Origin of the sequence: Pseudomonas sp. NPDC087342 (genome assembly GCF_044744265.1) — a bacterium.
Classification (GTDB): Bacteria; Pseudomonadota; Gammaproteobacteria; order Pseudomonadales; family Pseudomonadaceae; genus Aquipseudomonas; species Aquipseudomonas nunensis.
The window spans coordinates 987686-1102435 of record NZ_JBIUXZ010000001.1; the positions used below are offsets into that span (position 1 = coordinate 987686).

The following is a 114750-nucleotide window of genomic DNA, read 5'->3' on the forward strand; positions in this document are numbered from 1 at the left end:
CGGGGTCGACCGGCCGGTGATCAGCCAGCCGCTGTACAACATCGTCAATCGCCAGGCCGAAACCGAGCAGATTACGGCGGCCCATGCCTATGGCCTGGGTGTCGTCCCGTATAGCCCGTTGGCGCGCGGCGTGCTCAGCGGCAAATACGCACCAGACGTGAAGCCGGACGCCAACAGCCGTGCCGGGCGCCAGGACAAACGCATCCTCGAAACCGAATGGCGCATCGAGTCGCTGCGCATTGCCCAGCAGATCCAGGAATACACCCAGGGTCGCGGCGTCGGCATCGTAGAATTCGCGATTGCCTGGGTGATCAACAACAGCGCCGTCACCTCCGCCATCGTCGGCCCGCGTACCGAAGAGCAGTGGGATGCGTACACCAAGGCTCAAACAGTGAAAATCACGGCGGAAGATGAAGCGTTCATTGATTCGCTGGTGAAGCCAGGGCATTCGTCGACACCGGGATTCAATGACGTGAGTCACTTCGTTTCGGGCCGTAAACCCCGCTCCTGAGCACAGACCTTGTAGGAGCGATGCTTGCTCGCGAAGGCGGTTTTGCATTCAACATCCATGTTGGCTGACAGACCGCTTTCGCGAGCAAGCATCGCTCCTACAGGGGATTTGTATCGTACATCTGGTCTGTGTTTGTCCCGGATCAAAAGTGGGAGCGAGCCTGCTCGCGAAGGCGGCTTTGCCTTCAACATCCATGCTGCCTGGCAGTCCGCCTTCGCGAGCAAGCTTTGCTCCTACAGGTTTTGCGTTGTTCTTGATCAATCGGACAATGTTCTAAGCTAAAACCACGTATCCTCTGCGCCCCCGTTTCACGTTCAACCTCGCGAGGACAGTTTGTCTAAAGGTATCGCTTTATCGGTCACAGCCTCGGTGCTGTTTGCCGTCATGTATTACTACACTTCGTTGCTCACTCCCCTGAGCGGCGTAGAGATCTTCGGCTGGCGGATGCTGCTGACCGTGCCCTGCATGACGGTGTTCATGGCGGTGTCCGGCGAATGGCGGCGCGCGGTCGAGATCCTCAAGCGCCTGGGCGGCAAGCCGAAGTTATTGGCGGCCCTGATCGTGTCGGCGACGTTGCTGGGCCTGCAACTCTGGCTGTTCATGTGGGCGCCGCTCAACGGCTACAGCCTCGACGTGTCGCTGGGTTATTTCCTGTTGCCGCTGTCGATGGTGCTGACCGGCCGTATCGCTTATGGCGAGCGCTTGTCCTACCTGCAAAAAGTCGCGGTGTTTTTCGCCACCCTCGGCGTGCTCAACGAGTTGTATCAGGTTGGCGGTTTTTCCTGGGCGACCTTGCTGGTCGTCGTCGGCTATCCCCTGTACTTCGTGCTGCGCAAATGGCTGAAGACCGACAACCTCGGCGGCCTGTGGCTGGACATGATCCTGATGCTGCCGGTGGCGTTCTGGTTCGTCTGGGGCGGCGCCCAAGGCTTCGGCGTGTTCGACCAATACCCGTGGCTGTCGCTGCTGATCCCGGTGCTCGGGTTGATCAGTGCTTCGGCATTGGTGGTCTACATCATCGCCAGCCGCTTGTTGCCGTTCAGCCTGTTCGGGCTGTTGAGTTATGTCGAACCGGTGCTGTTGCTGGGCGTGGCGTTGCTGCTGGGTGAAAGCATCAAGGCTGGGGAATGGCTGACGTATATACCGATCTGGCTGGCGGTGGTGGTGCTGGTGTTTGAAGGGTTCAAGCACCTCGTCCGCCAACGTCGCCGCCCTATGTAAATGTAGGAGCGAGGCTTGCCCACGAAGGCGTACTTGAAGGCGCCAAAAGCTTCGCGGGCAAGCCTCGCTCCTACAGAAGAATGAGTCAGCCAAAAGAAGAATGTGTCAGTCAAAGAAAAGCCCGGCCAGCATTGCTGCTGACCGGGCTTTTTTACAGCTGAAACGGCTTACTCAGTTGCGAGCACACCGCGACGCACCTGGTCCCGCTCGATCGATTCGAACAACGCCTTGAAGTTGCCTTCACCGAAACCATCATCGCCTTTGCGCTGGATGAACTCGAAGAACACCGGCCCCATCAGGGTTTCCGAGAAGATCTGCAGCAGCAGACGCTTGTCGCCCGACTCGGACGAACCGTCCAGCAGAATCCCGCGCATTTGCAGTTGATCCACCGGCTCGCCGTGGTTCGGCAAACGGCCTTCGAGCATTTCGTAATAGGTTTCCGGTGGCGCGGTCATGAAGCGCATGCCGGTTTTCTTCAGGCGATCCCAGGTGTCGATCAGGTTGTCGCTGAGGAACGCAACGTGCTGGATGCCTTCGCCGTTGAACTGCATCAGGAACTCTTCGATCTGCCCGGCGCCCTTGGACGATTCTTCGTTCAACGGGATGCGGATCATGCCATCCGGCGCGGTCATGGCCTTGGAGGTCAGGCCGGTGTATTCGCCCTTGATGTCGAAGTAACGGATTTCGCGGAAGTTGAACAGCTTCTCGTAGAAGTTGGCCCAGTAGGCCATGCGCCCGCGATACACGTTGTGGGTCAGGTGATCGATGATCTTCAGGCCCGCCCCTTCCGGATTGCGGTCAACGCCTTCGATGAACACGAAGTCGATGTCGTAGATCGAACTGCCTTCACCGAAACGGTCGATCAGGTACAGCGGCGCGCCGCCGATGCCTTTGATCGCCGGGAGGTGAAGCTCCATCGGACCGGTTTCGATATGGATCGGCTGGGCGCCGAGTTCGAGGGCACGCTTGTAGGCCTTTTGCGAATCCTTGACCCGGAATGCCATGCCGCACACCGACGGGCCGTGTTCGGCCGCGAAGTACGAAGCGACGCTGTTGGGTTCGTTGTTGAGGATCAGGTTGATCTGACCCTGGCGATACAGGTGCACGTCTTTGGAGCGGTGGGTCGCGACCTTGGTGAAGCCCATGATCTCGAAGATCGGCTCCAGGGTGTTCGGGGTCGGCGATGCGAACTCAATGAATTCAAAGCCCATCAGGCCCATTGGGTTTTCGTATAAATCTGCCATGGTTGGCGCCTCATCATCTGCATTTGAAATTAACGGATCGTTAGTTGCTAGCAATGCTGAGACTGGCGGGTGGCGCACAGGAGATGCCCCGAACGCTGCGGGCGAGGAAGTCACCGTAGATCAATTGAAACCCAAAACTCTTCATTGTCGACCCAAGGCTCTTGCGGGCGAGGCTTCTGGTGTCAGAAGTCGTTTATTATTGTATGCGTAAACCGATTCTACACAGCGTAAAACGGTTTGTCCGCCTTCTGTATCAAATCCCCTTTTTCGTGGCCGGCGCAAGGGGTTTGTTGCACAGGTAAATCCCCGCCAGAATCAACCCGCCACCCAGGCACATGGCCAGCGTCAGCTGCTCGCCCAACAGCAACGCGCCGAGGATCACGGCGGTCAGCGGATTCAGGGCAATGAACACGCCGGAACGGGTCGCGCCGATTTTGCGGATGCCGTCGTAATAACCGATGTAGGCCAGCGCCGAGCCGAGCACGCCGAGGTACATCAGGCTCAGCCATTGTTGCGGGCCTAGGCTGATCAGCACATCGACACTCAACTCGCCGCGCAATGCGCTGGTTATCCAGAGCATCGCGGTGCCCAACAGAATCGAGTACGTCACCGTTTGCACCGGCCCAAGTGTCTGATTCAGTTCTTTGGAAAACAGCGAGTAAACACCCCAGCTCAGCACACAGCCGAAAATCAACAGATCACCGATCCACGCATCGGCGTTGGCCGCCAGCAATTGCGGGTTGCGGCTGACGATCACCATCCCTGCCCCGGCGATGCAAATCGCGATCCCCGCCACTTTCGCCCGGCTCAAGCGTTCCTTGAACAGCAACCACGACGCCAGCCCGATCACTGCCGGGTTCAACGCCACAATCAACGACGCCCGGGACGCATTGATGTAATGCAGCCCATAAAAGAAGCACAGGTTGTAGAAGAAAATTCCGAAGAACCCCAGCAGCGCCAATTGCGCCCATTGCCGCAAGCTTGGGTGCACCAGCGGCACGCGGGCCAGCAACAAAAACAGCAGTAGTGCCACGCTGGCGAACAGAAACCGCAGGCTCGCGGCAAACAACGGGCTCAGGCTGTCAGCCAGGAATCGCCCAGCCACGAACGTCCCGCCCCAGATCATCGTCACCGCTGCCAGTTTCAAGTAAACCGGTAGGTCCGACGGTTTTGTCAGGCTTTGTTCATAGCTATTCATATGTCACCAGTAGAAACGGATGACGTATCATCGGGCTAATGTCTGATCATCGTAAAATGAGTAAACACTCATGACCCTGACCCAACTGGAGATTTTCTCCCTGGTCGCCGAACTGCGCGGCTTCACGGCTGCGGCCAATCGCCTGGGCATTTCGCAGTCGGCGGTTTCCCATGCGCTGAAGGCGCTGGAACAGGAGCTCGGCGTCGAGCTGCTGCGCCGTCATCAGTCGCAGGTCGAACTCAGCGATATCGGACAGCAGTTACTATTGCGCGCCCGGGCGATGCTCGGGCTGGCCAATACCTTGCGCCAGGAAGCCGCCGATGCCCGTGGAATGAAACGCGGCACGCTGCGCATCGGTTCTTTCGGCCCGACCTCATCGATCAAGTTGCTGCCGATGATCCTGGAGCCATTTCGCGCGGCCCATCCTGGCATCGAAGTGCATATCGACGAGGGCCCGGATCGCCAGGTGATTCAATGGCTGGAAGAGCGACGCATCGATGTCGGTTTCGTCGTGTTGCCCGAGGAGCGCTTCGACACGTTTGCGCTGGTCGAGGATCAGATGGTTGCGTTATTGCCCGCCGATCATCCGCTGAGCGCGCATGAAAGCTTGAGTCTGCAGGACTTGTGTCATGACCCGTTCGTGCTGACCGAGGCCGGCTCTTCGGAGTTGGTTTCCCGGCTGTTCAACGCCGCCAGGCTGACGCCGAACATTCGCTATCGCTGCTCGCAACTGCTCAGCACTCTCGACACCGTGGGACGTGGCGCAGCCCTGACCGTCGTCGCCGAAAGCTCACTGCCGCACGACAATGACCGTCGTTATGTGAAAAGACCTCTGTCGCCGCCGGTCAAACGTCAGGTCGGGCTAGCCGTGCTGGATCAGCGTCAGTCATCCCCAGCGACGCTGGCCTTTATCGAACTGGCCTCAAACCTCACCTACCGCTGAGCAGCACAAGCATAAACGGCCATCTATCATGGCCATAACTGAATTCTTCCTGGTTTCGCAAATGCCTCTGACCGTCAAATCCCGCCGTAAGCGCAGCACCCGAATTGCTGTGACTGTATTAAGCGGGGTGCTCCCGGTTCTGTTGGGCGTCGCCATCCTTTATATGCAAGCCGGGCGCGTACTGAAACAAAGCACCGAACAAACCGCCGAGGAAGCCTTGCGTCAATTCAACCTGATGCTCGACAACACTGCCGAAGCGGCGCGAGTGTTGCTCCCCCTGGCCGGCGACCGTTGCGAAGACGCGAAACTGGCGCTGCGCGAACAGGTGACCCGCCGCCCCTTTGTGCGCTCGACCAATCTGGTGTGGAACGACAACCTCTATTGCAGCTCGTTGTTTGGCGACTATCAGGAGAAGGTGAACCCCGGTGACTACACGCAAGGCCAGTTGTGGTTGATGAATGGCAACCCGGTGACGCCCAATACCGCGTTGCTGGTGTATCGCCTCAGCGATGGCCAAAATGGCGCGCTGACCACCCTCGACGGTTATCACTTGAGCAACGTATTGCGACTGATCGGCCGCCAGACTTCGTTGTTACTGCAGGTGGGTAACAACTGGTTATCCGCCGACGGCAAGGTGCATGACAGCGCCCTGCCTGTCTTGCCGGTGGCGCAAAGCACACGGGTTTCCGAGCAGTACGCGTTTACCGTGGCCGCTGGTTTTCCCGAGGGCGAAACCTGGCGCTACATGAGCCGCGAATATCCGCCGCTGTTCAGCCTGCTGATCTTTTTTGGCGTGGTGTCGGGTTTAATTGGCCACATTCTGCAAAAACGCGCCTCATCGCCCAGTGTTGAGCTTCAACGGGCGCTGGAGGCTGGCGAGTTCATTCCGTATTTCCAGCCCGTGGTGCATGGCGACACTAAAAAGTGGAGCGGCGCCGAGGTGTTGATGCGCTGGAATCATCCCAAGGAAGGCCTGGTGCGCCCGGACTTGTTTATCCCGTTTGCCGAACACTCGGGGCTGATCGTGCCGATGACCCGCTCATTGATGCAGCAGACTGCCGCGTTGCTGGCGCCGGTATCGGCCTCGTTTGACGGACCGTTTCATATTGGTATCAACATCACCGCCAGCCACTGCCAGGACCTGGAACTGGTGGAGGATTGCCGCGAGTTTCTCAGCGCCTTCGCGCCCGGCAGCATAAGCCTGGTGCTGGAGCTGACCGAACGCGAACTGATCGAGCCCACAGCCATCACTCTCCAATTGTTCGAGCAACTTCACGAGTTGGGCGTGATGATCGCCATCGATGACTTCGGCACCGGCCATTCAAGCCTGGGTTACTTGCGCCAATTCAACGTGGACTTCCTGAAAATCGATCAGAGTTTTGTCGCCATGATCGGTGCCGACGCCCTGTCCCGGCACATTCTGGACAGCATCATCGAACTCTCGGCCAAGCTGGACTTGGGAATTGTTGCTGAAGGTGTAGAAACCGAGGCACAAAGCGATTACCTGACTGCCCATCACGTGAACTTCCTGCAAGGCTACCTGTTCGGCAGGCCGATGCCCGGCGCGGACTTCATTAATGCATTAAGTCTTCATTAACCGACGCTGCAGATAACGAAACCCGCACCAAATTGAATCAAAAGACTGCTGTTGTTACATGAAGAAAAAGACATGATTTACTCTTGAGCAATTAACTACTACAATTTTTCTTACCCTGTGCAAGATTGGCAGGTGAGCCATTATCACCGAGTCGCTTCAAGGCTCTTGGCTTATAGCTTTGTTTGCGGTTGGTATCAGCCAAACACACTATTGGAGTAAAGATATTGTCCAGACTCGCTGAATTTCGTGCAGCTGAAAAGGCCCTTCAAGAACAGCTCAAGCAGCTGGAATCCTTGAAGAACGATGCCGGGCTCAAGAAAGAAATCGAATTCGAAGAAAAGCTCCAGGGGCTGATGAAAACCTACGGCAAAAGCCTGCGCGACATCATCGCCATTCTCGATCCGAACCCGGCTAAATCGGGCCTGCAACAGGCCGCCGCGCCTAAAACCCGTCGCGCCCGCGTGGTCAAGGTCTATCACAACCCGCACACCGGTGAACTGATTGAAACCAAGGGTGGCAATCACCGTGGCCTGAAAGCCTGGAAGGAACAGTACGGTGCAGCCACCGTCGATTCCTGGTTGCGCGGTTAACCCTTCGCGGCAACAAAAAAAGCCCTGCTAATGCAGGGCTTTTTCATGCCGGTTATCTAACAAATGCAACGATAGTCGTCGATCAAGTTGGAAATACCTTGTACGGAGGTGCCAGACCCCAGGCGCATTCAATACTTGCCGTGTACTTTGTGCTTAATCCCTTTGGGCATCTAAAGACCCGGGCCTTGAAAAATCACCGCCTTAAATTCTTCATCTAAAGTTTCAAGCTGTTACGGGCCGCCGCTATTTCATCCTGACTTGCCTTATAAACCTCAGCCTGCCCGGCGTAGGAAAGAACATAGGCCGTGTCTGCCTGTACGGCAGCGACCAATGTTTGAGAAAGCACGTGCCGGCCGTTCTGGGTGATTGTGCACGTGGTTTCAAGCGCTGACAGTTGACTCAATGTGGCCGGGTGAATCTTGTTGCAGACACTCTGATAGCCACCCTGGAAAAAGTCTTTCTGCACCGACTTGCGCATCTCCAGCAACACGCCCTGCAAGTTCACCTGGTGACCGCTTTCCACCGGGGTCATGGTCAGCTCCATTACCAGCACCTGATTGCCATCGGCGTCGTTTTTCACCGCGCGCTGCCTGGACACTTGTGGCGCGGCTTGATTTGGCGCGACGACTTCCACTTCCCAGCCACTTGGCCAGGTGATGCTTGGGGTGTCTGCCTGCACCGTCGAGGCCAGCGCAAACAAACCCATGAAAACGAATAGCGATGCAAACGGTCGGATCATTACGAGAGGCACTCACAGATTGAACCACAAAGTCTGAGCCTCACCCGGCCGTCAGGCAATAGCCGGGCGTTTTGGTTTGGCGATGTCGGGACGCTTGCGTATCATTGCGACCATTCGCCAGCCCCACTTATTTTCCGGAGGGCCCATGAGCCTGCACGAATTGAACACCTTCCCCGGCGTCACTGCCGCACCGGACACCGCGACCCAGAAGTTCGTCTTCAACCACACCATGCTGCGGGTCAAGGACATTACCAAGTCCCTGGATTTCTACACGCGCATCCTCGGTTTCTCGCTGGTTGAAAAGCGCGACTTTCCGGAAGCCGAGTTCAGCCTGTACTTCCTGGCGCTGGTCGATAAAAACCAGATCCCGGCCGATGCAGCAGCACGTACCGAGTGGATGAAGTCGATCCCCGGCATTCTGGAACTGACCCACAACCACGGCACCGAAAACGATCCGGAGTTCGCCTACCACAACGGCAACACCGACCCGCGTGGCTTCGGTCATATTTGCATTTCGGTGCCGGACATCCGCGCAGCGTGCGAGCGTTTCGAAGCCTTGGGCTGCGATTTCCAGAAGCGCCTGAACGATGGCCGCATGAAGAGCCTGGCGTTTATCAAAGACCCGGATGCTTACTGGGTCGAAATCATCCAGCCAGCACCGATGTAAACTCAGCACAATCCCCTGTGGGAGTCTGCAGGCACAAAAAAACCCCATGATCACTCATGGGGTTTTGTGTTTTCAGCGCTGGCGTTTACGCCGGAGCCGAGGTGCGGATCAAGTGGTCGAATGCGCTCAGGGAAGCCTTGGCACCCTCGCCCACTGCAATCACAATCTGCTTGTACGGCACGGTAGTCACGTCACCGGCAGCGAACACACCCGGCAGCGAAGTCTCGCCACGCGCATCGACGATGATCTCGCCACGCGGCGACAACTCGACGGTGCCTTTGAGCCAGTCGGTGTTCGGCAACAAGCCAATCTGCACGAAGATCCCTTCCAGCTCGACCGTGGTGAACTCACCCGAATCGCGATCCTTGTAGACCAGACCGGTTACTTTCTGCCCGTCACCCTTCACTTCGCTGGTCAGCGCGCTGGTGATGACGTTGACGTTCGGCAGGCTGTACAACTTGCGTTGCAGGACCGCATCGGCGCGCAGCTTGCTGTCGAATTCCAGCAGCGTGACGTGGCTGACGATACCGGCCAGGTCGATGGCTGCTTCGACGCCGGAGTTACCGCCACCGATTACCGCTACGCGCTTACCCTTGAACAACGGACCATCGCAGTGCGGGCAGAAGCACACACCCTTGGCTTTATATTGCTGCTCGCCCGGCACACCCATTTCGCGCCAACGGGCGCCGGTGGCAAGGATCAGTGCCTTGGTTTTCAGGCTGGCACCGCTTTCGAAGCGCACTTCGTGCAACTCGCCGGCATTTTTTGCCGGGATCAGCGCGGTGGCCCGTTGCAGGTTCATGATGTCGACGTCGTACTGCTTGACGTGCTCTTCAAGGGCGCTGGCCAGCTTCGGCCCTTCGGTTTCCTGTACCGAGATGAAGTTTTCGATGGCCATGGTGTCGAGCACCTGCCCACCGAAACGCTCAGCGGCCACACCGGTACGAATGCCTTTACGGGCAGCGTAGATGGCGGCCGAAGCACCGGCCGGGCCACCGCCGACGATCAATACATCAAACGCTTCTTTGGCGCTGATCTTCTCGGCTTGGCGCTCGGCACCGCTGGTGTCGATCTTGGCGAGGATTTCCTCCACGCCCATGCGGCCCTGGCCGAAGATTTCACCGTTCAGGTAAACGCTTGGCACCGCCATGATCTGGCGCTTGTCGACTTCGGCCTGGAACAGCGCGCCGTCGATGGCGACGTGGCGGATGTTCGGGTTAAGCACGGCCATCAGGTTCAGCGCCTGGACCACGTCCGGGCAGTTCTGGCAGGACAGCGAGAAGTAAGTCTCGAAGCTGAACTCGCCTTTGAGCGAGCGGATCTGTTCAATCACTTCGACACTGGCTTTCGAAGGGTGACCGCCAACTTGCAGCAAGGCCAGCACCAACGAAGTGAATTCGTGGCCCATGGGGATGCCGGCGAAACGCAGGCTGATGTCGGCACCCGGGCGATTGATCGAGAACGATGGCTTGCGAGCGTCATCACCGTTGTCGAGCAACGTAATTTGCGTGGAAAGACTGGCAACGTCTTTCAACAGTTCGAGCATTTCCTGGGATTTCGCACCGTCGTCGAGGGAGGCAACGATCTCGATCGGTTGGGTGACCCGTTCCAGGTACGATTTCAACTGGGCTTTAAGATTGGCGTCCAACATACGGGCGATTTCCTTTACTTTATTTGAGGCGAAAAAAAACGCCCGAGCGAATCTCGCCCGGGCGTTTTTATTGGGCGGTTGCAGCTTACTTAGGTGCGGAAACCCGCCCTGGTGATGCTTGCGTCACAGACTTAGATCTTGCCGACCAGGTCCAGGGACGGAGCCAGAGTGGCCTCGCCTTCTTTCCACTTGGCTGGGCAAACTTCGCCCGGGTGAGCAGCAACGTACTGGGCAGCCTTGATTTTGCGCAGCAGTTCGGAAGCGTCACGACCAACACCGCCGTCATTCAGCTCAACGATTTTGATCTGGCCTTCCGGGTTGATCACGAAGGTGCCACGGTCAGCCAGGCCAACTTCTTCGATCAGTACGTCGAAGTTGCGGGAGATGGCGTGGGTTGGGTCGCCGATCATGGTGTATTCGATTTTGCCGATGGCTGGCGAAGTGTTGTGCCAGGCAGCGTGAGCAAAGTGAGTGTCAGTGGAAACGCTGTAGATTTCGACGCCCAGTTTCTGGAACGCGGCGTAGTTGTCAGCCAGGTCTTCCAGTTCGGTTGGGCAAACGAAAGTGAAGTCAGCTGGGTAGAAGAACACGACAGACCATTTGCCTTTCAGGTCTGCGTCCGACACTTGTACGAAGTCGCCATTTTTGTAAGCGGTAGCTTTGAACGGTTTTACTTGGCTGTTGATGATAGGCATCGGTGACTCTCCGTCAGGGTTGAAAAGTTGGGTTGAGAAGTTGATGGAGTGAATCCTACCCACTCGATGGCCGGATGGCTCATTGGCAAAGCTCATGCTGCTCATTGGTTTTCGCTATTAGCGGAACGTATTAATAGAAGAAAACTTACTTAGCAGCGCCAATCGCCTTTTCCGCGAGGGGCGTCATCCCGAGAAACGGGCTGGCTTCAACGTAGCGCATGGCGGATTTCATATCCTTCCAGCCCACGTAACTCATCAACGACTTCAAATCCCAACCACTCTGATGGGCCCATGTTGCAAAACCGCGACGCAAGGAGTGACTGGTGTAGTGCTCGGCCGAAATGCCGGCGCGCTCCAGTGCCTGGCGCAACAGTGGAATCACGCTGTTGGCGTGCAAGCCCTCCTCGCTCAGGTGGCCCCAACGGTCGATGCCACGAAACACCAGACCGCGAACCAATGCAGCTTCGGTGATCCAGGCGATGTAGGCCTGCACCGGACACAACCGCTGCAACGCTGGCGTCTGATAGGTCTTGCCGAGGTTTTCACGATCGCTCTTGCTGCGCGGCAGATAGAGCGTGATGCCCGACTGGGCGACGGCTTTCACATGTTCGATCTGTAATCGGCACAGCTCATCGCTGCGAAAGCCGCGCCAGAAGCCCAGCAGGATCAGCGCCATGTCGCGCCTCGCCCGCAACAATCCTGGCTGATCACCTTCGTTTCGGGCGGTTTGCGCTTCCTGCTCCAGCCACGCCACCACTTGCTCAAGATGTTGAAGCTGCAACGGCTCGGCTTGCTTCTCCTGCGCCGGGTGCAGCGCGCGAATCCCTTTGAACACCTGACGCACCACTGGCGCCTTGGTCGGATCGGCAAAGCCCTGGCTGTTGTGCCATTGCGCCAATGCCGACAGGCGCAGCTTCAGCGTATTCACCGATAGCACGCCTGCATGCGCGACCAGATAACGCGCGACGCTATCGCTGGTCGCCGGCAGGAACCCGCCCCAACTGACTTCGAAGTGCTCTATAGCCGCCCGGTAGCTGCGACGGGTGTTGTCGCGGGTGGCGGCTTGAAGGTAGCGATCCAGATCGGTCATGGGCTCAACTCTCGAAAACGTACCGCTGTGGCGGGTTAAAACCGCGTCTACAGCTCATCACACGGGGTAATACCAGTATATCCCGCACCAGTATTCTAGAGTATTTAACTTTTTCTGTTCGATGGTACAATGTGTACAACAGTGGTACGTACCACATTACGAAATCGTAGGAAGACTCATGGCTCGTGGCGGTGTAAATAAAGCAGTGGTTCAAGCAGCACGATTGGCGATCCTCGCCCGCGGCGAAAACCCCAGCATTGATGCGGTACGAATCGAGATGGGCAATACCGGCTCGAAAACCACGATTCATCGCTATTTGAAGGAATTGGATGGCGGCCCGGAGCGTACTGAAGCGACTTCCGAACCCATCGATGATGAGCTGGCCGGACTGGTATCGCGCCTGGCGCAACGCTTGAAGGAACAGGCGCAAGAACCGATCGATCAGGCCCGTGAGCAGTTCGATCGTCAGCGCAAGGAGCTGGAGACGCAGCTGGATGAAGCCCGCGAGGCCAACAGCGAACTGCATCAGCAATATGAAATTCAAAGCCTGGCCCTGACCCAGGAATCCGACGCGCTGCTGGAAACCCGCTCGATGCTGCAGACCGAGCAAACCCGCAACGCCGGGCTGAACCAGGCGCTGGCAGATTTTGAATTGCGCTTGAAAGACAAGGACGAGCAGATCCGCTCCCTCGAAGAGAAACACCTGCATGCCCGAGATGCGCTCGAACACTATCGCAATGCCGTCAAGGAGCAGCGCGAACAGGATCAGCGCCGCCACGAAGGCCAGGTGCAACAGATTCAGATGGAATTGCGCCAGGCCCAGCAAAGCGCCCTCGTCCGCCGGGATGAGATCACCCAATTGCATCGCGACAACGAGCGCTTGCTGACCGAGAACCGTGGAACCCTGCGGGAGTTGAGCCTGCTACAAGAGCAACTCAAACAAGCCAATACTCGGCAGGATCAACTGCTGGAACAAGCCAACCGCGTCGACAGCGAACGCACCCTCCTCCAGGAACGCTTGCGCATCGCCCTGCTGGAAAGTCAGGCGCTCAAACAGAACGTCGACGAGCAGTCGCAGATCAATCAGTCATTGGAAATCGAATTGGCGAAGACCCAGGCCAGCCTGGACGAAAGCGTGCGCCTGGCGGCAGTCGTTGCGACCGCGCCAGACACAGCTAAAGACGATTAACCCGCGACCGGTGTGCGCATGGTGACGAACTCTTCGGCGGCCGTCGGGTGCACGCCGATGGTTTCGTCGAAGTCGCGCTTGGTGGCGCCGGCCTTCAGGGCAATCGCCAAGCCTTGGACGATTTCCCCAGCATCGGGACCGACCATGTGGCAGCCCAACACCTTGTCGGTCTTGGCGTCCACCACCAGTTTCATCAGCGTGCGCTCCTGACACTCGGTCAGGGTCAGCTTCATTGGCCGGAAACGGCTTTCGTAGATCACCACGTCGTGCCCGGCTTCCCGGGCTTCTTCTTCGGTCAGGCCGACGGTGCCGATGTTCGGCAAGCTGAACACCGCCGTCGGGATCATCTTGTAGTCCACCGGACGATACTGCTCAGGCTTGAACAAGCGTCGCGCAACCGCCATGCCTTCTGCCAGGGCAACCGGGGTCAGTTGCACACGACCAATCACATCGCCCAGCGCCAGGATCGACGGCTCGGCGGTTTGATATTGCTCATCGACTTCGACGAAACCTTTCTTGTCGAGTTTGACGCCCGTGTTTTCCAGCCCAAGGTTGTCCAGCATCGGACGTCGCCCCGTGGCATAGAACACGCAGTCGGCTTCCAGCTCGCGGCCATCCTTGAGGGTCGCTTTCAGGCTGCCGTCGGCCAGCTTCTCGATACGCTCGATGTCCGCATTGAACTGCAGGTCCATACCGCGCTTGGTCAGCTCTTCCTGCAGGTGTTTGCGCACCGCGCCGTCAAAGCCGCGCAGGAACAGGTCGCCGCGATACAGCAGCGTGGTTTGTGCACCCAGACCGTGGAAGATCCCTGCGAATTCCACCGCGATGTAACCACCGCCGACCACCAGAACGCGCTTCGGCAATTCTTTGAGGAAGAACGCCTGGTTGGAGCTGATCGCGTGTTCGTGCCCCGGAATCTCCGGGATCTGCGGCCAGCCGCCTGTAGCAATCAGAATATTCTTGGCGCTGTAGCGCTCGCCATTGATCTCGACCGTATTCGGGTCGACGATCTTGGCGTGGCCTTCGTGCAAGGTCACGCCGCTGTTGACCAGCAAGTTGCGATAAATGCCATTGAGGCGATTGATCTCGCGGTCCTTGTTGGCGATCAGCGTCGCCCAATCGAACTTCGCCTCGCCCAGGCTCCAGCCGAAACCGGAAGACTGTTCGAAGTCTTCAGCGAAGTGCGCACCGTAGACCAGCAGTTTTTTCGGCACGCAGCCGACGTTCACGCAAGTACCGCCCAGGTAGCGGCTTTCGGCCACCGCCACTTTCGCGCCGAAACCGGCCGCGAATCGCGCAGCCCGCACACCGCCGGAACCGGCGCCAATCACATAAAGGTCAAAATCGTAGGCCATTTCTATCTCCTCGGCAGGCCATCAGCATACCCGCAGACGTCTATTGGGCAAGCGCTGCGAACAATATGGGGCCGGAAAACGAAAAAACCACCCGAAGGTGGTTTTCTCAATACAAGTGGCTCAAGCGCTATCAGTAAGCCTTGCCGGTCTTGTAGAAGTTCTCGAAGCAGAAGTTGGTCGCTTCGATGTAGCCTTCAGCGCCACCGCAGTCAAAGCGCTTGCCTTTGAACTTGTAGGCAATCACGCAGCCGTTTTGCGCCTGCTTCATCAAGGCGTCGGTGATCTGGATTTCGCCGCCCTTGCCTGGCTCGGTTTGCTTGATCAGGTCGAAGATGTCCGGGGTCAGGATGTAACGACCGATGATCGCCAGGTTCGACGGTGCATCTTCCGGAGCCGGTTTCTCAACCATGTTGCGCACGCGGTACAGGTCGTCACCGATCAAGTCACCGGCGATCACGCCGTACTTGTTGGTTTCCAGCGGATCGACTTCCTGAATCGCGATGATCGAGCAGCGGTACTGTTTGTACAGCTTGACCATCTGGGTCAGGACGCCGTCACCGTCGAGGTTGACGCACAAGTCGTCCGCCAGTACCACGGCGAAAGGTTCGTCGCCGATCAGTGGACGGCCGGTCAGGATCGCGTGGCCCAGGCCTTTCATTTCGGTCTGGCGAGTGTAGGAGAACGAGCACTCGTCGAGCAGTTTACGGATGCCGACCAGGTATTTTTCCTTGTCGGTGCCCTTGATCTGGTTTTCCAGCTCGTAGCTGATGTCGAAGTGGTCTTCCAGGGCGCGTTTGCCGCGACCGGTCACGATGGAGATTTCAGTCAACCCAGCGTCCAGTGCTTCTTCGACGCCGTACTGGATCAGTGGCTTGTTTACCACCGGCAGCATTTCTTTGGGCATGGCTTTAGTCGCTGGCAGGAAGCGAGTACCGTAACCGGCTGCTGGGAACAAGCATTTCTTGATCATATAAGTCCTTGAAAGGGCTGTGTGTACGAGTTTCGGCGCAGTCTAATCAGGCGGCGTGCACCTTACAATGCCCCGCGCTGGCTAACCGATGCCATCATAGAGAAATATTCTGGCGGATAGTTCCCGTAAGCTTTTATAGATAGCACAGACCATCGGCTTTGCACTGACCGACAATCACATCACCATACGCCCATCAGCCCACGTTGAGGGCATTTGGCGTTATCATGGCGCGATTGAACCAGCCAACGAGGCAGATAGATGTCGGTAGCAAAAAGCGTCAACGGGTACCTGATCAACCAGGCGAAGGACGGCCAATGGTGGGTAGACAGCGTTGCTGGCGAAAATATCGCCGGACCTTTCCCGACCGAAGCGTTGGCGATCGAGGTGGCATCGGTGTTGCAAGATCAACCCGCAGGCCCCAAGCGGCGCGGCAAGGACAAGTCCTGAAACGCACCTGATTCGAGCAGCCCTGCCCCTGTGCAGGGCTTTTTTACGCTTGTTCGCAACAAAGTGGCCAATCGCTATAACCTTTTGACACCGCTGCTGTCACAGGCTTAGCCCCATCATCTGACGACGACAACGACATGAACAAACTTCTAGCACTGATTGCAGTACTGGCGCTCACTGGCTGCGCCACATCCGAAAAGACCTATCTGAACAATGGCGAGCAAGGCCTGACCATCGACTGCTCCGGGGAAGCCAATTCCTGGGCCACCTGCTATGAAAAAGCCGATGACTCGTGTGCCGGCACCGGCTACCGGATCGTAGGAACAGACGGAACCCCTTCGACCAAGGAGAGCGACAAAACCCTGGGTGTCGATGTGGGCAACTTCAAGAACCGCAGCGTAGTGGTGGTCTGCAAGTAGGGCGCCCTGCCCTACATGTGGATTTCGGCAAACTTGATCCCGAGGCCGCGCACGGTCTCGATCAGATCGTCCAGGCGACTGAAGGATTCGACTTCGTCGTTATCATCCACCAGGAAATAACTGCGCCCGGCACTCTTCTTGAAAAACACGATCCATTCCCCCGAATTTGCCGGGTTCTGAATCACGTGGGTGGCAGAGATATGGCCCTCTGCATGGCGTTCCCGTACTTGCTCTCGCTTCATGCGCGGCTCCAGAAATGACAATGCCGCCAATAGTGTTGCTTTGGCGGCATCAGGCGGGCTGTCGATTCTATCAGCCGGAAATGCACGCGGTGGCGGCACGCTGAATATCTTTGGGACGTACCGGCACGTTCGACATGCGCTCATGCAATTTGATACCGCTGCCGCCGGAGCGGTCTTCGATATCGAATACGGCGGCCGGCCCCGAGGAAAACTTGCCCGGAACGATCACACGCATGCCGTCCTTGTGCGGCTCAAGTTGCAAGGCGCCACGGCTGGGAGCCAGTTTCTCGACCAGGCACTGTGCATATTCCTGGGGTTTTTTACCTGAGATCACGATCATGGTCGGCAGTGTTTCGTTGATTTCTGCGACGTTTGCACAACCACTCACCGCCAAAGCCAGTGGCAAGACCAGGACACCCCATTTCATACAAAACCTCCGATAAAGACCCTCCGACAGCGTAATGACTGTTTTTCTCCGAGGCTCGTTGCATTTATCGCTCATAGAATTCCGAATAACTGTTTTTAATTGTCAAACACGACGCTGACAGCCGGATAATAACCCGTTCGGGCTGATAAACTGTGCCAATTGCCCTGCTATCGTTTTGATTTTGTAGAAAAAGCCCTTCTGGAGGCGCCTCATGAAATTTATCCACCAGCGCGAGCACCTCAATGAAGACGACATCGTCGTCATCCAGTGCTCCCAAATGTGCAACATCCGCTTGATGAACGACGCCAACTTCCGCAGCTTCAAAAATGGCGGCCGTCACACTTACCACGGCGGCGCATTCGACACTTTCCCTGCGCGCATCACCGCGCCAAGCACCGGTTTCTGGAACATCACCATTGACATGGTCAATAGCCGCAAAGCCATCAGCGTGACGCGCAAGCCGACCTTGACCCACTCGATCAAGATCGTTCGCCGTTCCAGCACAAAACTGAGCTGATCAACGTCCACACACGCAAAAAGGCAGACATCACCGTGGCCCAAACGACCAAGTACGTCATCAAATACAAACTCAACGGCGAGCGCCGCTTCGAATTTGCCCAGCTTGTAAACGGCTCTGAAGAAGAAGCCAAAGCTGCGCTTGACGCCATTCATGGCCAGGGCGAAGACGTGATCAGCGAGATCAGCGTCAGCAAAGCGCTGTAACACGATCGGGAGCGATAACACGGACGTCGGCTCCCCGCCCCGCTCGAATTCGACCGCAAGCGCCGGAGTGTTCGCTCGATCGGCGCTCCCTAGACTGGCCACCTCAACCTTTGGTTAAGGAGTCAGAACATGTCTACTTCCTCGATTCGCTACATCAGCGGCACTTGCTCGCTGGGCGTATTGTTGCTGGCCTTCAGTGACAAAGGGCTTTGTGCGTTGCTGCTCGGCGATGATCTGGCCACTCTTGAGCGCGATCTGGCGCGACGCTTTAGCGGCGTTCTCCAACGCGATGAAGGCTTGATGCCTCAGTTGCAGCAGACCGTGCGCCACCTCGACGATCCACACCAGGCATTCGATGTGCCGCTGGATCTGGCGGGCAGCGACTTTCAGCGGCAAGTCTGGAACGCCCTGCAACAAATTCCTGTCGGTCAGACCGCCAGCTATCGCGACATTGCGCAACGTCTTGACCAGCCCAAGGCTTTTCGTGCAGTGGCCAATGCCTGCGGCGCCAACCCGATTGCCGTGATCGTGCCGTGTCATCGGGTGCTGCGCCAGGACGGCAGCCTCGGCGGTTATCGTTGGGGCCTGGAGCGCAAACGGCAGTTGCTGGATCGTGAGACGCAACAATGAGCAAGCTGGATTGGGCGTTGCTGGAACAACAACTCGATCAGGACGGTTGCGCCATTATCCGTTCGTTGGTGAGCCACGAAACCTGTGACCAGGTCAGCGCGTTGTACCCCCGGCCCGAGCCCTTCCGCTCACAAGTGATGATGGCCCGCCACGGCTTCGGGCGCGGGGAGTACAAGTATTTCAAGTACCCGTTGCCGGACACGGTGGCCCGGTTGCGCGGCGCGCTCTACCCGCGACTGGTGCCCATTGCCAATCGCTGGTACGAGCAAATGGACCTGCCGACCCGATTCCCCGACAACCACGCAGCGTTTCTCGAGCGCTGCCATGCCGCTGGTCAGGAGCGCCCGACACCGTTGTTGCTGCAATATGGTCCTCAGGACTACAACTGCCTGCATCAGGATTTGTACGGCGAACACGTTTTCCCACTGCAAGTGGCGATTCTGCTGTCAGAACCGGACGAAGACTTCACTGGCGGCGAATTTGTGCTGACCGAGCAGCGCCCAAGGATGCAGTCGCGGCCCCAGGTGATCGGTCTGAAGAAAGGCGACGGCCTGATCTTTGCCGTCAACCAGCGACCGGTCAAAGGCGTTCGCGGCTATTACCGAGTCACGATGCGCCACGGCGTCAGTCGCCTGCACAGTGGCAAACGGCATACCCTTGGAATCATCTTTCACTATGCGCTATGAACCCATGAACCCATGAACCCGATCACCCTCGATTTGTTCGCAGACAGCGAGCCCGAACAGCCGCCCCGCCGCGAACAGATCGGCGAACAGTCCTACGTGCTCCGGGGCTTTGCCCTGCCCCTGATCGACCGATTGTTACCGGCGCTGGAAGCCGTTCTACTGGCCGCGCCGTTTCGGCAAATGGTCACGCCCGGCGGTTTTACCATGTCGGTGGCCCTGAGCAGTTGCGGCACACTGGGCTGGACCACGGACCGCAGCGGCTATCGTTACACCCGCAACGATCCGCAAACCGGGCAACCCTGGCCGACGATGCCCGAGGTGTTTTTCGAGCTGGCACAAGCGGCGGCACGGGACGCAGGATTTGACGACTTCGTGCCGGATTCCTGCCTGATCAACCGCTATATCCCTGGGGCCAAGATGTCTTTGCATCAGGATAAAGACGAAGGTTCCTACGCAGCGCCCATCGTTTCGGTATCCCTCGGCTTACCGGCGATGTTTTTGTTTGGCGGCTTCGAACGCAGCGACAAGAGTCAGCGTGTGCCGCTGTTTCATGGGGACATCGTGGTCTGGGGCGGTGTTGATCGCTTGCGTTATCACGGCGTCTTGCCAATCAAGGACGGCCAGCACTCGCGACTCGGCGAACAGCGGATCAATTTCACGTTTCGTAGCGCGGGTTGAATTTGACCGCAAGACCCGGAGTGTTGCGTTCCCGCCGACTGCTTAATCTGTATGAAACCCGTCAACGGACCTGAAGCCATGACCACCCCTTCTACCCACATTGCGACCGAGAACGACCCACGCTGGGCGGCTGTAGTTGCCCGCGACTCCAAGGCTGACGGGCAGTTTGTCTACGCGGTGAAAACCACCGGCATCTATTGCCGTCCCAGCAGCCTGGCGCGCTTGCCGAAACCGCAGAACGTCGAATTCTTCGATACCGCCGAGCAGGCCCAGGCAGCGGGTTATCGCCCGAGCAAACGGGCGGCGAAGGATCAAAGCGCTGTGGCCGCCCAGCATGCTGCGACGGTGGCGGCGGCGTGTCGCCAGATCGAATCCGCCGAAACCTTGCCGGCGTTGAGTGAACTGGCGGTCGCGGCGGGCCTCAGCAGCTTCCACTTCCATCGCGTGTTTAAAGCCGTCACTGGCCTGACGCCCAAGGGCTACGCCAGCGCACACCGCTCACGCAAGGTTCGCGAGCGCTTGAGTGTCGGCGGTTCGGTGACTGACGCGCTGTATGACGCAGGTTTCAATTCGAACAGCCGATTCTACGAGGCGGCCGATCAGTTATTGGGCATGAAACCCGGAGATTATCGCGCCGAAGGCCAGAACAACGACATCCGCTTTGCGGTCGGTCAATGTTCCCTTGGGGCGATCCTGGTGGCGCAAAGTGAACGGGGAATCTGCGCGATTCTGTTGGGGGACGATCCACACCAACTGGTGTGCGATCTGCAGGACAAGTTTCGCCGTGCCAACCTGATCGGAGCCGATCACGGATTCGAGCAATTGATCGCCCAAGTCGTCGGCTTCATCGAGGCGCCCGCCATCGGCCTGGACTTGCCCCTGGATGTGCGCGGCACAGCTTTTCAGGAACGAGTCTGGCAAGCCCTGCGGGAAATCCCTGCCGGCGCCACTGCCAGTTACGCCGACATCGCCCAGCGCATCGGTTCGCCGAAAGCGGTGCGCGCCGTGGCCCAGGCCTGTGGCGCGAACAACCTGGCCGTGGCGATCCCCTGTCACCGAGTGGTGCGCAGCGACGGTAACCTGTCGGGTTATCGCTGGGGTGTGGAGCGCAAGCGGCAACTGCTGGAGCGGGAAAACCAGCCTTAGCAAGTGCCGTTGCCGCCATCGCGGCCCTTTCGAGCCGCAACTACGCCGCCCTTCAGCGATTGACGTCGACCACAACCCTGCCCCGCAACTGACCCGCGAGCAAGCGCGGTGCGGCTTCGATGGCTTCGCTCAGGCCAATGTCGTGGCTGATCAGCGGCAGCAAGGCAAAGTCCAGATCCTCCGCGAGGCGATTCCAGGCCTGCACCCGCTTGGCTTTCGGCTGAGTCACGCTGTTGATCCCGGCGAGGGTCACACCGCGCAAAATGAACGGCGCAACGGAGGCCGGAAAGTCCATGCCTTGCGCCAGACCACACGCTGCGACCGTGCCGTTGGCCTTGGTGCTGGCGCAGGCGTTGGCCAAGGTGTGACTGCCGACCGAATCGATCACCGCCGCCCAACGTTCCTTGGCCAGCGGTTTGCCGGGTTCGGACAGCGTGGCGCGGTCGACGATATCGCTGGCGCCCAACTGTTTAAGGTAGTCGTGCTCCGAGGTGCGTCCGGTCGACGCCACCACCCGGTAACCGAGCTTGCTTAACAGTGCGATGGCAAAGCTGCCGACCCCACCGTTGGCGCCGGTCACCAATACTTCGCCCTGATCCGGCGTGACACCGTTGTGCTCAAGCGCGAGGATGCAGAGCATCGCCGTGTAACCGGCGGTGCCAATGGCCATGGCCTGCGCCGTCGTGAACGCCTTCGGCAGTGGAATCAGCCAGTCGCCATTGAGCCGCGCTTTCTGCGCCAGTCCGCCCCAATGCCCTTCGCCCACGCCCCAGCCATTAAGTACGACAAGGTCACCGACCTTGTAGTCCGGATGCCCGCTGACTTCGACGCTGCCTGCCAGATCGATCCCCGGCACCATGGGGAATTTTCGCACCACCGGGCTGCTGCCGGTGATCGCCAGGCCATCCTTGAAATTCAGCGTGCTGTACGCCACGCGTACCGTCACATCGCCTTCAGGCAGTTGATCGTCATTGATCTCTTGCAGTGTGGCCCGGTAACCGCTGTCGTCTTTGTCGATCAAAATGCCCTTGAACATTGCTCTCTCCCGATGGGTTCGCTGAGGTTGGTGACATTGAAATAACACAATGCAACACATTGCCGTACCCGACTTTCATCCAATCGCCAAATCCACCGAGCGTTTCCAACACCGGAGGCTATGCTTTTTTCGCGGCCTTGAATTACCTGAAAAAACCGCCCTGTCGATGGAGCTGACAATGCCTTGCCTTCGCTCGTTTACCGTTTTGCTGATGCTCTGTTTGCTGGCATTGAGTGGCGCCCAGGCTGCACAGCCGCAAGCATCGAAAGCCCCTGCGGCTCAGGCGGCAGCGAGCCCGAGCTGGCCGCAAGTCCTGACCGCCGGTGATACCAAACTGACGATCTATCAGCCGCAACTCGACAGTTGGGACGGTTATACCCTACAGGCCCGGGCGGCGGTCGAAGCCACCGGGGCCGATGGAAAATCCACTTATGGCATCGTCCAGTTCAGCGCCCATACCCTCGTGGATAAAGCCACGCGTTGGGTGGCGCTCGATCAATACACCCTGATCAAAGCAGATTTCCCGTCCAGTGCCGCGCAGTCCGACGTCTGGGTCGCCGCCCTGAAAAAAGACGCGGCGAACCGCAAGAAAACCATTTCCCTGGACCAGCTCGAAGCCGCCGTCGGCGTACTCGCGGCGGAACAGAAGTCCAGCAGCGATCCGATCGAAAACACCCCGCCGACCATCATCACCTCCGATGTCCCGGCGCTGCTGGTGTACATCGATGGCGAGCCGGCTTACCGGCCGGTGGACGGCACGGCGTTGCAACGGGTGATCAACACCCGTCCGTTACTGCTGAAGGATGCCCAGGGCAAACATTACCTGCATGTGTTCGACGGCTGGATGGCCGCCAATCAGCTCGACGGACCGTACGCAGCGCTTCCCTCGCCCTCCGCCGATCTGGAAAAAGCCAAAAAAGCCGCGATCCAGAGTCGTCAGGTTGATTTGCTGACCGGCCAGAGTGATCCGAAGGACAAAATTCCTACACTGGCCAAGCCACCCATCCCACAGATTCATATCGCGACGGCACCTACCGAGTTGATCGTCACCGATGGCGCGCCGCAATGGCAGCCGATCCAGAACACGCAATTGCTCTACGTGACCAACACCACCGGGCACATTTTCAAGGAAATCGGCGACCAGGACAGCTATGTGCTGATCTCCGGGCGCTGGTTCAAAGCGACGGACATGAAAGGCCCGTGGACCTTCGCCCCAGCGGACAAACTGCCGGCCGACTTCGCCAACATCCCGGATGACAGCGCCAAAGAGAACGTCAAGGCGTCGGTGGCCGGGACGCCCCAGGCCCGTGAAGCAGCGATTGCTGCGACGATCCCGCAGACCTCGGCCATCAAGAAGAGCCAGGTGAAAATGACCGCGCCGCAGTTCGACGGTCAACCGCAACTCAAGGCCATCAGCGGTACGCCGCTGCAATACGTGGTGAACACGCCGACGCCCATCATCATGGTCGATGCCAAGAGTTGGTATGCGGTGGAGAACGGGATCTGGTTCAACGCCACATCGGTCCAGGGCCCGTGGTCGGTCGCGACTTCGGTGCCGGCGGTGATTTACTCGATTCCGCCGAGCTCGCCGATGCACTACATCACCTACGTGAAAGTCTATGAGGCCAACGGCGATACAGTGGTCGTAGGGTATACGCCGGGGTATCAAGGCTCCACGGTGGACCCGGCCAGTGGCGTGGTGGTTTATGGCACCGGTTACCCATATACGCCGTGGGTCGGCACTGTCTGGTATGGCCCGCCAGTGACCTACGGTTTTGGCGTCGCGATTCGCTATACCCCGTGGACTGGCTGGACCTTCGGCTTCGGTTTTGGCTGGAGCTGGGGCGGCAGCACCGTGGCCATGGGCTGGGGCTGGGGCGCCTACCCCTGGTGGGGCAATTACGGTTGGGGTTACGCCTGGGGTCCGCACCTTTACCCGGCGCCGATGCCGTGGGGGGGCGCGGCCTACGGTTATCACGGCGGTGCGGTGGCTTGGGGTCCTGGCGGCTGGGCGGGCAGCACCGGCAACATCTATCGCCAATGGGGTGATCGTGCTTCGGTCAGCCGTTACGGCGCGGGCTACAACGCCTGGACCGGCAACCGCTGGGCCGGTCAGGTCGGTTCTTCCTACAACTCGCGCACCGGTATCGCCACGGCCGGGCAGCGCGGCGCGGTGCACAACGTCTACACCGGCAACTACGCTGCCGGGCGCAGCGGCGAGATCGTCGGGCCTGGCGGCGCAGCGATTGCCGGCGGCAAAGTCACAGCGGGCAACGTGCGCAACGGCACCCAGGTCACCGCCAATCGCGGCGCGGTCTACAACCCTAACACTGACAAAACCACTCAGTACGGCGCCATACGCGGACGCAACAGTGGCGCCGCCAAGGTGGGCGACAACGTCTACGCCGGGCATGACGGCAACGTCTACAAAAAGACTGACGACGGCTGGCAATCGATGGTCAAGGGCAACGCGACACGGGTCAATCCGACGAACAATACCCAGTTGCAGAATCTGAACCGCGAATCGGCGGCGCGCTCTTTCGGCAATGAACGCTTCAACAACTATCACAACTCCTCCCAGGTCATGAATCGCTCGTTTGGCGGAGGGGGTGGCGGCGGATTCCATCGCCGTTGAATGCCGTTTGAATGACCGCTTAAAGGGGCTGCCATGTTTCGTTTTATCAAAACCACCGTGGCCGGTGGGCTGCTGTTTATCCTGCCGTTGGTGCTGGTGTTTTTGCTGCTGGAAAAAGGCGTGCATCTGCTGCGCGAACCGATTCACAAACTGCTGCCGATGTTTGCCGAGTACAGCGTCGCCGGGGTGACACTGTTCACCCTCGTGGCATTGGTGGTGCTGGTGTTGATCTGTTTTTTCGCCGGGATTCTGGCCAAGACCCGGTTGGGCACCTCACTGTTCAATGCACTGGAAGACAACGTGCTCGGCAAAGTGCCGGGTTATGCCCTGCTCAAGGATGCGACAGCGCACCTCGCCGGCCTGGAAAATGTCGAGGGCGCGAAGGTCGGGTTGATCAATGAAGACGACGGCTGGTTGTTTTGCCTGGTGCTTGAACAGCAACAGGCGTGGTATTCGGTGTTTATCCTTGATGCAGGCCCGGCGGGCGGTACGTCGGGCGAAGTGCGCGTGGTCCCGGCCTCCCAGGTTCGCCTGACCGAACTGACGTGGGTGCAGGTGTTGGCCTGCGTCCGGCGTGGCGGTCACGGCGCGCTGGCACTCGCGGCCCCCTGGCTGCCAGAAGCATAAACACTAGCGTCGGTCCATTCTGAAAAACCGACCCGGACCGTTCAGAAAAACCGACTGGCCTGCCCTCCCCGTTGCTGATACAAAACGGGCAATACCGTCGATGTCGGAGAAGCTTCAAATGAGCCAATGGCCAGACACCCGCATTCTTGACTTGCTCGGGATCGAACTGCCGATCATCCAGGCGCCGATGGCTGGCGCCCACGATTCAGCCATGGTGATTGCGGCGAGCAACGCCGGCGGCCTGGGCTCATTGCCCGCCGCGCTGTTGAGCATCGAGCAGTTGCGCGAAGAGCTGAAGACCATCCGCCAGCACAGCCAGCGGCCGTTCAACGTCAATTTTTTCTGCCATCAACCGCCAGCGCCCGACGAGCAAAAGGCGCGGGACTGGAAGAATCTGCTGGAGCCGTACTACCGTGAACTGGGCGCTGATTTCGACGCGCCGACGCCGGTGTCCAATCGTGCGCCGTTCGACGAAGTTGCTTGCGCATTGATCGAAGAATTTCGCCCCGAAGTCGTGAGTTTCCACTTCGGCCTGCCGGAAAAATCCCTGCTGGATCGGGTGAAAGCTACCGGAGCGAAAATCCTGTCGTCGGCTACGACCGTTGATGAGGCGGTGTGGCTGGAGCAGCGCGGCTGCGACGCGATCATCGCCATGGGTTATGAGGCTGGTGGTCATCGCGGGATGTTTCTCAGCGCTGACTTGACCAGTCAGGTCGGCACTTTCGCGCTGGTGCCGCAAATCGTCGATGCCGTGAAAGTGCCGGTAATTGCTGCTGGCGGAATTACGGACGCGCGCGGAATTGCCGCCGCGTTTCACCTGGGTGCCTCGGCGGTGCAAGTGGGGACGGCGTATTTGTTTACGCCGGAAGCCAAGATCAGCGCGGCGCACCACAAGGCCTTGCGCACCGCCAAGGAAAGCGAAACCGCCGTCACTAATCTCTTCACCGGGCGCCCGGCGCGCGGACTGCTGAATCGGGTGATGCGTGAGATAGGGCCAATGAGCGACAAGGCCCCAGCCTTTCCTTTGGCTGGCGGTGCATTGATGCCATTGCGGGCCAAGGATCCGGCGGATTTTGCCAACCTTTGGGCCGGGCAGGCGTTCAGGTTGGGCGTTGAATTGCCCACGGCGGAGCTGACCCGGCGCTTGGCTGAAGAGGCTTTGGCCAAACTGACCCAGCGCTAACCTGAAAACACCATAAACCCCTGTGGGAGCGAGCCTGCTCGCGAAAGCGGATCAACATTCAATAGACATGTTGACTGATCCATCGCCTTCGCGAGCAGGCTCGCTCCCACAAGGGATAGCGGTACCCCTGCAATCCCAATCAATCCCGCGCAATACCAACAAGTTCCGTTTACAGGCATTTCGCTATATATTCCGATATATAGCGTTTCACCCCTCGCATCGGCGCAGTTCACCCCTATAAAAACTGCCCACTGCACTTGCCTACCACGGAGCCGTTCCATGACCATTCGTGCCTCTCGTTTTGCCCCTACTTGCCTGGCGAGCCTGCTCACTGTCTTCGCTTTAGGCTCGGCCCAGGCGGATGAAGTCCAAGTGGCTGTCGCCGCCAACTTCACCGCGCCGATCCAGGCGATCGCCGCCGATTTCGAAAAAGACACCGGGCATAAACTGGTAGCGGCCTATGGCGCGACCGGTCAGTTCTACACCCAGATCAAGAACGGCGCGCCGTTCGAAGTGTTCCTCTCGGCGGACGACACCACCCCGCAAAAACTCGAAACCGAAGGCGATACCGTCAAAGGCTCGCGCTTCACCTACGCCATCGGCACCCTCGCGCTGTGGTCGGCCAAGGAAGGTTATGTCGATGCCAAGGGCGAAGTACTCAAGAAAAACGAATACCAGCACCTTTCCATCGCCAACCCGAAAGCCGCACCGTATGGCTTGGCTGCCACACAGGTACTGGCCAAAGAAGGCCTGACCGACAAGGTCAAGGACAAGATCGTTGAAGGCCAGAACATCACCCAGGCCTACCAGTTCGTTTCCACCGGCAATGCCGAATTGGGCTTCGTAGCCTTGTCGCAGATCTACAAAGACGGCAAAGTCACCAGCGGTTCGGCCTGGATCGTTCCTGCGAGCCTGCACGACCCGATCAAACAAGACGCGGTGATCCTCAACAAAGGCAAAGACAACCCGGCCGCCAAGGCACTGGTTGAATACCTGAAAGGTCCGAAAGCCGCTGCCGTCATCAAGTCCTACGGTTACCAACTCTAAATGACGCTGACGAGTGCCGATTTTTCCGCCATCTGGCTGACCCTGAAACTGGCGTCCCTGACGACCGTCATCCTGTTGGTGATCGGCACTCCGATTGCATTATGGCTGTCGCGCACCCGCTCCTGGCTGCGCGGCCCGGTCGGGGCGATCGTTGCCTTGCCGCTGGTGTTGCCGCCCACGGTGATTGGCTTCTATTTATTACTGGCGCTCGGGCCTCACGGCTTCGTCGGCCAGTTCACCCAATCACTGGGATTCGGCACCCTCACCTTCAGTTTTGCGGGGTTGGTGATCGGCTCGGTGCTCTATTCGATGCCGTTCGTGGTGCAACCGCTGCAAAACGCTTTTTCCGCCATTGGCACCCGCCCCTTGGAAGTCGCCGCCACGTTGCGCGCCAATCCTTGGGACACTTTCTTTAGCGTGATCCTGCCACTGGCCCGCCCCGGTTTTATCACCGCCGCGATTCTCGGTTTCGCGCATACGGTCGGCGAGTTCGGCGTGGTGCTGATGATCGGTGGCAACATCCCGGACAAGACCCGCGTGGTGTCGGTGCAGATCTACGATCACGTCGAAGCCATGGAATATGCCCAGGCCCACTGGCTGGCTGGGGCAATGTTGGTGTTCTCTTTCCTGGTGTTGCTGGCGCTCTACTCCAGCCGTAAAACCAAAGCGGGCTGGAGCTGATCGATGATTCACACCCGTCTGAAACTGAGTTACTCGGGGTTCGCCCTCGATGTGGACCTGCAAATGCCCGGTCGTGGCGTCACTGCCTTGTTCGGCCACTCCGGCTCGGGCAAGACCACTTGCCTGCGCTGCATTGCCGGATTGGAGAAAGCCGACGAAGGCTTTATCCAGATCAACGATGAAGTCTGGCAGGACAGCAGCCGGAAGATTTTCGTCCCGCCGCACAAACGCGCTCTCGGATATGTGTTTCAAGAGGCCAGCCTGTTTCCGCATTTGTCGGTGCTGGCCAATCTGGAATTCGGCCTCAAACGCATTCCGAAACAGCAGCGCCGGGTCGATATGGCCCACGCCACCGAACTGCTGGGCATCGGCCATTTGCTCGACCGGCATCCGCAACACCTGTCCGGCGGCGAGCGCCAGCGCATCGGCATTGCCCGCGCGTTGCTCACCAGCCCGAAACTGTTGTTGATGGACGAACCGCTGGCGGCGCTGGATAGCCGGCGCAAAAACGAGATCCTGCCGTACCTGCAACGACTGCACGACGAGCTGGATATTCCAGTGCTGTACGTCAGTCATTCCCAAGATGAAGTGGCACGACTGGCCGACCATATTGTGCTGCTCAGCGACGGCCAGGCTCTGGCCAGCGGCCCGATCGGAGAAACCCTGGCCCGGCTCGACCTGCCGCTGGCGCTGGGCGACGACGCTGGCGTGGTGATTGAAGGACACGTCAGCGCCTACGACAGCGCTTATCAACTGCTGACCTTACAACTGCCGAATTCCGGCCTGAGCCTGCGCGTGCCCCATTCGCCGATGACTGAAGGCCAGGCCCTGCGCTGCAAAGTGCAGGCGCGAGACGTCAGTTTGAGCCTGCACAGCGTCGAGCAGAGCAGCATCCTCAATCGTCTGCCGGTGACGGTGATCAGTGAACTGGGCGCGGACAACGCCGCCCATGTGCTGATCCGACTCGACGCTGGCGGCACGCCGTTACTGGCACGAATCACCCGCTATTCCCGGGATCAACTGGGCATTCATCCTGGCCAGGCGTTATGGGCGCAGATTAAGGCAGTCGCTGTGCTGGCTTGAATCCGTTGGCACCACGGCAACAGCGCGCGGTCAATGGTTTTACAAGCCCTCTACTCGTTGCCAAGGACTACTGCCATGCCCGATACCGCGCTGATCGATGTGTTGCCGCCCGACCTGCATTACGTCGATGACACCCAGCCCGGCATTACCCGCAAGAAACTGCGCGGCAAGTTCTGTTATTTCGATCCGGCGGGCCAGCGCATCACCGATCCCGACGAAATCAAGCGCATCAACGCTCTTGCGGTGCCACCGGCCTACATCGACGTGTGGATCAGCGCCGACCCGCGCGGCCATCTGCAAGCCACCGGCCGCGATGCCCGGGGTCGCAAGCAATACCGTTATCACGCGCGCTGGCGCGAAGTACGCGATGCCGACAAGTACTCGCGATTGCGCGACTTCGGCCTTGCCCTGCCAAAACTGCGCAAGCAACTGGAAGCCCTGCTGGAGGCGCCGGGTTTCAGCCGCGACAAGGTCATGGCCACGGTCATCACCTTGCTCGACGCAACGCTGATCCGCGTCGGCAACACTCAATACGCTCGGGACAACCGTTCCTATGGCCTGACCACCCTGCGCAACCGACATGTCGAGGTGAATGGCAGCGCAATCCTGTTCCAGTTTCGCGGCAAGAGTGGCGTCGAACACCAGATCACCGTGAAAGACCGGCGCCTGGCGCGGATCATCAAGCGCTGCCTGGAAATCCCCGGGCAAAACCTGTTTCAGTACCTCGACGAAAACGGCGAGCGACACACCGTCACCTCCTCCGACGTCAACGCCTACCTGCAAACCCTCACCGGCGCCGATTTCACCGCCAAGGATTACCGCACCTGGGCCGGCAGCGCACTGGCGTTGGCGGTGTTGCGCGAACTGCAATGGGAGCCGGAATCCGACGCCAAGCGGCATGTGGTGGAAATGGTCAAGAACGTCGCCAAACAACTGGGCAACACCCCGGCGGTGTGCCGCAAGTGCTACATCCACCCGGCGGTGCTGGATGGATTCTTGCTGGGGGCGTTGGCCGAATTGCCGCGACCACGGGTGCGTAAAGGGCTCAGGGCTGAAGAAGTCGGGCTAGCGATCTTCTTGGAGAAGATGGTCGCTGCCGCCGAAAAATCCTGACCGCCGGCCGCAATGGCCTCCCACGACCCCGCGTTCCTCGCCGCGCTGGCACCGACCCACACGTTGAAATGGCGACCGCGGGGCTGGCAGCTTGAATCGGTCGGTGCTTGAACAGGCAACCAACCGACGAACTGACCTGTCTATTTTTTGCACGATCGCAAAGGGCTTCTATAGTTGATCTGAATACGAATCAGCTACGGTGGTGCCATGGAAGACATTTTCGTTGTGAAGCGTTGCAACAAAATCATCATTCATGGCCGCCGGGCCGGAGAAGTGAACCACGCGCCACCCGACGCCGCCGTCTGGTATCGCATCGCCGATACCCGCACCCGCGGCTTTATCGGTGACGGTTACGATCATGAAGAAGACGCCCGCCGTGAATGTCACCAACTCAACGCCCGCTCACAAGTGACAGCCCGGCAAAGCTGAATAACTCCAGGATTTTTTACCGGGGCTATACTGAAATCAGCTGAAGGACCAGCGACCCCATCGGCAGAGAGCTCGCATCAGCGGGCTTTTTGCTGCAACTGCCAGGTTTGCTTTAAATGGAGGTGTGTCATGTCCGAAAAAGAGTCCATCACCACCCTGCTTACCCTGCTTGATTCACGTCAGGCAAGACTCGCGGCCGCGTGCAAGGAGATTGCCGACTGGGTCGATCATCAAGGCGGGCATCCTACGGCCCTGAAAATTCGTGACCGGCTGAACGACATCGAGAAAGACGCACCGCTGATTCGCAGCACGCTGTCATCTCTGCGCCCTGTCGAACCACCGCTGCCCCGGTTCAGATAATCATTAAGGACAGGCCTGACTCAGGAAGCATGAACGGCGACTGCCTTGTCACCGAGACCCTGCCTGCCTGATAGCCTCCTGCCACACCCGCAACCCGGCCACGCGCTGGGCTTTTTTTTGCCCGATGGCTTTCACATCCTGTTCACAACCGACGCCCTACTGTGGACCCACTCCTTTGAAGAATCCCTTGGCCCGCCCGCATGCGGGCCTTTTTTTGCCCTGGATTCCACTAACGAACGCTGCCGACCGCTGGAGGTCAAACGATCACACGTCACAAAGGAGACGTCCCAATGGTCACTCACTTCAAAGTCAGCGGGCATCTGGCCTGCGGTCATACAGGCAGCAAACTGGTTTCGAGCAAAATACTCGCCCAGGTCAAATGCAGAAGTTGCCGCAACACCGATGCGTTCAAGGACGCACGAAAAGACGAACGCAATGCGGCACGGCGCGCGGCGCGCAAGGCCAAGGTCACTCATACCGCCAATGACTGGCGTGCCGAGTGGGTTCAGCGTCTGACCGCGATGGCCGGAATGCAACGTCTGCCACGCGGATTCAGAGGCCAGCCTTTCGTTTAGCTGACCCGCTGTACTCCAACCAGCGATCCGCAACGGTGTCCATCCTGGTCTATTCAGGCGACAGGCGTGACATCGGGCGGATCGCTACCATCGCGACTATTGATGAACGCGTTCCAGTGCACATAAGCATCGTGCTGGCGTTTGACGGCGTCTTCCCATATTGGCCCCGACACCGACCGGGATGAAATCAGCTCCATCATCTCCGTCGTTGCAGCGTCCAGATCCATCAGCAGCTCATGTGACTTGATCCTGAAATCATCGACAGATGTCATTGGGTCAACCCTCCCGTCTTGCCACGACTGAGAGCAAATGCTCCCGGATCAGTTGAGCGCGTAGTTCGGTGAATGATTCATAGATACCGATCACCGGTACAGCCCCCAAAAAAAGTGCTCCGGCAACAAACAAGGATTTACATCAGGTATCGCCAGCAACTGCTTGATATTAAAGTATGTCTGATGACGGACTCCAACTGACACGCCCTGATGCCTTCCTCAATCGACGCCGTTATTCCATTTTCAATTTTGCTTACCGTCAAATTTCCAACTACAAATGATATTGGAGGTTAACTACGTCCAAATCTTGACAGTTTCTGCCATGAGCCGGACACCCAATAGATGCAACAGCATAGGGATGGTCAGGCACATGGCTAAAGGAAAGTACCGCTCCGACATCGATGGACTGCGGGCTGTGGCGGTTATTGCGGTGCTTTTGCATCACATCAAAACCACCCTGCTACCTGGGGGTTTCGTAGGCGTTGATATCTTTTTTGTGATTTCCGGTTTTTTGATCACCTCCCAGGTGTTTTCCGAGGTCAAGCTCGGTGCTTTCTCGCTGAAGGGCTTTTATCAGCGACGCATCAATCGGATTGTTCCTGCGTTGGTAACGGTATTGCTGGCGACCGTGATTGTCGGGATCTTTATCCTTTCCCCGGTCGACCTGATCCGGCTTAACGTCAGCGCACTCCTGTCTTTGCTGGGCGTCTCGAACGTCTATATCTGGATGAAGTACGGCAACTACTTCGCCGCTGACGCCCATGAAGCGCCGCTGCTACATACTTGGTCGCTGGGCATTGAAGAACAGTTCTACCTGCTCTGGCCGTTGTTCATTGTGTTGCTCTATCGCTTCGCGCCGCGCTATGTATTGCCAATATTGGGCATTGGCGTGGTGGTTGCGGTAGGCGTTTCACAATACGCGACAGGCGTCTTCGCGACGGCCGCCTATTACCTGCTGCCTACGCGCTTTTTCGAATTGATGTTGGGTGGGTTGCTGGCGGTCTACCTGAATCAACCGCGCAACATCGGCAAGTTGACGGCCCACGGCGTCGCTGTGGCGGGCTTCCTGTTGATCGGTTTTTCGCTGTTCGGCCTGGACGCGGACTCTACCTTCCCCGGGCTTAACGCCCTGATCCCTTGCCTGGGAGCTGCGCTGTTGATCCTGGCCGGCAGCGGCGAGATGCGCTCGCGCTTGCTCACCAGCCGGCCCATGGTGTTCATCGGCTTGATTTCCTATTCGCTCTATTTGTGGCACTGGCCGCTGATTGCCTACCTGAATTACCTGGAGATCCCCATCAATTTGCCGGTCGGGGTGATGCTGATCGCGAGCTCGATCATCCTCGCGTGGCTATCCTGGCGCTATGTCGAGGTGCCGTTTCGGCGTGATGGGGCGACGTGGCACTTTTCCCGGGTGTTCACACGTCGATTCGCCTTTCCGGCATTGAGCCTGGCGGCGTTGGCGGTGCTGAGTCTGCATTTCAACGGATTCCCGCAACGTTTCAGTCCTGAAGTTTCAGTCCTTGAAGCGATGACCCTGCAAAAGCCGAGCGAGATTCGCAAGGGCTGCCACGTCACCAATGCCCTGTACAGCACTGAGCCCAATGACGCGTGTCGTTTGGGGGTCAAAAAACCCGAGCTGGACGGCATCATGATCGGTGATTCGTTTGCCAATCACTTCACCGGCATGGTCGATCTGCTGGCCAAGCCGAACAACCTGTCGATCATGGACTACACCATGGACTCGTGCCCGCCGATTGTCGGCTACACCATCGACATGTCGGCGGTCTATGCCGCCCATTGTGCAAAACGCAACGAACGGGTGTTCAGCCTGATCGAGCGCAACCATTACCGTTATGTAGTGCTGGCGGCGATCTGGCCCAGGGATGCGATTGCCCATGACATGGTCGAAGCGAGTATCAAGCGCGCAGTGGAGAACAGTGGCGAAGTCATCGTCATCCTGAGGAACCAACACATCGACAAAGCCGCCAGTTGCCCGATTCGTCACCTGATGTTCGGTACCAACCACGATTGCTCGGTTACCCAAAGTGCATTAGCGCCTTATTGGGCTGATATACGTGTGGAGTTCCCGCAGGTGCACTTCATCGATCCTAACCAGGTGATATGCCCGGAAGGCGTGTGCAGCCCGATTATCAACGGCCAACTGCTGTACCTGGATGATTCGCACTTGAATGAGGTGGGATCGCGCTTTATCGGCCGCACGCTGCTCGACCGAGGCTACTCGTTGCTGCACGATCCGGTGACTGCCCCGTCCGCCGGGGCGAAGTTTGATGCCGGCGCTCATCTTTAACGGCGGGAAACAAACAAGGATTTGCATCAGATTTCGATTGCAAGCTATTGATTTTATTTGACTTCAAAAGCCTGAATCAAACCAAAAGGATTTACATGGATGGCAGGGCATCAACCACTAACCGGGCCAGTTCGGCATCCTGTTCAGCCTTGACGCCGGACACACCAACTGCACCTATGCAGTGGCCCTCGTGCCAGATGGCAACGCCGCCCTCGAGCATGCCTTGCAAGTTCGGCGCACTTAAAAACGCCTGACGCCCGCCATTGATCATGTCTTCGTAAAACTTGCTGTCGCGACGGCCCAGCGCTGCAGTGCGGGCCTTTTCGGTGGCGATGTAGCCGGCGATCGGCGCCGCACCGTCCAGACGCAGCAGCCCCAGCGGATGCCCGCCGTCGTCGACGACTGCAATCGCCACGCCCCAGTTGCGCGCCTGTGCCAACTGTTTTGCCGTAGACAGCAGGTGTGAAACCTCTTGTTCACTGAGAAAAGCCTTGGTTTGCATCCCGCCTCCTGATCAAAAAGAACGGCACGCCGGCTCAAGCAAGCGTGCCGATAGAACACACGCGGCTTAATCGCCGTAGATGTCGAAGTCGAAATACTTCTGGCGAATTTTGTCGTAGGTGCCATCAGCCCGAATCGCCGCCAGGGCCTGGTTGAAACGGCCTGCCAGCGGATCGTTCTTGCGCACGGCAATGCCGATGCCTGTGCCGAAGAATAGCTCTTCAGTGAAGTTCGGGCCGACGAATTCGTAATCCTGCCCTTCCGGCCGCTTCAACAGGCTTTCGTCGATCACCACCGAACTGGCCATGGTTGCGTCGAGGCGCCCGCCCAGCAGGTCGAGGAAGATTTCGTTCTGCGAGCCGTAGCGCACCACTTCGGCACCCGCCGGGGCGAATTTCTCGGTGACGTATCGATCGAAGTTGGTCGCGCGCTGAACGCCAATGCGTTTGCCCTTGAGCTGCGCCGGAATGTCGACGATGCCGCTGCCTTTCTTGAACACCAGGCGCGCCGGAATTCGGTAGTAGCGATTGCTGAAGTCGACCGACTTGAGACGCTCCGGGGTCATCGACATCGAAGAAATCACCGCGTCGACTTTCTTCACCTTGAGCGCGGGAATCAGGCCGTCGAACTCTTGTTCCTTCCACTCGCACTGGACTTTCATTTGCGCGCACAAGGCCTGGCCGATGTCGTAGTCGAAACCGACAATCTGGTTATCGGGAGTCTTCGAAGCGAACGGCGGATAAGCCGCTTCTATGCCCAGGCGCAGCGGCTGCTCCGCCGCGTGCAGGTTGCCGGCCAATGCCAGCAGTGAGATGAGACCAGCCTTCAATAGCGTATTTTTTACGTTCATACATGGCTCCAGATGCGATGTTGTTTCGTTCGGGCGCTCCGCAAAGGAAGGCGTCCGTTATGGCAGCGGAAATGTGAACAGGCGGAGATGGCGGCTCTGATGGCCCCTATTCCGTTGTTGCGCCGTGTGGAACCGGCGCAACGGGGTCGGGCAACACTCAGACGGCGGCGGTGACGATCAACTCCAACAGGATCTGCGGATCATCGAACATCACCTGGGCGGTGGCGCGTGCCGGCGTTTGCGCGGCATCGACCCAGGCACTCCAGGTTTCATTCATGCCGGCGAAATCGGCACTCATGTCTTTCATCCAGATCTGCACACTGAGCAGCCGGCTCTTGTCACTGCCGGAGATTTCCAGCAACTCGTCGACCCGTTGCAGCACTTGGCGCGTCTGGCCACGGATGTCCTGGCTGCAATCGGCGGCGACGATGCCGCTCAGCCAGGCAACGCCGTTGTGCACGACGCTGCGGCTCAGGCGTGGGTTGCTTTCGATACGTTGGATAAGGCTCATACAGGCTCCTGGGTCAAAGGTGTCTCGGTTGATAGTTGGGCAAGGGTGATGGGTTTGAGCGGTGAGCGAATGCGGTAGTAGCCGACTTCTGTGGCAGAGACCTGGCGCTGCGCGGCAATGATTTCAGTGACGCTCAAGCCACACTGGCGGCCCTGACAAGGCCCCATGCCGCAGCGACCGAACGCCTTGGTCTGATTGGGCCCCAGGCACCCCAGCTCGACGTACTGGCGAATCGAACCGGCGCTGACTTCTTCGCAGCGACAGACAATCACCTCGTCGGCGGGTATGCGGTTTTGTTGCTGCGGGCGGTACAACGCATCGATCAGTGGCCGCGCGGCAAGCTGGCGACGCAACGCCTTGCGATACGGCGCGGCGAATCGTTGCGCCTGTTGCGCATCGAGCTTTCCCGAGCGGGCGGCAATCACCAGCCCGACCAGACGGCCTTCGAGCCGCGCCACGTGCGCCCCGCCGATTGCCCCGCCATCACCGGCGATGTAAATGCCCGGCAGGCTGGTTTCACCTTGGCTGTCACGGCGCGCGATCCAGCACAACTGCTGTTCGCTCCAGTCGTGTTCCAGGCGCAACGACCAGCTGATCTGTGTGTTGGGCACCACGCCTTGATGCAGCAGGATCAACGAAGCGCGAAGGGTCCTGTCTCGGCCGTCGCTGACGAAGCTCAAGGCGCTGGCGTGCGCCTGTCCTTCGATACGCAAATCCCGCGCATCGCGAAAATGCCTGACGCCGGCGCGCTTCAGTTCGACCAGCAGTTGCAGGCCCTTGAGCAAATCGCGCCAGCCGCGCAAGGCGCTTGGGATGTTGCGCCAGGCGCGCAGCAGATCGTTGCGGCCACTGGTGTCCACCAGCGCTTCAATCGCAACCCCGGCACGCAGGTATTGCACCGCCAGCAGGTACAGCAACGGTCCGCAACCAGCGAGTACCACGGGGCCTTGCGGCACCAGTGCGGCATTTTTCAGCAAGATCTGCCCGGCACCGGCGGTCATCACGCCCGGCAAGGTCCAGCCTGGAATCGGCATGGGTCGCTCGAACGCCCCGGTGGCGATCAACACATGCCGCCCCTGGAGGATTTGCGCCCGCCCCTCGATCAGGAAATGCACCTGACGCTGCGGTGTCACCTGCCAGATCGCCGCGTTGGGCAGGTATCGGGCGGCGCATTGCAGAAACTTCGCAACCAGTGGCGCGCCCGCTTCGTAGTCGCGCCCCAATAGCTGGCGGCTGCGCGCGTCGGCCTGCTGGATGTTGCGATAGATCTGCCCTCCCGGGCTGCCCTGCTCATCCAGCACCACCACCGAAAGCCCCCGTTCCGTAGCCTCAAGGGCGGCACTCATGCCGGCCGGGCCAGCGCCGATCACGATGAGATCGACCGTTTGCTCATTCATCAGCCACCTCCTCATCTCCCCCCAGCACATCGCGAGCGCCACGCTGACGCTGCACTCGCATGCCCGCTCGAACCGGCAGCAAACAGGCCTGGCAGTTGGCTTGCCCATCGACCTCGACCAGGCATTCGAAGCACACCCCCATCATGCAAAAGGGCGCGCCGGGCCGGCCGTTGACCGCGCTTTCACGGGTATGAGTGACGCCGCTGCCGAGCAATGCCGCGGCCAGTGACACGCCGGCCGGCACTGACAATGGCGCGCCTTCGAATTCGATCTGCACGGTGTTTTGCCCAGGGCCGATCGACCGAAACAACGAATCAACCGACATGGCGCACCTCGCTTTTGTGGTGAAAGCGCCCAAGGCCGAACGCCGCTACTGCCGGATCGTCGAACTCGCCGTCGATCCACGGCGCCAGGCGCAAGGCGTGAATCGCCGCCAGGGTCACGCCGCTGTGGCAACTGACCACTACGGCCCCCGGACACGTCTGGGAGGCTTCGTAAATGGGATAGCCATCGGCGCTCATCACCCGCAGCGCGCCCCAGGCCCGGACCAGGCGCACTTGCCCCAACCGGGGGAAACAGCGCACCGCGCGCGCGGCGATCGTTGCCATCACTTCGCTGCCGGTGCCGTCATCGAGCCCGGCGGACTCATGCGAGTCGCCCAACTGCACGGTGCCTTCGTCGGTCTGGCGTATGTAGGTGGTGGGGTAATGCAGAAAAGGTTTGAGGCGCTCGGTGACCAGGATCTGCCCACGGTTGGGACTCACGGGCACGTCGATCCCCAACTGAGCGCCCAGCTCACGATTGCCGAGCCCGGCGGCCAGGATTACCCGCCCGGCATACCAGCGTTGTTCACCGGCCTGCAGCTCGAAGCCCGAGGCTCGCTGGCCGATGGCGCTGACCCGATGACCATTGATGATCCTGACTCCACGCGCCCGGCAGGCGGCGTACAGCGAACGCAGCAGCTTGAGCGGATTGACGTGCCCGTCCATGGGCGAATAGCAGGCACCCACGACCGTCGGTCCCACGCCCGGCAGACGCGCCTTCAGTTGTTCGCCATCCAGCAACTCGAAGGGATAATCGCCCTGCATGGCATCGCGCAGCCAGAGCAGCCGACGGCTTTCCTCGGCCATTTCCTCGTCACTCAAACACAGCTGGAAACCGCCCGGCTGACGCAGATGAAGGTCGATGCCAGTATCGGCCTGCAACGAGGCCGCCAAGCGTGGCCACAGCGCCACCGCTTCACGCGTCCATTGCGCATAGGCACTCATCCCGTATCCCTTGCCCTGCACCCACAGCAGACCGAAGTTGCCACGGGCCGCGCGCAAGGCATCATCGCCTTCGTCCAGTACGCTGACCTGGCGCCCCATCAAGGCCAGCCCATAAGCAATGGACAGCCCGACCAAACCACCGCCGACGATCATGACATCAGTTTTTTGCATGAGCTTCACTGTCGCCCTTTCAACGCCAGGAAATCAGCCCAGGCGCAGGCATTACGCCTGGATAATCTTGATAGGGACGATGCTAAACAGCAGACAAGCGCTTGAAAAATGCTTTATTTTGGCAAGGCCATGTCTTTTTGTTATGGCTTTTCTGAAGGACATCACCATGAATCTTCGCCAGCTGGAAGCCTTCCGCGCGGTCATCCTCGGCCAGACCGTCACCCGTGCTGCCGAGATGCTGCACATTTCGCAACCGGCGGCGACGCGCCTGATTGCCAGCCTCGAGGAGGACATCGGCTTTGATTTGTTTGTCCGCGCCAAGGGCCGATTGCAACCCACTGCCGAGGCGATGACGCTGTATCAGGAAGTGCAACGCTCACTGCTCGGGGTGGAGCGCATTGCCCGAGCGGCACAAGACATCCGCAGCTTGAAACGCGGCTCACTGCACATCGCTTGCGCACCGGCCATGGGCCTGTCATTCCTGCCGCGAGCCATCGCCGCGTTCATGGCTGAACATGATCAAGTGCAGATCTCGCTGGTGGTGCATTCATCGCGCGAGATCGTTGATCTGGTGGTCGGTCAGCGCTGCGATCTGGGCATCATCGTACTGCCCAACACCTACCCGAGCCCGCGCGCGGAAAATCTGCTGGCAACACGAATGCTCTGTGCACTGCCGGCCAATCATCGCTTACAGGACAAGGCCACCATCCGCCCGGAGGATCTGCAAGGCGAGGCGTTTATTTCGTATCCACAATCCATCGGCTCGCGCCAACACATCGACTCCATATTTGCCGCTCACGGGGTCGAGCGTGAACTGCGCCTGGAGACCCAACTGTCGCTACCGATGTGCATGTTCGTCGAACAAGGATTGGGGATAGCGCTGGTCGATGCCATCAGCGCGGTCGAGCACCGGGGCAATGGCGTCGTGTTCAGAGCGTTCGAGCCGGCCATCGAGATGGATTTCAACATGCTGTTGCCGGTTCAAGGACCGGCGTCGAAACTGCAAATCAGCTTTCTCGAACACATGCAGCACTTCATCGCTCGGGAGGTGCCAGCGGATTACCGGTTTTAGACGCGAAAGCTGTTGACCCGACTGTCTGCCAGTTTGAACACCACACGCTGCGGGTGGTTGATCGAGACCAGATACTCCACCGGCTGGCCTTGGGTGTCGAAAATCACGCCGCGATACACCAACGCGGCCGTCCCGGGATCGACCTCCAGCAGACGCGCCTCCTGGTCATTCATCGTGGCAATGCTTAACGTCCCCTCATCGCTGTCTATTTCAATCTGATAGCGCGACAGCAACAACGCATACAACGAGCCGCCCTCGATCAAATCCCCCGCCACCAGTTCCGGCACCCGGGCCGCAGGAATGTAACTGGTCTCGATGCAGAACGGCTTTTGGTCCACGGTGCGCAGACGCCTGATGGTCAGCAACACATCACCTTCCTGAATCTTCAGCAGTTTGGCGACGCGGACGCTGGCCTGGGTTTGTTCGAAATAGAGCAATTTGCTGCCGGACCGGGCTCCAGCTTGTTCAACCACTTCGGCGATGCCTTTACGCGCCACCGTATTAAGCGGCCGTTCGACGCCCGGAGCGGTCACGAAGGTTCCACGATTGCCACGGCGCTCCAGGACCCCGCGATCGATCAGTGTTTGCAGCGCCTTGCGCAAGGTCATCCGGCTGATCCCCAGATGTTCGGCCAGGTCCCTTTCTGCCGGGATTCGCTCAGCCGGTCCGAACTCCGGACGCTCGAGCATTTCAAGCAACGCCTGGACCGCCTGCCAGGCCACCTGTTTGCGCTGGGGCGCGGGAAACGCCACGTCGGAGGGTTTTTCGCTGGTCACTTTCATGGTCTACATCCTGGAATATTTTTCTGGCGATCCACTGCGACTGTAAAAACCGAAAACCGACGCAAACCCGCCAACTGGGCTATGACAAAGAATACCCGGTTCAGCAAAACCCTGGAAACCGCGTATTTGGCCCATTAGACCACGGGCAAAAATCCTTGTAATGGTATTTTTCATGGTATAGCTTTTGGTCTAAATGGTGGTCATGAACAGCAACATGCACCGCCTTGACAAGGCACCCAGGAGTCCACATGGCGATCCAGTTCAACCGAGAAGGCTTCATCGCTTCCTTGCAGCAATCCGTTCAAATCGTCGACGACGCCCAGCAGTTTGGCCAAGAGCTGGCAACGCGGATTGACCGCATCTATTTCGTCAGCTGCGGCGCTCCCAACCGCATCATGCTTGGCCTGCAGTACTGGCTTGAGCGCTACAGCCATTCACTGGAAGTGCGCCGTTACTTCCCGGCCGATTTCATGGACATCGACCCGCCGCGCCTGGATGAGCGCACCCTCGTTGTGCTCGCGTCCAAATCCGGAACGACCCAGGAAACCATCGCCGCTGCACGCTTCCTGCAAGACAAACCATGCCTCACAGTGGGCGTGACACAAACTGCCGAGTTGCCGCTGGCCCAAGCCGTTCAACATTGCTTCCTGCTGGGCCGCACGGACGAGGCGTACTTCGGCTGCTTCATGATCCTTCAGGCGTTGATCGGCGGTATTTTGGCCAAACGCGAAGGCTGGCCGCTGTTGGATAAGCTCACTCGCTCGCTCAAGGCGCTGCCGCAAGCGCTGGCCTATGCGGCGATCAACAACGACCAACGGGCGACCGAAGAGGCGCGTCTCTATAAAGATGATCGCGTCATGTACTTCCTCGCGTCGGGCCCGATGTTCACCACCGCCTATGTGTTCGGCGTGTGCGTGGTGATGGAAAGCCAATGGCTGCACTGCCTGCCGGTGGAGGCCGCGGAGTTTTTCCATGGTCCGTTCGAAGCCATCGATGCCTCCACCCCGCTGCTTCTGCTGGTCGGCGAAGACCCGAGCCGAGCGCAGATGGAACGGGTTGTGAGTTTCTGCCAGCGGTATACCGAACGGGTCATGGTCTACGACTCAAAAGATTTTCCAATGGAAGGGATCGACCCGGAGATCCGCGCAATTGTTGCGCCCTACATCGTCGGCATCGCCGCTGAACGCATCGCGGCTCATCTGGCGGTCTGGCATCAGCAACCGCTGACGACTCGCCGCTACATGTGGAAAACGGAGTATTGAGCATGGCCAGCCTGATCGCGGTCGGCGACAACACGATGGATGTGTACCTGGACCGGAACATCGGATACCCGGGCGGCAATGCGCTCAACGTTGCGGTATTCGTTTCCCGGCTGGGCACTCGCAGCGCCTACCTGGGCTGCGTGGGCGATGACCGCTATGGCCAGCACCTGCTCGATTGCCTGCAACAAGAAGACGTCGATGCATCCCGTTGCCGAACGCTGCCGGGCGCCAATGGTTGGGCGTGTGTCGACAACATCGACGGCGAGCGCGTGTTTCTCGGCAGCGACCCTGGTGTTTGCCGTCAACTGCGACTGAACGCCGAGGATTTGGCCTATATCTCGACGTTCCCGCTGGCACACAGCAGCCTCTACAGCGGCCTCGAAAACCAACTGGCGCAGATTCGGCACGCCAGCGGTTGCCTGTCCTTCGACTTCTCGGACAACTGGGTCGAATTCGACTGGCCGGCCTTGATCAAGCATGTCGATATCGCCTTTTTCTCGGCGGCCGATCTGTCTTCGCGAGAAGCCTATGAACTGGCGCACTCGATGCGGGCGATGGGCCCCTCGATTGTGGTCATCACTCGCGGTGCGCTGGGCGCCCTCGCGGTCGATGTCCACGGCATTCATGAACAGCCAAGCCTGCCCTGCACGGTTGTCGACAGCATGGGCGCCGGTGACGGCTTCATCGCCGCGTTTCTGCTGGCGTGGCAAGCCCGGCACAGCCTCGCCGACTGCCTTTTACGTGGCGTCGATTATGCCGGCCAGGTGTGTGGCTGGTCGGGTGGTTTCGGCCATGGGCAAGCCCTGGACGCCGAACGTTCCGAGCATCTGAAACAAGCCTTGAACATTCGAGGCTGATCCGTGCTGCCCCGGGCCAATCCCGAGGCGGCTCAACCAACCTGTCGTGGATACCCTGTCGATGAAAAAATATCTGATCGGTTTGATGCTCGTGACCAGCCCGCTGATGAGCTGGGGCGCCAGCGAAGAGCTGCGCTTCGGGGTCGACCCCACCTATCCACCGTTTGAGTCCAAGCGGCCGGACGGCTCGCTGACAGGTTTCGATATCGAGTTGGGCGAAAGCCTGTGCACCGAGTTGAAACGTCGTTGCGTCTGGGTAGAAAACGCCTTCGACGGGATGGTCTCAGCCCTTAAAGGCAAAAAATTCGACGGCATCCTGTCTGCCTTGTCGATCACCGAAGAACGCAAAACCGAAATTGCCTTTTCCAACACGCTGTATGACACCCCGGCTCGTCTGGTGGCACCTGAGGGCAGTACCTTGCAACCGAACGCCGAATCCTTGCGCGGCAAGCGTATCGGCGTGCAGCAAGGCAGCGTGTTCGAGGTCTATGCCAAGCGGATGTGGGGTTTGAAAGGCGTGGAAGTGGTGCCGTATCAAAGCAGTGATTTGACCTACTCGGACTTGATCAACGGTCGGCTCGATGCAGCGTTCGACGATGCCATCGCGGTCTCCGAAGGTCTGCTGAAGAAGCCGATGGGCAAAGGCTTCGGCTACGCCGGCGAGGTGGTTAAATCCCCTGAAATCTTCGGGCCGGGAACCGGGATCGGCTTGCGCAAAAGCGATACCGCGCTGGCTGGCGACATCAATCAGGCGCTCGAACGAATCCACCAGAACGGCACCTACGAACGCATCGCCAAAAAGTACTTCGACTTCGACATCTCGCCTAAATAAACCACCATCGCGGAGCCTGGAACCATGTTTCTTGAGGGATACGGCCATCTTATTTTTCAGGGCGCGTGGTTGACGGTGCAGGTGGCCTCCTGGGCTGTCTGCGTGGCTATCGCGCTTGGCCTGCTCGGGGCGTTGGCGAAACTCTCGCCACTGGCGCCGCTCAGGCTGATCGCAACGGTCTATACCACGCTGGTGCGCAGCGTCCCGGACCTGGTCTTGATGCTGCTCATTTACTACAGCGCACAAATCGGGCTGAACCAGGTGGCGGAAGCGTTCGGTCAGGAATCTATACAGTTGAATCCTTACGGAACAGCGATCGGTACGCTGGGATTCATCTACGGTGCCTACTGCACCGAGACCTTTCGCGGGGCCTTCCAGGCCATCCCGTTCGGGCAACTGGAAGCGGCTCGCGCCTACGGCATGAGCCACTGGCAAGTGCTGCGACGTATCCGCTTCCCGCAGATGATGCGATTCGCATTGCCTGGCATCGGCAACATCTGGCAAGTGCTATTGAAAAGTGCCGGCCTGATCTCGCTGCTGGGCCTCAATGACATGGTTCAGGTTGCCAAACAGGCGGGTAACGCGACCTCAAGGCAGATGTTTTTCTACCTGGTGATTGCCGCGATATTTTTTGCCTTCGCGATCCTTTCAAGTCTGGCGCTCAAACAACTTGAACGGCGCTACAGCGTCGAGCCGCAGCGGAGAGCGTCATGATCGAGATACTGAAAGAGTTCGGGCCAAATTTCCTGTGGTCCGACGGTTACCGCTGGAGCGGTCTGTCCATCACGCTATGGCTGTTGGTGACGTCAGCCGTCATCGGTCTGTGTGCGGCGATACCGCTGGCACTGATTCGTACCTACGGCAGTCAGTGGCTCGCACTGCCCATTCGCCTCTACACCTTGGTGTTTCGCGGTACACCGTTGTTCGTGCAACTGCTGATTATCTATAGCGGTCTGGCCAGTTTGAGCTTCATCAGAGAGTCATCGAGCCTGTGGTGGTTCTTTCGTGACGGCATGCACTGCGTCATTCTCGCGCTGGCCTTGAATACGTGCGCTTACACCATCGAAATTCTTGCTGGCGTGCTGCGTACCACCCCGCGCGGCGAGATCGAGGCGGCACTGGCCTTGGGCATGACCCGCAGCCAACTGTTCATACACGTGCTGATACCGAGCATGCTGCGCCGCGCACTCCCCGCTTACAGTAACGAAGTGATTTTTGTCCTGCACGCCACGGCCATTGCCTTCACCGCAACCGTGCCCGACATCCTGAAAATCGCCGCCGATGTTAATGCGGCAACCTTCAAAACTTTTCAGGCGTATGGGATTGCTGCGTTGCTCTACATGTTGGTGGCGTGTGCGCTGGTGGGCATATTCCGACTGGCTGAGCGCCGTTTGCTGGCCTATCAGCGATGAAACAGGCCAGCAGGTTAATGGCGCGGGCGGCGCTGAATAAACCTACGCCATGTCCTCAAGCTCTGCCAAAAGGTCAGGTGCAATCACCAAATCACTCGCCTTCAGATTTTCCTCCAGGTGCTTGACCGAGGAAGTACCGGGAATCAGCAAGATGTTGGGCGCACGCTGTAGCAACCACGCCAATGCTACCTGGTTGGGCGAAGTGCCCAGGCGCGTCGCAACAGTGGTCAGCGTTTGCGACTGCAGCGGTGTGAAGCCGCCCAGCGGGAAGAATGGCACATAGGCTATTCCTTGAGCGCCAAGCTCGCTGATCAGCAACTCGTCATTGCGGTGGGACAGGTTGTAATGATTCTGCACGCAGACAATATCGGCAATCCCCTGCGCTTGCCTGACTTGCGTGGCAGTGACATTGCTCACGCCGAGGTGGCGGATGAGGCCCTGACGCTGGAGTTCTGCCAGGGCAGTGAACTGCTCTTCAATGGACTCATCGCCAGGCGAGTGCAAATTCCCCCACGCCCGGTAATTCACCACTTCCATGACATCGAGCCCCAGATTACGCAGGTTGTCATGTACGGCCTGGACCAGTTCAGCCGGGGTTTGCGCCGGGTTCCAGGAGCCATCGGTTCCGCGCTGTGCGCCTACTTTGGTCACGATCACCAAGTCATCTGCGTAGGGATGCAAGGCTTCCCGAATCAGTTTGTTGGTGACGTGCGGGCCGTAGAAGTCAGAGGTATCAATGTGGTTCACCCCCGCCGCAATCGCTGCGCGTAAAACGGAAATCGCCGCCTCCGGGTCTTTGGGAGGTCCGAATACGCCGGGACCGGCCAGTTGCATGGCGCCGTAGCCCATTCGATTTACGGTCCGGTCACCCAGTGAAAAAGTACCGGCCTGGATTGCTTGGCTCATTTCGTATGCGTCCTTCAATGTGTGTGGAGGCACTATAGGCATTGACGACTGCACTGATAATCCGCTGCAATCTGCACGGGCCGTACGGGTGAGCGAACAATGGCGACTGATATTCAAGACTTGTTGGCCTTCGTGGCCGTGGTGAAGGCGGGTGGATTTCGCGAGGGTTCACGCTCAAGCGGTCGATCGGCTTCAAGCCTAAGCGATGCTGTGCGGCGCATTGAAGCGGGCCTGGGTGTGCGTCTGCTAAACCGGACGACCCGCAGCGTAGTGCCGACTGAGGCCGGAGCGCGGTTGATGGAGCGTATTGTTCCTGCACTTGGCGAAGTCGAGTCGGCACTGGATGTGGTCAACGACTTCCGCGACCGTCCTTCGGGCACACTGAGGCTCAACGTTCCCGTGAGCGCGGCGCGCCTGGTATTGCCGAAGATCATCACGCCTTTTTTGCAAACCTATCCTGATATCTGTGTCGAGGTCGTTACCGAAGAGAGCTTCGTCGACATGCTCGCGGCCGGGTGTGACGCCGGCATTCGCTACGACGACCGTTTGGAGCAGGACATGATTGCCGTCCCTATCGGCCCACGATTTCAGCGCTTCGCCACGGCGGCGTCACCGTCCTACCTGAACACTAGAGGCCGCCCCGAGCACCCACGAGACCTGCTCACTCATGCCTGCCTGCTCGGCAAATTCCCCAGCGGCGCCGTGCCGCTCTGGGAGTATGAGCGTGACGGCGAAGTTGTCCGCATCGACCCGACCGGCCCATTGATCGTCCGGATTGGAGGTGCGATGGATCTGGCCGTACAGGCCGCCATTGATGGCTTGGGAATTGTTCATCTGTTCGAGGACTGGTTACAACCTCACCTGGAAAGCGGTGTGCTTGAACGGGTGCTCGAACCCTGGTGGCAGCGCTTTACCGGGCCGTATCTTTATTATCCCGGACGCCGATACCTGCCCTCTCCGCTAAAAGCATTTGTGGACTTTATTCATTCAGAACCCTGGGCTGACTGATGCAATAGATAGACAGGCAGACCGCCTGCCAGCGAGCTTCAGACGCTTAGCGAGACCTTTGCACTCCCCGCAACACAGATTTGTCATCAATCCGATTGATAGCCCCCTAACTAAAGGCGCATGCTAGAGGGCTTGCTCGATGCTTATATCATTCCGAATGATAGTTACCTTTGCCTCATTCGATTCGTGCGATACAGCCCTGCCGAGCATCATCCGTCCATTCTCAATACATTGGCGGATGCATCCATGGAACAGTCACTTAAACATTTGCGCTTCCCGTTGGCCTTGTTGGCCGTTCTGGTGATGAGCGCTTGCGGCAAGGCTCCTGAGACCGCCGCCACCATGCCGGCGGCCAAGGTCAGCGTGGCGAAGGTGTTGGAGCAACCTGTCAACGAGTGGGACGAATTCACCGGGCGCCTCGAAGCGCCAGAAACCGTAGAAATTCGTCCACGGGTCTCCGGTCAGATCGATGAAGTTGCTTTCACTGAAGGCGCATTGGTCAAGAAAGGTGACGTGCTGTTCCAGATTGACCCTCGCCCATTCCAGGCTGAAGTCCGCCGCCTCGAAGCGCTGGTCGCCCAGTCCCGCGCCAATGCCACCCGCAGCGAAAACGAAGCCCAGCGCGGTGAACGCCTGCGCACCAGCAACGCGATCTCCGCTGAACTGGCCGATTCGCGCACCAGCGCTTCGCAAGAAGCCCGCGCAGCAGTTGGCGCCCTCCAGGCTCAACTGGACCTGGCCAAACTGAACCTGAGCTTCACCCGCGTCACTTCGCCCATCAGCGGTCGCGTCAGCCGCGCGGAAATCACCGCCGGTAACCTGGTGACCGCCGATACCACCGCGCTCACCAGCGTTGTGTCCACCGACAAGGTCTACGCCTACTTCGACGCTGACGAGCGTGTGTTCCTCAAATACACCCAGCTGGCTCGCCAGGGCAAACGCGGCGCCACTACCCCGGTTTATCTCGGTCTGTCCAACGAAGACGGCAACCCGCACCAGGGCGTAATGAACTTCGTCGACAACCAGGTCAACCCGAAGACCGGCACCATCCGCGGTCGCGCTGTGTTTGATAACAGCGACGGGCAATACACCCCTGGTCTGTACGCTCGCCTGAAACTGGTCGGCAGCGGCACCTACTCCGCCGTGCTGATCAATGACGAAGCGGTCGGTACCGACCTCGGCAAGAAATTCGTACTGGTGATGGATGCGGACAACAAGACCGTGTACCGCTCGGTCGAGCTGGGTCCGAAGATCGAAGGCTTGCGCATCGTACGTAGCGGCCTGAACAAGGACGACACCGTGATCGTCAAGGGTCTGCAACGGGTTCGCCCTGGTTCGCCAGTCACGCCTGAAGTGATCCCGATGGCCTCCAAGGAAACCCTCGCCGCTTTGGCTCAACAACGACAAGCGCTGGAAGCCAGCAACCTGCCCCAAGTCGCACCTGCCAAGGTCGCGCCGGGTGCGGTTGTGAAACTGGCTGCTACGACCCCACGCGGTTAAGGGATCTCTACGATGAATTTTTCCCAATTCTTCATTTCACGGCCGATCTTTGCAGCGGTACTTTCGCTGCTGATCCTGATCGCCGGTGCCATCTCGCTGTTCCAGTTGCCGATCAGCGAATACCCGGAAGTGGTTCCGCCGACCGTTGTGGTCCGCGCCAACTTCCCGGGTGCCAACCCTAAAGTCATCGGCGAAACCGTGGCCGCTCCACTGGAGCAAGCCATCACCGGCGTCGAGAACATGCTGTACATGTCCTCGCAGTCGACAGCCGACGGCAAGATCACCCTGACCATCACCTTCGCCCTGGGTACCGACCTGGATAACGCGCAGGTACAGGTTCAGAACCGTGTCACCCGGACCGAGCCGAAGCTTCCAGAAGAAGTGACGCGCATTGGTATCACTGTGGACAAGGCCTCTCCGGACCTGACCATGGTGGTCCACTTGACCTCGCCGGACAAACGCTACGACATGCTCTACCTGTCCAACTACGCCTTGCTCAACATCAAGGATGAGCTGGCGCGTCTGGGCGGTGTCGGTGATGTGCAGCTGTTCGGCATGGGCGACTACTCCCTGCGGGTATGGCTCGATCCAAACAAGACCGCTTCGCGCAACCTGACTGCGACCGATGTGGTCAACGCCATTCGCGAGCAGAACCGTCAGGTCGCTGCCGGTGCCTTGGGCGCGCCTCCTGCGCCGAATGCCACCAGCTTCCAGTTGTCGGTTAACACCCAGGGTCGTCTGGTCTCTGAGGAAGAGTTCGAGAACATCATCATTCGCTCCGGCGACAACGGTGAAATCACTCGCCTCAAAGACATCGCTCGCGTTGAACTGGGTTCCAGCCAGTACGCCCTGCGTTCCTTGCTGAACAACCAGCCTGCGGTAGCGATCCCGATCTTCCAGCGTCCTGGCTCCAACGCGATCCAGATCTCCAACGAAGTTCGCGACAAGATGGCCGAACTGAAGAAGAGCTTCCCGGAAGGCATGGACTTCAGCATCGTCTATGACCCGACGATCTTCGTGCGTGGTTCCATCGAGGCGGTGGTTCACACCCTGTTCGAAGCACTGATCCTGGTTGTTCTGGTAGTTATTCTGTTCCTGCAAACCTGGCGCGCCTCGATCATTCCGTTGGTGGCGGTGCCGGTTTCCCTGATCGGTACGTTTGCGGTGATGCACCTGTTCGGCTTCTCGCTCAACGCCCTCTCGCTGTTCGGACTGGTATTGGCCATCGGTATCGTGGTGGACGACGCCATCGTGGTGGTGGAGAACGTCGAGCGAAACATCGAGCTTGGGCTAACGCCTGTCGAAGCCACCAAGCGCGCCATGCGTGAAGTAACTGGCCCGATCATCGCCACGGCACTGGTGTTGTGTGCGGTGTTTATCCCGGCTGCGTTTATCTCCGGGTTGACCGGGCAGTTCTACAAACAGTTCGCCCTGACCATCGCGATTTCGACCGTTATCTCGGCCTTCAACTCGCTGACCCTGTCGCCAGCGCTGGCCGCCGTGTTGCTCAAGAGCCACGACGCGCCGAAAGACCGTTTCTCCAAGGTGCTCGACAAGATCTTCGGTGGATGGTTGTTCCGTCCGTTCAACCGCTTCTTTGAAAAGGCCAGTCATGGCTACGTCGGCACCGTCGGCCGGGTTATCCGCAGCAGCGGTATCGCCCTGCTCTTGTACGCTGGCTTGATGGTGTTGACCTTCTTCGGTTTCGCCAACACCCCGACCGGTTTCGTACCTGGCCAGGATAAGCAATACCTGGTGGCCTTCGCGCAATTGCCGGATGCCTCGAGCCTCGATCGTACCGAAGACGTGATCAAACGCATGTCCGACCTGGCCCTGAAACAGCCTGGTGTGGAAAGTGCGGTGGCCTTCCCTGGCCTGTCGATCAACGGCTTCACCAACAGCCCGAACGCCGGCATCGTGTTCGTGACACTGAAACCGTTCGACGAGCGTAAAGACCCGAGCATGTCCGCCGGTGCGATTGCCGGTGCATTGAACGGCAAGTTCGCTGGGATTGAAGAAGCCTACATGGCGATCTTCCCGCCGCCGCCGGTACAAGGTCTGGGCACCATCGGTGGTTTCCGCCTGCAAATCGAAGACCGGGGCAACCTGGGCTACGACGAGCTGTACAAAGAAACCATGAACATCATTACCAAGAGCCACAACGTGCCGGAACTGGCCGCCCTGTTCACCAGCTACACCGTGAACGTGCCGCAGGTCGATGCTGCTATCGACCGTGAGAAAGCCAAGACCCACGGCGTGGCCGTCAGCGACATCTTCGACACCCTGCAGATTTACCTGGGTTCGCTGTATGCCAACGACTTCAACCGCTTCGGTCGTACTTACCAGGTCAACGTTCAGGCCGAGCAACAGTTCCGCCTCGAACCGGACCAAATCGGTCAGCTGAAAGTGCGTAACAACAAAGGCGAGATGATCCCGTTGGCGACCTTCATCAAGGTCAGCGACACCTCGGGCCCGGACCGCGTGATGCACTACAACGGCTTCATCACTGCTGAAATCAACGGCGCGGCAGCCCCAGGCTACAGCTCCGGCCAGGCTCAGACGGCTATCGAGAAACTGCTCAAGGATGAACTTCCTAACGGCATGACCTACGAATGGACCGACCTGACCTACCAGCAGATTCTGTCCGGCAACACTGCGCTGTTCGTGTTCCCGCTCTGCGTACTGCTGGCGTTCCTGGTGCTCGCGGCTCAATACGAAAGCTGGAGCCTGCCACTGGCGGTGATCCTGATCGTACCGATGACCCTGCTGTCGGCCATCACTGGTGTAATTGCTTCGGGAGGCGACAACAACATCTTCACCCAGATCGGCTTGATCGTACTGGTGGGGCTTGCCTGTAAGAACGCGATTCTGATCGTCGAGTTTGCCAAGGATAAACAGCAGGAAGGCCTCGGTCCCCTGGCTGCGGTACTCGAAGCGTGCCGTCTGCGTCTGCGGCCGATCCTGATGACCTCTTTCGCGTTCATCATGGGTGTGGTGCCACTGGTGTTCTCCAGCGGTGCCGGTGCCGAAATGCGTCATGCGATGGGTGTGGCGGTGTTCTCCGGGATGCTCGGGGTGACCTTCTTCGGTCTGTTGCTGACGCCAGTGTTCTACGTATTGATTCGTAACTTTGTGGAGCGCGGTGAAGCGCGCAAAGCGGCCAAGGCCCTGAAACTGGAGTCGCAACAATGAGCCTGAAAGCTTTCCTGCCGAGCTTGCTGGTACTGGCCCTGAGCGCCTGTGCCGTCGGCCCGGACTACAAAACCCCAGCCACGGAGCCGGCCAATATCACGGCCGTCACCGATGGCGCCAACGGTCAGAAGAACTATGACCGCTCGCGTTTCGAAGGCATCTGGTGGCAACAGTTTGAAGACCCGACCCTGAACCAGTTGGTGATGCAATCGCTGCAAGGCAACCGTGATCTGCGCGTCGCCTTCGCTCGCTGGAAAGCCGCGCGAGCGATCCGCGATGACGCCAGCAACGATGCGATGCCGACCATCACCAGCCGCGCCAGCAGTGACCTGGCCAAGGGACAAATCCCTGGCCAGACCACCAAACGGGTGAATAGCGAACGCTATGACCTGGGCCTGGACATGGCCTGGGAACTGGACCTCTTCGGCCGGATCCAGCGCAACCTTGAATCCAGCGACGCCGAGCAACAAGCGGCAGAAGCCGATCTGTACCAACTGCAAGTCAGCATGATTGCCGAGCTGGTGGATGCCTACGGTCAATTGCGCGGTGCACAACTGCGAGAAAAGATCGCCCTGGCCAACCTGAACAACCAGCAGGAATCGAGCAAGATCACCGTCAGCCTGCGTGATGCCGGCGTCGGCGATCAGCTCGACGTGGTCCGCGCCGATGCGCGCCTGGCGTCTGTAGAAGCCAGCGTACCGCAACTGCAGGCCGAACAGGTTCGGCAGAAAAACCGTATCGCCACGCTGTTGGGTGAACGTCCGGACAAGCTGACCGTCGACCTGAGCCCGAAAGATTTGCCAGCCATCGCCAAGGCCCTGCCGATCGGTGATCCGGGTGAACTGCTGCAACGTCGCCCGGACATCCTCAGTGCCGAACGCAAACTGGCTTCAGCCACCGCTCGTATCGGCGTGGCCAAGGCTGATTTGTTCCCGCGGGTCAGTCTCAGCGGCTTCCTCGGCTTTACCGCCGGGCGTGGTTCGCAGATCGGTTCCTCGGCAGCCAATGCCTGGGCGCTGGGCCCAAGCATCACTTGGGCTGCATTTGACCTGGGCAGCGTGCGGGCCCGTTTGCGCGGTGCCGACGCTGATGCCGAAGGCGCCCTGGCGACCTACGAGCAACAAGTGCTGCTGGCCCTGGAAGAATCGGAAAACGCTTTCAGCGACTACGGCAAACGTCAGCAACGTTTGATTTCGCTGATTCGTCAGAGCGAATCCAGCCGAGCGGCTGCCGATCTGGCGGAAATTCGCTACCGCGAAGGCACGGCGGACTTCCTCGTCCTGCTTGATGCCCAGCGTGAACGCCTGGCGGCCGAAGATTCCCAGGCCCAGGCCGAAGTGGATCTGTATCGCGGCATCGTCGCGATCTACAAGGCCCTCGGTGGCGGCTGGCAGCCGGAGACGGTCGCCAGCAAGTAAGCAGGTTTTTAAAGAGCTCCTTTGGTTGGCCGCAACCAACCAAATTTTTTGGCCCCGCGTCTCATTCGGTCGCGGGGCTTTTTTTTGCCTGCTGAAAACAACAGCCCTCTGTAGGAGCGAAGCTTGCTCGCGAAGGCGGCGTATCAGTCGACATCAATGTTGCCTGGCCCACCGCTTTCGCGAGCAAGCTTCGCTCCTACAAGGGATTAGTTGCGAGTTTCCATCACGGTTACCGTGGCCGTGGTCCCGGCGCGCAACCGGTTCTTGGCCGCATAGTCCGCATCAATCTGTATCCGTACCGGCACCCGTTGCGCCAGTTTTACCCACGTATAACTGGGGTTGATGCTGGCCAGTAAACGACCGCCGGGGGCGTTTTCCCGGTCGGCGATGGCGAACGCAATGCTCTGCACCGTGCCGCCGAAGGTTTCGCCGCTCATCAACTCGATCCGTACCCGGTCGCCCTCCTCTATTCGCGGCAATTTGGTTTCTTCGAAGTAGCCGCTGACGTAAAACGAATCGCTGTCCACCAGCGCCAACAACGCGCCACCGGCCGTGGCGTAATCGCCCTGGCGGGTCAGCAGGTTGGTGACATAGCCACTGACCGGCGCTTCGACGCGAGTGCGCTGCAAATCGAGTTCGGCCTGGGTCAACGCAGCGATCGCCAATTGCACATTCGCCTGCGCCAGCCCGAGGTTGGCCTGGTTGCGTAACAACTCGGCCTGGGCCACGGCGACTTCGGTGCTGGACTTCTCCCATTCCTCACCGGAAATCGCGAACCCCAGTTTTAACTTGCGTCGCCGCTGCTCTTCGCTCTGACGCTGTTTGAGCAAGGCTTCACTGGAGACAATCGAAGCCTGTGATTGGCCGAGAGTCGCTTTCGACACTTCCACCGAACGCTTGGCCCGCTCCACCGCCAGGCTGTAGCGCGCCGGATCGATTACCAGCAATAACTGGCCTTTCTCCACATGCTGGTTGTCCTGCACGCCCAGGCTGACGATGCGCCCCGCCACGTCGGCCGACAACGTCACCACATCCGCACGCACCCGTGCATCCCGGGTCCAGGGCGCGCGGGTGTAATGTTCCCAAGCGAACCAGCCAAGGATGAACGCCAGCAACACCACTGCGACAGTCGCGAGTCGGGCAAGAATCTTCTTCAAGGCATCAGGCTCCCATGACCAGAATCAGCGTGGCGCAAACGCAGGCATACAACGCCCCTTCGAACAGCGCTTCATGCCAGACGAAACGCAACACACCCAAGCGCCGCAGCAGCCAGTCCAGCAGCAGGAAAATCGGCAAGGCCAGCAACAGGGCCTGGGCAATCGGCGGCAGATAGACCCCGCCTACTTCCAGATCAATGGGCAAGGGCCGGTACTCCTTGTGCGTTTGCAGGTTGAAAGTAATCTCGGTAGCGCTGCAGAAACGACACCACGATCAGCAACGCTACGCGCATGCGAAACACCGACCACAGGTGCTCATGGACATCCACATGCAGGTCATCCATTTCATCGCCCAAGACCCGCAAGATGCTCAACAGTCGTTCAAGATCAATCCCGGGCCGCCCGGCGACCAACCTTGCGGTATCACGGACCGCGCCCAATAAGCGATTTTGTTGATCGGTACTGAGCAAGGTGTTGCCCTGCCCTTGCTGCCTGAGCTGATTCAACGCCACACCCAGCGCCATGCAGCCGAGGCTGACTTCGAACAGCTCGCGGGATTGTCGGTCCTCAATCGCCGGCAACAAACCGAGCATCATGGTCAGGCGATCGACCATGCGGCTTTCAAAGGCAAATTGCTGCTCGTCGGTGGCCGGCGTCTTCATCAAGGCGTAGACCTGCTCGCAGTTTTCATTGAACAACCGGCGCATCCGCAACACGGGTCTGAACGGGAATATCAGCGCATACACGCTCAGCGCGAGGACAGTGGCGCAGGTATAAGCGCCGGCAAACTCGAACCACTGGATCGCAGTATTCTGGCCGCTCCCGATGTTTTGCGGCCCCAACAGCAGAAACGTCGACAACCCAAGCCCAATCGCGGTGCCGGTGGTGGCCGGCGTGGTCAGGCCGACCGCCACGGCGTACAGCAAGGGTGCTAACAGCAACGCGAGCAATTCGAAATTGCTGATCATCGGAAACAGCAGAAACAGGTAGAGCGCCGAAGCCACTAATGCCAATACCAGGCCTCTCGCATACGCCTGGGCGGCTAGCAGCGGGCGCGGGAATGTCGCCATCAGCGAGCACAGAATGCCCACCAGCACCATTCCGCCACGGGCGCCGTCCCAGCCCGTTTCGATCCAGATCAGGCCCGCGACCACCAAAGCAGTAAAGGCGCGGATGGCATTCATCGCTGCCAAGGTGAAATCCAGGTGCAGCGGATTTTCCTGGCCGCGAAACATGCAGCTCGCTTCACGCCCATCCTGTATCGCGTCGCTCAACTCGAGAATCTGCTCCAGTTGCTGCAACATCCGCGCTTGCTCCCACCGCAGTGCCCAGGCCAGAGAGCGCAAAGTGGCGGTCATGGTTTCGGTCAGTTGTTCGGCCTTGTAAGCCTGGTTATCGAACCGTTGTTGCAGCGCGACGAAATGCTGGCGAGCTTCGGGCGACAGCGAGCGTCCCTGCACCGCCAGCTCATCGAGAAAGGCCAGCTCTTCGGCACGCAACGCCTGTATGTCCAAGGGCAACGCGCCTTGCCAGCGCTCGGCCAATAACTCCCGCTGGTGACGCAACGCCGTCAGCCGCGAGGTCAGCAACACCAGTTGATTGCCCAGCAACTGAACCAGGCTATTGGCACTGCGCAGCCGTGGCGCATCGAAGTACAAATGCCTGCGCAACCCTTCCAGCGCGCTGATCTCGCCCAGCAGTTGCATCTGTCGACGATGAAAATCGGCTTCGCTTTCCTCGGTACGAATCACCGCTGCCGCGTGGGTCGCCAACAGCTTGATCACCTGATCGACCTTGGCGAAATAGTTGCGGGCCACTGTCTCCGGCCGCGCAGTCAGCAAGCTAACAACGCACACGCAAGCGACGGCCAACAAGGTTTCGGTGACCCGCGTTACCGCGAGCAGGAACGTGCCGTCCTGGTCCGGCACCGACAGCAGCGCGACCACCACCGCGGTATAACCACTGAGCACAAACGCCTGGGAACTGGTGTAGCGCAACAAGGTGCCGCCAGCGGTACACAGTGCCAGCCACAAGGCCAGGGTAATAATGAAAGGCAACGGCGCCTGAGGGAAAATCGCCATGATCAGCACCGCGACCGCCGCCCCCATGGTGGTGCCGATCACCTGGCCGAAGCTTCGGGCCAAGGCCATACCGCCCAGTGGCTGACTGACGATGACCACCGCCATGATCGACCACTTGGGTTGGTCGAGGTCGAACACAAATGCCAGGTACAGCGTCAGCAACCCGGCCGCGATGGTTCTCAGGGCAAACAGCAATACCCCTTGGCCTGGGTTGAGCATCATCCTGAAGTATTGAAACAGCGGTTGCATGGGCGCACTCATCGAGTCATCTCAAGCAAGCGTAGTCACTGCATCAGGACCTCGACAGGTTTCAAAGTCGACAGGAGTCGTAGGCAATTTCGCTGATGACGCCCCAGCTTCCGATAGACGCGCTCGATAACCCCGTCAACCATAGCAATTGGACAGAAACGCCCTCGCCCCCTAGGCTTGAATCGCTGCGAAAGCGCCTCTGAATAAGCCTTACCCATGATCGTGCGTCCCAAGCCGAACCTGATCGGCATCCTGTTTTCCCTCAAAGGCTCGATTGCCAAGCGCATTGCCTTGCGCAGTCTTTTAGTGACCCTGCTCGCCTCGGTGATTGTGCTGGTGGAAACCTGGCACCCGGACTCCTTTTCCAAGGTCAGCGCCACGCCGTTCACGCTGCTGGGTTTGTCGCTGTCGATCTTCATGAGCTTTCGCAACAACGCCTGCTATGACCGTTGGTGGGAGGGTCGTAAGCAATTGGGCCAGTTGATCATCGAGGTGCGCTCGCTGATCCGCCAGACCCAAGGCTTGATGGACGCGGATGAGCGCGAATTGCTGTTGCGTGAACTCTGCGGCTTCGCCCATGGGCTGATTGCCCGACTGCGCTTTGAAAGTGAACGGCAAGCCGTCGCGCCCTGGACCGATGTACCCATCGATCATCAACACCCGAACATCCCCGACGCCTTGTTGCAGCGAATCGGCGCGCGCTGCTCGGAACTCGCCGAGCTCGGCCGCATCAGCGAATGGCGCTACACCCAACTCGAGTCGCGGCTGGTCAGCCTGAGCCAGGTCCAGGCCAGTTGCGAGCGGATCAAAAGCACGCCACTGCCCTTCCCTTACACCTTGCTGCTGCACCGCACCATTTACCTGTTTTGCATCTTGTTGCCGTTTGCCATGGCCGAACCGCTGGGCTGGCTGACGCCGGTGTTCACCGCCATCGTCAGTTACACCTTTTTCGGCCTCGACGAGATCGGCGACGACCTCGAAGACCCGTTCGGCTTCGATGAAAACGATTTGCCGTGTAACGCGATATTGCGCACGCTGGAGCGCGAAGTCCTGGCCGCGTTGGGCCAAACCGATTTGCCGCCAGCCCTGGAGCCTGTCGAGTACGTTTTGAACTGAGCCAGGGTTTGACTCGACGCCGCGCCTGACCGAAGCTGACGGCTTTGCAAAAGCTCGCCAGCTCCCGGATCCGTGCATGCCCCAGTCCCGCCGCTACCTGCTTATCAGCCTATGCGTCCTGTTTGCCGTTGCCCTCGCCTGGTTTTTCCTGCGCAGTACCACGCCCGTGGTGCCGGAGGCGATCAAACATGGCTACAGCGAAGCGCTGGCCAAGGCGCGCGCCGGTCAACCGGGTGCGGCTCGAGTGCTCTACCAGCAATTGGGCCGTCCTGACTTGTCGGCCAAACGTCGCATCTGGCTGCTCGCCGAACTGCCGAACTACCCCAGCCCGCAAGCCCTGAAACTGGCCGGCGTCGATTTGCAAAACACTTCGGTGGATGTGCGGATCGCGGCGATCAAAAGCGTGGTCGGCCTGGTTCCCGGCGGCCAGCGCAGTCTGTTGCTCGGCCCCTTGCTCGATGACAGTGAGCAGACGGTGCGCTTTACCGCCGTCAACGCGCTGTTGGGTTTGTCGCCGGATGACCTGGGCTTGTATTTCGCGCCGTTGCAGCAGGCCATCGATGCCTGGGAACAGGTCCTCAAGGACGAACCTGAAAGCTCCAATACTCACTACCAACTGGCGCGGCTGTATTTGCACAATGCTGAGTTGAAAGAAGCGCAACTGTCGCTGGAGCGCACCTTGCAGCTTGAGCCCGGCAACCTGCCTGCGCTGGTGATGCAAATCGAAGTGCTGGACAAGCAAGGGCAAAGCGATGCCGCCCGCCAGCTGTTGGCCAAACAGCTGAAGGCCCAGCCGGATTCAGCCTACCTGCAACATGCGCTTGGGCTCTGGTTGCTGCACCACGGGCAGAGTGAATTCGCCGTGCTCGGCCTGTCGAAAGCGGTTGAGCTGGAGCCGGACAACAAGGAATACCGCTACGACCTGGCCACCACGCTGCACAGCGAGGAAGAGCTCGAAGCTGCACAGAAACAGCTGCAGGAAATAGTCCAGCGCCACCCTGCCGACCGCAAGGCGCGGGTGTTGCTGATCAATTACTGGACCGAAAGCGGACAGTTGCAGAACGTGCAGATCCTGCTGGCGCAGCTCGAACAAATGAACCCGGATGATCCGGCGTTGCAGCAGGGTCTTTAAAAGATCACCCATGCCCTGTAGGAGCAAGGCTTGCCCGCGATGGCGTTCCTGAGATCGCCATCGCGAGCAAGCTTTGCTCCTACAAGAATATGTGTCGATAGGTGCTGGTGGTCCCAAAAAAAAAGGTTTGAACCGTCGTCTCGGCCAAGGGTCAAGAGAAACAGGCAGTCAATTCAGGCACTTCAGGCCTGCTGCCTCGCTTCCCCTAGTCATGAGAGGGCTTTTTTTGTCTACATCTAACGAGTTGTTCAGTGCAAAAGCCGCCACCGGCATCGAAGGTCTGGATGACATCCTGGCCGGTGGGTTGTCCCGCGGACATGTGTTTCTGCTGGAGGGTGAGCCGGGAACCGGTAAAACCACCGTCGCGTTGCATTTTCTCCTTGCCGGCGCCCGAGCCGGCGAGCGCTCGTTGTACATCACTCTGTCAGAAACCGAACGGGAGCTGCGCCAAGGCGCGTTGTCCCACGGTTGGGAGCTGGATGAAAACATCCATATCTTTGAGTTGACGCCCCCGGAAAGCCTGCTCAACGCCGAGCACCAGCAAAGTTTGCTGTACTCCTCGGACCTGGAACTGGGCGAAGCGACCAAGCAGATTTTCGAAGTGGTCGAGCGGGTCAAGCCGACCCGCGTGGTGCTCGACAGCCTTTCGGAAATTCGCCTGCTGGCCCAAAGCTCATTGCGCTATCGCCGGCAAATCCTGGCCATCAAACACTACTTCGTGCGCTATGACGCCACCGTGGTGCTGCTTGATGACTTGACCACCGAATCCCTCGACAAGACCGTGCACAGCGTCGCCCACGGGGTGATTCGCCTTGAAGAGTTGACGCCGAACTACGGCGCCGAACGCCGACGCATTCGCGTGGTGAAGTACCGCGGGCAGAAATACCGCGGCGGCTACCATGACTTCACCATCATGGGCGACGGGATCCACGTGTTCCCGCGTCTTGTCGCGGCCGAACACCGTGGCGGCTACGTGCGCCAGCAATTGACCAGCGGCATCAAGGAAATGGACGCCCTGCTCGGCGGCGGTATCGAGACCGGTTCCAGCACCTTGATTCTCGGCCCGGCCGGTACCGGCAAGTCGCTGATCTCGATGATCTTCGCCGCAGCAGCCGTCGCCCGTGGCGAGAAAGCCGCACTGTTTATCTTCGACGAAGAATTGGGCTTGCTGTTCGAGCGCATGAAAAACATGGGCATCGACCTTCAGGCGCTGCAAGACACCGGCAACCTGTTGATCGAGCAAGTGGACGCGGCCGAACTGTCCCCCGGCGAATTTTCCCACCGGGTTCGCCGCTGCGTCGATGAGCGCAATATCAAGACCGTGGTCATCGACAGCATCAACGGCTATCAAGCCGCGATGCCCGAGGAAAACGCGCTGGTGCTGCACATGCACGAGTTGCTGCTGTACCTCAATCGCCGAGGCGCCGCGACGTTCATGACCGTTGCCCAACACGGGCTTGTCGGCGATATGCAGGCGCCGGTGGACATCACCTACCTTGCCGACACGGTCATTTTGCTGCGCTATTTCGAGGCCCTGGGCAAAGTGCGCCGGGCCATCTCTATCATCAAGAAACGTACCGGCAGCCATGAATCAACCATCCGCGAATACCGCATCAGCGGCCAGGGCATGACCATCGGCGAACCGTTGGACGCCTTCCAAGGTGTGTTGCGTGGCGTGCCGACCTACCTGGGCGCAAGCAATCCGCTGCTCAAGGACGACAAGCAATGACTGCGCTGGCGGCGACCTCCGAGCGCGCGATCATTCTCGCGCCGCTGGGGCGCGACAGCCAGATCGCACTGATGATGCTCAATGAGGCGGGTTATGACGGTGTGATCAGCCGCGACCTGCCGGGTTTGTGCAGCGAACTCGAGAAAGGCGCCGGCCTGTTGCTGATCTCTTCCGAGGCATTACTCGGCGGCGATCTGGAGCCGTTGCTCGGCTTGATTGAACAACAACCGGCCTGGTCAGACTTGCCGATTGTGTTGCTGACGTACCACGGTGGCCCTGAACAGAACCCCGCATCCCGTTACGGCCCGCAACTGGGCAACGTGACCTTTCTTGAGCGCCCGTTCCATCCGGTGACGCTGATCAGTCTGGTGACTACCGCGTTGCGCGGGCGCCGACGACAGTATGAAGCCAGGGACCGGCTGATCGATCTGAGCCAAAGCGAACTGCGGCTGCAAAACACGCTGGAAACCCTCGAACAGCAGGTCGAGCAGCGTACTGCCGAGTTACGCAATAACGAAGAAGCGCTGCGCCAGTCACAGAAAATGGAAGCCGTCGGCCAGTTGACCGGCGGCATCGCTCACGACTTCAACAACATGCTGACCGGGATCATCGGCAGCCTGGAGTTGCTGCGCCGACGCCTGGCTCGCGGGCGCACCGAAGACCTCGACAGCCTGATTGATCTGGGTGTGACTTCGGCCAACCGTGCGGCGGGCCTGACTCACCGTTTGCTGGCGTTTTCCCGACGCCAGTCGCTGGACTCCAAACCGGTTGCGATGAACACCCTGGTGACGTCGATGGGCGAGCTATTGGAGCGCAGCATCAACGAAAGTATTCAGTTGGACATGCAGTTGAGCGAGCAACTGTGGGTCGCCGAAGCCGACCCCAATCAACTGGAAAGCGCCCTGCTCAACCTGGTGCTGAATGCCCGCGACGCGATGCCGAACGGCGGCAAGTTGGTGGTGAAATCCTTCAATCAGCACCTAGACACCGGTTTTACCGAAGCCCACGGCAATCTCCAACCCGGGGACTACGTGGTGCTGAGCGTTACTGACACTGGTTGCGGCATGCCGCAAAGTACCATCAGCCGGGCGTTTGATCCGTTCTTCACGACTAAACCCATCGGCCAGGGCACCGGGCTTGGGCTGTCGATGATTTACGGGTTCAGCAAACAGTCCCGAGGCCATGTCACCATCAACAGCGAGGTCGACCAGGGCACCACCGTCAACCTGTACCTGCCGCGTTACAGCGGTAATCTGGCACAGGATCCCATGCTGGAAGTCCAGCAGACGCCTTACGCCCAGGACGGCGAGACGGTGCTGATCGTCGAGGACGATCCAGCGGTGCGGGTGTTGGTGAGTGCGGTGTTGAGCGAGTTGGGCTATGCGTTTGTCGAGGCTGGGGATGCTGACAGTGCGGTGCCGATTCTCGATTCCGCGCAGCGCATCGATCTGCTGATCAGTGACGTCGGGTTGCCTGGGATGAATGGCCGGCAGCTCGCGGAAATCGGCCGTCAGTACCGGCCGGATCTCAAAGTCTTGTTCATTACCGGGTATGCCGAGCACGCAGCGGTGCGCGGTGGTTTCCTCGACCCGGGCATGCAGATGATCACCAAGCCGTTTACCTTCGATCTGTTGACGGCGAAAGTGCGGGAGATGATCCGGATCTGAAATGCCCTGTGTAGCGTGGCTTACTGGCGGTGGTGCCTTGAAGAATGCCTTCGCGGGCAAGCCTCGCTCCTACAGGGGCTGCACATGCTTGCCCGCGAAGGCGCCTGCACGTCCTTGTAGGAGCGAAGCTTGCTCGCGAAGGCGGCCTCAAGGACGCCATCACAAATAAACCTTACCCTGTGCTCAGGACAGCATCTGCTGCATCAATTCCTGCAACACATCCAGATCAAACGGCTTGCCCAGAATCGGCGCCTTGCGGGTGATCGGGCTATCGGTCTCGCGGATTTCCTGCGGATAACCGCTGATGAAAATCACTTTGAGCTCCGGTCGGAGCTTGACCGCCGGTTCGGCGATCTGCACGCCGGAGATCCCGCCAGGCAGGCGGAAGTCAGTGATCATCATGTCCAGGTGCGGTTTGCTGGCAAGGATTTCGAAGGCTTGCTCGCCGTTTTCGGCCTGCAATACCCGATAACCCTCGCCCGACAGATAGGCAGACAACACCATCAAAATCGAGGGATCGTCCTCGACAATGAGTACTACATCTTGCGCATCTTCACTCATGGGAAGCCTTTGTTCGGTCAATTGCTGCTGATACGACCGTGAGGTCGTTCAGAGGTTGCGTTTATCTGGCTGCTTTCCTACAACGGCAGACAAACGCGAAATAAGGCGCCTTCGTTGATTTTGCTCTCGACGACGATGGATCCGCCATGGGCGGCAACGATTTGTTCGGAAATAAACAGCCCCAGCCCAAGTCCCGCGACCACGGTCTTGGCGGAAACCCGTTCGAACTGTTGAAAAATACGCTTCTGGTTTTCTTCACTGATGCCGATGCCACGGTCCTGAACCTCGACCCGGGCCTGGCCCTCGTGACTGTACACCCGCACGTCGATCGGGCCTTTGCCGCCATAACGCAAGGCGTTGGTCAGCAGGTTGGAAATCACCTGCTCGATGCGAAACTCGTCCCACGGCCCTTCTACCGGCGCGTCGGCGGTAAACGTCACCGTAGACTCGGCAGCATCGAATTGTGGCGCGAAGTTTTGCAGCAGGTTGGCCACCAGTTTCACCAGGTCGAAGCGGCTCGGCCGGATCGACAGCTTGCCGGTACGAATCCGCGACACATCGAGCATGTCTTCGATCAAGCGAATCAGGCTTTTGATCTGGCGTTCATCCCGCTCGACCATGGCGTGCATCTTGTCGAGGGTAAACGCTGAGGCGTTGTCCCGGGCCAGGTGCATCTTGCGCAACTGGGTTTCGAGGATCAGGCCGTTGAGCGGCGTGCGCACTTCGTGGGCGACGATGGACATGAAGTCATCGCGCATACGCACCGCTTGCTCCAGTTCATTCTGGGTGGCCTGCAATTTCTTCAGCAGTGCCTCCTGTTCGCGGCGGCTCTGCTCCAGCGCTTCGACCTGTTGCTTCATGGCCTTGCTCTGGCGATACAGGTCGACGAACACATTGACCTTGCTCTTGACCGCGTGGATATCCAGCGGCTTGTGCAAGAAGTCCACGGCGCCACTTTCGTAGCCTTTGAACGCGTAGTTCAGCTCACGGCCGGCGGCACTGACAAACACAATCGGGATGTTCTTGGTCTTTTCCGTGCCACGCATCAATTCGGCCAGTTCGAAGCCGTTCATGCCCGGCATCTGCACGTCGAGAATGGCCATGGCAAATTCGTGTTGCAGCAACAGCGACAAGGCCTCATCGGCCGACAGCGCTTTATAGACCATGCGATCTTCACGCTTGATTAGCGCTTCTAGAGCCAGCAGGTTTTCCGGCAGATCGTCGACGATCAGCAGTTTGGCTTGGATGTTACTCAGCATGCTATTCGTTCCAGCTCGACAAGCAGACGGCCGATGCCGCGTATAGGGAGAATGTGGTCAGGTTGATGCAAGTCCAGCGCCGCCTGGGGCATGGTTGAAACCTGGGCTTCGTCCGGGTCTTGCACAACGGTAAATCCGCCACGGTGCTTGACCTGGGCCAGCCCGCTGGCGCCATCACGGTTGGCGCCGGTCAGCAGCACGGCGGCCAGCGCCGACCCATAGGCGTCGGCAGCAGATTCAAAGAGGAAATCGATGGACGGCCGCGAATAATGCACGCGGTCTTCCAGGCTCAACGAGAAACTGCGGTCCTGCTCCACCGAGAGGTGATAGCCGGGCGCGGCGAAATACAGGGTCCCGGCCTCGACCAGCGTCTTGTCGACCGCCTCCAGAACCGGCAGCGCCACTCGCCGGGCAAACACCTCGGCCAGTTGGCTGCGGCGTTCGTCAGGCAAATGCAGCACCACGATGATCGGCAGCACAAAGCCTTCGCGCAGCGGGCTGAGGATGTTCAGCAGCGCCTCGACTCCACCGGCCGAAGCGCCAATCACGATAGCCTCTACGGTCGGCAAACCGGCTTCGTTGTTCATGATTTACGGTAGATCCGTTCTTGTTTGACCAAAGGCTCGAACTGCTTGCCGAATGCCGAGAAATCCGGGGTTTCCTTGCTGCCCAACACCAGGAAGCCACGATGGCAGAGGGACTCATGAAACAACCCAAACGCACGATCCTGAAGCTTTTTATTGAAGTAAATCATCACATTACGGCACGAAATTAATTGAGTTTCTGAAAAGACACTGTCGGTTGCCAGGCTGTGGTCGGCAAACGTCACGTTTTCGCACAGGGTCTTGTCGAAAATCGCGTAACCGTACGCCGCCGTGTAGTACTCGGCGAACGAGCGCTGGCCTCCAGCCTGCTGATAGTTAGCAGTGTAGGCGCGGACGTTCTCCATGGAGAAAATCCCCTGCTTGGCCTTCTCCAGCGAACGCGGATTGATGTCGGTGGCGTAGATGATCGTGCGATCGAGCAACCCTTCTTCACGCAACAGGATCGCCATCGAATAGACCTCTTCGCCGGTACTGCACCCGGCGATCCAGATCTTGATCGACGGATAGGTCTTGAGCAGCGGCACCACTTCCTGACGAATCGCCAGGAAGTGCGACGGATCACGGAACATCTCGCTGACCGGGATCGTCAGCAATTGCAGCAGTTGCATGAACGCGGTCGGATCGTGCAGAACCTTTTCCTGCAACGCCGAGATGGTCGCGCATTCGAATTGAGCCAACGCATGTGCGACCCGGCGCTTGATCGACGCGCCGGAGTAGTCACGAAAGTCATAGCTGTATTTGAGGTAGATCGCCTCGATCAGCAGCCGCAATTCGATTTCGGTATTCTTTTCCACTAAAAGCTTTCCACTAAGTGCTTTCCTTTAAATGCGTTCCATCTTCGGCAACCACACGCGGATCAGCGAGAACAGGCGATCCAGGTCGATCGGCTTGGCCAGGTAATCGTTGGAACCCGCCGCCAGGCAGCGCTCCTGATCGTCCTTCATGGCCTTGGCCGTCACCGCGATGATCGGCAGTTTGCGCCAGCGCGGATCCTGGCGGATCAAGGTCGTTGCCTCGAAACCGTCCATCTCCGGCATCATCACATCCATCAACACCAGGTCGATGTCCTCGACTTCATTCAGTTTTTCAATCGCTTCACGACCGTTACGACCGATCACCACAACTGCGCCTTTTTGCTCCAGCGCACTGGTCAGGGCGAAGATGTTGCGCACATCGTCGTCCACCAGCAGCACCTTGCGGCCCTCGAAGACCTTGTCACGACTGCGCGCGGTCTTGAGCATCTTCTGCCGCTCATGGGACAACTGGGATTCGACTTTGTGCAGAAAGAGTGTCACCTCATCCAGCAGTCGTTCTGGCGAGCGGGCGCCCTTGATGATGATCGAGCGCGAATACTTGCGCAGCTCGGCTTCTTCATCCCGGGTCAGGTTACGCCCGGTGTAGACAATCACCGGCGGGAACGAGCAGATGTCTTCGGTGGACATGCGCTTGAGCAGATCGTTGCCGAGCATGTCCGGCAGTTTCAGGTCGATGATCATGCAATCGAAAATCGTCGTGCGCAGCAGGTCCAGCGCTTCCTGGGCGAAACCGACCGCGGTGATCTCGATGTCTTCGTCGCCGATCAGGCGAGCAATGCTGTCGCGCTGCAAGTCATCGTCTTCCACCAGCAAGACCTTTTTGACCTTCTGGGTCAGCTTGGCCTCGAGGCGGGCGAACACGTCCTTGAGCTCCTCGCGGGTAGTCGGCTTGACCGCATAACCGATGGCGCCCATGTGCATCGCGGCTTCGACCCGGTCTTCGACCGAGATCACATGCACCGGGATGTGCCGCGTTTCGGCGTGTTCCTTCAGGCGCTGCAACACTGTCAGCCCGGAATGATCCGGCAGACGCATGTCCAACAAAATGGCGTCGGGGATGAATTCCCTGGCCAGGTCATAACCTTCGTCGGCACCGTGGGCCACCAGGCACTGATAACCCAGTTCATGGGCGAGGTCGTAGAGGATGTGCGCGAAATTCACCTCATCTTCCACCACCAGAATGCAGCGCGTGGCGAACGGTGCCTTGGCGCGGTCGTCGTTGAAACGCGGGATGTCGACTTCAGCAATCAACGGCACCGGAGCGACCACCGGGGCGCTAGGCACGTAGGCCACCGGCGTCGCGCGCATCGGTTCAACCGGCTCATCGCCGGGTTCGACGTACTGCTGCGGCAACACCAGGGTGAACGCACTGCCCTGCCCCGGTTCGCTGGTAACGCTGATTGAGCCGCCGAGCAGATTCGCCAGGTCGCGGGAAATTGACAGGCCCAACCCCGTGCCGCCATAACGGCGATTGGTGGTGCCATCGGCCTGACGGAACGCTTCGAAGATGCTTTCCTGCTGATCAGGAGCGATGCCGATCCCGGAATCGCGCACGATGAAGGCAATCCCGTCGCCCGGCTGACTGGCCACGGTCAGGCTGACGCTGCCTTTTTCGGTGAACTTCACCGCGTTCGACAGCAGGTTCTTGATCACCTGCTCCAGGCGTTGGCGGTCGGTGTAGATCATCATCGGCGAGCCGGGCTGCAACTCGATCTGGAAGTCCAGATTCTTGTCCGTGGCCATCGGCTGGAACATCCCGCGCAAACCGTCCACCAAGCGCGCGACGCTGGTGTTTTCCGGACGCATATCCAGCTTGCCGGCCTCGACTTTGGAAATGTCGAGAATGTCGTTAATCAGGTTGAGCAAGTCGTTACCGGCCGAGTAGATCGACTCGGCGAACTTGACCTGTTCGGCAGTGAGGTTGTCCTGCGGGTTTTCTGCCAGCAGCTTGGCCAGGATCAGCGAACTGTTCAGCGGCGTGCGCAGTTCATGGGACATGTTGGCGAGGAATTCGGACTTGTACTTGCTGGAGCGCTGCAATTCTTCTGCGCGGTCTTCCAGCTGAATCTGCACCTGATTGAGCTCGGTGTTCTTCTGGTCCATGGCGTCGCGCTGATCGGCGAGGATCTGCGCCTGTTCGGCCAGTTGCTCGTTGGTCTGCTCCAGCTCCACTTGCTGGGTCTCCAGGTGCGCCTGGGACTCCTTGAGAATTCGCGACTGTTCTTCCAGCTCTTCGTTGGCGGTCTTGAGTTCTTCCTGCTGGACCTGCAGTTCTTCGTTGAGCTGCTGGGTTTCGGCCAACACTTCCTGCAAACGTTGACGGTAGCGAGCAGCTTCGATCGAGGTGCCAATGTTGCCGGCAATCAGCTCGAGCAGCTCGATGTCACGTTCATCCAATGGGCGCAGGAAACCCAGTTCGATCACGCCATTGACCCGATCATCGTCGCTGGTCGGCACCACCAGCACACTGTGCGGTAAGCCTTCGCCCAGGCCGGAGCTGACTTTGAAGTAATCGGCGGGTACGTCGTCTAGGCGAATCAGCCGGCCCTGTTTGACCGCTTGGCCGACAATCCCTTCGCCGTCATAGATCGACTGATCCTGTGCATCCTGCTCGCGGGACAAGCCGTAAGAAGCCACGCGCTTGAGGCCGCCATGTTCTTCGCGCACATAAATGGCCGCCACGGCGGTGCCCAGGTATTGCGCGCAGAATTGCAGGATGTTGCGCCCCAGCAAGTTGAGGGTCAGTTGCCCCAGCACTTGCTCGGCCAATTCGGTCTGGCCACTGCGCAACCAGCCCTGCTTCTCCAGGCGCGCGGCACTGGCTTGCTGGGCCGCCATGTTGGCGCTGTAGTTCTGGGAAAGATTCAGCAGATCGCGACGGCCAATGTAGGCCAGCAAGGCACTGATACCGGCCACGAACAGCAGGTACAGGGTGATGCTCCAGATCGTGGTGCGGCGCACTTCTTCGTTGCGCGTGGTGCGCAACTGCTGCTCCATATCGATCACATCCTGGAACTGGGCACGGATTTCATCGGTCAGGCGCTTGCCACGTCCGGCCTTGACCGCGCCGCGATAGTCGCCGCTGGATTTCTGCAAATCGATCATCGATTGCGCGTAGGTGGCCCATTCGGTTTGCAGCGCCTGAAGCCGGCGCAAACGGTCGGTCTGCACCGGGTTGTCGGCGGTCAGTTCGAGCAAGGTATTGAGGGCGACCGCTATTCTCGGCCTGGCCGTTTCATACGGGTCCAGGAAGTGCTCGTCGCCGCTGAGCAGGAAACCGCGCATCCCGGTTTCCAGATCGACCGTCAGCTTCACCGCTTCATTGGCGTTATTGATCACCCGGTCGGTGTGCTCCACCCACTGGATGACCGACAACAGGTACGTGATCAGCGCTACAAAGAAAACCGCGCTGATTGCACCTACGCCAAGCGGCAAACTGACGTTGCGGCTCAGGAGTTTACGGAAGCGTTGCTCGTCAACCGAAGACGCAGAGGTCATGGGGAAGGCCTTGTCGAACTGTTGAAAACCAAGGAGTTTGCCCCAAAACCGCCCCATTGATCTAATTTTCTGACTGCTTTGTTAGCAAATTCCAGCAATTAACTGCTCTTGATCAATGCCGCGCGTTATCCTTGCCTATTGTTGTACAGCGATTGTTTTTTGTATCGGGTCGGGAACTTGTCGGGGTCTTGCATTTACTCAAGCAAGAGACCGGCGATTTCGATCGACCGCCGACCCGTAAATCCACCATTGAGAGCCCTACTATGTCCTCCAACGCGTCCATCATTCTTGTCGTCGAAGACGATGCCATCGTGCGCATGCTGATCGTCGATGTGCTGGAGGAGCTTGAGTTCAAGGTTCTTGAAGCAGATGGCAGCGAGCAAGCCCTGGAGTTTCTCAATGACGAAGACCAGTACATCGACCTGATGATGACCGACGTCGGCCTGCCGGTGATGGATGGCCGTGAACTGGCGACCCAGGCACGGATGCTGCGCCCCGAACTGCCGATCCTGTTTGCCAGCGGCTACGCCGAAAGCATCGACGTGCCGGCGGGCATGCAGGTGATTGGCAAACCGTTCTCGATTGACCAGTTGCGGGACAAGGTCAAGGGCATGCTGGCTTGAGAGTTCTAATACGCTTATCGCAACAGCGATGATCAGGGTTCTTGCGCACACATATCCGCATCATGCCCCGCCTGAACTGGCGGGCATGCCATTTTGCAACACACTGCCCGACACCCCAAACCAGTAAACCAGCAAGCGACAATTCCGGAACTAATTAATCCGAAATTGTCGCGCCTGTTATTAGTTCAATACTCCTGCTGGAAACAATCCGTCAAAGTAACTTGCTGGCTATAACTTCCACCCGATAATAACTTGCCCATCGGCAGCGCACCGCTGCTTAATTAAAACACCTAATACTTATAACAAAACCGTTCAAGGATTGAACATGACCGTACTTAGCTTTTCGCCCGAATTAAAAAACACCGCAGAAAAAACCGCCATCACCGCAAAGATGACGACACTGGAAAAACTATACTTTGCAAAGGTCACGACAGATGATCTGCTGGTCCCACGCCTCATGGGATCCTCATTGGACATTGCACACGAGAATGGGCGCAGCGTACTGCGGGGCATGATGAGCAGTCCCGAGTTCATGCTGGTTAGGCAGCTGTTTGTTATTCCAGAAAGTGCCATTCTCTACTGCGACACGAACAGAAATTTTTACATGACAGTTGGTACTCAACGCAGAAACCTTGCACCGATCATGGACAACAACAGTTATTTAAGCCGCCAACTTGATGAGCTGTCCATGCTGGCGGAAAACTCTGGCGGCTGTGTCTATGCCGGTGAAACTATCAGCGTTGACCAATGGCATAGTTTCCATGGTATTGCGTTTCCCGAACATTTAAAGCGGCATCTGGCAACGATCAAACCCCAGCGCTTCCCTCGAGCAAAAGGCATTGTGCTCGGCAACTACATGACCTTACTGGATCAACAATCGCCATCGTCTTTAACCCTGACCGACGCACAACGATCTCGACTCCAGCCTCCGAAAACGCTAGATGAAACAATGCTCTATCGTCTACTGGATCGCTCAAGTACAGCGCAGACTCTGCGCGTCGACACGCGCTCGGCGCTGGAATCAGCTTTGAAACGCTCCAGGGCCAAGAGTCACGCGCATGACATTCTCAATAGTGTCGAGTGGTACGGCTCCGGCTCCGGGCAGACGGCGTCGGAAGAAGACCTTAACCTGCTGCTGATGGCGCGCATCCTGCTCGACATCAACCCGACCATGGGTCAAGCGGACGAAGAGCATCGACTGTTCGGGTTCGACCTTTATTACCCCGGCCACGTCGAACTGAACCGCGCGCAGGTACTGCGCAGATTTGAGGAGCACCTGATTGCCCAGGGCAAGGCCGATGCCCTGACATCCCCGGTGGTCGCCCATCTTTTGCTCGCCACCTGTGCTCCCGAGTGCGTGATCAAAGATGTTCCCGACTCGCTGCCGTTGGGTTCCACGGGTTGGGCAACTTTCATGAATGCCGCGGCCTATGTCGAGACGCTCTCGCCAGGTGCCTGCTGTGTCTTGACCTACAACGACGTGATGCACTTTGCCGACAGTTACTTGACCGCTGCCCGGCAAGACACTCTTTACTGCAGCTTGATGGTCAAGCCAATGCTGAATTGGGCGGCGATGAACAATTTGATCCCCTACAGCGTCGAGGAGGATTACAACGCCCAACACCTGACCGACGCCAGCGCCGCGCATGACCGATACATCGATCAACTGACAGCCGCTACCCAGGCCCTGAGTACGCCTCTGCCAACACGAGAGTCCGTGGCCCGCAAAGAACTTGAACGGGTGATCCCGAATGCGGCCCGCGATATCGAGAGAAAGAGCATCCGCGAACATATCCTGCCGGACCACGCTCAGCAAAACGCCAAACGGCCTTTTCAATATTCGGCGCTGGACTTGTACCAGTCAGACGACCTGTTACAGAAAAACGGTAATGGATCGTTCTCCTGGAATTTTTATCATGACCGCACTATCAACTGGCTGGACGACGCGGCCCTGCTCAAACGCTTGGGCACCGTGGCGTCCCTGTTCCCACCTGCGTTCGACAGCTACTACGACGCCCTGCAAAAAGCCCTGAACACCAACTTGAGGGTTGCGCTTTCGCGGCTTCCGATGAAAGAGCGAATCGCCTTTGAATATGGCGCCGTTTACCTGTACCTGGTCCGCAAACGCGACAATCAGCCGCGCATCGATGAAACACCCGAAACCCAGGAGAGAGCCAGGGCGCGTTACGGCGTCGTGATCAGTTCGACCTATAAGGGCCACACGAGCAGTTACGAGTTGTTCACCATCCGGGCACAGTTACAAAAACAACCGGCACTGGACGGCCTGTTCAATGATCCGGCCAATCGATACCAACGGCGCCTGTCGGAAAAAGAGGCACGCCGGGTGGCGTATATGAGTGGCTCCGGGACAACTTACGACAAGGACGAACTGTGGAGCGGCGCCCGGTCGCCCGACAAAGATGTATTTTTCGGCGGGCACGTACCTATGGATGAGGCCGCCTATTTCACTGGTTCCCTGCCGCGTAACACGGTCAGCGCATGGTTATTGCTGGAAAAGGATTGTCGCTCGTTGCAATCCGAAATTACCGGGCCGACCAAGCGCAGCCCCATGGAAACCTTCAACTCCCCACGGGTTGAAATGTTATTCAAAGCAATACTTGAACGCTGCCCGGTCGCGACCCGGGATGAGTTGTATGACACCGCCAAAGGCATCTCCATACTGGAAGCGCAACGACAACAGTCCTCGGACCAACTTCACCAAGTCCTGAACCTGATTATCCCGTTCAAAGGCTGCATCGAAGACATCACCTCCGGCGACCCCGATCGCGAGGCGGCGGGTGCACTCAGTTGCGTATTCGACGGCATGGCGGTGATGGGCGCGGTGTTGGGCGCTGCACCCAAGATGCTGTCGATTGCCGCCAGGACCGGGTCAGCTTCGTCTAAAGCATTCAGCTTCGCCAAGGCCGGCTCTGCCTTTGTCACTTCGTTGATCAACCCTTTGGATGGCATGCCGGATCTGGTCAACAAGGGCAGCAAGCTGCTGCACAAGGGTAATGTCTTGCTTTCGAAGAGGGGGCGACGCGCGTTCAGCGATGCGGTGGAAAACCTGAGACAAGGCAACTCTGTCGATGAATCGGCACAAGCGCTCAAGGCCCTGACATTTCCGGATGTCAAACGGGTGCAATGGCTCGGACGTGATGATGCCGACAGCCTGTTCAACCTGCTGATTATAAAAAGGGGCAACGACTGGTATTCGCTGGACATGAATACTCTGCTACCCCGAGGCCCGAAACTGTCGCAAGCGCAGTTGCAGCTTGTAGCCTGATCGCTCTCAGGTAGGTCGCCGCCTCACGGTCTTTGGTTCCTGTGGTTTAATTGCGCCCTTTTTGCTCTACCTCCATCGTCCGCCGCAAAGGAACACGTTCATGAGTCAGCCCACAACCAAAGTCCTGGTCATTGGTTACGTCTGGCCCGAACCCCGCTCTTCGGCGGCCAGTGGGCATGTGATGCAGATTCTCGAGACGTTTTTGCAGGAAGGTTGGGACATCACGTTCAGCAGCCCGGCGGGCGTCGGCGAGCACAAAGCCGACCTCGCCGCGCTGGGCATCCGGGAATGTGCGATCGAGCTGAATAACCGCAGTTTCGACGCCTTTATCAGCGAATTGGCCCCGGATATCGTGCTATTCGATCAGTTCATGATGGAAGAGCAGTTCGGCTGGCGCGTCGAGAAATACTGCCCTGACGCTTTGCGCGTGCTGGAGACGTCCGACCTGCAAAGTCTGCGGCACGCCAGGCACCAGCGGCTCAAGGACCGCCTGAAGGCCAGCAGCGACGAAAACGACTTCGGAGATTTGTTTACTCCGGCGTTGCGCGAGGAATTCGAGTTGATGGCCGGCACGGACCTGGCCAAACGCGAGATTGCCGCGCTGTATCGCTGCGACCTGAGCCTGATGATTTCACCAGTGGAAATCGAGTTGCTGGTCGACCAGTTCAAGTTGCCACGGGACTTGCTGCACTGGTGTCCGTTAATGCCCGACATGCCGACAACGGCCCACACGGCGTTTGAAGATCGTGCGCATTTTCTCAGCATCGGCAACTTCCGCCACGCGCCGAACTGGGACGCGGTGCTCTGGATGAAAACCTCGGTCTGGCCGTTGATCCGTCAACAGTTGCCCGGTGCGCAACTACACCTTTATGGCGCCTACACCCCACCCAAAGCCACGGCCCTGCACAATCCGGCGCAGGGCTTCCACATCATGAACTGGGCAGAGGATGCGTTGCAGGTGATGTCAGCCGCGCGAATCTGCCTGGCGCCGCTGCGGTTTGGCGCGGGAATCAAGGGCAAAATCGTCGACGCCATGCTCTGCGGCACGCCCACGGTGACCACGCCGATCGGTGCCGAGGGCATGAGCGACGGGCTGCCGTGGCCGGGTGTTATTGCTGAATCGGCCGAAGCCATCGCCACTGCGGCTGTTGCGCTGTATCGAGACAAGGCTTTATGGACCGAAGCTCAGCAGCATGGCGACCATTTACTCGCGGCCCAATACAGGCAGTCAGAGCATGGACCGGCCCTGATCGAGCGTCTGCAAGCCTGTCGTCGTGACTTGGCCGAACGGCGTCGCGACAACTTCACTGGGGCTATGCTTCGCCATCATGCACACAAAAGCACGCAGTACATGGCGCAGTGGATCGAGGCGAAAAATCGCCACAGCGAGTCATCCGTTTCTGATTCTCGCGGGTGATTTTTGACGTGAGGTAGCTGGCTTAACGCTATGTTTATGTGGATGTTTCTGCGCATTGATTAATCCAATTTCTCCTTCTAGGCTTTGGTCACGAATCAATCAAACCTCGCTCCCACGGATTGGGGGTTGAGCCACAGGCAGGAGCCTTGAACATGCCCAACAGCCCCACGTCCAATGTCGACAAGCAACGCTGGATGAGCAAAGTCCCCGACATTAACCGCTTGAAACTCACCGACCTTATCTGGCCCGGCACGCACAACTCGGGCATGGACAAGAAAGCCCGCAACTACGAGGTCGTCCTGGGCAACTGGACCACCTGCCAGAACGATTCGTTTGCCTGGCAACTGGCCAACGGAGCCCGCGCCTTCGATCTGCGCCTGGGTTACCTCGCGGGCTCACCCCAAGGTACGTTCTACTTCCATCACAACGGCTATCAATCCTTGCGCGTGCTCGGTGAACTGATCGACGCGGTGAATGACTTCCTGGATCGCAACCCGGATGAGTTCATCATTCTCGACTTTCATCAGTTGCGCGACGGTAACCGGTACTTCGATTTTGCGCAGTTCAATGATTTGCTCACGCAAAGCCTCGGGGCGCGAGCCATCTCCCCCGAAGACGAAGACAAGACCCTCGGCGAACTCAAGGCCGCCAGCAGTAAAAAACGCGTGATTATCGCCGCAAGTGGCTCCGTGGAGCTGGACATTGACGTGTTCTGGATACGGGTTCCCCATCACTGGAGTGGCACGCGATTGACTGACATCAGCGAACTGCGTACGCACATCGTCCGGACCCTGGAAACGCCGCGCCGCGACGATTACTTCTGGTCACTGACCGCCACCAGCTACTCGTTTCTCGGTGGGCCGGTGGACATCAAGCAGCACATCAATGAATGGTTTCATTCATCGCTGGACTGGGTGACCCGTTGCAGCATCATCAGTACCGACTTTTTCGATGAGTCCGAGATCGTCGGTTATTGCTGGGTTGCCAACAGCATGAAAGCAGCGCCCAGGGTGTCTTGAGTCGAGACGCTGGCGCTTTCAGCCGTGAAAGAGGCATCATCAAGTCGCAAAAACAATAACAGTGCGGTGCCATGAGCCGATCAGCCAGAATTACCGATCCTTCCTACGAGTTGATGGACGATCACAACGGGTTGTCCATCATCTATCGCCAGCATGGTTTTCCATGCCCGCTGGTGCGCTGGCATTTCCACAAGGAATACGAACTGCACCTGATCGTGGCCAGTTCCGGCAAGGTGTTCATTGGCGACTATATCGGCAACTTCTACCCGGAAAGCCTGTTCCTGACCGGCCCCAACCTGCCGCACAACTGGATCAGCCAGGTGGCCGAAGATGAAGTGGTGCCCAAGCGCGACATGCTGGTCAACTTCACCGACGAGTTGTTCGACAGCGGCCACCTGGTGTTCGCCGAACTCAAGACCCTGACACCGCTACTGGAACGTGCGAAGTACGGCATCGAGTTTCGCTGCAAACGCACAATCCGCCAGGCCATGACCCTGATGCAGCGTATTGCCGACACCAAAGGTGTGACCCGGCTCGGGCATTTCTTTATTTTGCTGGAGTTGCTCGCGGCGTCCGATGATTTTCAGTTGCTGTCCGGTGCGACGACGGGGCAACTGGCGGATGAGCACAACGTTGACCGCACTAACCGGGCGGTGGACTACATTTTTGCTCACTACGCCCGGGAGCTGCCGCTGGAGGAAGTCGCCGAGCATCTGGGCATGAAGCCGACGTATTTCAGCCGGGTGTTCAAACAGGCCACCGGGCGCTGCTTTATCGAATTCGTCAATCGCCTGCGGATCAGCAAATCCTGCGAACTGCTGGCCGATGGCGACAAACCGGTGACCGATGTGTGTTTCGAGTCGGGCTTCAACAATATTTCCAACTTCAACCGGCGCTTTCAGCAACTCAAGGGCATGACGCCTTCGCATTACCGGCGGCTGGCGGTGCAGCGGTTGACCGAGCAAAACCTCGGTTAAACACCTTTCCTGTAGGAGCGAGGCTTGCCCGCGAAGGCAATTTTTCTGACACACCGCCTTCGCGGGCAAGCCTCGCTCCTACAGCCCCCCATCACACGCCGCAAACCAATACGGATTCCATACCGGCCAATCGCCAGGCAACCGTCCCATACGCCTCTCCCTCCAAACACCAGTGCAAAAAAGTATCGATTCAAGTGTTACGGATGATTTGTCACGTCCTCAATTGAAGGCTGTAATCAGTGCACATTCTTCCTGCCATCGGAAGACACAAAAACAATAACCGTCCTTCTGTCCCTCCTGGGCTCAGAAAAGGAGTGCACGATGCAACCTTCTGTAAAAGCTCTGCTTGCCCTCACCTGCATGACCCTCAGCAGCGTCAGCCTCGGCGCTCAGACCCTGACCATCGCCACCGTCAACAACAGCGACATGATCCGCATGCAAAAGCTCTCGAAAACGTTCGAGACCGAGCATCCGGACATCAAGCTCAATTGGGTGGTGCTCGAAGAAAACGTCCTGCGCCAACGCCTGACCACCGACATTGCCACCCAGGGCGGACAATTCGATGTGCTGACCATCGGCATGTATGAAGCTGCACTCTGGGGCGGTAAAGGCTGGCTGGAACCGATGAAGGACTTGCCGGCCAGTTACGCCCTCGACGACGTGTTCCCGTCGGTGCGTGAAGGTCTGTCGGTCAAGGGTTCGCTGTATGCTCTGCCGTTCTACGCCGAAAGCTCGATCACCTATTACCGCACCGACCTGTTCAAGGACGCCGGGCTGACCATGCCTGAGCATCCGACCTGGACCCAGATCAGCGAATTCGCCAGCAAACTCACCAACAAAGATAAAGAGCAGTACGGCATCTGCCTGCGCGGCAAGGCCGGTTGGGGCGAGAACATGGCACTGATCACCACCGTCGCCAACTCCTTCGGCGCACGCTGGTTCGATGAGAAGTGGCAACCGGAATTCAACGGTCCCGAGTGGAAAAACGCGCTGAACTTCTACGTCAAGACCATGAAGGATTCAGGCCCACCGGGCGCTTCCAGCAACGGTTTCAACGAAAACCTGGCGCTGTTCAACAGCGGCAAGTGCGCGATCTGGGTCGATGCCAGCGTCGCCGGCTCATTCGTGACCGACAAGACTCAAAGCAAGGTCAGCGAGCACGTCGGCTTCACCTACGCACCGCACGAAACCACCGACAAGGGCTCGGCCTGGTTGTACTCCTGGGCGCTCGCAATTCCGACCAGTTCCAAAGCGAAGGACGCAGCAAAAACCTTCAGCGCCTGGGCCACTTCCAAGGAATACGGCGCACTGGTTGCCGAGAAAGACGGCATCGCCAACGTACCGCCAGGTACACGGGCTTCGACCTACAGCGACGCGTACATGAAAGCCGCGCCGTTCGCCAAAGTGACCCTCGAGTCGCTGAAAGCCGCCGACCCGAGCAAGCCGAGCATCAAGCCTGTGCCTTACATCGGCATCCAGTTGGTGACCATTCCTGAATTCCAGGGCATCGGTACCCAGGTCGGCAAGTCGTTCTCGGCGGCGCTGATCGGCCAGACTACGGTCGACCAGGCCCTGGCCGCCGCCCAGCAAACCACCGAACGTGAGATGAAGCGCGCCGGTTATCCCAAGTAACCCGCGCCCTCTGTAGGAGCGAGGCTTGCCCGCGAAAGCGGTGTGTCAGACAAGCCGCCTTCGCGGGCAAGCCTCGCTCCTACAGTTGATCTTCACCTGCCTGTTCCCAATCGGTTCTTTCGCCATGAATATTTCAACTGCCAAAGCTCAAATGGACATTCCCCAACCGGTGCGTAAAAGCCGGTTGTCCAACCCCGGCTGGTTTCTGGTCAGTCCTTCGGTAGCGATGTTGCTGCTCTGGATGATCGTGCCGCTGGGCATGACCCTGTACTTCTCGGTGATTCGCTACAACCTGCTCAACCCCGGCGAGAACGAGTTCGTGGGGCTGGAGAACTTCACCTACTTCCTGACCGACTCGGGCTTCCTGCCCGGCGCCACCAACACCCTGTTACTGGTAGGCAGCGTGCTGCTGATCAGCGTGGTGTTCGGCGTGTTGATCAGTGCGTTGCTGGAGGCCAGTGAGTTTCTCGGTCGCGGCATCGTGCGGGTGATGCTGATCTCGCCGTTCTTCATCATGCCCACCGTCGGTGCGTTGATCTGGAAGAACCTGATTTTCCATCCTGTGTCGGGGATCCTCGCCTACGTCTGGAAACTGTTTGGCGCGCAGCCGGTGGACTGGCTGGCCCATTACCCGCTGCTGTCGATCATCATCATTGTGTCCTGGCAATGGCTGCCCTTCGCGATCCTGATCCTGATGACCGCCATGCAGTCCCTCGACCAGGAACAGAAAGAAGCCGCGCGCCTCGACGGTGCCGGCCCGGTCGCGATCTTCTGGCACTTGACCCTGCCGCACCTGGCACGGCCGATTGCAGTGGTGGTGATGATCGAAACGATTTTCCTGCTCTCGGTGTTCGCCGAAATCTTCACCACCACCAACGGTGGCCCCGGCTACGCGTCGACCAACCTCGCCTACCTGATCTACAACCAGGCACTGGTGCAGTTCGACGTCGGCATGGCGTCCGCCGGTGGCTTGATCGCGGTGGTGATTGCCAACGTCGCGGCCATCGTGCTGGTGCGCATGATCGGCAAAAACCTGACAGACAAAGCCTGAGGCCCGCGCCATGACTCTTCAACAATCCCGCCGTCTGCAAAGCCTGTTGCTCGGCACCCTGGCCTGGGCCATCGCGATCCTGATCTTCTTCCCGATCTTCTGGATGGTGCTGACCAGCTTCAAAACCGAAATCGATGCGTTCGCCACGCCGCCGCAGTTCATCTTCACGCCGACGCTGGAGAACTACCTGCACATCAACGAGCGCAGCGACTACTTCAGCTTCGCCTGGAACTCGGTGGTGATTTCGTTCAGCGCTACCGCTCTGTGCTTGCTGATCGCGGTGCCGGCGGCCTACTCGATGGCGTTCTACGAAACCAAGCGCACCAAAGGCACGCTGCTGTGGATGCTCTCCACCAAGATGTTGCCGCCGGTGGGCGTGCTGATGCCGATCTACCTGCTGGCCAAGAGTTTCGGCCTGCTCGATACCCGCATCGCGCTGATCGTCATCTACACGCTGATCAACCTGCCGATCGTGGTCTGGATGATTTACACCTACTTCAAGGACATCCCGAAAGACATCCTCGAAGCCGCTCGCCTCGACGGGGCAACCCTGTGGCAGGAAATGGTCCGCGTGCTGCTGCCAATCGCCAAGGGCGGCCTGGCTTCCACGGTGCTGTTGTCGCTGATCCTGTGCTGGAACGAAGCGTTCTGGTCCTTGAACCTGACCTCGTCCAAAGCCGCGCCGCTGACCGCACTGATCGCCTCGTACTCAAGCCCCGAAGGTTTGTTCTGGGCCAAGTTGTCGGCCGTATCGACCTTGGCTTGTGCGCCGATCCTGATCTTCGGCTGGATCAGCCAGAAACAACTGGTCCGCGGCCTGTCGTTTGGCGCTGTGAAATAAGCCACACCCGTTACTTGTAGGAGCCAGGCTCGCCGGCGAAGGCGTCCGTCAAATCGCCTTCGCCGGCAAGTCGGATCGCCGCATCGCTGGCTCCTACAAAAAAAGCGCGCCCGGCTCAACTGAATAAAAACATTTGGAGGCCCATCACCATGGCCAACCTGAAAATCAAGAATCTGCAAAAAGGCTTCGAAGGCTTTTCCATCATCAAGGGCATCGACCTGGAAGTGAACGACAAGGAATTCGTGGTCTTCGTCGGCCCGTCGGGCTGCGGCAAGTCCACCCTGCTGCGCCTGATCGCCGGTCTGGAAGAAGTCAGCGGCGGCACCATCGAACTCGATGGCCGCGACATCACCGAAGTCAGCCCGGCCAAGCGCGACCTGGCGATGGTGTTCCAGACCTACGCCCTGTACCCGCACATGACCGTGAAAAAGAACATGTCGTTTGCCCTCGACCTGGCCGGCGTACCGAAAGCCGAAGTCGAGAAGAAAGTCGGCGAAGCGGCGCGCATCCTCGAACTCGGGCCGATGCTGGAGCGTAAACCGAAGCAGCTTTCCGGCGGGCAGCGTCAGCGCGTGGCCATTGGCCGGGCGATTGTGCGTAACCCGAAAATCTTCCTGTTCGACGAACCGCTGTCCAACCTCGACGCCGCTCTGCGGGTGCAGATGCGTCTGGAACTGTTGCGCCTGCACAAAGAACTCAAAGCCACGATGATCTACGTGACCCACGACCAGGTCGAAGCCATGACCATGGCCGACAAAGTCGTGGTCCTGAATGGCGGCAAAGTTGAACAAGTGGGTTCGCCGCTGGACCTGTATCACCAGCCGGCCAACCTGTTCGTCGCCGGGTTCTTGGGCACGCCGAAAATGGGCTTCCTCAAAGGCAAGGTTACCCGCGTCGAAAGCCAGAGCGTTGAAGTACAACTGGACGCCGGCACCCGCATCACCCTGCCATTGAGCGGTGCCAACCTGAGCGTCGGTGGCCCGGTGACCCTGGGGATTCGCCCGGAACACCTGAACCTCGCGCAACCCGGCGACTGCACCTTGCAGGTCACCGCCGACGTCAGCGAACGCCTGGGCAGCGACACCTTCTGCCACGTCGTGACCTCGTCCGGCGAAGCACTGACCATGCGGGTTCGCGGCGATCTGGCCAGCCGTTATGGCGAGTCGCTGAGCCTGCACCTGGACGCCGAACACTGCCATTTATTCGATGCCGACGGCGTGGCGCTCACCCGCCCGCTGCGCGCCGCTGCCTGACGAGACTATGCGATGAAACTCAATAAACAGAACCTCAATCGCCTCGCGCCTGAGGTGGTGCTGCCCGCCTACGCCCTGAGCGATACGCGCCAAGGCATCGCCCACATCGGCGTCGGTGGTTTCCATCGGGCGCATCAGGCGTACTACACCGATGCGTTGATGAACACGGGCGAAGGCCTGGACTGGGCAATTTGCGGGGTCGGCCTGCGCGCCGAAGACCGCCGTGCGCGGGACGATTTGAAGGAGCAGGATTACCTGTTCACCCTGTTTGAATTGGGCGACAACGACGACGCCGAAGTGCGGGTGATCGGCTCGATTCGCGACATGTTGCTGGCCGAAGACGGCGCCGATGCGCTGATCAACAAGCTCGCCAGCCCCGAGATCCGCATCGTTTCGCTGACCATCACCGAGGGCGGCTACTGCATCGACGACAGCAACGGCGAGTTCATGGCTCACCTGCCGCTGATCCAGCACGACCTCGCGCACCCGGCAGCACCGAAAACCGTGTTCGGATTTCTCTGCGCCGCGCTGGCCAAACGTCGCGCCGCCGGTACGCCAGCGTTCACCTTGATGTCCTGCGATAACCTGCCGCACAACGGCGCGGTGACTCGCAAGGCGCTTCTGGCTTTCGCCGCCCTGCGCGATGCTGATCTGCGGGACTGGATCGACCAGAACGTGAGTTTCCCTAACGCCATGGTCGACCGCATCACGCCGATGACCAGCACCGAACACAAGCTGCAATTGCACGACAAACACGCGGTCGACGATGCCTGGCCGGTGGTCTGCGAACCGTTTGTGCAATGGGTGCTGGAAGACAAATTCGTCAACGGTCGCCCGGCCTGGGAAAAGGTCGGCGTGCAGTTCACCAACGACGTCACGCCTTACGAAGAGATGAAGATCAAGCTGCTCAACGGCAGCCACTTGGCCCTGACGTACCTGGGGTTCTTGAAGGGCTACCGTTTCGTCCACGAAACCATGAACGATCCGCTGTTCGTGCAGTACATGCGTGCTTACATGGACCTCGACGTCACGCCACAACTGGCGTCGGTACCGGGCATTGATTTGACCGACTACAAGAACACCCTGGTGGCGCGGTTTTCCAACCAGGCGATTGCCGATCAACTGGAACGGGTGTGTTCGGACGGTTCGTCGAAATTTCCAAAATTCACCGTGCCGACGATCAACCGCTTGATTGCCGATGGTCAGGAGACCAAGCGCGCGGCGTTGGTGGTGGCGGCCTGGGCCTTGTATTTGAAGGGCGTGGACGAGAATGGCGTGACCTACGCGATTCCCGATCCGCGAGCGGCGTTCTGTCAGGCGCTGGTGGCAGATGATGCGTTGATCACCCAGCGGTTGCTGGAGGTTGAAGAGATTTTCGGCACCGCAATCCCGCGTTCGGCAGAGTTTGTTGCGGCGTTTGAATGGTGCTGTAACAGCTTGCGGGAAGTGGGGGTTACGCGGACATTGGAGCGGGTGTTGGCGTAAGTGCTGCGGTGAAATGACCGCCGTCTTCGCGGGCAAGCCTCGCTCCTACAGGATTTATGTCGATCGGGAGGCCGGCGACATACCTGTAGGAGCGAGGCTTGCCCGCGAACAGCTTCACCAAGAACGACCTGACACACCAAGGATCAACCATGGCAAACCAACAACTATTCCTCGGCATCGACTGCGGCACCCAAGGCACCAAAGCCATCATCCTCGATGCCGTCAGCGGTCAGGTGATGGGCCAGGGTGCCGCCGCTCACACCCTGATCAGCGGCGCCAACGGTCGTCGCGAACAAGACACCAGTCAATGGCTGGACGCCTTCACCCTGGCCACCCGCCGTGCCCTGCTCGCCGCCAACGTCGACGGCCAGGACATCCTCGGCGTCGGCGTCTCCGGCCAGCAACACGGCTTGGTGCTGCTCGACGACCAAGGCCAGGTCCTGCGCCCGGCCAAGCTCTGGTGCGACACCGAATCCACGCCGGAAAACGATCGCTTGCTGGCCCATCTGGGCGGCGAACAAGGCTCGCTGGAGCGCCTCGGCGTCGTCATCGCGCCGGGTTACACCGTGTCCAAACTGCTCTGGACCAAAGAACAACACCCGCAGACTTTCGCCCGCATCGCGCGCATCCTGCTGCCCCACGACTTCCTCAACTATTGGCTGACCGGCCGCAGTTGCAGCGAATACGGTGATGCGTCGGGCACCGGTTATTTCAACGTGCGCACGCGCCAGTGGGACTTGCAACTGCTGCGCGATATCGACTCCACCGGACGCCTGCAAGCATCGCTGCCCGAGTTGATCGACGCGCACGAAGCGGTCGGCACGATCCTGCCGAGCATCGCTGAACACTTGGGCATCAACCCGCAAGCGCTGGTCTCCAGTGGCGGCGGCGACAACATGATGGGCGCCATCGGCACCGGCAACATCCAGCCCGGCGCGATCACCATGAGCCTCGGCTCCTCGGGCACGGTTTACGCCTACTCCGAACAGCCGAAAGTCAGCCCGGACGCCTCGGTCGCCACGTTCTGCTCCTCCAGCGGCGGCTGGCTGCCGTTGATCTGCACCATGAACCTGACCAACGTCACTGGCGTGATTCGCGAACTGTTCGAGCTGGACATCGAACAGTTCAACAGTCTGGTCGCCCATGCACCAATCGGTTCGGACGGCGTGTGCATGCTGCCGTTCCTCAACGGCGAACGCGTGCCCGCCCTGCCCCACGCCACCGGCAGCCTGCACGGCCTGACCATGACCAACATGACCCAGGCCAACCTGTGCCGCGCCGCCGTCGAGGGCACGACCTTCGGTTTACGCTACGGACTGGACCTGCTGCGCCAGAATGGCTTACAAAGCCGCAGCATTTGCTTGATCGGTGGCGGCTCGAAAAGCCCGGTGTGGCGCCAGATCGTCGCCGATATCATGAACACCCCGGTGATCTGCACCGAACAAAGCGAAGCGGCAGCCCTGGGCGCAGCGATTCAAGCGGCGTGGTGCAAATCCTGGTCTAACGGCCACGAAAGCACCCTGGCGGATTTGTGCGAGCGTTGCGTGAAACTCGATCTGGCCAGCGAAACCTTGCCGATCGCCGAGAATGTCGCGGCGGCGCAACAGGCCTACGAACGCTATCAACAACACGTCGCAACCCTTTAAAGAGCGAACAATTATGTATCTGGTGTGTGGCGAAGCGCTGTTCGATTTCTTCAGCGAAGACGATGCCAGCGGTCTGGCTTCAAAAGTGAATTTCAAGGCAATTGCCGGTGGCTCGCCGTTCAACGTGGCGGTGGGTCTGCGCCGCTTGGGCGTGGACGCGGCGCTGTTTGCAGGGTTGTCCACCGACTACCTCGGCCGACGCTTGCAGCAAGTACTGCAAGACGAAGGTGTGCGCCCGGACTACCTCGTCGATTTCGCCGCGCCGACCACGCTGGCGATGGTCGCGGTCGGCGCCAATGGCTCGCCGCACTACAGCTTCCGTGGCGAAGGCTGCGCGGATCGGCAGTTACGCCTTGAGCATTTGCCAGAACTGGGGCCTGAGGTGCGCGGCTTGCACATCGGCTCGTTCTCGCTGGTGGTGCAACCGATTGCCGACACGCTGCTGGCGTTGGTGGGCCGGGAAAGCGGCAAACGCCTGATCAGCCTTGATCCGAATGTGCGCCTCAATCCTGAGCCAAACATCGACCTGTGGCGTTCGCGGATTGCTGAACTGGTGGAATTGGCCGACCTGATCAAAGTCAGCGATGAAGACTTGAGCCTGCTGTACCCCGAACAGGATCCGCAGCGGGTGATCGAAGGCTGGCTGCAGCATCGTTGCCAGTTGGTATTCCTGACCCGTGGCGGCGAAGGCGCGACGGTGTTCAGCCGGGCTCATGGCTCGTGGTCAGTGCCGGCGTGTTCGGTGAAGATTGCCGACACGGTTGGCGCTGGCGACACCTTTCAGGCTGCGCTGATTACCTGGTTGACCGAGCATCAGCTGGATTCGGTGGACGGTGTGCAACGCCTGAGTCGTGAGCAGATCGACGGCATGCTCAAGTTCGCCGTACAAGCCGCAGCACTGACGTGCAGCAAGACCGGGCCGGATTTGCCGTATCGCAAGCAGTTGGATTTGCGCTGAATGTGAGGGCCTCTTCGCGGGCAAGCCTCGCTCCTACAGGATGGCGCTATGTCAATCCTGTAGGAGCAAGGCTTGCCCGCGAAAGCGCCCGACCAAACACCGCCAACCTCAAGATCACAACACCGCAAAGCTGCCTCTCACAATCCCCCCACCTCTGCCTTGAGTCGGTAAACTGTCGCCCTTTTACGCGCATGACAGGAAGACAGGCTTTTGAACCCAAGGCAAACGGCTGGACTGTTACTACTCACCACGCTGCTGGCCGGTTGCAGCACCTCGCCCCCACGCTCTCCCAACGATCTCTGCGAAATCTTCCGGGAAAAGAGCGACTGGTACGACGCCGCGCAAGTCACGCAAAAGCGCTGGGGCGTACCGATCCAGGTGCCGTTCGCGATCATGTATCAAGAGTCCGGCTACCGTTACGACGCCAAGACACCGCGCAAATACCTGCTCTGGATAATTCCGTGGGGCCGGGTGTCGACCGCGTCCGGCTACGCCCAGGCCAAGGATGAAGTCTGGTCCGACTATCAGAAAAGCACCGGCAGACACGGCGCCGACCGCGAGGATTTCGATGACGCCATCGACTTTGTCGGTTGGTACATGGACAAGACCGCCACCATCAATGGCGTTTACAAATATGACGCCTACGGCCAGTACCTGAATTACCACGAAGGTTGGGGTGGCTATCGCCAGAAAACCTATGCCAGCAAAGGCTGGTTAGTGGCGACGGCGGGCAAGGTGCAGGGGCGTTCTGATATGTATGCGCAGCAATATGCCGGGTGCAAAAACGATTTGGGTCGGGGATTCTGGAGCCGGTTCTGGCACTGGCTGTGAGGCATCACTGCGAAGGCGTCGCCCTTCTAGCAGGTGACATTAGTCTGAAAATGACCGTTAGTTCTTCGGTGCAGCCCTCGTCCCGGGCAACCCGGAACCCGACGATATGCTGGCAAGCCCCCGCATTCACTGGCCGAAACCCCGCCCTTAAGGGTTTTCCCCAGGCAATAGGCAGTCAGCAGCTAAGGCATTTGCGCCTTGAACGAGCCCACTTAATCCTGCACCATCCGCCCCAGCTTATTCAAAGGACGGAATTCAAGGCATGCTGGACGCGAACGCAACCCATATTACCCTCACGCTGGACGGTGTTTCCGCCGACCTGCAAGTGCTCAGTTTCGTCGGTCGCGAAGCCCTCAATCAGCCGTTCAGTTTCGACATTGAACTGGTCAGCGCCCGCCCCGACCTGAAACTCGAAGAGCTGCTGCACAAGCCTGGCTGCCTGACCTTCGGCGCCACCGGCAAAGGCATCATCCACGGCCTGGTCTATCGCATCGAGCAAGGCGATTCCGGCAAGAAGCTGACCCGCTACAGCATCAGCCTGGTGCCGCAACTCGCCTACCTGCGGCACAACTACGACCAGCAAATCTTCCAGCATCTGACGGTGCCGAAGATCATCGGCCAGGTCCTCGAAGCGCGGGGCATTCTGTCCGATGCCTACAGCTTCCAGCTCGGCGCGATCTACCCGGAACGCGACTACTGCGTGCAGTACGACGAATCCGACCTGCATTTCATCCAGCGCCTGTGCGAAGAAGAAGGCATCCACTTCCACTTCCAGCACTCGGCCAGCGGCCACAAACTGGTGTTCGGCGACGACCAGACCGTATTCCGCAAACTCGCGCCCGTGGCCTACCAGCAAGATTCCGGCATGGCCGCCGAGAAAACCGTGATCAAACGCTTCAACCTGCGCCTGGAAACCCGCACCACCCGCGTCAGCCGCCGCGACTACGATTTCGAGAAACCGCGCATCCTTCCTGAAGGCACCGCCAAAAGCACCTTCGCCCCGGACCTCGAAGACTACGACTATCCCGGCCGCTTCACCGATCGCGAGCGCGGCAAGCAACTGGCGACCCGCGCCCTTGAACGCCATCGCAGCGACTACAAACTCGCCGAAGGCAAAAGTGACGAACCAATCCTGGTCAGCGGCCACTTCCTGGCCCTGAGCGAACACCCGCGCGCCGAGTGGAATGACCTCTGGCTGCTGCTGGAAGTCGTCCACGAAGGTAAACAGCCGCAAGTGCTTGGCGAAAACACCACCAGCGACGTCACCGACAACAAGGACGATTTCCACCAGGGCTACCGCAACCGCTTCCTCGCCACCCCGTGGGACGCGCACTTCCGCCCTGCCCTCGAACACCCGAAAGCAAAAATCCTCGGCAGCCAGACCGCCATCGTCACCGGCCCCAAGGGCGAAGAAATCCACACCGACCAGTACGGCCGCGTCAAAGTCCAGTTCCACTGGGACCGCGAAGGCCAAGCCGACGACAACACCACCTGCTGGCTACGCGTCGCCACCGGCTGGGCCGGCAATGCCTACGGCGGCATCGCCATCCCGCGCATCGGCATGGAAGTGCTGGTGTCCTTCATGGAAGGCGACCCCGACCAACCGCTGGTCACCGGCTGCCTGTACCACAAGGAAAACGTCGTCCCCTACGACCTGCCGGCGAACAAAACCCGTAGTACCTTTAAGACGCTCAGTTCTCCGGGCGGCAAGGGCTACAACGAATTTCGGATTGAAGACAAGAAAGGTGCAGAACAGATTTATCTGCACGCCCAACGGGATTGGGATGAAAACATCGAGCATGACCAGAAGATTCGTGTCGGTAACGAACGGCATGACACCGTTGAAGCCAATGTTCTCAGCGAATTCAAGGTTGAAGAACATCGCATCACCCACCTCGACCGCAAGAGTGAAACCCGGGCGGATGATCACCTCACCGTCGGCGTGACTCAGCATGTGAAGGTCGGGACTGGGCAGTTTGTCGAGGCAGGCACGGAGATTCACTACAACGCCGGGGAAAAGGTTGTGGTTGAGGGTGGCATGGAGCTTACGGCCAAAGCTGGCGGGAGCTTTGTGAAGGTGGATGCGGGGGGCGTGACGATCAGTGGCGCTAATGTGAAGGTTAACTCCGGTGGCGGGCCGGGTTCCGGCACCGGTATCGGCATCCTCGCCCCTCTGATTCCAGGTCTCGCCGCGGCCGACATCGCCGGTCGCCTGATGAAAGAAGCCAAGTCCAATCCGACCTGGCTGGAATTGAACCTGCACTACGACAACCTTGAGCCCGTTCCGGGCGCGTCCTATCGCGTCGACTTTGCCGACGGCTCGACCCGTGAAGGCGTGCTGGACGACGACGGCTTTGCCAGGTTGGAGGACGTACCGAAAGGACCGGCCAAGGTGTATTACGGCGAGGATCCGCGGCCGTACAACCGTGAAAGCGTCACGGTTGTGCAGAACTCAGACGAAAAAGTTAACGCAGATTTACGCAAGCTCGGCCTGGACCCGGACCAGGTTGATTTACAAGCATTGGTGGAGAAAGCCGCAGGGAGGCTGTCATGAGTGACGAAGTAGTTGAGAGCGCAAGCGAAGGTGACGAAGACCGCAGCGCCGCTTACCAAGAGGCCGCGGTAGAACTGGCAAAAGGCATCGCACTCGGCGCAGTGCCGTTTCTCGGCCAGGCCATCGACGCCTACGACACAATCGAATCCTCCATCGTCCTCTACAACGCAGAGTCGACGGACGGGAAGGAAGAAGCCCAATTTGACTTGCTGATGGCTGTCATCGGCTGGGTGCCAGGACCGGGCGACGGCCTGAAGAAAAGCTTGCGAATCGTCAACAAAGACCCACAGCGCTATGCCCCAGTACTGTTCGACCTGCTGCGCTTCGTACTGCAAGAATGCGGAATCAAAACCAGCCCCGAAGAACTGCTCAAGCAGATATTTGATGCCGGCAAACTGCGCGCTGAACTCGACGAAATCATCACCGGCGTCAAAGGCTCATCGACTTTCCAAAGCCTTCCAAACTGGGCCAAAACATCCGTCGTCACCGTCCTCGCCGCCTCCCGCGACAACATGCCGGCCATGGTGGGGATTGTTGAGAAGCGGTTGGTTAAATGGAAAGGGATGCAGCGCAATAGTTCGGCGGCCTCCTCCGGGTCAAGCCACCCGAAAAGAGCAGAAAAGCCTGCAAGCAAAGACTCGGCTGTTGCGGCGAAGGGCAAGGACGGCGCCAGCGGAACTCATTCCAACCAGGTTGAAGCCTCCAAAGTAGGCCTTCAGGCCCCTTCCGGCATTTTGAATGAAGGGTTGGGGGTTAGTGGGGAGCACATTGCCGATTACATTTGTGCGGAAGATTTTGGCTGGGGCAAGGATTGGGATGGGCATGATAAAGGGGCGGATGGGAAGTGGCTTGAGGGGGTCCCGAGTGCGAGTAAGATGGGGAAGCTTTCCGCTGGTGGGAGCCCAAAAGCAAAGCACATTCTCTACAAATTGTCTGATGGTGCTAATGGGACAGGAATAGATGCTGTTTGGCGCGCCAATCCTGCCAACAATGACGGCGAACAATTTGCCATTGTTGAGGCGAAGGCAAGCCGCGATGAGGATGCGCCAAAATTCATGCGTAAAAAGAACAACACGCGTCAGCCTGGCATCAGCTCAAGGTTAGGGGTTGCCGGCCTGACTGATTCAAGTGAACTAATAGAACCAATCGAAAGTGATGAAAACAATACGTCTAACAAAAAGAAAAATAAAATAAGCACCGGAAAAAACAAACCCACCACAACAAAAAGCGAAACACCTCCGTACAAACAAAAAAGAAAACTATTGGTACAAATGAGCAGGGAGTGGATCGACGAAAACTTGGGCAAAGCCGTTAATAGCGTTTTTTTAGTTACCCAAATAACGCATTCTTACAGCCGACATCTATTTTATACGCCGCTATACCATACCAGCCTGAGCCCTCAAGAACATGCCAGCGCACGACTAAACAACACCGATGAAATCTCTCATAAAAACCATAAAGCCTTTCACTATGCCGACCACGAAGTTAAAAACTTTGTGAATAAACGTAAAAAATCTTTAGCTAAAAAACATGGCATGTCAGCTTCACTTAAGCTTGAGGTATAAAACATGATAAAAAGACAAAAATTTTATAGTGAAAACCATTACAACACCTTCCTAAGAGAATATGACGAGTCCATAGACTTTTATAGGACGAGAAAATTCAAGTCAGACTCCGACGAAGAAGAGGCGACGCTTCGTTCTAGATTTTTTCAACGTTTGGCACTTAATAAGCTTCTAGCAACATACACCGCCGGGGAAAAAATCACTGCGCTCATCCCACTCTTAGAAGACTTAATTACAAAATATGAAATCAGGCAAGAGAAATTATCAGAATCGGAACAAACTCCCGATATATCACCACTTGCGATTAGCGACTATCCATATCAATATGAAGAATGCGTGCAAGTTATAGGTTTTTGCGTTTTATTACATCGAACAGATCTCCTTAAGCGATTCGTGAAATTAATAGACGACGCAGGCTACGAAGGCCACGATACGTTATATGAAGATTTGCTTTGCAAGTTATTACCTGGCAGGCATGACATAGACCAGTGGTATCACGACGTATATTCACCTTTAGTGCAAGCAATATATGCAAAAACGAAAGAAGAGGCGGCCAACTTCCTTAAAAAATACTGCACCCAGTGGTATCCAGCCTTCAAACAAGCCCCGTGGCACGACACTCATCATCAAGGAGAAGGAGGAAACTACGTAGGCTATTGGGCTATCGAGGCTGGAGCAATTGCTTTTTTGTATGGCATAGATGACAGCAAAATTGATCACATGGTGTATCCAAAGGATTTGGTCGAATACGCGAGAAACTACCAACCGACCGATGGATCCCAAGTTGCTCGTATAGATGCAGGACAATCATGTAGCAAGACTGGCTATTGGTTTACGCCGGCAAAAGCAGAATCTCGTCGCCACTTCAATCAAGGCGAAATAATGCCTGGGTTCAGTGACTCCCATTGGGGCGATACTATTTGGTATTGGTCTGGGGAATAATAACGACGACAGATTGACTTGATTTAAGTCAGTTACTAGTCAAATGGGCGGACAACCGCCCATCAAGTCATGGTGAAACCACTACGGCCCCTTAGCTGACATCTATGAACAAAAGACAAAAATTCTATAGTGAAGCCCACTATAAAAATTTCTTAAAAGAGTACGACGAAGTTATTGATTTTTGCAAAACAAACACATTCGAATCTGACTCTCCTGAAGAAGAAGCTTCACTTCGAGCAGAGCAATTCCAAAGCCTCCTGCTTGACAAGATTTTCGCCTGCTACACGGCAGGAGAAGAGATAGAAGTCTTGATCCCGATACTTGAGGAATTAATACAAAAATACGAAATATGGCAAAAAAAATTAGCCATCTTTGAACAGGCACCCAAAATATCGCCCCTCGCAATAGATGACTGGCCAGATCAGTATGAAGAATGCGTACAAGTCATAAGCTTGTGCATACTCCTGCACCGTACTGACCTATTGAAGCGCTTCGTAGTCTTGATAGATGAGGCAGGGTACGTTGGCGATGACACCCTATATGAAGACCTGTTGAGAAAAGTCTTACCAAATAGGCACGACGTCGACAGATGGTATCACGATGTATATACACCTTTAGTCCAGGCCATATATGCAGACAGCAAAGAAAAAGCTTCCAAGCTTTTGAATGAATATTGTAAACAATGGTATCCAGCATTCAAACAAGCACCTTGGTATGACACTCACTTGCAGGGAGAAAAGGGGAGTTACGTAGGTTATTGGGCTATAGAGGCGGGAGCAATTGCATTTTTATATAACATAGACGACAGTAAAATCGATCATATGGTTTACCCAAGGGCATTGGTCGAGCACGCTAGAAACTATAAGGGCGATAATAGTTCCCAGATTAATCGTATTATTGCAGGTGAACCTTGCAGCAAAACAGGTTACTGGTTTACCCCGGCACAAGCTAACTCAAGACGTCACTTTCAGCAAAGCGAGATCATGCCGAGCTTCAGCGACTCAGCTTGGGGCGATACGCTTTGGTATTGGTCGGGAGAGTAAGGATAACGGTGACAGATTGACTTTAATTAAGTCAGTTATTAGTTAGATGGGCGGAAAGCCGCCCATCAAGTCATGGTGAAACCACTACGGTCCCTTAGCTGACATCTATGAAAAAAAGACAGAAATTTTTTAGTGAAACTCATTACAAAAACTTTCAAAGAGAACACGACGAAACGATCGAATTATTAAAGTCAAATACCTTCGAATCTGAATCTTCCGTAGAAGAAGCGGCTATTCGCTCAAGACATCTACAAACGCTTGCACTGGATAGACTTTTGGCCGCTTACACAGCAGGGGAAGAAATAGAGTCTTTAATACCTCTACTTAGCGATCTCATTGACAAGTACGAAGTAAGACAGGCCGCGCTAGAAGAGCACGAAAACCTCCCTAATATTTCCCCGCTAGCAATTGATGACTGGCCTGACGAATATGAAGAATGCGTGCAAGTAGTAGGTTTTTGTGTGCTACTGCATCGCACCGACCTCCTCAAACGCTTTGTAAAATTAATAGATAACGCAAGCTATGCTGGCGCCGATACTCTATATGAAGATTTACTTACCAAGATACTACCAAACAGGCACGATGTAGATTATTGGTTTCACGGTGTCTATTCACTTTTAATTCAAGCTATCCATGCAGATAGTAAAGAAGAAGCAACCAAGTATCTGAAAAAATACTGCAGCCAATGGTATCCGGCATTGAACAAGCGCCATGGCACGACTTGCATTTACAGGGAGAGGATGGGAATTACGTCGGATACTGGGCTATTGAAGCGGGAGCAATCGCATTTCTGTATGACATAGACGACAGCGAAATTGATCACATGGTGTATCCAAAGGATTTGGTCGAATATGCGAGAGCACATGAAGGTTAGACAGGCATTCTACAACGAGGCCAACTATAAAGGCTTTCTGAAGGAATACGATGAAGTTATTGAATTTTGCAAGAGCAATACCTTCCAATCTTGCTCCCCTCAACAAGAAGCTGCCATTAGAGCACGTCATCTTCAAGACTTGCTGCTTGACAGAATCCTAGCCTGTTATACGGCCGGCGGAGAGATTACGACACTTATACCACTACTGGAAACGCTCATAGAGAAATACGAAATATCGCAGAAAGCATCAGCGGTCTACGAACAACTCCCAAATATCTCCCCCCTCGCAATAGATGATTGGTTGGACCAGTATGAAGAATGCGTACAAGTCATAAGTTTGTGTATCCTGTTGCATCGCATCGACCTATTGAAGCGGTTCGTGCTTCTAATAGATCAGGCGGGATACGTTGGCGATGACACCTTGTATGAAGATTTATTGTGCAAAGTACTGCCAAACAGACATGACGTTGATCAATGGTACCACGATGTATATACCCCATTGATTCAAGCCATCTATGCCAAGACCAAAGAGCAATCCAGCAAGCTTCTAGGCGATTATTGTGAACAATGGTACCCCGCATTCCCGCATGCACCTTGGCATGATACGCACCTGCAGGGGGATTGCGGCAGTTACGTTGGCTATTGGGCAATCGAAGCCGCCGCAATCGCATTCTTATACGACATTGATGATAGTAAAATCGATCACATGGTTTACCCAAAAGCTTTAGTGGACTACGCCAGAAACAACACCACTATTGACCGAAGCAAAGAAACATGATCAAAAGACAAAAACTCCTTACCGAGCAGAGATACGGTAATTTTTTAAGCAATTATAAAAAGTCATTTACCTTCTGGAAAGACAAGCTGTTTCAAGCAGTCTCTCCCGAGCAGGAGCAGTCTTTAAGAGCCCGGCATTTTCAAACGCTTTACTTGAACAATATCTTAATGCGTTATACCGCCGGAGAAGAAATCCACAACTTTCCACCCCTACTAGAGACGCTGATAGATGGCTATGAGATTCTGCAACACAAGCGGGCTCAATATGAACAGATTGAAAACATCACGCCGCTGACAATTGATGACTGGATTGACGAGTATCAGGAATGTTTACAAGTGATCAGTCTCTGTATCCTTCTGCATCGCCGAGACTTACTGAAACGATTCGTTTTGCTGATCGATAACGCCGGTTATGCAGGCATGGATACGCTATATGAAGATCTACTGATCAAGATTCTTCCCGACCGTGAAGATGTCGATCAGTGGTATCACGACGCTTACACCCCGCTAATTCAAGCCATATACTTCGAAGATAAAAAAATCGCACCCGAGCTTTTGAAAAAATATTGTGTAAATTGGTATTCGTCCTTTGATCAAGCCCCTTGGTATGACACGCATAAGGATGGCGACGAGGGAAGCTACGTTGGCTACTGGGCGCTGGAGGCGGGAGCCATCGCGTTTCTGTACGACATCGACGACAGCAACATTGATCATATGGTTTACCCAAAAGACTTGGTCGAGTATGCCAGAGCCGTAACCGCCAGATAGAAAAGACGACTATGAATCCATTGCAAATATTATCTGACCAAGCTCCAAACCTGACTTTTGAACTTCCTGACAGCACACCAGTCATCAGGCTGGGGCTGATTGCCACAGTTTATTTTAAAGAAGGCTATCTACTGGAAAGCAAGAAAAAAATCATAGAATGCTTTGATCGTTTCAACAAAGAATTTGGCCAACACCTAAAGGGACAATTCAATGATCAATATAAGAAACTGACAAACGACAGCTTCAAAAAAATGACTCTGGACATTCTTCGAACTGGTTCGAACGATCAATATGAATGGCACCTCAGCAGCGCTTCAACTGCAAGTGAGGCCGCGAAATACAGTCTTTCGGTTTTGAACTCTTTTGAAATCCATGGAGACCACAAGCGCTCATATCTGAAGATCACTTTACCTTGGACTTTTTTGCTGGAAGCTGATGGAGCCATTCGATATCAAAATTGGCTAGTTTACCTCTGTAACCAGGTTAAGGCTGAACATGGTTATGGTGGACTTTCCAGCGTTCTGCCTTATGACTTCGATAGCTACACGTCAATGGAATTTCAGTTGGCTCAGCAGTTCCCCGGACTTGAAGTGGACACCATGGTGCACAACTTTAAGAGAGAACTGCTGGATCACATCAAGGGTGTGAACTGGTACACCATTCTCGGCAATCAGTTTGTGGAACGTCTAGGAGGTGAAAACTCGTTAAATCATGCTTTTAGCAGCCGCAGCGATGTGGAGATATTGAATTATGTCAACGGATTGATCATCCGTGCAGGAGACTACCCCCAGCTCGGAGCACAAGATGAGGAACCGCCCGCAGTCTATGTAGCCGTCAATGAAATCGTCAAAACCCTGCGCATTCCTGAGCCAGAACAACTCCAGTCCCATTCGCCCTATGGCCCGACCTTTGGAGAAGACACCACTGCGCAGTGGTTTAAGCGATTCGACAAGCAATAGCCCTGCAACGGAAGAGAGCCAGACAAACGTAATGAACAGACGACAGCGCTTCATCGTTGATTCGTACTACCGAAAGTCCATCCATCTCTACGATACGACCGAATCGCGCTGGGCCGGCCAGACGATGCAGGCAGATTCTCCAGACCAAGAGAGGTCATTACGAACGGGATACTTCAAGGCAGCAGCGTTGAATGCCTTGCTGATCAGTTACACGGCGGGCGAGACGATTGAAAGCCTTATTCCCCGGCTGGAGAAGCTGATCAGCAGCTATGAGACTTACCAACAAGCCCTGGCTGCCGAGGAACGCGAACCTGACATATCACCTTTGGCCGTCGACGACTGGCCCGAGCACTATGAAGAGTGTGTTCAAGTCATCAGCCTCTGCATTTTGTTGCGTCGCACCGACCTGCTGACTCGTTTCGTCGCCCTGATAGATCGCGGGGGATACGTTCACGAAGACACGCTCTACGAAGACCTTCTACGAAAGCATTTACCGGATCGTGCTGATCTGGACGAGTGGTTCCACGGTCTCTACACACCGCTGATCAGGGCGATATACGCCACCGAACCTGAAGAATCGAGCCACTTGTTAAAGCACTATTGCGAAGCGTGGTATCCCGCTTTCGCGTCGCTGCAAACCAATTGGCATGACAGTCATTTGGACATTGAAGACGACGATGGCAACTACGTCGGTTACTGGGCTTTTGAAGCGGGCGCCATTGCTTTTTTATACGGCATCGACGACAGCCAAATCGATCATATGGTTTACCCCAAAGACTTGGTTGCCTATGCCAGACGTGCGGCAAACACGTAAACTTCCGCCCTCTTCAGAAACGGACTTCGGATTCAACGCCATGGAACTGCAATTCACCATTACCCCCGAGCACACACAGCTCAGAGTCAATAAACTGCTTGAGCAAGAAATGCTCAAGGATGATCAACTGCAGGCCCGGCTGTTGGGCTATATCACACGTCTTCAAGACCGTTTGCTCGCGCCACTGTTGTTTCTCCTGGGCCTGGCTGGCGGCATGCTGGCGATCTATTTCCCGGCGCGTGAGTTAAGTCCCCAGAAACTCATCTCCATGGTCCTGTTTGGGGTGGTCTTCGTGGTGTTCTGGTGGTTCTTCTCCGCTCGCCTGCTAAGCCATTTACGCAACCGTATCGCCGACAATCGTGCGAAGCCGCGCGCGCCATTTCGCCGTACGAATCAGCGTCTGATCGAAATGAAACTACGCATTCCACTCAAGGCGGCTGAAGGCGCTTATCGTCTGCAATTCGACGACGAGGGCTTCACTCTGATTAATACCAAGGGTGCGAAAGGCGGGTTGGTCTGGGGGAAGATCGTGCATATCAAGGAAACGCCTGACTTTTACTCGGTGGCTTGCGCTGAGCTGAATCGCAAGGACAAGGCCTATCACATCCCCAAGCACAGCGATGTGATGGATGCGGAGCAGTATCAGCAAGGTTTGGCGTTGTTTTTAAGCCGGGTACCCGCCTCGATCATCTGACGGTTGGCAGATCTTGCACCGTTGATCGAACCAATAAATCTCTGCCCTTCAGAAGCCGCCGCCATGAACAAACGACAAAAATACTTCAGTGAATATCAGTACAACAAGTTTCTCAAAGAATATGACGAGGTGATCGAGTTTTTCCAGACCAACACCTTTCAGTCTGACTCACCCGAAGAAGAGGCGACAATTCGTTCAACGCACTTTAAGCAGTTGGCACTGGACAAGCTTTTAGCCGCTTACACGGCAGGTGAGGAAATTGCCTCTCTCATACCGTTGCTTGAAGTTCTCATAGAAAAATACGAAGCCAGGCAAGCCAGACTAGCGGAGTACCAGAACAGTCCCGACATATCGCCGCTCGCGATAGACGATTGGCCCGACGAATTTGAAGAATGCGTGCAAGTTATCGGCTTCTGCGTTCTGCTGCATCGCATTGATTTACTTCAGCGTTTTGTCCTGCTGATAGACCGTGCAGGTTATGCCGGCGACGATACACTCTATGAAGATCTGCTGATAAAGGTGTTGCCAAACAGACACGATGTGGACCAATGGTTTCATGACGTCTATTCACATTTGATTCGAGCCATTTACGCAGAGAGCAAAGCGGACGCTACCAATTTTCTTAAAAAATACTGCAAACAATGGTACCCCGCCTTCAAGCAAGCGCCTTGGCATGACAGTCATTTACAGGGCAAGGATGGGAATTACGTCGGTTACTGGGCGGTAGAAGCGGGAGCCATTGCCTTTTTGTACGACATCGACGACAGCGACATCGATCACCGGGTTTATCCCAAGGATCTCGTTGAATACGCCCGAAACCAGAAAGTCTTGAATGCATTGCGCTCGGGTATTTAGCTTTAAAACCTGCCTCATAGGAGACAGGTGTGTATCAGCAGGCGTCAGGCCGGCGCTGTCCAGCCCAACATCTGCTGTTGCGCGACCTGCAATAGGTCGCAGCCGTCTTGCGTCAGCAGATACAGCGCGTGGGTGATGTGCGGAATGTCCTGGACATCACCGTTCTTGAAGCACTGGCAATGGAGTGTTTCGAGCAAGTTGCTGGAGGCACGGATGCGCTGTAGAGCGGCTTCGAGAATGTCTTGGGGATTGGCCTCGGTGTCGATGACCATGGGGTTTGTGTCGGTAACGTTGCTTTTGATTGAACGATAACGACCGGTAACAGGATTTAACGTTGGCATAGTGATTACTCATCTGTTTTGAGGTAACCGCCAGCACCGTGACCAAACGATGGGAGGCGGACTGTGCACAGGCTTGGTCAACCGAGAACAGAAACTCAGCTCGCCCGAAGGCGTCCTGCACACAGCCGCCACAACAATGCGTCTTAAGGACATAGATGTCCGCAAGGCGAATCATGGCACACATGTGTGCACTGTTCTCAGGTGACCAAACCTGTTCGCTGATTTTGCAGCGAGGCCAAACAGTAAACGCTGCAAGCCTGCCGGCGAAAGTCGACAACTCGCCCAAGCCTGTAGGAACGGTACGAAGCTTTCTTAGGATTTTTCACCCTGACCGGGTAGCGCTGTAGGCCCCCACAACAGAATGGACTCACCCACAATGAAATCACCCTGGCCATACGTCTTCGCAGTGCTGCTAACCACCCCGGCCGATGCGCAACCACTCAAGACTATCCTCACCTGCCCTTTAGCCGGCCACTCCAAGGTATCGCTGCTGGCCGAGCCCGCCGAAGACGGCCATCGTCTTTTCATAAAACTCGACGGCAACACCCACATCGCCTTCACCGATATGCCCCAAGAGGACTTCATCGGCCGCATCGTCCTGGCAAAGTGCGTGTCCTCAACCCTGATGTTCGCCCTCGAATACGGCTCGCCCTATATGAAAGGCGTCGTGCTGCGCAAAAACCCGATCACGCACAGCGTCGAGCAAATCAATTTTGCCGAGAAGGCCCTGCCCCGTTGGCTCTATCTGGGGCCGCAGCAAATGCGCCTGGTCATGCCAAACGAAGGCTATGAAGTGCCGACGAAGTTACTGCTCTATGACTACGTGGCCGGCAAAGGCCAGGCTGAAACGGCTGTCGGCATTGACACGCTTCCCGAGACGCGCGGTTTTAAAGTCTTGCACTTGGAGAGGCGTTCTTTTAACTAACTTACCGGTCCCACATGAAACCTCTGTCAGAAACCGCCTCACGACAGGTGGCATCAAGTCGCGTTAACCATCGCTTAACCCCGCGGTCCAAACCTGTACGGGACCGCACGCCTTCAGGCTCTCCTGATGCCCAGTGCGGCAGGTTCGACGCTTTCACGTCGAGCTGACTTCAAGCCTGCACCGGAGAATTTCCATGAACATGCGCACGTTGCTGATCACCACCGCCCTCGCCTGCACTGCATTCGCCGGCCTGGCCCAGGCCGCTGACACTTCAACTTCCCAGGCTGTGCCGTACACATACGGTATGCCGCTGAATGTGGGCAAGGTGATTGCTTTGACCGAGCCGTCGACCCTGGACTGCAAAGTAGTCAAGGCCGACATGAAGTACATCGACAGCGCCACGGGCAAGCCTTCTGAAATCACTTATCGGAAATTGTCTGACGCCTGCAGTTATCAAAACTGACGGAAGGCTCTGATTCGGCGTTTTGCGGTAGGCGTGTGAGGGTTGTGGCGCTATGCTTTGGGCGCCTCCCTCACTGCCGCAAGGATTCGCCATGCAGTTATCGTTTCGTACGTTATCGACGTTCACCGCCGCGTTGTGTTTCGCACTGGCGTTGGTGTGGGGTTTGATGCCGGATCGGTTGTTGGCGATCTGGAGTATTGAGTATTCGTCAGCGGCGGGATTGGTCGCGCGGCGCAGCGCGGTGTTGTTCGCAGCGCTGGGGGTGATGTTTTATCTGATTCGCAATGAAGCACCCTCCTCAACCCGCAGTGCGTTGTGCACCGGGTTTATTGTCGGCTGCTGGGGGCTGGCGGCACTGGGCTTCGGCGAATGGCTGAATGGCCATGCCGGGCCAGGGATTTTGCTGGCGGTCGGGGTCGAACTGGCGCTGGGCCTGGGATTTTTCCAGACCCGGCGCGTGTCGGTGAAACTTGAAACAGCGGGCTAAAGCGCTTTCCGGTCAAGATGCAACGGCTGGACTTGCGCCCTGTGCTGCATGTCTGAACGAAGTTCGGCGATCAGGTCGTTGATTTCCCGACAACCATTCAAGCGTTTGGCGTTGATACCGGTCACCAACAGATCGAGCTGATCGGTTTGCGTGTCGGCATAGACTTTGATGGTCATCGACAGGTCCGGCGACAGCGTGCATTGACAGCGCTTCGGCAGGAAACTGCTTTCAATGATATTGCGAAGTTCCAAGGCAGATAGAAACATGGCGACCCTCTCCTTAATGTGAGACTGCCAATCAACATAAATATCGGTCTGTTCGGAGTAACCCGTTTGTCGTCCATGCGGGCCTGAATACTCCAGACTTGACCGTTCTCTCGTAGCGCCGCTGGCTCATTAAAATCACCGCCCAGCTAAAGACAGCTACAGCATAAAACATGCCTGTAATTCCGCTTTGCATCTCGTCGGCAAATCAAAGGTTTACAGAAGGTGCTAGCAAATTTCCTCATGCAATTTGCAAGGAAGACCGGTCGAAGCCCTGCAAATTGCAGGCATCCAGCGCGGGGTTGCATTTGCCGGGAATGAAAGTAAAAAATGCTACCCAATATTTCAGTATCCGCTGACCCCGGTCACACGCAAGGAGGCATCATGAGTTCTTTGACCTTTATCACTACCGTCGGGCTAATAACTGCCGGGCTGTCGTGCGCAGTACACGCCGCGAAACTTGAAGATGTCGCGCCGTTTCCCAAGGCCGAAAGTGGTTTCACTCGCCAGGTCATTCATCTGGCGCCGCAACCCCAGGAAGATGGCTATCAGGTTGAAGTTCTGGCGGGCAAGACCTTGAACGTGGACTGCAATCGTCAGCGCTTGGGCGGGATACTTGAAGAGAAGAATCTTGAGGGTTGGGGTTATCCGTTCTATCGCCTGGAAAAGGTGATTGGCCCGATGAGCACGATGATGGCTTGTCCGGATGGCAAGACCAAAAAGGATTTTGTGCCGGTGGTCGGGGACGGGTTCATGTTGCGCTATAACAGCAAGTTGCCGATCGTGTTGTATGTTCCCAAGGATGTTGAGGTGCGTTATCGGATCTGGTCGGCGTCGAGCAAGGTTGAGAAGGCTGTTCAGGAATAAGCCACCACAATAATTCCCTGTGGGAGCGAGCTTGCTCGCGATGACGGAATGACATTCAACATTGATGTTGGCTGACAGGTCGCTATCGCGAGCAAGCTCGCTCCCACAGGGGAATTGCGGTATTCCATCCTTCATTGTCTGGCATTAAACACAGGAGCTGCCTTTTGATTACCTGCCACGTCAAATATGTAATCGATCCCTACAAACTCAGTGAATTCGAATCCTACGCCCAGGCCTGGCTCGGGATTGTCGAGCGTTTGGGCGGGACGCATCACGGGTATTTCCTGCCGTCCGAGGGCGCGAGCAATATCGCCTACTGCCTGTTCAGTTTTCCGTCGCTGGCGGACTACGAAAGCTACCGCCACATCGCCATGACCGACCCGGAAAGTACCGCGTTGGTGGCCTCGCTGGTCGAGAAGAAGTTTATCGTCAGTTACGAGCGCACGTTCCTGCGCCCGATGTTGCCCTGACCTGCGTTCACGCCGGCGCGCCACAAGCAGCGGCGCGCTCGGCGACATGGCGCAGGCTGTCGAAATTGATATTCGCGCCAGAGTCGATGGCCACCAGGGTCTGACCGCGAGCGCCGGTTTGAGCCACGTACTTCTTGATCCCGGCCACGGCCAATGCGCCGGAAGGCTCGGTGATCGAGCGGGTGTCGTCGTAGATGTTCTTGATCGCGGCGCAGAGTTCGTCGTTGCTGACGGTGATCACCTCGTCGACACAAAACCGGCAAACCTCAAAACCATAAGCGCCGATCTGCGCCACCGCCACGCCATCGGCGAAGGTGCCGACGTTGGGCAAAACCACCCGTTCACCGGCCTGCAACGCCGCCGCCAGGCACGCGGAATGTTCCGACTCGACGCCGACGATGCGCACCTCCGGGCGCAGGTATTTGACGTACGCGGCGATGCCGGCGATCAGGCCCCCGCCGCCGACCGGGACGAAGATCGCATCCAACGGGCCTTGATGCTGGCGCAGGATTTCCATGGCGACAGTGCCCTGCCCCGCGATCACGTCAGGGTCGTCGAACGGCGAGACAAAGGTGCGACCGGTTTGTTTGGCCAGGTCCAGAGCGTGTTCCAGCGCGAACGGAAAACTCTCGCCATGCAGCACTGCGTCGGCGCCCCGACTTCGCACGCCCAACACCTTCAACTCGGGCGTGGTGCACGGCATGACGATGGTCGCGGCGATCCCCAACTGACGGGCCGCATGCGCCACGCCTTGGGCATGATTGCCGGCTGAAGCGGTGATCACGCCGCGAGCCTTTTGCTCAGCGCTGAGCTGCACCAGTTTGTTGTAGGCGCCGCGGATCTTGAAGGAAAAGGTCGGCTGCAGGTCTTCGCGCTTGAGCAGGATCTGATTACCCAGCGCCTCGGACAATGCGGGTGCCGGTTGCAGCAGCGTGCGCACCGCCAGTTCATACACTGGTGCGGCGAGGATCTTTTTCACGTAGTGCTCAAGCAAACGTTGCTGGGCGGTGGCGCTATTCATACTCATCTCCTGTCCTACGCCGGATGTGTTCCGGTTCAAGACCCAAGAGACAGAAAGTAAAAACCCGCCTCTAGGGCGGGTTGGGTGCTGCAGTCGTGAGCTAGCCCGCCAAATAAGGAATGGCGGTAATAATGCTTGGCTGGCAGCGCAATACGGTGGAAGTCATGGCTGGAAATTAGCCGGGCATTGGTGGCAAGTCAATGGCCAATTTTGTCGAGCCTCTGTAGGCTGGCGATTCTGCTCATTGTCCCCAAGGAAGGAAACCATGAAGTCTGTCGCCCTGCCCCTGATTGCCCTGATTGCGTTTGCCGGCTACACCGTTTCGGTGATGTTGCAGGCCGAACAGTCGTTGATCGAGTTTGGGATCAGCCTGATGTCGCGGCCGGATACAGCACAGGTGGTGATTGATCTTTATCTGTTGGCGACGCTGGCTGGGGTTTGGATGTACCGGGATGCTCGCCAGCGTGGCCGGTCGGGGTTGTCGGTGATGCCTTATCTTTTGCTGACGGCTGTTTTTGTGTCGATTGGGCCGTTGTTGTATTTGGTGGTTCGGGGGGTTCGGGATCGCAAAGATTCGGTCAGCTCAGCTCAAGAGGTCTGATCCTGTACTAGCGGTGTTGTTGGGATCGCTATCGCGAGCAAGCTCGCTCCCACAGGGGATTTGTGAACACCACAGAACCAATGTGGGAGCGAGCTTGCTCGCGATGGCGGCCTGAAGAGCGCCACCATCACCTCGCCAAGCGCCTGAGCCCCAACACCATCACCCCGGCGCCAAGCATCATCGCCGTCAGGAACAGCGGATAGGACACCCACCACGGTGTGCCCGCCGTCATCATGCTGAACTCGGACATGCCGCCAATGCTGGCAATCAGGTTCAGCGGCAAAAACACCACGTTGATCAGCGTCAGTTTGCGCAGCAGGTTGTTCATGCTGTTGTTCATCAGGTTGCCCCGGGCGTCGATCAGCCCGGAGAACACCGTGGAGTAGATTTCCGCCTGTTTGTAGCACTGGTTGTTTTCGATGATCAGGTCGTCGATCAGGCCGATGGCCTCGGCGCTGAAGTGCTCCTTTTCCGCGTGGTTGCGCAGGCGGGTCAGCACGGCGCCGTTGCTGTGGATCGCGTTGATGTAATAGATCAGGCTCTCGCTGAGGTTGAACATCTGGATCAGGTGCTGGTTTTCCATCGAGGCGTTGAATTTCTGCTGTAACTCCCGGGCAACCAGTTTGATCACCTTCAGGTGGCCCAAGTAGTGATGGATGTTGTTGAACAACAAATCCAGCAACACATCCAGCGGCGTATTGAGCCGCTGGCGGGTGCCGAGACCATGCAGCGGCGAATCGTCGGTGGCGATCACCAGCAAGCGGCCTGGCGAGAACAGCAAGCCGCAGGACGACACCTCGAAGGCCAGGCTGCCGGCGCCGGAATAGTTTTCCGGGCGTTTCCAGATCAGGAACAGGTTGTCGGGGTGAAACTCGATGCGCGACACCTCGTCGGGGTCCAGGGCCGAGGCCAGGGCGTGCTCATCGAGCTTGAAATGGCTGTGCAGCAAATCGCGCTCAGCGGCGTCGGGGTTGCTGAACAGCATCACTTCGGCGTCCAGCCGTTCGACGGTGTGCAGGGCGCCGTGGGTCAGTTGAAAACTCTTGATCATCGGCCGCTCACCAGGCCTGGCCGCGACGTTTGAGCTCCAGGCGGCGCACGAACTCTTCCAGCACCAGCGAGTACAAATCGTCCTGCAAATAAGCGTCTTCGATGCCGGCGTCCATGTTCGGGTTGTCGTTGACCTCGATCACCACCACTTTGTCGCCGGACTGCTTGAGGTCGACGCCGTAGAGGCCGTCGCCGATCAGGTTGGCAGTCTTCACCGCCAGCTCTACCACGGCGCGCGGCGCTTCGTGGACTGCCAAGGTGCGGCATTCACCATTGATGTCCTGACCCTTGGCCTTGTGGTTGTAGATCTGCCAATGGCCCTTGGACATGAAGTACTGGCAGGCAAAAATCGGTTTGCGGTTGAGCACGCCAATGCGCCAGTCGTACTCGGTGTAGAAGAATTCCTGCGCCAGCAACAACACCGAATGCTCGAACAGTTCAGCGGTGGCTTCGAGCAAGGCTTGTTGGCTTTCGACCTTGATCACGCCTCGGGAGAAACAACCGTCGGGGATCTTCAACACCAGCGGAAAGCCCAAGCGCTCGCCGACCCGCTCGAAGTCTTCCGGTCGTTCCTTGTAGAGAATTTCAGTGGCGGGCATGCCGAGTTGATGGCTTTTCAGCAAGTCGGTCAGGTAGACCTTGTTGGTGCAGCGCAGGATCGACGTCGGGTCGTCCATCACCACCAGCCCTTCGCTTTCGGCTTTTTTGGCGAAGCGATAGGTGTGGTTGTCGACACTCGTAGTCTCGCGGATCAGCAGCCCGTCGTATTCGGCGATGCGCGCGTAGTCCTTGCGCTCGATCAGCTCGACGTCGATGCCCAGGGTTTTGCCGACCCGGACGAAATTGTCCAGGGCCTTGGCGTTGGACGGCGGCAACGCTTCCTGCGGATCATGCAGGATCGCCAGGTCATAACGGGCCAAACGCCGGGAACGCGGCACACGCCAGATCTTGCGACTGAAATTGTCCAGGGAGTTGGCAAACTGGTCTTCCTGATCTTCGCGCAACTTATGTAACGCGCCGAATTTTACACCTTCAATGTGCCAACCATTAGTTCTTCTAAACTCAACTAATAATATAGGACACGGAAACACTTCAAATAACTGTCGCGCCAGATCCTGTAGCGGCTCGATATTTGTCTTGCCGAAATACAGGGTTAGCGTAAATCCTTCTGTATCGCTGTAAAGATGATTACAGAGGGCTTTTTCCAGGGGTTTGTCCAGATCATCCAGGGCCAGCCCGTAAAGGGACTTGCGCGTCAGTTCGCTAATGGTTCGCACCGACGGGATGACCTTGTGTCCCCGGGCCTCAGCCAGCAGCGAGCAGTAGTAGCCGTGCCCCAGGTACTTGTAGCTGCGGCACAGGTTGATCACCTGGACCCGTTTGCCCTGCTCGTTGTCGCGGGTTTGTTCCAGGTATTCCTGAGCCGTGACGATGTCCTCGCTGGGGAAATACGACGCCCAGTCTTCCTTGCGTTCGACGATGATAATCAACTGACTTGAAGTTCTGACTGCATCATTTAAATAAGTTGCCGCCGGCAAAGTTTGCTCGGATACTTCGCGCCAATGACCTTGTACCGCTGACATAGTGATTGATCCGTTGGAGAACAAGACCTTTCCTATTAAGCACGAACTTTTTCGAAAGTCCCGTTTCGTTACGCAACTTTTACGGCGGTCATATGAATCCTGTCTTTCGCTTGGCGGTAGTTGAAGACTTACCCGCGTTGCTCCAACTCGAAGAGCAATGCTTCACCACGGACCGGCTCACCAGTCGCAGTTTTCAATGGATGATCACCCGCGCTCATGGGCAATTGCTGGTTGCCCAACACGAGGAGCAACTGGTCGGCTACGCCGTGGTGCTGTTCCACCGGGGCACGTCCCTGGCGCGGTTGTATTCGATTGCCATCGCTTCCGAGGCCAGAGGCAATGGCTTGGGCAAGCAACTGCTGGAGCGGATCGAAGCCTGTGCCCTTGAGCACGATTGCGCCTATTTGCGGCTTGAGGTGCGTATCGACAATCCAGCGGCGATTGCTCTGTATGAGCGCAATGGTTACCGGCGTTTCGCGCTGATTCACGACTATTACCAGGACCACGCGGATGCGTTGCGGCTGGAGAAACGCATCCTGCAGCACCGCGATTCGCGCAATATCCAGGTGCCCTGGTATCGCCAGACCACCGATTTCACCTGCGGCCCGGCCTGTTTGCTAATGGCCATGGGGGCATTGCAGCGGGATCGGTTGCTGGAACGTCGGGAAGAGCTGCAAATCTGGCGTGAGGCGACCACGGTGTTCATGACTTCGGGCCACGGTGGTTGCAGCCCGCAGGGCCTGGCGCTGGCGGCGTGGCGACGCGGGTTTCGCGTGCAATTGCAACTGAGCATGGCCGGACCGTTGTTTCTCGATGGCGTGCGCGATGAGCATAAAAAGGACGTAATGCGCCTGGTGCACGAAGAGTTCACTGCACAGTTGCAGGACACCGATGTGGAACGGGTGATTGGCGGGACGCTGGATCTGCCTCGATTACTCGACGCGGGCGGTCAGCCGCTGGTGTTGATCAGTAGCTATCGCCTGACTCGCTCCAAGGCGCCGCACTGGGTAATGGTGACGGATTGCGATGAAGAGTTTGTCTACCTGCATGACCCCGATGTAGATCACAGCCAGCACCGCCAGCCCATGGATTGCCAGCATTTGCCGGTGAGTCATGGGGAGTTTGAGAAGATGTGCAGTTTTGGGCGGGGGAAGCTTCGAGCGGCAGTGATTCTCTATCGCCGGACCTAATACCCTGTGGCGAGGGAGCTTGCTCCCGCTGGGGTGCGAAGCGCCCCCCTGTGCATCGCAGACAAAACGAGAAACCAATTTGCGACTGCTGCGAAGCCGAGCGGGAGCAAGCTCCCTCGCCACAGGATCTCCCTTACTTCAGGCCCACCTTGTAAATCGCGCCATCCTCCTCATCCGTCAAAACATACAAATACCCATCCGGCCCCTGCCGCACATCGCGGATCCGCGCCTTGAGCTCGCCCATCAAGCGTTCTTCATGCACCACTTTGTCACCATCGAACTGCAACCGGATCAGTTCCTGACTCCCCAGCGCGCCGATAAACACGTTGTGCTGCCAAGGCTTGAAACGATCGGCGTCATAGAACGCCATGCCACTGATAGCAGGAGAGACTTCCCAGACGTGGTGTGGCGGGACGGTGCCTTCGGCGGTCTTGCCCGTGGCCTCCGGGATCGGCTGGCCGGAATAGTTGATGCCGTTGGTTGCCAGTGGCCAGCCATAGTTCTTGCCGCGTTCGATCACGTTAATCTCATCGCCACCTTTGGGGCCATGCTCGTTTTCCCAGATCGTCCCGCTCCACGGATTCAGCGCCAAACCTTGGGGGTTACGCTGGCCGTAGGACCAGATTTCCGGACGCACACCCGCCTGACCAACAAAGGGGTTGTCATCCGGCACCTTGCCGTCCGGGTAAATCCGCACGATTTTGCCTTGCAGCTTGTCGAGGTCCTGGGCGGTCATGCGGTCATTGTTTTCGCCAAGAGAGATGAACAGATAACCGTCACGATCGAACACCAACCGCGAACCGAAGTGGTTACCGACCGAGAGCTTCGGCTCCTGGCGGAAGATCACCTTGAAATCCTTGAGCGTCGTCAGGTCGTCGGACAAACGCCCGCGTCCCACTGCGGTGCCGGCCTTGTCGCCTTCCCCGCCACCTTCGGCGTAAGACAGATAGACCATGCGGTCCTGTTTGAAGTCCGGCGACAACACCACATCGAGCAAACCACCCTGCCCCTTGGCCCAGACCTTCGGCACGCCGCCGATTGGCGCCGAGCGTTTGCCATCCGCAGTAACCACCCGAAGGTTGCCGGGACGTTCGGTCACCAGCATGCCCTGGCGATCCGGCAGAAATGCCAGGGCCCACGGGTGCTCCAGGCCTTTGGTGATCGGCGTGACCTCGAGGGTGCCTTGTTCGCTTTTCAGTTCCTGGGCGGGCGCCGCGAAAACAGGCGCGGCGGCGGTAATCAGTGCGCTGGCGCAGAAGGTGGCCAGGAGGGTTTTACGCAACATGCACGCTTCCTTTTGTGGTTCGAATGGCTGACAGAACCTCAGCTCTGCCGTTCAACGGTTGCTGCTGTCCGAGTCCCGGGGTGGTGGATTGGGAATGAATTTCGGTGGCGTACTGGGGGCCGCTTTGTTTTGCGGATAGCGATTGCCAATACCGCCGTTTTCCACGGTCGGCGGACGCGGCACAGGGGCGAATGTCGGTTGTCGGGTGGCCGGTTGCGTGCCTTGCATGCTGTTGGGGTTGGCCCGGTGAATCGGGCTGTTGTAGGGATTGTTATTGCTGCTGCCGGTCGGGCTCTGGGCCAGGGCCACCGGGCCGAGCAAACCGCTCAAGGCCAGCACGGTGCAGCCGAGCACAAATCTGTTCATGGAGAGCCTCTCTACGGATACGGGAATAGAGTCTTCGATGCCACGCTACGCCCGACGTTCGGATTTGTTAACTGAAACCTCCTTCACAGATGTAACACCCGTTTGCTGCACCGCTGATCCCCCCGCAGGGCCTGGGCGAAAGCCGCTGAAACTTTTGCGCCGGGCCACGGGTCACCTGATCATCACTTGCGAGTAGACGAAGATGGCCCGAGCAATCTGGAAAGGCGCAATCAGTTTTGGCTTGGTGCACATCCCTGTGGCACTGGTGTCGGCGACTTCATCTCATGGGGTGGATTTCGACTGGCTCGACAGCCGCAGCATGGATCCGGTGGGCTACAAACGCGTCAACAAAGTCACCGGCAAGGAAGTCACCAAGGAACACATCGTCAAAGGCGTCGCCTACGAAAAGGGCCGCTATGTGGTGCTCAGCGAAGAGGAAATTCGTTCGGCGCACCCGTTGTCGACCCAGACCATCGACATTTTTGCCTTTGTCGACAGCGAACAGATCCCGCTGCAAAACATCGACACACCCTATTACTTGGCGCCGGACAAACGCGGTGGCAAGGTCTATGCGCTGCTGCGTGAAACCCTGAGCAAAACCAACAAGGTCGCCCTCGCCCATGTCGTGCTGCATACCCGGCAACACCTGGCGGCGCTGATGCCGCTGGAATCGGCCATGGTGTTGGTGATGCTGCGCTGGCCGGCGGAAGTGCGCAGCCTTGATGAACTGGAGTTGGGCAGTGAAGTGACCAAACCCGAGTTGGCCAAGGGTGAACTGGACATGGCCAAGCGCCTGGTCGAGGACATGAGCGCCGACTGGAAACCCGAAGATTACCGCGACAGTTTCGAAGACAAGATCATGGCGCTAGTGGAGAAAAAGGCCAATGAAGGCAAGATCGAGGACGTCGAGAGCACCGCCGGCGAAGAGGAACGTAAAACCGCGGATGTCATTGATCTGACCGAACTGCTCAAACGCAGCCTCGGTGGCAAGGCAGCCAGCAAACCGGCGGCCAAGCCGCGCAAAGCCGCCGCCAAACCGGCCCCGGCGAAAAAAGCCACGAAGAGTTCTCGTGGCTGACCGCCCGCGAAATCGCCGCACAAGGTAGTACGCCATGGCTAAATCGGTGAGTGAATACACACGCAAACGCAACTTTGAGATCACTTCGGAGCCGCCTGAAGCAGCGCCGGCCAAGCGCGGCAAGAAAACGCCTTCGGCCTTGCGTTTCGTGATCCAGAAGCATGATGCGCGCAACCTGCATTACGACTTTCGCCTGGAACTCGACGGCACCCTGAAAAGCTGGGCCGTGCCCAAAGGCCCGAGTCTGGACCCGACGCAAAAGCGTCTGGCGGTGCATGTCGAGGACCATCCGATCAGTTACGGCACCTTCGAAGGCAGCATTCCCGAGGGTCAGTACGGCGCCGGCGATGTGATTGTCTGGGATCACGGCGTCTGGCAACCGATTGGTGACCCACAGGAAACCTACAAGGCCGGCAAACTGAAATTCACCTTGATCGGTGAAAAACTCTCCGGTGACTGGGCGCTGGTGCGCACCCATCTGCGCGGCAGTGGCGACAAGGAGCAATGGCTGCTGATCAAGGAAAAGGATCAACAAGCGCGGCCGATCAGCGAGTTTGACGTGGTCGCCGAGTTGCCCAAAAGCGTATTGAGTGATGCGACGGTGGGCGACAAAACCAAAAAGGCCAGCAGTAAATCCGTCAAAAAGCCCAAAGCAGCCAAACCCAAGCCAACCGCCCTGCCCGAACAATTCAGCCCGCAACTGGCCACGCTGATGGACAAGGCCCCGGCCGGTGATTGGCGCTATGAAATCAAGTTCGACGGCTACCGGATCCTCGCCCGGATCGACAATGGCAAGGTGCGGCTGCTGACCCGCAATGGCCACGACTGGACGGCCAAACTGCCCCTGCAGGCCAAGGCCCTGGCCGAGATGAAACTCGACGGCAGCTGGCTCGATGGCGAAGTGGTGGTGCTCAACGACAAAGGCTTCCCGGACTTCCAGGGATTGCAGAACGCGTTCGAGATCGGCCGCTCCGTAGACATCATTTATTTCCTGTTCGACGCGCCGTTCCTGCATGGCGTCGATCAGCGTGAGATGCCGGTAGAAGACCGGCGCGCGGCGCTGAAAAAAGCCCTGGGGCGCAAGTCCCGGCAAATCCTGCGCTTCTCCGAGGCTTTTACCGCCAAACATCAGGACATCGTCGAGAGTGCCTGTGCCTTGTCGCTGGAAGGCGTCATCGGCAAACGCGCTGGCAGCCCTTACGTGTCACGCCGCAGCCCGGACTGGATCAAGCTCAAATGCCGCTTGCGTCAGGAATTCGTGATCATCGGCTATACGGCGCCGCAAGGTTCTCGCAGTGGTTTCGGCGCCCTGCTGCTGGGGGTTTACGACGATAAGGGGCTGGTCTATGCCGGGCGCGTTGGCACCGGGTTCAATCAGGCCAACCTCAAACTGTTTCATGGACAGTTGCAGAAGATCGAGCGCAAGACCTCACCGCTCGACAAACCGTTGACCGCCGCTCAAGCCCGGGGTGTGCACTGGGTCGAGCCGACGCTGGTGTGCGAAGCCGAGTTTGCCGAGTGGACCCGCGAAGGCGTGGTCCGGCAAGCGGCGTTTATCGCCATGCGCACCGATAAACCGGCTGCTGAGATTGTCCGTGAACAGCCGCAGTCCCCCAAGGCGAGCAAACCTGTGACCGAGAAGAAAACCAGCAGCAAGGACAGCACCGTCGCCGGGGTCAAGATTACGCATCCCGAGCGTGTCATCGACAAGGACAGCGGCACGCAGAAACTCGAACTGGTGCAGTTCTACGAAAGCATCAGCAAATGGATCCTGCCGTTCCTGCGCGACCGGCCGGTTTCACTGTTAAGGGCACCGGAAGGCGTCGAAGGCGAACAGTTCTTCCAGAAACACGCCGAGCGCCTGGCGATCCCCAACATCAAACATCTGGACCCAAACATCGACCTTGGCCACGCGCGCCTGATGGAAATCGACTCCGTCCAGGCACTGATCGGCGCGGCGCAAATGGGCACCATCGAGCTGCATACCTGGGGCGCGACCACGGACAAGATTGAAACCCCGGACCTGTTCGTCCTCGACCTCGACCCAGATCCGGCGCTCCCATGGAAAAGCATGGTTGAGGCCACGCAATTGACCCTGTCGGTGCTGGATGAAATCGGCCTCGAGGCATTTTTGAAAACCAGCGGTGGCAAAGGCATGCACATCATCGTGCCGCTGGCGCGCAAGGATGATTGGGACACGGTCAAGGCGTTCGCCAAAGCCATCGCGCAGTTTATGGCGCAGCAACTGCCGGAACGGATCAGCGCGACCATGGGCCCGAAAAACCGGGTCGGCAAGATCTTCGTCGATTACCTGCGCAACACCCGTGGGGCCAGTACGGTGTCAGCGTATTCAGTGCGGGCGCGGCCGGGGTTACCGGTGTCGGTGCCGATAGCGCGGGATGAATTGACGGCGCTGCACGGTTCGCAGGAATGGACCGTGGCTAATTTGCTGGAGCGGCTGGAGGGATTGAAAGAGGATCCGTGGGCGGGGTATGCGAATCGGCAGAAGATCACGGCGAAGATGTGGAAGCAGTTGGGGGCTACAAAGCCATAGTTGATGTGTTGAATGTTCTGGCCTCTTCGCGGGCAAGCCTCGCTCCTACGGGTCACGCAATACCCTGTAGGAGCGAGGCTTGCCCGCGAAGACGTCAGCCGCCCAGATACAAAACTCAGATCAATACGAAAACCGCCAACAACCCACCAAAAATCGCCCACTTCTCAAAGTAGTACCGGGCACGGTTACGCTTCTTCAGCTCCTTGCCGCGCAGCCGAACCTTGTAGATTTTGGCGAACAGGCGATTGATGCCGCCGGTCTTGTCGCCCGCATCATTCGGTGCGCCCGCCGCCGACATGACATTACGGCTGAACCAGGCATTGAACGCCGCCGCCCAGCGATACTTCATCGGGCGCTCGACATCGCAAAACAGAATGATGCGGTTCTGATCGGTGGTGTTTTCCGCGTAGTGGATGAACGTTTCATCGAACATCACCGCTTCGCCGTCGCGCCAGTGGTAGTTCTCACCGTCGACATTGATGTAGCAACCGGCATCGTTGGGCGTTTCCAGGCCCAAGTGATAACGGTAAGAACCGGCATACGGGTCGCGGTGGCGCACCAGTTTGGAACCTGGCGGCAGTTCAGCAAACATCGCGGCCTTGATCGAGCCGATGCTTTGCACCAGTTCGGTGGTGCGCGGGCAGAGTTTCTCGGCAGAAGGATGACTGTCGCCGTACCACTTCAGATAGAAACGCTTCCAGCCGCTCTTGAAGAACGAGTTGAAACCCACGTCATCGTATTGGTTCGAGCGCTTGATCTCCCCGGCCCGAAGCAGGTTCTGCCCTTCGGCGCGGATTTCTTCCCAATGAGCCTGCAACGGGCTCAGGTCCGGAAAGTCGGCCGGGTTGAGGTAAGGCTTGCTCGGGAGTTTGGAGAACATATAGAGGAAGCAATTGATCGGCGCCAGAAACGTCGAGTGATCGCTCAGTTGACGGCCCAATTTGTGGCGCACGCGTCCGCGCAGATGAACGTACGCGATCGAGATAACATAAATAGCGGCAATGATGAGTTTCACGGCAATCGTCACACGTCAGAAGTGAACAAACTGCGCAGCCGGCCAAGCGGTCTGGCGCAGTGTCTGAATACGAAACAGCGGTCCCGGTGGCACGTCCTTGAGCTCATGCCAACAGCGGCATTGGGTGAATAGATGGCATTTTAGCCACGGTTTGTAACAAATAGTTAGCTAAGAACTGTGAAAATGTGTCCGCTGATGCTGCCAAAGTGCCCGCGCAGGCTCAACGCCCTATCGTTTAAAGAGCCAGACCAGTACAATCGCCGCCAAACATTACGCGCCCCCCTTGGTTGATGACGGGAATGAACCCCGCCTCAGCGCACTTAGACTCGGGCCAAGCGCTCCATTGCTGCTGTCCACTTATTGCCAGATGGACCTTCCGCTTCTGACCGGGATGCATTTCCCGTGGTTTGAATACCGGAACCAGGTACTGAATCGGTACTGCCGCACCTTTAGCTACTCTGAATGCTTCGCAGGAAAAACCTTTGATTTCTACAGCTAACATCACGATGCAGTTCGGCGCCAAGCCGTTATTCGAGAACGTTTCGGTCAAATTCGCGGCGGGCAACCGCTATGGCCTGATCGGCGCCAACGGTTGCGGCAAGTCGACCTTCATGAAAATCCTCGGCGACGATCTCGAGCCGTCCGGCGGCCAGGTCATGCTTGAGCCGAACGTGCGTCTGGGTAAATTGCGCCAGGACCAGTTCGCTTACGAAGAATTCACCGTGATCGACACCGTGATCATGGGTCACGAAGAGCTGTGGAAGGTCAAGGCCGAGCGCGATCGCATCTACTCGCTGCCGGAAATGACCGAAGAAGACGGCATGGCCGTGGCCGAGCTGGAAACCGAGTTCGCTGAAATGGACGGCTACACCGCCGAATCCCGTGCCGGCGAACTGTTGCTGGGCCTGGGTATCGGCATCGAGCAGCACTTTGGCCCGATGAGCGAGGTTTCCCCAGGCTGGAAACTGCGCGTATTGCTGGCCCAGGCGCTGTTCTCCGATCCTGAAGTGCTGTTGCTCGACGAACCGACCAACCACTTGGACATCAACACCATCCGCTGGCTGGAAAACATTCTGACCCAGCGCTCCAGCCTGATGATCATCATCTCTCAC

The 114750-nt window shown here is 57.9% G+C and carries 109 protein-coding genes and 2 pseudogenes (1 of these 111 running past the window's edge); 75 read left to right on the forward strand and 36 right to left on the reverse strand.

The features are described 5' to 3' along the window. Nucleotides 1-511, forward strand: partial view of an aldo/keto reductase gene (locus ACIOYV_RS04460; RefSeq protein ID WP_401321191.1) — the 3' portion only. 500 nt of this gene lie to the left of the window's left edge; the window shows 511 of its 1011 coding nt (coding positions 501-1011); the start codon falls outside the window, past its left edge; its stop codon occupies nt 509-511. 333 nt (nt 512-844) lie between these two features. Beyond that, nucleotides 845-1732, forward strand: coding sequence for an EamA family transporter RarD (gene rarD / locus ACIOYV_RS04465; RefSeq protein ID WP_054050589.1), 888 nt, complete (start codon nt 845-847; stop codon nt 1730-1732). Between the two features lie 167 nt (nt 1733-1899). Here rarD and hppD read toward each other — a convergent pair whose 3' ends face one another. After that, complete coding sequence (gene hppD / locus ACIOYV_RS04470) at nt 1900-2976, reverse strand: 4-hydroxyphenylpyruvate dioxygenase (RefSeq protein ID WP_401321194.1); 1077 nt, start codon at nt 2974-2976, stop codon at nt 1900-1902. Nucleotides 2977-3229: 253 nt separating this feature from the next. Continuing rightward, the gene (locus tag ACIOYV_RS04475) at nt 3230-4174 is read right to left on the reverse strand and encodes a DMT family transporter (protein ID WP_401321197.1); all 945 of its coding nucleotides are present in this window, start codon (nt 4172-4174) and stop codon (nt 3230-3232) included. Nucleotides 4175-4244: 70 nt separating this feature from the next. Between ACIOYV_RS04475 and ACIOYV_RS04480 the strand changes: the two genes are divergently transcribed. The 3 genes from ACIOYV_RS04480 (at nt 4245) to ACIOYV_RS04490 (ending at nt 7304) form a co-directional block, all read left to right on the forward strand. Further along, complete coding sequence (locus tag ACIOYV_RS04480; RefSeq protein ID WP_401321200.1) at nt 4245-5117, forward strand: LysR family transcriptional regulator; 873 nt, start codon at nt 4245-4247, stop codon at nt 5115-5117. Between the two features lie 61 nt (nt 5118-5178). After that, nucleotides 5179-6714: an EAL domain-containing protein gene (locus ACIOYV_RS04485; RefSeq protein WP_401322607.1), complete on the forward strand. Its 1536-nt coding sequence runs from the start codon at nt 5179-5181 to the stop codon at nt 6712-6714. Between the two features lie 224 nt (nt 6715-6938). Next, nucleotides 6939-7304, forward strand: a complete 366-nt coding sequence (locus ACIOYV_RS04490) for a histone-like nucleoid-structuring protein, MvaT/MvaU family (RefSeq protein WP_123408041.1) — start codon at nt 6939-6941, stop codon at nt 7302-7304. 214 nt (nt 7305-7518) lie between these two features. Here ACIOYV_RS04490 and ACIOYV_RS04495 read toward each other — a convergent pair whose 3' ends face one another. Next, on the reverse strand, nt 7519-8043 hold the full coding sequence (locus tag ACIOYV_RS04495; protein WP_163910274.1) for a DUF4946 domain-containing protein: 525 nt from the start codon (nt 8041-8043) through the stop codon (nt 7519-7521). A gap of 145 nt (nt 8044-8188) precedes the next feature. Here ACIOYV_RS04495 and gloA point away from each other — a divergent pair, with 145 nt between their 5' ends. Continuing rightward, nucleotides 8189-8710, forward strand: a complete 522-nt coding sequence (gloA, locus tag ACIOYV_RS04500; protein ID WP_054050577.1) for a lactoylglutathione lyase — start codon at nt 8189-8191, stop codon at nt 8708-8710. An 85-nt stretch (nt 8711-8795) separates the two neighbouring features. Here the strand turns inward: gloA and ahpF are convergent, their stop codons facing one another. The 3 genes from ahpF to ACIOYV_RS04515 form a co-directional block, all read right to left on the reverse strand. Further along, nucleotides 8796-10361, reverse strand: a complete 1566-nt coding sequence (gene ahpF, locus ACIOYV_RS04505; RefSeq protein ID WP_401321205.1) for an alkyl hydroperoxide reductase subunit F — start codon at nt 10359-10361, stop codon at nt 8796-8798. A gap of 131 nt (nt 10362-10492) precedes the next feature. Beyond that, complete coding sequence (ahpC, locus tag ACIOYV_RS04510) at nt 10493-11056, reverse strand: alkyl hydroperoxide reductase subunit C (RefSeq protein ID WP_054050573.1); 564 nt, start codon at nt 11054-11056, stop codon at nt 10493-10495. 145 nt (nt 11057-11201) lie between these two features. Next, nucleotides 11202-12146, reverse strand: coding sequence for a site-specific integrase (locus tag ACIOYV_RS04515; protein ID WP_401321208.1), 945 nt, complete (start codon nt 12144-12146; stop codon nt 11202-11204). 178 nt (nt 12147-12324) lie between these two features. On the opposite strand from ACIOYV_RS04515, the gene ACIOYV_RS04520 reads away from it, so the two are divergent. After that, a complete protein-coding gene (locus ACIOYV_RS04520; RefSeq protein ID WP_401321210.1) occupies nt 12325-13335 on the forward strand; it encodes a DNA-binding protein in 1011 nt (336 codons plus the stop codon). Here the strand turns inward: ACIOYV_RS04520 and gorA are convergent. Together gorA and galU are read right to left on the reverse strand one after the other, a co-directional pair. Next, complete coding sequence (gene gorA, locus ACIOYV_RS04525) at nt 13332-14690, reverse strand: glutathione-disulfide reductase (protein WP_163910278.1); 1359 nt, start codon at nt 14688-14690, stop codon at nt 13332-13334. The two genes, ACIOYV_RS04520 and gorA, sit on opposite strands and share 4 nt — an antisense overlap. Nucleotides 14691-14820: 130 nt before the next feature. Beyond that, nucleotides 14821-15660, reverse strand: a complete 840-nt coding sequence (gene galU / locus ACIOYV_RS04530) for a UTP--glucose-1-phosphate uridylyltransferase GalU (protein WP_054050566.1) — start codon at nt 15658-15660, stop codon at nt 14821-14823. 258 nt (nt 15661-15918) lie between these two features. On the opposite strand from galU, the gene ACIOYV_RS04535 reads away from it, so the two are divergent. Both ACIOYV_RS04535 and ACIOYV_RS04540 read left to right on the forward strand, forming a co-directional pair. Beyond that, the gene (locus ACIOYV_RS04535; RefSeq protein WP_054050563.1) at nt 15919-16107 is read left to right on the forward strand and encodes a hypothetical protein; all 189 of its coding nucleotides are present in this window, start codon (nt 15919-15921) and stop codon (nt 16105-16107) included. A 137-nt stretch (nt 16108-16244) separates the two neighbouring features. After that, a complete protein-coding gene (locus tag ACIOYV_RS04540) occupies nt 16245-16526 on the forward strand; it encodes a hypothetical protein (protein WP_054050561.1) in 282 nt (93 codons plus the stop codon). 11 nt (nt 16527-16537) lie between these two features. On the opposite strand, the gene ACIOYV_RS04545 is transcribed toward ACIOYV_RS04540, so the two are convergent. Beyond that, complete coding sequence (locus tag ACIOYV_RS04545; RefSeq protein WP_054050560.1) at nt 16538-16768, reverse strand: hypothetical protein; 231 nt, start codon at nt 16766-16768, stop codon at nt 16538-16540. 70 nt (nt 16769-16838) lie between these two features. Next, nucleotides 16839-17195 carry a hypothetical protein gene (locus ACIOYV_RS04550; protein WP_054614585.1) on the reverse strand — a complete coding sequence of 119 codons (357 nt, stop codon included), beginning with the start codon at nt 17193-17195 and terminating at the stop codon, nt 16839-16841. A gap of 211 nt (nt 17196-17406) precedes the next feature. Here ACIOYV_RS04550 and ACIOYV_RS04555 point away from each other — a divergent pair, with 211 nt between their 5' ends. The 6 genes from ACIOYV_RS04555 to ada all read left to right on the forward strand — a co-directional run bounded on the left by ACIOYV_RS04555 (nt 17407) and on the right by ada (nt 21058). After that, complete coding sequence (locus ACIOYV_RS04555) at nt 17407-17712, forward strand: DUF1883 domain-containing protein (protein ID WP_054050556.1); 306 nt, start codon at nt 17407-17409, stop codon at nt 17710-17712. 35 nt (nt 17713-17747) lie between these two features. Further along, a complete protein-coding gene (locus ACIOYV_RS04560) occupies nt 17748-17918 on the forward strand; it encodes a hypothetical protein (RefSeq protein ID WP_204280823.1) in 171 nt (56 codons plus the stop codon). Nucleotides 17919-18047: 129 nt separating this feature from the next. Next, nucleotides 18048-18548 (forward strand): methylated-DNA--[protein]-cysteine S-methyltransferase, encoded by a 501-nt coding sequence (locus ACIOYV_RS04565; RefSeq protein ID WP_401321216.1) that lies wholly within the window; start codon nt 18048-18050, stop codon nt 18546-18548. Next, complete coding sequence (locus ACIOYV_RS04570) at nt 18545-19234, forward strand: 2OG-Fe(II) oxygenase (RefSeq protein ID WP_401321218.1); 690 nt, start codon at nt 18545-18547, stop codon at nt 19232-19234. Before ACIOYV_RS04565 ends, ACIOYV_RS04570 begins: the two co-directional genes overlap by 4 nt. A gap of 12 nt (nt 19235-19246) precedes the next feature. After that, nucleotides 19247-19912 carry a DNA oxidative demethylase AlkB gene (gene alkB / locus ACIOYV_RS04575; protein WP_401321221.1) on the forward strand — a complete coding sequence of 222 codons (666 nt, stop codon included), beginning with the start codon at nt 19247-19249 and terminating at the stop codon, nt 19910-19912. Nucleotides 19913-19990: 78 nt separating this feature from the next. Continuing rightward, entirely contained in the window at nt 19991-21058 is a 1068-nt protein-coding gene (gene ada / locus ACIOYV_RS04580) for a bifunctional DNA-binding transcriptional regulator/O6-methylguanine-DNA methyltransferase Ada (RefSeq protein ID WP_401321223.1), read from the forward strand. Between the two features lie 52 nt (nt 21059-21110). Here the strand turns inward: ada and ACIOYV_RS04585 are convergent, their stop codons facing one another. Next, entirely contained in the window at nt 21111-22094 is a 984-nt protein-coding gene (locus ACIOYV_RS04585) for an MDR family oxidoreductase (RefSeq protein WP_401321225.1), read from the reverse strand. Between the two features lie 178 nt (nt 22095-22272). On the opposite strand from ACIOYV_RS04585, the gene ACIOYV_RS04590 reads away from it, so the two are divergent. The 10 genes from ACIOYV_RS04590 to ACIOYV_RS04635 all read left to right on the forward strand — a co-directional run bounded on the left by ACIOYV_RS04590 (nt 22273) and on the right by ACIOYV_RS04635 (nt 31827). Beyond that, on the forward strand, nt 22273-24729 hold the full coding sequence (locus ACIOYV_RS04590) for an autotransporter (protein ID WP_401321226.1): 2457 nt from the start codon (nt 22273-22275) through the stop codon (nt 24727-24729). 33 nt (nt 24730-24762) lie between these two features. Beyond that, nucleotides 24763-25356 carry a hypothetical protein gene (locus tag ACIOYV_RS04595; RefSeq protein WP_290023787.1) on the forward strand — a complete coding sequence of 198 codons (594 nt, stop codon included), beginning with the start codon at nt 24763-24765 and terminating at the stop codon, nt 25354-25356. Between the two features lie 118 nt (nt 25357-25474). After that, nucleotides 25475-26539 (forward strand): NAD(P)H-dependent flavin oxidoreductase, encoded by a 1065-nt coding sequence (locus ACIOYV_RS04600; RefSeq protein ID WP_401321229.1) that lies wholly within the window; start codon nt 25475-25477, stop codon nt 26537-26539. Nucleotides 26540-26818: 279 nt separating this feature from the next. Continuing rightward, the gene (modA, locus tag ACIOYV_RS04605) at nt 26819-27586 is read left to right on the forward strand and encodes a molybdate ABC transporter substrate-binding protein (protein ID WP_401321232.1); all 768 of its coding nucleotides are present in this window, start codon (nt 26819-26821) and stop codon (nt 27584-27586) included. Further along, the gene (gene modB, locus ACIOYV_RS04610; protein ID WP_163910289.1) at nt 27587-28267 is read left to right on the forward strand and encodes a molybdate ABC transporter permease subunit; all 681 of its coding nucleotides are present in this window, start codon (nt 27587-27589) and stop codon (nt 28265-28267) included. 3 nt (nt 28268-28270) lie between these two features. Then, nucleotides 28271-29350: a molybdenum ABC transporter ATP-binding protein gene (gene modC / locus ACIOYV_RS04615; RefSeq protein ID WP_401321235.1), complete on the forward strand. Its 1080-nt coding sequence runs from the start codon at nt 28271-28273 to the stop codon at nt 29348-29350. 75 nt (nt 29351-29425) lie between these two features. Continuing rightward, a complete protein-coding gene (locus ACIOYV_RS04620; RefSeq protein WP_265038710.1) occupies nt 29426-30463 on the forward strand; it encodes a DNA topoisomerase IB in 1038 nt (345 codons plus the stop codon). Between the two features lie 207 nt (nt 30464-30670). Continuing rightward, a complete protein-coding gene (locus ACIOYV_RS04625; protein WP_054050533.1) occupies nt 30671-30892 on the forward strand; it encodes a hypothetical protein in 222 nt (73 codons plus the stop codon). A gap of 129 nt (nt 30893-31021) precedes the next feature. Next, nucleotides 31022-31252: a hypothetical protein gene (locus tag ACIOYV_RS04630; RefSeq protein WP_054050531.1), complete on the forward strand. Its 231-nt coding sequence runs from the start codon at nt 31022-31024 to the stop codon at nt 31250-31252. 290 nt (nt 31253-31542) lie between these two features. After that, nucleotides 31543-31827 (forward strand): hypothetical protein, encoded by a 285-nt coding sequence (locus ACIOYV_RS04635; RefSeq protein ID WP_401321238.1) that lies wholly within the window; start codon nt 31543-31545, stop codon nt 31825-31827. A gap of 53 nt (nt 31828-31880) precedes the next feature. Here ACIOYV_RS04635 and ACIOYV_RS04640 read toward each other — a convergent pair whose 3' ends face one another. Further along, nucleotides 31881-32099, reverse strand: a complete 219-nt coding sequence (locus tag ACIOYV_RS04640) for a hypothetical protein (protein ID WP_401321241.1) — start codon at nt 32097-32099, stop codon at nt 31881-31883. A 370-nt stretch (nt 32100-32469) separates the two neighbouring features. Here ACIOYV_RS04640 and ACIOYV_RS04645 point away from each other — a divergent pair, with 370 nt between their 5' ends. Then, complete coding sequence (locus ACIOYV_RS04645) at nt 32470-34407, forward strand: acyltransferase family protein (protein ID WP_401321243.1); 1938 nt, start codon at nt 32470-32472, stop codon at nt 34405-34407. A gap of 91 nt (nt 34408-34498) precedes the next feature. Here the strand turns inward: ACIOYV_RS04645 and ACIOYV_RS04650 are convergent, their stop codons facing one another. From ACIOYV_RS04650 to ACIOYV_RS04675, 6 genes are all read right to left on the reverse strand, one after another. After that, nucleotides 34499-34909 (reverse strand): heme-binding protein, encoded by a 411-nt coding sequence (locus ACIOYV_RS04650; protein ID WP_401321245.1) that lies wholly within the window; start codon nt 34907-34909, stop codon nt 34499-34501. A gap of 66 nt (nt 34910-34975) precedes the next feature. Next, a complete protein-coding gene (locus ACIOYV_RS04655; RefSeq protein WP_401321248.1) occupies nt 34976-35758 on the reverse strand; it encodes an ABC transporter substrate-binding protein in 783 nt (260 codons plus the stop codon). A 157-nt stretch (nt 35759-35915) separates the two neighbouring features. After that, nucleotides 35916-36269 (reverse strand): RidA family protein, encoded by a 354-nt coding sequence (locus ACIOYV_RS04660; RefSeq protein WP_054046155.1) that lies wholly within the window; start codon nt 36267-36269, stop codon nt 35916-35918. Further along, the gene (locus ACIOYV_RS04665; RefSeq protein ID WP_401321251.1) at nt 36266-37666 is read right to left on the reverse strand and encodes an FAD-dependent oxidoreductase; all 1401 of its coding nucleotides are present in this window, start codon (nt 37664-37666) and stop codon (nt 36266-36268) included. Before ACIOYV_RS04665 ends, ACIOYV_RS04660 begins: the two co-directional genes overlap by 4 nt. Next, nucleotides 37659-37991, reverse strand: a complete 333-nt coding sequence (locus ACIOYV_RS04670; RefSeq protein WP_401321254.1) for a (2Fe-2S)-binding protein — start codon at nt 37989-37991, stop codon at nt 37659-37661. Before ACIOYV_RS04670 ends, ACIOYV_RS04665 begins: the two co-directional genes overlap by 8 nt. Continuing rightward, complete coding sequence (locus ACIOYV_RS04675; RefSeq protein ID WP_163910069.1) at nt 37981-39105, reverse strand: FAD-binding oxidoreductase; 1125 nt, start codon at nt 39103-39105, stop codon at nt 37981-37983. The genes ACIOYV_RS04670 and ACIOYV_RS04675 overlap by 11 nt, the downstream gene beginning before the upstream one ends. A gap of 166 nt (nt 39106-39271) precedes the next feature. Here ACIOYV_RS04675 and ACIOYV_RS04680 point away from each other — a divergent pair, with 166 nt between their 5' ends. Next, nucleotides 39272-40177 carry a LysR substrate-binding domain-containing protein gene (locus ACIOYV_RS04680; RefSeq protein WP_401321257.1) on the forward strand — a complete coding sequence of 302 codons (906 nt, stop codon included), beginning with the start codon at nt 39272-39274 and terminating at the stop codon, nt 40175-40177. Here ACIOYV_RS04680 and ACIOYV_RS04685 read toward each other — a convergent pair. Continuing rightward, nucleotides 40174-40959 carry a GntR family transcriptional regulator gene (locus tag ACIOYV_RS04685; RefSeq protein WP_401321260.1) on the reverse strand — a complete coding sequence of 262 codons (786 nt, stop codon included), beginning with the start codon at nt 40957-40959 and terminating at the stop codon, nt 40174-40176. The genes ACIOYV_RS04680 and ACIOYV_RS04685 overlap by 4 nt on opposite strands. A gap of 248 nt (nt 40960-41207) precedes the next feature. Here ACIOYV_RS04685 and ACIOYV_RS04690 point away from each other — a divergent pair, with 248 nt between their 5' ends. The 5 genes from ACIOYV_RS04690 to hisM all read left to right on the forward strand — a co-directional run bounded on the left by ACIOYV_RS04690 (nt 41208) and on the right by hisM (nt 45322). After that, a complete protein-coding gene (locus ACIOYV_RS04690) occupies nt 41208-42221 on the forward strand; it encodes an SIS domain-containing protein (protein ID WP_290026241.1) in 1014 nt (337 codons plus the stop codon). 2 nt (nt 42222-42223) lie between these two features. Next, the gene (locus tag ACIOYV_RS04695; protein ID WP_401321263.1) at nt 42224-43078 is read left to right on the forward strand and encodes a PfkB family carbohydrate kinase; all 855 of its coding nucleotides are present in this window, start codon (nt 42224-42226) and stop codon (nt 43076-43078) included. A gap of 61 nt (nt 43079-43139) precedes the next feature. Beyond that, complete coding sequence (locus tag ACIOYV_RS04700) at nt 43140-43910, forward strand: ABC transporter substrate-binding protein (RefSeq protein WP_265045681.1); 771 nt, start codon at nt 43140-43142, stop codon at nt 43908-43910. 24 nt (nt 43911-43934) lie between these two features. Then, nucleotides 43935-44624 carry an ABC transporter permease gene (locus ACIOYV_RS04705; protein ID WP_401321266.1) on the forward strand — a complete coding sequence of 230 codons (690 nt, stop codon included), beginning with the start codon at nt 43935-43937 and terminating at the stop codon, nt 44622-44624. Continuing rightward, complete coding sequence (hisM, locus tag ACIOYV_RS04710) at nt 44621-45322, forward strand: histidine ABC transporter permease HisM (RefSeq protein WP_054046173.1); 702 nt, start codon at nt 44621-44623, stop codon at nt 45320-45322. Before ACIOYV_RS04705 ends, hisM begins: the two co-directional genes overlap by 4 nt. A 42-nt stretch (nt 45323-45364) precedes the next feature. On the opposite strand, the gene ACIOYV_RS04715 is transcribed toward hisM, so the two are convergent. Continuing rightward, nucleotides 45365-46228, reverse strand: coding sequence for an aldo/keto reductase family oxidoreductase (locus tag ACIOYV_RS04715; protein ID WP_401321269.1), 864 nt, complete (start codon nt 46226-46228; stop codon nt 45365-45367). A 99-nt stretch (nt 46229-46327) separates the two neighbouring features. On the opposite strand from ACIOYV_RS04715, the gene ACIOYV_RS04720 reads away from it, so the two are divergent. The 4 genes from ACIOYV_RS04720 to ACIOYV_RS04735 all read left to right on the forward strand — a co-directional run bounded on the left by ACIOYV_RS04720 (nt 46328) and on the right by ACIOYV_RS04735 (nt 53346). Next, nucleotides 46328-47236, forward strand: a complete 909-nt coding sequence (locus ACIOYV_RS04720; protein WP_401321272.1) for a LysR substrate-binding domain-containing protein — start codon at nt 46328-46330, stop codon at nt 47234-47236. Between the two features lie 246 nt (nt 47237-47482). After that, on the forward strand, nt 47483-48736 hold the full coding sequence (gene mexE, locus ACIOYV_RS04725) for a multidrug efflux RND transporter periplasmic adaptor subunit MexE (RefSeq protein WP_401321275.1): 1254 nt from the start codon (nt 47483-47485) through the stop codon (nt 48734-48736). A 12-nt stretch (nt 48737-48748) separates the two neighbouring features. Beyond that, a complete protein-coding gene (locus ACIOYV_RS04730) occupies nt 48749-51928 on the forward strand; it encodes an efflux RND transporter permease subunit (RefSeq protein ID WP_054614811.1) in 3180 nt (1059 codons plus the stop codon). Next, complete coding sequence (locus ACIOYV_RS04735; protein WP_163910060.1) at nt 51925-53346, forward strand: efflux transporter outer membrane subunit; 1422 nt, start codon at nt 51925-51927, stop codon at nt 53344-53346. The genes ACIOYV_RS04730 and ACIOYV_RS04735 overlap by 4 nt, the downstream gene beginning before the upstream one ends. A gap of 206 nt (nt 53347-53552) precedes the next feature. Here the strand turns inward: ACIOYV_RS04735 and ACIOYV_RS04740 are convergent, their stop codons facing one another. Genes ACIOYV_RS04740 through ACIOYV_RS04750 form a run of 3 tightly spaced genes read right to left on the reverse strand, consistent with a single transcriptional unit; the run spans nt 53553 to nt 56845 of the window. After that, the gene (locus ACIOYV_RS04740; RefSeq protein WP_401321279.1) at nt 53553-54503 is read right to left on the reverse strand and encodes a biotin/lipoyl-binding protein; all 951 of its coding nucleotides are present in this window, start codon (nt 54501-54503) and stop codon (nt 53553-53555) included. A gap of 4 nt (nt 54504-54507) precedes the next feature. After that, a complete protein-coding gene (locus ACIOYV_RS04745; protein WP_054046186.1) occupies nt 54508-54708 on the reverse strand; it encodes a DUF1656 domain-containing protein in 201 nt (66 codons plus the stop codon). Further along, a complete protein-coding gene (locus ACIOYV_RS04750; protein ID WP_401321282.1) occupies nt 54698-56845 on the reverse strand; it encodes an FUSC family protein in 2148 nt (715 codons plus the stop codon). Before ACIOYV_RS04750 ends, ACIOYV_RS04745 begins: the two co-directional genes overlap by 11 nt. A gap of 204 nt (nt 56846-57049) precedes the next feature. Here ACIOYV_RS04750 and ACIOYV_RS04755 point away from each other — a divergent pair, with 204 nt between their 5' ends. The 4 genes from ACIOYV_RS04755 to ACIOYV_RS04770 all read left to right on the forward strand — a co-directional run bounded on the left by ACIOYV_RS04755 (nt 57050) and on the right by ACIOYV_RS04770 (nt 62477). Beyond that, nucleotides 57050-57949, forward strand: a complete 900-nt coding sequence (locus ACIOYV_RS04755) for a bestrophin family protein (RefSeq protein ID WP_401321285.1) — start codon at nt 57050-57052, stop codon at nt 57947-57949. A 76-nt stretch (nt 57950-58025) separates the two neighbouring features. Beyond that, entirely contained in the window at nt 58026-59081 is a 1056-nt protein-coding gene (locus ACIOYV_RS04760) for a tetratricopeptide repeat protein (protein ID WP_401321287.1), read from the forward strand. 226 nt (nt 59082-59307) lie between these two features. Next, complete coding sequence (locus ACIOYV_RS04765; protein WP_054046194.1) at nt 59308-60810, forward strand: ATPase domain-containing protein; 1503 nt, start codon at nt 59308-59310, stop codon at nt 60808-60810. Beyond that, complete coding sequence (locus ACIOYV_RS04770; protein ID WP_401321290.1) at nt 60807-62477, forward strand: ATP-binding protein; 1671 nt, start codon at nt 60807-60809, stop codon at nt 62475-62477. Before ACIOYV_RS04765 ends, ACIOYV_RS04770 begins: the two co-directional genes overlap by 4 nt. A 183-nt stretch (nt 62478-62660) precedes the next feature. On the opposite strand, the gene ACIOYV_RS04775 is transcribed toward ACIOYV_RS04770, so the two are convergent. The 5 genes from ACIOYV_RS04775 to ACIOYV_RS04795 all read right to left on the reverse strand — a co-directional run bounded on the left by ACIOYV_RS04775 (nt 62661) and on the right by ACIOYV_RS04795 (nt 69215). Then, nucleotides 62661-63038, reverse strand: coding sequence for a response regulator (locus tag ACIOYV_RS04775; protein WP_054046198.1), 378 nt, complete (start codon nt 63036-63038; stop codon nt 62661-62663). A gap of 77 nt (nt 63039-63115) precedes the next feature. After that, entirely contained in the window at nt 63116-64297 is a 1182-nt protein-coding gene (locus ACIOYV_RS04780) for a hybrid sensor histidine kinase/response regulator (RefSeq protein ID WP_054046200.1), read from the reverse strand. Next, on the reverse strand, nt 64291-64884 hold the full coding sequence (locus ACIOYV_RS04785; RefSeq protein WP_163910053.1) for a chemotaxis protein CheB: 594 nt from the start codon (nt 64882-64884) through the stop codon (nt 64291-64293). The genes ACIOYV_RS04780 and ACIOYV_RS04785 overlap by 7 nt, the downstream gene beginning before the upstream one ends. Next, nucleotides 64881-65696, reverse strand: a complete 816-nt coding sequence (locus ACIOYV_RS04790; protein ID WP_401321295.1) for a CheR family methyltransferase — start codon at nt 65694-65696, stop codon at nt 64881-64883. Before ACIOYV_RS04790 ends, ACIOYV_RS04785 begins: the two co-directional genes overlap by 4 nt. Nucleotides 65697-65723: 27 nt before the next feature. Next, nucleotides 65724-69215 (reverse strand): response regulator, encoded by a 3492-nt coding sequence (locus tag ACIOYV_RS04795; protein ID WP_401321298.1) that lies wholly within the window; start codon nt 69213-69215, stop codon nt 65724-65726. Between the two features lie 263 nt (nt 69216-69478). Between ACIOYV_RS04795 and ACIOYV_RS04800 the strand changes: the two genes are divergently transcribed. From ACIOYV_RS04800 to ACIOYV_RS04920, 25 genes and pseudogenes are all read left to right on the forward strand, one after another. Next, the gene (locus ACIOYV_RS04800; protein ID WP_054046207.1) at nt 69479-69838 is read left to right on the forward strand and encodes a response regulator; all 360 of its coding nucleotides are present in this window, start codon (nt 69479-69481) and stop codon (nt 69836-69838) included. A gap of 325 nt (nt 69839-70163) precedes the next feature. After that, the gene (locus ACIOYV_RS04805) at nt 70164-73124 is read left to right on the forward strand and encodes a hypothetical protein (protein WP_401321301.1); all 2961 of its coding nucleotides are present in this window, start codon (nt 70164-70166) and stop codon (nt 73122-73124) included. 100 nt (nt 73125-73224) lie between these two features. Then, nucleotides 73225-74541 carry a glycosyltransferase gene (locus ACIOYV_RS04810; protein WP_401321304.1) on the forward strand — a complete coding sequence of 439 codons (1317 nt, stop codon included), beginning with the start codon at nt 73225-73227 and terminating at the stop codon, nt 74539-74541. Nucleotides 74542-74693: 152 nt separating this feature from the next. Continuing rightward, entirely contained in the window at nt 74694-75560 is an 867-nt protein-coding gene (locus tag ACIOYV_RS04815; protein WP_401321307.1) for a phospholipase, read from the forward strand. 71 nt (nt 75561-75631) lie between these two features. Continuing rightward, on the forward strand, nt 75632-76537 hold the full coding sequence (locus ACIOYV_RS04820; RefSeq protein ID WP_163910046.1) for an AraC family transcriptional regulator: 906 nt from the start codon (nt 75632-75634) through the stop codon (nt 76535-76537). Between the two features lie 321 nt (nt 76538-76858). Further along, complete coding sequence (locus ACIOYV_RS04825; RefSeq protein WP_054046217.1) at nt 76859-78169, forward strand: sugar ABC transporter substrate-binding protein; 1311 nt, start codon at nt 76859-76861, stop codon at nt 78167-78169. 151 nt (nt 78170-78320) lie between these two features. Then, nucleotides 78321-79220, forward strand: a complete 900-nt coding sequence (locus ACIOYV_RS04830) for a carbohydrate ABC transporter permease (protein ID WP_236708625.1) — start codon at nt 78321-78323, stop codon at nt 79218-79220. A 10-nt stretch (nt 79221-79230) separates the two neighbouring features. Continuing rightward, nucleotides 79231-80061 carry a carbohydrate ABC transporter permease gene (locus ACIOYV_RS04835; RefSeq protein WP_054046221.1) on the forward strand — a complete coding sequence of 277 codons (831 nt, stop codon included), beginning with the start codon at nt 79231-79233 and terminating at the stop codon, nt 80059-80061. A gap of 149 nt (nt 80062-80210) precedes the next feature. Next, complete coding sequence (locus ACIOYV_RS04840) at nt 80211-81314, forward strand: ABC transporter ATP-binding protein (protein WP_054046223.1); 1104 nt, start codon at nt 80211-80213, stop codon at nt 81312-81314. Nucleotides 81315-81326: 12 nt separating this feature from the next. After that, a complete protein-coding gene (locus ACIOYV_RS04845) occupies nt 81327-82799 on the forward strand; it encodes a mannitol dehydrogenase family protein (protein WP_401321312.1) in 1473 nt (490 codons plus the stop codon). Between the two features lie 149 nt (nt 82800-82948). After that, on the forward strand, nt 82949-84445 hold the full coding sequence (gene xylB / locus ACIOYV_RS04850; protein WP_401321315.1) for a xylulokinase: 1497 nt from the start codon (nt 82949-82951) through the stop codon (nt 84443-84445). A gap of 13 nt (nt 84446-84458) precedes the next feature. Beyond that, entirely contained in the window at nt 84459-85403 is a 945-nt protein-coding gene (locus tag ACIOYV_RS04855) for a carbohydrate kinase (RefSeq protein ID WP_163910043.1), read from the forward strand. 210 nt (nt 85404-85613) lie between these two features. Continuing rightward, nucleotides 85614-86234: a hypothetical protein gene (locus ACIOYV_RS04860; RefSeq protein ID WP_054046231.1), complete on the forward strand. Its 621-nt coding sequence runs from the start codon at nt 85614-85616 to the stop codon at nt 86232-86234. Between the two features lie 262 nt (nt 86235-86496). Continuing rightward, nucleotides 86497-88788, forward strand: a complete 2292-nt coding sequence (gene tssI / locus ACIOYV_RS04865; RefSeq protein ID WP_401321319.1) for a type VI secretion system tip protein TssI/VgrG — start codon at nt 86497-86499, stop codon at nt 88786-88788. Continuing rightward, nucleotides 88785-90353 carry a hypothetical protein gene (locus ACIOYV_RS04870; protein ID WP_401321322.1) on the forward strand — a complete coding sequence of 523 codons (1569 nt, stop codon included), beginning with the start codon at nt 88785-88787 and terminating at the stop codon, nt 90351-90353. Before tssI ends, ACIOYV_RS04870 begins: the two co-directional genes overlap by 4 nt. A gap of 3 nt (nt 90354-90356) precedes the next feature. Further along, the gene (locus ACIOYV_RS04875; protein ID WP_401321325.1) at nt 90357-91295 is read left to right on the forward strand and encodes a PoNe immunity protein domain-containing protein; all 939 of its coding nucleotides are present in this window, start codon (nt 90357-90359) and stop codon (nt 91293-91295) included. Between the two features lie 104 nt (nt 91296-91399). Continuing rightward, nucleotides 91400-92338 (forward strand): PoNe immunity protein domain-containing protein, encoded by a 939-nt coding sequence (locus ACIOYV_RS04880; RefSeq protein ID WP_401321328.1) that lies wholly within the window; start codon nt 91400-91402, stop codon nt 92336-92338. Between the two features lie 107 nt (nt 92339-92445). Then, nucleotides 92446-92751, forward strand: a pseudogene (locus tag ACIOYV_RS04885) (PoNe immunity protein domain-containing protein); the annotation flags it as partial. A 272-nt stretch (nt 92752-93023) separates the two neighbouring features. Next, on the forward strand, nt 93024-93212 hold the full coding sequence (locus ACIOYV_RS04890; protein ID WP_401321330.1) for a PoNe immunity protein domain-containing protein: 189 nt from the start codon (nt 93024-93026) through the stop codon (nt 93210-93212). Continuing rightward, nucleotides 93190-93990 (forward strand): PoNe immunity protein domain-containing protein, encoded by an 801-nt coding sequence (locus ACIOYV_RS04895; protein ID WP_401321333.1) that lies wholly within the window; start codon nt 93190-93192, stop codon nt 93988-93990. The genes ACIOYV_RS04890 and ACIOYV_RS04895 overlap by 23 nt, the downstream gene beginning before the upstream one ends. Continuing rightward, nucleotides 93987-94757 (forward strand): PoNe immunity protein domain-containing protein, encoded by a 771-nt coding sequence (locus tag ACIOYV_RS04900; protein WP_401321336.1) that lies wholly within the window; start codon nt 93987-93989, stop codon nt 94755-94757. Before ACIOYV_RS04895 ends, ACIOYV_RS04900 begins: the two co-directional genes overlap by 4 nt. 11 nt (nt 94758-94768) lie before the next feature. Next, the gene (locus tag ACIOYV_RS04905) at nt 94769-95716 is read left to right on the forward strand and encodes a type VI immunity family protein (protein WP_401321339.1); all 948 of its coding nucleotides are present in this window, start codon (nt 94769-94771) and stop codon (nt 95714-95716) included. A gap of 31 nt (nt 95717-95747) precedes the next feature. Beyond that, nucleotides 95748-96530, forward strand: coding sequence for a PoNe immunity protein domain-containing protein (locus ACIOYV_RS04910; protein WP_401321341.1), 783 nt, complete (start codon nt 95748-95750; stop codon nt 96528-96530). Nucleotides 96531-96570: 40 nt separating this feature from the next. Further along, entirely contained in the window at nt 96571-97224 is a 654-nt protein-coding gene (locus tag ACIOYV_RS04915) for a YcxB family protein (RefSeq protein ID WP_401321343.1), read from the forward strand. Between the two features lie 63 nt (nt 97225-97287). Further along, nucleotides 97288-98079: a PoNe immunity protein domain-containing protein gene (locus tag ACIOYV_RS04920; protein WP_401321346.1), complete on the forward strand. Its 792-nt coding sequence runs from the start codon at nt 97288-97290 to the stop codon at nt 98077-98079. 44 nt (nt 98080-98123) lie between these two features. Here the strand turns inward: ACIOYV_RS04920 and ACIOYV_RS04925 are convergent, their stop codons facing one another. After that, nucleotides 98124-98420: a hypothetical protein gene (locus ACIOYV_RS04925; RefSeq protein ID WP_401321348.1), complete on the reverse strand. Its 297-nt coding sequence runs from the start codon at nt 98418-98420 to the stop codon at nt 98124-98126. Between the two features lie 376 nt (nt 98421-98796). Between ACIOYV_RS04925 and ACIOYV_RS04930 the strand changes: the two genes are divergently transcribed. The 3 genes from ACIOYV_RS04930 to ACIOYV_RS04940 all read left to right on the forward strand — a co-directional run bounded on the left by ACIOYV_RS04930 (nt 98797) and on the right by ACIOYV_RS04940 (nt 100295). Further along, the gene (locus ACIOYV_RS04930) at nt 98797-99345 is read left to right on the forward strand and encodes a hypothetical protein (RefSeq protein ID WP_401321351.1); all 549 of its coding nucleotides are present in this window, start codon (nt 98797-98799) and stop codon (nt 99343-99345) included. A 193-nt stretch (nt 99346-99538) separates the two neighbouring features. Next, nucleotides 99539-99808, forward strand: a complete 270-nt coding sequence (locus ACIOYV_RS04935; protein WP_054614835.1) for a DUF2790 domain-containing protein — start codon at nt 99539-99541, stop codon at nt 99806-99808. Nucleotides 99809-99899: 91 nt separating this feature from the next. After that, nucleotides 99900-100295: a hypothetical protein gene (locus ACIOYV_RS04940; protein ID WP_401321354.1), complete on the forward strand. Its 396-nt coding sequence runs from the start codon at nt 99900-99902 to the stop codon at nt 100293-100295. Here ACIOYV_RS04940 and ACIOYV_RS04945 read toward each other — a convergent pair. Next, nucleotides 100292-100561, reverse strand: coding sequence for a DUF1652 domain-containing protein (locus ACIOYV_RS04945; RefSeq protein ID WP_054046253.1), 270 nt, complete (start codon nt 100559-100561; stop codon nt 100292-100294). The genes ACIOYV_RS04940 and ACIOYV_RS04945 overlap by 4 nt on opposite strands. Before the next feature lie 381 nt (nt 100562-100942). Here ACIOYV_RS04945 and eco point away from each other — a divergent pair, with 381 nt between their 5' ends. Together eco and ACIOYV_RS04955 are read left to right on the forward strand one after the other, a co-directional pair. Further along, nucleotides 100943-101425 (forward strand): serine protease inhibitor ecotin, encoded by a 483-nt coding sequence (eco, locus tag ACIOYV_RS04950; RefSeq protein ID WP_401321358.1) that lies wholly within the window; start codon nt 100943-100945, stop codon nt 101423-101425. A 164-nt stretch (nt 101426-101589) separates the two neighbouring features. Beyond that, nucleotides 101590-101895, forward strand: a complete 306-nt coding sequence (locus ACIOYV_RS04955) for an NIPSNAP family protein (RefSeq protein WP_401321361.1) — start codon at nt 101590-101592, stop codon at nt 101893-101895. A gap of 31 nt (nt 101896-101926) precedes the next feature. Here the strand turns inward: ACIOYV_RS04955 and ilvA are convergent. Continuing rightward, nucleotides 101927-102922: pseudogene (ilvA, locus tag ACIOYV_RS04960) on the reverse strand (threonine ammonia-lyase, biosynthetic); the annotation flags it as partial. Between the two features lie 259 nt (nt 102923-103181). Here ilvA and ACIOYV_RS04965 point away from each other — a divergent pair. Next, a complete protein-coding gene (locus ACIOYV_RS04965; protein ID WP_401321364.1) occupies nt 103182-103517 on the forward strand; it encodes a DUF2834 domain-containing protein in 336 nt (111 codons plus the stop codon). Between the two features lie 127 nt (nt 103518-103644). Here the strand turns inward: ACIOYV_RS04965 and ACIOYV_RS04970 are convergent, their stop codons facing one another. Together ACIOYV_RS04970 and ACIOYV_RS04975 are read right to left on the reverse strand one after the other, a co-directional pair. Then, nucleotides 103645-104568 (reverse strand): magnesium transporter CorA family protein, encoded by a 924-nt coding sequence (locus tag ACIOYV_RS04970; protein WP_054046260.1) that lies wholly within the window; start codon nt 104566-104568, stop codon nt 103645-103647. Nucleotides 104569-104575: 7 nt separating this feature from the next. Then, on the reverse strand, nt 104576-106150 hold the full coding sequence (locus tag ACIOYV_RS04975) for a RimK family protein (RefSeq protein ID WP_401321368.1): 1575 nt from the start codon (nt 106148-106150) through the stop codon (nt 104576-104578). Between the two features lie 92 nt (nt 106151-106242). Between ACIOYV_RS04975 and rimI the strand changes: the two genes are divergently transcribed. Continuing rightward, a complete protein-coding gene (gene rimI / locus ACIOYV_RS04980) occupies nt 106243-107340 on the forward strand; it encodes a ribosomal protein S18-alanine N-acetyltransferase (RefSeq protein WP_401321371.1) in 1098 nt (365 codons plus the stop codon). Nucleotides 107341-107473: 133 nt separating this feature from the next. Here rimI and ACIOYV_RS04985 read toward each other — a convergent pair whose 3' ends face one another. Continuing rightward, a complete protein-coding gene (locus ACIOYV_RS04985; protein WP_401321374.1) occupies nt 107474-108625 on the reverse strand; it encodes a PQQ-dependent sugar dehydrogenase in 1152 nt (383 codons plus the stop codon). A 51-nt stretch (nt 108626-108676) separates the two neighbouring features. Beyond that, entirely contained in the window at nt 108677-108991 is a 315-nt protein-coding gene (locus ACIOYV_RS04990) for a hypothetical protein (RefSeq protein ID WP_163910026.1), read from the reverse strand. 202 nt (nt 108992-109193) lie between these two features. Here ACIOYV_RS04990 and ACIOYV_RS04995 point away from each other — a divergent pair, with 202 nt between their 5' ends. Next, the gene (locus tag ACIOYV_RS04995; RefSeq protein ID WP_163910025.1) at nt 109194-110069 is read left to right on the forward strand and encodes a Ku protein; all 876 of its coding nucleotides are present in this window, start codon (nt 109194-109196) and stop codon (nt 110067-110069) included. Between the two features lie 34 nt (nt 110070-110103). Beyond that, entirely contained in the window at nt 110104-112623 is a 2520-nt protein-coding gene (gene ligD, locus ACIOYV_RS05000; protein WP_401321377.1) for a DNA ligase D, read from the forward strand. Nucleotides 112624-112738: 115 nt separating this feature from the next. Here ligD and lpxO read toward each other — a convergent pair whose 3' ends face one another. Next, nucleotides 112739-113638, reverse strand: coding sequence for a lipid A hydroxylase LpxO (lpxO, locus tag ACIOYV_RS05005; RefSeq protein WP_054046274.1), 900 nt, complete (start codon nt 113636-113638; stop codon nt 112739-112741). A 482-nt stretch (nt 113639-114120) separates the two neighbouring features. On the opposite strand from lpxO, the gene ACIOYV_RS05010 reads away from it, so the two are divergent. Continuing rightward, the coding region (locus ACIOYV_RS05010) for an ATP-binding cassette domain-containing protein (protein ID WP_401321380.1) at nt 114121-114750 on the forward strand (630 nt) is incomplete at its 3' end.

Excerpts from the sequence above, each read along its gene's own strand:
- ACIOYV_RS04770 (WP_401321290.1), top strand. The coding sequence starts at position 60,807 with ATGACTGCGCTGGCGGCGACCTCCGAGCGCGCGATCATTCTCGCGCCG.
- ACIOYV_RS04520 (WP_401321210.1), top strand. The coding sequence starts at position 12,325 with ATGGCTCGTGGCGGTGTAAATAAAGCAGTGGTTCAAGCAGCACGATTG.
- ACIOYV_RS04920 (WP_401321346.1), top strand. The coding sequence starts at position 97,288 with ATGAACAAACGACAAAAATACTTCAGTGAATATCAGTACAACAAGTTT.
- ACIOYV_RS04880 (WP_401321328.1), top strand. The coding sequence starts at position 91,400 with ATGAACAAAAGACAAAAATTCTATAGTGAAGCCCACTATAAAAATTTC.
- ACIOYV_RS04735 (WP_163910060.1), top strand. The coding sequence starts at position 51,925 with ATGAGCCTGAAAGCTTTCCTGCCGAGCTTGCTGGTACTGGCCCTGAGC.
- ACIOYV_RS04550 (WP_054614585.1), bottom strand. The coding sequence starts at position 17,195 with ATGAAATGGGGTGTCCTGGTCTTGCCACTGGCTTTGGCGGTGAGTGGT.
- ACIOYV_RS04815 (WP_401321307.1), top strand. The coding sequence starts at position 74,694 with ATGCCCAACAGCCCCACGTCCAATGTCGACAAGCAACGCTGGATGAGC.
- ACIOYV_RS04935 (WP_054614835.1), top strand. The coding sequence starts at position 99,539 with ATGAACATGCGCACGTTGCTGATCACCACCGCCCTCGCCTGCACTGCA.
- ACIOYV_RS04535 (WP_054050563.1), top strand. The coding sequence starts at position 15,919 with ATGTCGGTAGCAAAAAGCGTCAACGGGTACCTGATCAACCAGGCGAAG.
- ACIOYV_RS04665 (WP_401321251.1), bottom strand. The coding sequence starts at position 37,666 with ATGAATGAGCAAACGGTCGATCTCATCGTGATCGGCGCTGGCCCGGCC.
- ACIOYV_RS04930 (WP_401321351.1), top strand. The coding sequence starts at position 98,797 with ATGAAATCACCCTGGCCATACGTCTTCGCAGTGCTGCTAACCACCCCG.
- ACIOYV_RS04965 (WP_401321364.1), top strand. The coding sequence starts at position 103,182 with ATGAAGTCTGTCGCCCTGCCCCTGATTGCCCTGATTGCGTTTGCCGGC.
- ACIOYV_RS04870 (WP_401321322.1), top strand. The coding sequence starts at position 88,785 with ATGAGTGACGAAGTAGTTGAGAGCGCAAGCGAAGGTGACGAAGACCGC.
- ACIOYV_RS04895 (WP_401321333.1), top strand. The coding sequence starts at position 93,190 with ATGCGAGAGCACATGAAGGTTAGACAGGCATTCTACAACGAGGCCAAC.
- gloA (WP_054050577.1), top strand. The coding sequence starts at position 8,189 with ATGAGCCTGCACGAATTGAACACCTTCCCCGGCGTCACTGCCGCACCG.
- alkB (WP_401321221.1), top strand. The coding sequence starts at position 19,247 with ATGAACCCGATCACCCTCGATTTGTTCGCAGACAGCGAGCCCGAACAG.
- ACIOYV_RS04845 (WP_401321312.1), top strand. The coding sequence starts at position 81,327 with ATGAAACTCAATAAACAGAACCTCAATCGCCTCGCGCCTGAGGTGGTG.
- ada (WP_401321223.1), top strand. The coding sequence starts at position 19,991 with ATGACCACCCCTTCTACCCACATTGCGACCGAGAACGACCCACGCTGG.
- ACIOYV_RS04515 (WP_401321208.1), bottom strand. The coding sequence starts at position 12,146 with ATGACCGATCTGGATCGCTACCTTCAAGCCGCCACCCGCGACAACACC.
- hisM (WP_054046173.1), top strand. The coding sequence starts at position 44,621 with ATGATCGAGATACTGAAAGAGTTCGGGCCAAATTTCCTGTGGTCCGAC.
- ACIOYV_RS04485 (WP_401322607.1), top strand. The coding sequence starts at position 5,179 with ATGCCTCTGACCGTCAAATCCCGCCGTAAGCGCAGCACCCGAATTGCT.
- eco (WP_401321358.1), top strand. The coding sequence starts at position 100,943 with ATGAGTTCTTTGACCTTTATCACTACCGTCGGGCTAATAACTGCCGGG.
- ACIOYV_RS04690 (WP_290026241.1), top strand. The coding sequence starts at position 41,208 with ATGGCGATCCAGTTCAACCGAGAAGGCTTCATCGCTTCCTTGCAGCAA.
- ACIOYV_RS04645 (WP_401321243.1), top strand. The coding sequence starts at position 32,470 with ATGGCTAAAGGAAAGTACCGCTCCGACATCGATGGACTGCGGGCTGTG.
- ACIOYV_RS04785 (WP_163910053.1), bottom strand. The coding sequence starts at position 64,884 with ATGAACAACGAAGCCGGTTTGCCGACCGTAGAGGCTATCGTGATTGGC.
- ACIOYV_RS04695 (WP_401321263.1), top strand. The coding sequence starts at position 42,224 with ATGGCCAGCCTGATCGCGGTCGGCGACAACACGATGGATGTGTACCTG.
- rimI (WP_401321371.1), top strand. The coding sequence starts at position 106,243 with ATGAATCCTGTCTTTCGCTTGGCGGTAGTTGAAGACTTACCCGCGTTG.
- ACIOYV_RS04635 (WP_401321238.1), top strand. The coding sequence starts at position 31,543 with ATGGTCACTCACTTCAAAGTCAGCGGGCATCTGGCCTGCGGTCATACA.
- ACIOYV_RS04940 (WP_401321354.1), top strand. The coding sequence starts at position 99,900 with ATGCAGTTATCGTTTCGTACGTTATCGACGTTCACCGCCGCGTTGTGT.
- ACIOYV_RS04650 (WP_401321245.1), bottom strand. The coding sequence starts at position 34,909 with ATGCAAACCAAGGCTTTTCTCAGTGAACAAGAGGTTTCACACCTGCTG.
- ACIOYV_RS04760 (WP_401321287.1), top strand. The coding sequence starts at position 58,026 with ATGCCCCAGTCCCGCCGCTACCTGCTTATCAGCCTATGCGTCCTGTTT.
- ACIOYV_RS04800 (WP_054046207.1), top strand. The coding sequence starts at position 69,479 with ATGTCCTCCAACGCGTCCATCATTCTTGTCGTCGAAGACGATGCCATC.
- ACIOYV_RS04715 (WP_401321269.1), bottom strand. The coding sequence starts at position 46,228 with ATGAGCCAAGCAATCCAGGCCGGTACTTTTTCACTGGGTGACCGGACC.
- xylB (WP_401321315.1), top strand. The coding sequence starts at position 82,949 with ATGGCAAACCAACAACTATTCCTCGGCATCGACTGCGGCACCCAAGGC.
- ACIOYV_RS04970 (WP_054046260.1), bottom strand. The coding sequence starts at position 104,568 with ATGATCAAGAGTTTTCAACTGACCCACGGCGCCCTGCACACCGTCGAA.
- ACIOYV_RS04660 (WP_054046155.1), bottom strand. The coding sequence starts at position 36,269 with ATGAGCCTTATCCAACGTATCGAAAGCAACCCACGCCTGAGCCGCAGC.
- ACIOYV_RS04495 (WP_163910274.1), bottom strand. The coding sequence starts at position 8,043 with ATGATCCGACCGTTTGCATCGCTATTCGTTTTCATGGGTTTGTTTGCG.
- ACIOYV_RS04835 (WP_054046221.1), top strand. The coding sequence starts at position 79,231 with ATGACTCTTCAACAATCCCGCCGTCTGCAAAGCCTGTTGCTCGGCACC.
- ACIOYV_RS04985 (WP_401321374.1), bottom strand. The coding sequence starts at position 108,625 with ATGTTGCGTAAAACCCTCCTGGCCACCTTCTGCGCCAGCGCACTGATT.
- ACIOYV_RS04975 (WP_401321368.1), bottom strand. The coding sequence starts at position 106,150 with ATGTCAGCGGTACAAGGTCATTGGCGCGAAGTATCCGAGCAAACTTTG.
- ACIOYV_RS04655 (WP_401321248.1), bottom strand. The coding sequence starts at position 35,758 with ATGAACGTAAAAAATACGCTATTGAAGGCTGGTCTCATCTCACTGCTG.
- ACIOYV_RS04540 (WP_054050561.1), top strand. The coding sequence starts at position 16,245 with ATGAACAAACTTCTAGCACTGATTGCAGTACTGGCGCTCACTGGCTGC.
- ACIOYV_RS04675 (WP_163910069.1), bottom strand. The coding sequence starts at position 39,105 with ATGCAAAAAACTGATGTCATGATCGTCGGCGGTGGTTTGGTCGGGCTG.
- ACIOYV_RS04480 (WP_401321200.1), top strand. The coding sequence starts at position 4,245 with ATGACCCTGACCCAACTGGAGATTTTCTCCCTGGTCGCCGAACTGCGC.
- modC (WP_401321235.1), top strand. The coding sequence starts at position 28,271 with ATGATTCACACCCGTCTGAAACTGAGTTACTCGGGGTTCGCCCTCGAT.
- ACIOYV_RS04730 (WP_054614811.1), top strand. The coding sequence starts at position 48,749 with ATGAATTTTTCCCAATTCTTCATTTCACGGCCGATCTTTGCAGCGGTA.
- hppD (WP_401321194.1), bottom strand. The coding sequence starts at position 2,976 with ATGGCAGATTTATACGAAAACCCAATGGGCCTGATGGGCTTTGAATTC.
- ACIOYV_RS04820 (WP_163910046.1), top strand. The coding sequence starts at position 75,632 with ATGAGCCGATCAGCCAGAATTACCGATCCTTCCTACGAGTTGATGGAC.
- ACIOYV_RS04775 (WP_054046198.1), bottom strand. The coding sequence starts at position 63,038 with ATGAGTGAAGATGCGCAAGATGTAGTACTCATTGTCGAGGACGATCCC.
- ACIOYV_RS04565 (WP_401321216.1), top strand. The coding sequence starts at position 18,048 with ATGTCTACTTCCTCGATTCGCTACATCAGCGGCACTTGCTCGCTGGGC.
- ACIOYV_RS04805 (WP_401321301.1), top strand. The coding sequence starts at position 70,164 with ATGACCGTACTTAGCTTTTCGCCCGAATTAAAAAACACCGCAGAAAAA.
- ACIOYV_RS04825 (WP_054046217.1), top strand. The coding sequence starts at position 76,859 with ATGCAACCTTCTGTAAAAGCTCTGCTTGCCCTCACCTGCATGACCCTC.
- ligD (WP_401321377.1), top strand. The coding sequence starts at position 110,104 with ATGGCTAAATCGGTGAGTGAATACACACGCAAACGCAACTTTGAGATC.
- ahpC (WP_054050573.1), bottom strand. The coding sequence starts at position 11,056 with ATGCCTATCATCAACAGCCAAGTAAAACCGTTCAAAGCTACCGCTTAC.
- ACIOYV_RS04990 (WP_163910026.1), bottom strand. The coding sequence starts at position 108,991 with ATGAACAGATTTGTGCTCGGCTGCACCGTGCTGGCCTTGAGCGGTTTG.
- ACIOYV_RS04830 (WP_236708625.1), top strand. The coding sequence starts at position 78,321 with ATGGACATTCCCCAACCGGTGCGTAAAAGCCGGTTGTCCAACCCCGGC.
- ACIOYV_RS04720 (WP_401321272.1), top strand. The coding sequence starts at position 46,328 with ATGGCGACTGATATTCAAGACTTGTTGGCCTTCGTGGCCGTGGTGAAG.
- ACIOYV_RS04630 (WP_054050531.1), top strand. The coding sequence starts at position 31,022 with ATGTCCGAAAAAGAGTCCATCACCACCCTGCTTACCCTGCTTGATTCA.
- ACIOYV_RS04680 (WP_401321257.1), top strand. The coding sequence starts at position 39,272 with ATGAATCTTCGCCAGCTGGAAGCCTTCCGCGCGGTCATCCTCGGCCAG.
- ACIOYV_RS04640 (WP_401321241.1), bottom strand. The coding sequence starts at position 32,099 with ATGACATCTGTCGATGATTTCAGGATCAAGTCACATGAGCTGCTGATG.
- ACIOYV_RS04625 (WP_054050533.1), top strand. The coding sequence starts at position 30,671 with ATGGAAGACATTTTCGTTGTGAAGCGTTGCAACAAAATCATCATTCAT.
- ACIOYV_RS04705 (WP_401321266.1), top strand. The coding sequence starts at position 43,935 with ATGTTTCTTGAGGGATACGGCCATCTTATTTTTCAGGGCGCGTGGTTG.
- modB (WP_163910289.1), top strand. The coding sequence starts at position 27,587 with ATGACGCTGACGAGTGCCGATTTTTCCGCCATCTGGCTGACCCTGAAA.
- ACIOYV_RS04780 (WP_054046200.1), bottom strand. The coding sequence starts at position 64,297 with ATGCTGAGTAACATCCAAGCCAAACTGCTGATCGTCGACGATCTGCCG.
- ACIOYV_RS04475 (WP_401321197.1), bottom strand. The coding sequence starts at position 4,174 with ATGAATAGCTATGAACAAAGCCTGACAAAACCGTCGGACCTACCGGTT.
- gorA (WP_163910278.1), bottom strand. The coding sequence starts at position 14,690 with ATGGCCTACGATTTTGACCTTTATGTGATTGGCGCCGGTTCCGGCGGT.
- ACIOYV_RS04555 (WP_054050556.1), top strand. The coding sequence starts at position 17,407 with ATGAAATTTATCCACCAGCGCGAGCACCTCAATGAAGACGACATCGTC.
- ahpF (WP_401321205.1), bottom strand. The coding sequence starts at position 10,361 with ATGTTGGACGCCAATCTTAAAGCCCAGTTGAAATCGTACCTGGAACGG.
- ACIOYV_RS04570 (WP_401321218.1), top strand. The coding sequence starts at position 18,545 with ATGAGCAAGCTGGATTGGGCGTTGCTGGAACAACAACTCGATCAGGAC.
- tssI (WP_401321319.1), top strand. The coding sequence starts at position 86,497 with ATGCTGGACGCGAACGCAACCCATATTACCCTCACGCTGGACGGTGTT.
- ACIOYV_RS04945 (WP_054046253.1), bottom strand. The coding sequence starts at position 100,561 with ATGTTTCTATCTGCCTTGGAACTTCGCAATATCATTGAAAGCAGTTTC.
- ACIOYV_RS04995 (WP_163910025.1), top strand. The coding sequence starts at position 109,194 with ATGGCCCGAGCAATCTGGAAAGGCGCAATCAGTTTTGGCTTGGTGCAC.
- ACIOYV_RS04750 (WP_401321282.1), bottom strand. The coding sequence starts at position 56,845 with ATGAGTGCGCCCATGCAACCGCTGTTTCAATACTTCAGGATGATGCTC.
- ACIOYV_RS04585 (WP_401321225.1), bottom strand. The coding sequence starts at position 22,094 with ATGTTCAAGGGCATTTTGATCGACAAAGACGACAGCGGTTACCGGGCC.
- ACIOYV_RS04915 (WP_401321343.1), top strand. The coding sequence starts at position 96,571 with ATGGAACTGCAATTCACCATTACCCCCGAGCACACACAGCTCAGAGTC.
- ACIOYV_RS04595 (WP_290023787.1), top strand. The coding sequence starts at position 24,763 with ATGTTTCGTTTTATCAAAACCACCGTGGCCGGTGGGCTGCTGTTTATC.
- ACIOYV_RS04620 (WP_265038710.1), top strand. The coding sequence starts at position 29,426 with ATGCCCGATACCGCGCTGATCGATGTGTTGCCGCCCGACCTGCATTAC.
- ACIOYV_RS04900 (WP_401321336.1), top strand. The coding sequence starts at position 93,987 with ATGATCAAAAGACAAAAACTCCTTACCGAGCAGAGATACGGTAATTTT.
- ACIOYV_RS04795 (WP_401321298.1), bottom strand. The coding sequence starts at position 69,215 with ATGACCTCTGCGTCTTCGGTTGACGAGCAACGCTTCCGTAAACTCCTG.
- ACIOYV_RS04755 (WP_401321285.1), top strand. The coding sequence starts at position 57,050 with ATGATCGTGCGTCCCAAGCCGAACCTGATCGGCATCCTGTTTTCCCTC.
- mexE (WP_401321275.1), top strand. The coding sequence starts at position 47,483 with ATGGAACAGTCACTTAAACATTTGCGCTTCCCGTTGGCCTTGTTGGCC.
- ACIOYV_RS04910 (WP_401321341.1), top strand. The coding sequence starts at position 95,748 with ATGAACAGACGACAGCGCTTCATCGTTGATTCGTACTACCGAAAGTCC.
- modA (WP_401321232.1), top strand. The coding sequence starts at position 26,819 with ATGACCATTCGTGCCTCTCGTTTTGCCCCTACTTGCCTGGCGAGCCTG.
- ACIOYV_RS04600 (WP_401321229.1), top strand. The coding sequence starts at position 25,475 with ATGAGCCAATGGCCAGACACCCGCATTCTTGACTTGCTCGGGATCGAA.
- galU (WP_054050566.1), bottom strand. The coding sequence starts at position 15,660 with ATGATCAAGAAATGCTTGTTCCCAGCAGCCGGTTACGGTACTCGCTTC.
- ACIOYV_RS04840 (WP_054046223.1), top strand. The coding sequence starts at position 80,211 with ATGGCCAACCTGAAAATCAAGAATCTGCAAAAAGGCTTCGAAGGCTTT.
- ACIOYV_RS04670 (WP_401321254.1), bottom strand. The coding sequence starts at position 37,991 with ATGTCGGTTGATTCGTTGTTTCGGTCGATCGGCCCTGGGCAAAACACC.
- ACIOYV_RS04905 (WP_401321339.1), top strand. The coding sequence starts at position 94,769 with ATGAATCCATTGCAAATATTATCTGACCAAGCTCCAAACCTGACTTTT.
- ACIOYV_RS04855 (WP_163910043.1), top strand. The coding sequence starts at position 84,459 with ATGTATCTGGTGTGTGGCGAAGCGCTGTTCGATTTCTTCAGCGAAGAC.
- ACIOYV_RS04925 (WP_401321348.1), bottom strand. The coding sequence starts at position 98,420 with ATGCCAACGTTAAATCCTGTTACCGGTCGTTATCGTTCAATCAAAAGC.
- ACIOYV_RS04890 (WP_401321330.1), top strand. The coding sequence starts at position 93,024 with ATGGTATCCGGCATTGAACAAGCGCCATGGCACGACTTGCATTTACAG.
- ACIOYV_RS04545 (WP_054050560.1), bottom strand. The coding sequence starts at position 16,768 with ATGAAGCGAGAGCAAGTACGGGAACGCCATGCAGAGGGCCATATCTCT.
- ACIOYV_RS04875 (WP_401321325.1), top strand. The coding sequence starts at position 90,357 with ATGATAAAAAGACAAAAATTTTATAGTGAAAACCATTACAACACCTTC.
- ACIOYV_RS04810 (WP_401321304.1), top strand. The coding sequence starts at position 73,225 with ATGAGTCAGCCCACAACCAAAGTCCTGGTCATTGGTTACGTCTGGCCC.
- ACIOYV_RS04700 (WP_265045681.1), top strand. The coding sequence starts at position 43,140 with ATGAAAAAATATCTGATCGGTTTGATGCTCGTGACCAGCCCGCTGATG.
- ACIOYV_RS04590 (WP_401321226.1), top strand. The coding sequence starts at position 22,273 with ATGCCTTGCCTTCGCTCGTTTACCGTTTTGCTGATGCTCTGTTTGCTG.
- ACIOYV_RS04685 (WP_401321260.1), bottom strand. The coding sequence starts at position 40,959 with ATGAAAGTGACCAGCGAAAAACCCTCCGACGTGGCGTTTCCCGCGCCC.